The organism is Rothia sp. P7181, assembly GCF_048513015.1.
In the GTDB taxonomy this organism is placed as follows: Bacteria; Actinomycetota; Actinomycetes; order Actinomycetales; family Micrococcaceae; genus Rothia.
In genome coordinates this window covers 1-114,922 of record NZ_JBLXXZ010000007.1, presented here as the reverse complement: position 1 = coordinate 114,922, position 114,922 = coordinate 1, and the positions used below count along the sequence as shown (strand labels likewise).

The window sequence follows — 114,922 nt, the reverse complement described above, 5'->3', positions numbered from 1 at the left end:
AGCGTTTTATGTTTCATGCTGAGCTTGGTATGGTCTAGTCCTCCACGAAAATGGAAAATTTTAGCGTTCTCCGTTAACGTTTCGCCATAGTTCTTTATCACCATATTGTCTAACTTTTGGCGGCTACTACCTTCAAGCCCGTTAAAAGATACGGTAAAAAATACGCGTGGGAGTGGTCGCAATAGTTCAGCGTATTTTTGTGTTGTTTTTGCTCCTGTCAAAAATGTTCCATAGTCGCTAGCTCCGATAAGAACAATATCTGCTGATTGAATATTTTCTGCGCAGAGCTGTTCTGTAGCGCAAATTGTTACGTTGATAGTGTTGTCATGGTTAGTTAACGCTTCGGATATCCAGTGTGCATATTCTGTGGTGTATCCGTACTGGCTACCTGCTGAGATGAGAACACATGCTCCCATGAGGATACGCGCCTTAGCTTTCTACATTGGGGGAGAGATACCCTGCGACTGTTTCGACGAGGGGGAAGATGTCTTCACGGTTGGTGTAGTCTCCACCACCGTTGTCGAAAGATTCAATCATCTGTTTGTCGTATTCGTTCGCGTGAGGCTTGAGACGATATGCGGTGCGAACTCCTGCTAGAACAGTTTTGTGAGTTTTCGTCATTTGGGAGAGGTCTAGTCCTCCACGGAAGTGGTAGGTGGGGCAGTTTCCTGCGACGTCTTCTTTATAAGATTTCATGACGCGTTTGTCGAGGTATTCACGCGGGTATACGGCTAGACCGTTGAAACATACGGTGAAGAAGACACGGTGCGGAACTTTGAGCATTGCTTCACGGCGTTTGCGTAATGTTGGAGCACCGGTGAGGAACCCTCCAAGGTAACTTGCCCCGACGATGAGTACGTCAGCAGATTCGATGAGCTCGTCGGTGGCTTCTGCAATGGGGCTGAGGCTAATGTTGGGGGACTGGTCGAGAGCTTGGAGTTCTTCTGCAATCCAGCGGCAGTACCGTTCTGTAAATCCGTAGTTTGAGCCGAAGAGGATAACGACGTTTTGGGTGCTCATGAGTCTCACGTTTCTTTCATGCCGGTAAGGCGTGGTTTGCGGTGCTTTTATATCTCAAGAATAAAACAAGTTGAACGGCGATGGAACATTTAACGAATAAGATGTGTGTTTTTGTGGGAAATAGGCTGGTTTTATGAGTTATTTTTCTCATTTTTGGGACAAAAAGAAGGTTTATGCCCGTATAATGAGGTATGCACCCGGAGAGATGCTAAGAATATCTGTGAATGTGTGGGAATGTTATTTTTTGTGGCTCATTGAACGCACTATCGCAAGATGTTCTATCATCCCCCTTGTTGTCGCACCCCCAAACTTACTAAGGTTGTATACATGAGACGCGCAAAAATTGTTTGTACTATTGGTCCGGCAATCTCCTCTGAGGAGAAAATTAAGGCAGCTATTGAAGCTGGCATGAACGTCGCCCGCCTTAACATGAGCCACGGCGACCACGATGTTCACACAAATTCCTACAAGAACATTCGTAAACAGAGCAAAGCGCTCGGTAAAAACGTTGCCATTTTGGCAGACCTACAAGGCCCAAAGATTCGCCTTGAAACCTTCAAAAACGGTTCTGAAGTTCTAGAACCTGGTGATACTTTCAAAATTACGACCGAAGACGTTGAAGGTACCAAAGACATCTGTGGTACCACCTTCAAAGGGCTCCCTGGAGACGTCGCTCCCGGAGACACCCTGCTCATCGATGACGGAAAAATTCGTCTTGAAGCCATTGAAGTAACTGACACGACAGTAACAACACGCGTTGTTGTTGGTGGGCCTATCTCCAACAATAAAGGTATTAACCTTCCCGGCGTTGCGGTATCTATCCCCGCATTGACCGAAAAAGATGAACGCGACCTTCGCTTCGCTTTGAAACTTGGTGTCGACATTATCGCTCTTTCTTTCGTGCGATCTGGCGACGACATCGCTCGTGTTCACGAAATCATGGACGAAGAAGGATTCCGCATCCCCGTTATTGCGAAGGTTGAGAAGCCTCAGGCTGTTGACAATCTTCAAGACATCGTTGATAAGTTCGACGGTATCATGGTCGCTCGCGGTGACCTAGGCGTTGAATATCCTCTTGAAGAGGTCCCTCTCGTCCAGAAGCGAGCCATCGAACTTGCTCGCCGTTGGGCTAAGCCTGTTATCGTGGCAACGCAGGTTCTTGAATCAATGATTCATAACCCCACTCCAACTCGTGCAGAAGCATCTGACTGCGCTAACGCTATCCTTGATGGTGCAGACGCCGTCATGCTTTCTGGTGAAACATCTGTGGGCGAGTACCCGATTATCACCATTCAGACGATGGCTCGTATCGTCAAATCCACTGAGGAACGTGGCTTGTATCGCGTGCCTGAACTAGGCACTTCTCCTAAGACTCGTGGTGGTGCGATTACTCGTGCGGCAGTGAACGTTGCTGATCAGCTCAATGTTGATTACATTACCGCGTTCACTCAGTCCGGCGATACGGCTCGCCGTCTTGCACGTTTGCGCCCGTCGAAGCCTGTGATTGCATTTACTCCTGATCCTAAGGTTCGCGCATTCCTTGCAATGCTTTGGGGTGTAGACGCGGTAGAAGCTGCGAGCGTTGCAAACACTGATGAGATGACAGGTCTGGTCGACCAGTACCTTTTGGCTCAAAAAATTGCTGAACCTAATCAACTCATCGTTATGGCGGCTGGTTCGCCTCCAAGCGTTGCCGGCTCAACCAATATGTTGAAAGTTCACCGTATTGGTGACTTGGATGACGCTGGTGCTCTTCTTCCTGAAGAGAAAGAGAAACTTGGCCCTTGGGGTGAAGATTCCTAGCATCGTCACTCTCTAAGGTTTTATCCTGATACGAGAAGAAGCCCTGTCCTATGTTCTGTTTATGAGCGAGGATGGGGCTTCTTTCTGTTGTGCTGTGAGGCATTAGATAAAGTATTTTATGATTTCGGCTCTTTCGATTTCACTTTTGCGTAGTGATGGTGTATCGTAGAGGAGTGCTCTTAGCGCAGATGCGCCCAAGTGGCGGAATTGGCAGACGCGCCGCACTCAAAATGCGGTTCTTAGGAGTGTGGGTTCGAGTCCCACCTTGGGCACAACAATAAACCCTCTTCTTTCTTGTAGAAGAGGGTTTTTTATTGGTATTAACCCCACCCGGTAAGGTGTTATTTTGTGTTAGGGGAGAACGCTCTATTCTCGGAAAACCTGTAAAGGGTAATTTTGAAGCTTCACTTTCTCTCTATGAGATTCTCAATAGAAATATCTTTTGAATCTACGAGAGATATTTCACCGAAGGTGTGATTCCTCTACGTTTAAACTCTGCTTGAACTTCTGGGCGAGCGTCAATTGCTTCTAATGCTTCAACGGCGCAGTGGTATCCGGCCCATGTGCTGCCGTAGACGATAGGTTGGTGTTCTCTCCAGTTAACGTATAGTTCGGGGTCTATGGAGATAGCGTATTGATATACGAGCTCAGCGACCCATAGGGCTGTTTCGCTGTCTCCTCCGCCTCCAGTGTCGCAGTCGTGTTTTAGATGTTTGGGGAGCTTTTTTCTAACGTGTTGATTGAAGTCGTATGCGACATTTTCGAGTTTATAAAGGTCCATACTAGTTATCATTCCTCAGACTCTTTGAAATTATCTAAGAGCTAGGCGCTAAACATGTTATCAACTTGGTTTATTAAGTGCGTAACAGATATCTTAGGACTTTTCTCCTATATTTAGTCCCATTTTCCTTCCAATACATCTTTTAAAAACCTCTTGGGCAACCAAAATGAATGCTTTGTGATTTTTAATCCGCTGGGCAAGGTATCCGTATCAGATATCTTCCCCTTGCCGAGAAACTCTGATGACCTTATCTCATAGTAGGTGTTCTGCGCATGTATTTTTGTAAAAATTACTTTATTTACTCTACTCTGTGGGAAATTTGTTGATACTTTATTTCCTCTTACAGTGAGTTCTACTCCTTCGCGGATGATATTTTGAGTTTGTCTCCAAACCCGTTGAACTTCTTCTAGCAGTTGTTCGGGAAACCCCCAGAACTTAATATCGTCTAGAACAAAAGTATTCTTATCTTTTTCCTTGAAAATAACAAATAGAAATTTCTTACTAAATATTTCTAGATACGGGTGAGACTCTTCCCAGTTGTCTATATCTGCTAACTCTTGGAAAGAATAATTCTTAAACGGAGAATCTTCCTTTGGAAGCCCCGTGCTGTCAATACGAATTACTCGTAAATTCATATTAGATTTTTGAAATTCTTTTGTTTTATCAACATCTCCAGTGAGCCCTAAAATTTTTCGTATAAGAGTGTTGTTCTTACCTTTTGCTTTGGGATTTACACTAAAATATTGATATAATTCATCTGCTGAACGCCCCCTATGCTTTAAAATTTTCTCTGATATAATTTCTGTAAATATTTTGTCACTGTTCTTGACACCGTTTAATATGCTCTCTTGGTCAGGTTCGTCGAAAATTTTATGATTAATCAAGTAAGTCATGTAGCTTGACTTAAGTTCCCAAGCTCTTTGCTTAGCTAACTTATCAGAATAGGGTTGTGTTCTAAGGTCTTTCCCTTTTCCCGCACCTTTAGTACAAGTTGATAGATAATTTCCATCCGATTCAGATAATTCGTGTGCTTTTCCTGCTTTAATTTTTTGACTGATTTTTCGGTAATCTTCAAGAATTACCTTCATGTCTTCTTCGAACCATTTATAAAGAAAAACTTTTTTGATAGCGTAATCTTCTATTTTTTGATTTTCTAAGGTCCTTTCATAAAATAAAAGTAACATTTTTGCACACTTTTCCCATAGGTGGGTATCGTAAAAATTATCTAGATTTTCTTTATTGTAGTTAATAATTGTTAAAACGAGACGTTCTTTCGCGCTTATTGTTTTATTTTTATTAACTTTAAAGGGGGTAACTTTTAGCTCTAGTCCAGCTTTATCAAAGTCTGGTAAGGAGCTATTATTAGTTTGTAACCCATAGAAGTATCTTTCAATATAGTTACCGTATTGCCCTTTTGACTTTATGCTGATTTCTTTGTTGGTAACTTTTGATATCTTTTTTTCCTGGAAGTCTTTATAAGTCTTATACGGTGATAAATTATAAGATTCAATAATCCGAGACAGCGGTTTGTTTAGTAAATTATTTTTGGAATAGTCCACAATGCTTTCAATATTGCTGTCATCATAATCAAATAACATAAAAATCCTTACAAGCGTTAGAGTGCCTCTATTGTAACACCGCAGCACACTGGAGACTTGATCAATTTGCAACGGAATAGTATAATATGAATACATTCCGGTTTCTATAGGAGAAAAATGAAAGTCCTTGAGTTGTTTGCAGGTGTAGGCGGGTTCCGTGTTGGACTTGAAAACGCAGATAAAGACTTTTTTCAAACAAAATGGTCTAACCAGTGGGAGCCTTCTCGCAAGTCTCAAGATGCTTTTGAAGTGTATAACTACCAATTCCCTGACAGTAAAAATATCAATATCAGTATTTCTGATATTACAGATAATGATTTTGCTGAAATGGATGCAGACATAATCGTTGGAGGTTTTCCATGCCAAGATTATTCTGTGGCTCGTACCAAGAAAAACGAAATGGGTATCGAGGGTAAAAAAGGTGTCTTATTTTGGGAAATTATTAGAGCCACCAAAATCATTAAACCGAAATATTTAATTCTAGAGAACGTAGACCGACTCTTAAAATCTCCTTCAAAACAACGTGGGCGAGATTTTTCTATTATGTTAGCTTCTTTTAATAAGCTAGGTTACTCTGTTGAGTGGCGTGTTATTAATGCTGCTGAATATGGTAGAGGTCAGCGACGTAGACGTGTGTTCTTTTTCGTGTATAGAAATGATACCGAATTTGCTCAGAAAATTGACCGTGTTTTTGAGGGAGATGCTGTTCTCTCTGAAGAAAATAGATATGATGACTATATCTTCTGCCAAGGTTTATTTGCAACTCAATTCCCAATCAAAAAAAGTGTCATTAAAAATCGTAGGTCTTATTATCAGTTAAATGATGATATTGTTGAGTTATCTGATAATTTTACAGGTCAAGCATGGAATACTGGAATTATGCGTCATGGGATATGCTATAGCGTTGAAACTGAGCAAGCGTATCATGGAAATTCTTTAACTCTTGGTGACATTCTTCAAGATGAAGCATTAGTTGACGAAAAATATTATCTTGATGATGACGAGAAGATTGAAAAGTTTAAGTACCTAAGAGGTCCAAAACGAATTGAGCGAACTTCTGTAGATGGTTTTTCTTACATTTTTTCAGAAGGTGGAATGTCTCCTTATGACTATGAAAATTTGCCAAGTCGTACAATGTTAACGTCTGAAGGGAGCCTTAACCGCTCGACACATCTCATCTTTAGAAATGATCGTTATCGTCTTTTGACACCGATTGAAGCTGAACGCTTGCAAGATTTTCCAGATAATTGGACTGCCTACAAGAAAACTGCTGGCGGAGATGTTGTGCCGGTGAGTGACCGAATGAGGATGTTCTTTATGGGAAATGCTTTAGTTACTGAGATTGTTAAAGAGATTGGTAATTTTATTTTAAAAATAGAAAATAAAGAAGGTGGTCCTCTGAAGTCTTAATATTTAGAGGAATCTAAAATCTATAATCATTGTTGTCTTTATATATTAAGGCGTGCCTGTTGTTTAGGTGTTGATGTGTTCAGCTTTCTGAACTTTCCTTTACAACTGAAGTGAAGATAGAACCTTAGATACTTTATGAGAGCGTTTGAGAAGTCAGTTTTGAGGTTGTTTTACGGTTGATGAGGTTACAGTGGTGAATATTACGGACTTTTTTCTTCACGTGCTGAACAGATAGCTAAGCAACGTGTCAAAATTATAAAGTAAAAGGGTCGGCAGAGAGCTAGGAGTTTGTATGTCAGAGAAGACATCTTCCACAGAGGAAACAACACATACCGTTATCGTCGCAGAAGATGAAGCGCTCATCCGTATGGACATCGTTGAGATTCTTCGAGGACAAGGATACGACGTCATCGCAGAAGCTGATAACGGAAAGACTGCTGTTGAACTCGCTGAGCGATACCGCCCTGACGTTGTCCTCATGGACGTAAAAATGCCCATTATGGATGGTATTACTGCTGCTGAAGAGATTACACAACGACAGATTGCTCCTGTTGTATTGTTAACTGCCTTTAGCCAAAAAGAGCTGGTAGACCGTGCCACGGAAGCTGGTGCAATGGCATACGTGGTTAAACCCTTTAGCCCAAATGAGCTCATCCCATCTATCGAAGTTGCGATGAGTCGTTATGAACAGATTAAGGCTCTTCAAGCTGAAGTTGAAAATATTAAAGAACAGTTTGAGACGCGGAAAGCTGTGGACCGTGCAAAGTCTTTGCTCATGACAAAGATGGGGGTAACAGAGCCAGAAGCGTTCCGCTGGATTCAAAAAACGTCAATGGATCGACGTATCTCTATGCGTGAAGTTGCTGAGACTATCGTTGAACAAATGTCTAAATCATAGGTTTTACTAGACATAAAAACGTGGTGGGGTTAGCACTCCTTTAGGAGTGCTAACCCCACCATGATGTGTTGTGAGCAAAGATTATTTTTGTGAAGGCTTTGTTCCAATACCCCATAGTGTGACAGCACTACAGATTGCTAGACCAAGCCACCAATAGCTTCCACGTTGCATTGCCGTAACAGCAACAAGAATAGTGAGGATGAGAAAGACCATCCCAATTTTTTCTCGCATGCGTGTTATCCCTTCTGAGCAGAATGAACGATATTAGGAACAACCATATTGGTCATTCTTCCGCTACTAATTAGCTTTCCCTTCTCATCGGTAATATCAATGTGGTGGACCAGCTGTGTTCTACCAAGTTTAACTGCGGTGCAGGTTCCTGTCACAAGACCACTGACGGCAGAGCGTAGGTGAGTAATATTCAGTTCAGTACCGACTGCCATGGTTTTCTCATCGACAGCCATATTTGATGCAAAAGATCCAAGAGTCTCTAAGAATGCTGCGGATGCACCACCGTGTAGCAGTCCTGCTGGTTGGGTGTTTCCTGATACTGGCATGGTTGCAACAGTTTTTTCTGCAGAGAGTTCAAGGAAGCGGATACCAAGTTTAGGGATAAGCTCTCCTAAACCTAGCGGACCGAAACGGTGTACTGAATCTTCCGGTATTCCATGCTCAATCAATGATGCGCGTACGTCGTGAGGTAATTCGTTCATAGTCTTCATTATGCTCTTTGTTTTTCTGAGGTGCTAGTGAACATAGGGGGAGTGAACGTGGTGTGAGAAAGAATAAGCGTCTAGGATAGAACTTGTGACTACACAAGAATCTGCTAAAAAAACTCAAAAACTTCTACTGATTGACGGTCATTCTTTAGCTTTTCGGTCTTTTTATGGGACTCCAGCTGATGTTTTCGTTAATGCTCAAGGACAGCACACAAATGCGGTTCATGGTTTCCTTTCAACGTTGTTGAGCCTTATTAAAAGTGAAGAACCATCGCATATTGTTGCTGCGTTTGATTTATCGGGTGGCACATTTAGAACACGTGAATATAGTGAGTATAAGGGTGGGCGTTCGGAGACTCCTCCCGAATTTTTTGGGCAGGTTGAGCTAATTCAGCGTCTTCTTGATTTGTTAAATATCCCTTGGCTAACCGTTCCTGAATATGAAGCAGACGACATTATTGCAACGTTGACAAAGACTGGTCGTGAGAGCGGATATCAAGTATCTATTGTCTCTGGTGATAGGGATTCTTTTCAGCTGATTTCTGATAACGTCACGGTACTTTATCCTGTGACGACGGGGCCGCAGAAAGGTATCCGTCCTATGGATGCGGCTGCTGTGCAAGAGAAATATCTTGTACCTCCTCATTTGTACCCAGATCTTGCCGCGTTGACAGGTGAGAAAGCAGATAACCTGCCAGGTGTACCTGGTGTGGGGCCTGGTTTTGCCGCAAAATGGATTAATGAATACGGTGATTTAGAGAGTATTTTTGCCCATGCTGATGAGATTAAAGGCAAAAAGGGTGAGGCGCTTAGGGAACATATTGAGGATGTGCGTCGTAACCGTCGTTTGAATCGTCTGGTTGATGACCTCGAACTGCCGCTTGCGTTATCGGATATGAGTGAGTATGGTCCGGAAGACCATCAACGTCTTGACGATTTTTTTGATGAGTTAGCGTTTAATTCTATTCGCCGTCGTGTGGGTGAGGTTTTCCCCGCCGCAGCGGAGCAGGGTACGACTGTATCTGCGCTGTCTTTTGATACGACAGTTGAGACGTGCTCTTCTGATGACGGAGATAAAGTTTTACGTCAATTCTTGGACACGGCGACTGATGTTATTGCTCAGGTGGAGCGTTCAGAATCTGTGCCGGAACGTTTGAGCTGTGCTGTGACGTTATATCCTGTTGTCGCTGAGTCTGCTCAGCAGACGGGCCTAGCTCATGAGCGTGATCTTTTAGGTGCTGTTTTAGTTGCTGGAGCTTCTAGCGTATGGCTTGACTTTACTGCGATGAGCCCAGAAGTAGAGAGTGTTTTTGCTCGTTGGCTAGCAGATGAGTCTCAACCTAAAATTCTGTTCGACCTCAAACAGCACTATAAGACGTTGAACGCGCGAGGCTTTGACCTTGCTGGGGTCGTTGAAGACCCGATGCTGAGTTCTTATGTGTGCGGGTATATTCCTTCAGCTCGTAAACGTGATTTTGCGACGATGATGGATGCCTTGTGCCAAGAATATTTGGGGGTTTCTCTTCCTCAGGAGCCAGTATCGGAGGAGCCTCAAGCAGAGCTCTTTGTGTTAGAACCTTCTGTCCCCTTTGAGCATTGCGCTCTTGTTGCTCGCCATATTCAAGAGTTGGCGTACCGTTTGCATTATCGGATGGTTGATGATGAGCAGCTAACCCTTTATCAGGATATTGAGCTTCCTATGGCAGAGGTTTTAGCTCGTATGGAACAATCTGGTATCGCCGTTGACTCTGCAAAGATTTCTGAGCTTAAGGACTACTATGATTCTTTCGTGCGTCAGGCAACTGACGAAGCGTATCGTTTGATTGGCCACGAAGTGAATCTGAGCTCTCCTAAACAGCTTCAAGGAGTTCTTTTTGAAGAATTAGGACTGCCCAAGACTCGCAAACTTAAGTCGGGGTATTCTACTGATGCTGAGTCTATTGCAGATTTGATGACTAAAGTGAATCCTGATACTGCCGGAGCGCAATTTTTGGCTGCGTTGCAGACCTATCGTGACTTTACCAAGCTCAAACAAACGGTTGAAGGTCTAGAAAAAGCGACGGCTGCTGATGGTCGGATTCATACGACTTTTCAACAAAATGTTACAGCGACTGGGCGATTGTCTTCTACGGAACCAAACCTTCAGAACATTCCTATCCGGTCTGAGCAAGGACGTAAAATCCGTGGGGTCTTTATTGTTGATCCGCATTCTGTTGATGGAACATCATATGAGACTCTTCTGACTGCAGATTATTCGCAGATTGAAATGCGCATTATGGTGCATCTAGCTAAGGACGAGAAGCTAATTGAGGCTTATCAAAGTGGTGAGGATTTGCATCGCTTTGTTGGTTCAGAAGTATTTGATGTGGCTCCTGAAGAGGTGACATCACAGATGCGTGCCAAAGTTAAGGCAATGTCTTATGGGCTGGCGTATGGGTTGTCTCGTTTTGGTCTTTCAAAACAACTCGGTATTCCTGTTGATGAGGCTGGCGAGTTAACGGTGAACTATTTTAAACGTTTTGGCAATGTGGGGCGTTTCTTGCGTTCAACGGTTAAGCAGGCTCACCGTGATGGTTATACCGAGACGATGTTTGGACGCCGTCGTATTCTTCCCGACTTGGGCAGTTCAAATAAGCAACGTCGTGAGGCTGCTGAACGTGCAGCGTTGAATGCTCCTATTCAGGGTACTGCTGCGGATATTGTCAAAATTGCGATGCTTAATGTTTATCGTCGTCTTAATGATGAGAATCTTAAGAGTCGTATGCTTTTGCAGGTTCATGACGAATTGATTTTAGAAGTTGCCTCTGGTGAGCTTGAACAAGCTCGCCGTATTTTGAGTGAAGAGATGAGCAAGGCTGTGGAACTTTTGGTACCTCTTGATGTTCAGGTTGGTTCTGGTGCGTCTTGGCAAGAGGCTGGACATTAGGGGAAGCGTTCTTTGGTCATGACTTCTATAACAAATTCGATGCCTTCGCGTTCTCCTCGGGATGTTGAGGTCATTTATTTACAGATGTTTTCAGATCCAGGAGAGTTTTCGGGCTTTCCTGAAGGCGTGTATGCTCAGCGGGTGATGCATCCTCAGCCGGAGTTTATTCGTTGGCTTTATAGTGTTGTTGGTGGGCCTTATTACTGGTACGAGCGTTTAAGCTGGTCTCGAGAGCAGTGGGATGACGAACTGAGCGAAGTTGGCAGTGAACTATGGGTTCTTTATGTTGAGGGAACTCCTTGTGGCTATGCGCAGTTAGATACTCAGGTTATTCCTCGTTCTGATGATGAATTTGGCTCTGATGTGGAGCTGCTCTATTTTGGTTTGATGCAGTGGGTGCATGGTAGGGGGCTGGGTAAAGCCTTTTTGGAGTATGTTCTTACTGCTGCATGGAAGATGTCCTCTTATCACGCTATACCTGAAGTGCAACGTGTGTGGGTGCATACATGTACTTTAGACGGGCCATACGCTCTGAAGAACTATTGTCGTAGGGGGTTTGAAGAGTATCGTCGTGAGGTCTACCATGAGCTAGTTTTTGATACCCCGATGTCGTCGTGGGAGTCGATGTTTAGCCGTTGATAATGCAATGGGGAAGTAACATACCATATTTGTTGTGAAATAAACACCTGAAATAGTGTGGCTATGATTGACCATCTTGGGTGTAACCCCCTAGAATCAACGGTGTGGGCGTACTATGCGCTCACATAATTGTCCGAATAAACGCTTGGTACAGAGTGAACCACTCGTGGTGAATGCTACGTCGGAACCCGATGAGTGAGAGATATTTTTATCAAATACTCAGAAGATATGTTTTGTACGTAGTGGGCGCCTGGCTGTATCAACCTACCAAATCTATCCTATTGGAGCCCTTTACTATATGAGCACCAACACTCCTCAGGTTGCTATCAACGACATTGGAACTGAAGAAGACTTCCTCAAGGCCGTTGATGAGACCATTAAGTACTTCAACGATGGCGATCTAGTCTCCGGCGAAGTTGTTAAAGTTGACCGCGACGAGGTTCTTCTCGATATCGGTTACAAGACCGAAGGCGTTATTCCCTCACGCGAACTTTCCATCAAGCATGACGTCGATCCCGGCGAAGTTGTTTCCGTTGGTGACGAAGTTGAGGCTCTCGTCCTAACTAAGGAAGACAAAGAAGGCCGTCTCATCCTTTCTAAGAAGCGTGCACAGTACGAGCGCGCATGGGGCGACATCGAGCAGGTTAAGGAAAACGACGGTGTCGTTACCGGTACTGTTATCGAGGTTGTCAAGGGTGGTCTTATCCTCGACATCGGTCTTCGTGGCTTCCTCCCTGCATCTTTGGTTGAGATGCGTCGCGTTCGTGACCTTGCACCTTATATCGGTCAGGAAATCGAAGCAAAAATTATTGAACTTGATAAGAACCGTAACAACGTTGTTCTTTCTCGCCGTGCATGGCTTGAGCAGACTCAGTCTGAGGTTCGCTCCACCTTCCTTAACCAGCTCGAAAAGGGCCAGGTTCGTAACGGTGTTGTATCCTCTATCGTCAACTTCGGTGCATTCGTTGACCTTGGTGGCGTAGACGGTCTTGTTCACGTTTCTGAGCTTTCTTGGAAGCACATCGATCATCCTTCCGAGGTCGTTGAGGTTGGCACTGAGGTTACCGTTGAGGTTCTCGAAGTTGATCTTGACCGCGAGCGTGTTTCACTCTCCCTCAAAGCAACTCAAGAAGATCCTTGGCAGGCATTTGCTCGTACCCACGCTTTGGGTCAGGTTGTTCCTGGTAAGGTCACCAAACTTGTACCATTCGGTGCATTCGTTCGTGTTGAAGATGGCATCGAAGGTCTCGTTCACATCTCCGAACTTGCTGTTCGCCACGTTGATTTGGCTGAGCAGGTTGTTTCTGTTGGTGACGAACTCTTCGTTAAGGTTATCGACATCGATCTTGACCGCCGTCGTATCTCCCTCTCCCTCAAGCAGGCTAACGAGGGCGTAGATCCTGAAGGTACTGAGTTTGACCCTGCACTTTACGGCATGGCAGCTGAGTACGACGAAGAGGGCAACTACAAGTACCCTGAGGGCTTCGACCCTGAGACCAACGAATGGCTTGAAGGCTTTGAAGCTCAGCGTGCAGCTTGGGAACAGCAGTATGCTGATGCTCAGGCTCGCTGGGAAGCTCACAAGGTACAGGTTGCAAAGGCTCTTGAAGCTGACGCAGAAGCTATTGCTAACGCACCTGCTGAGCCTGCTGCTGAGGTTGAAGCTGCTCCTTCTTCCTACTCCTCTGATAGCAAGTCAGAGTCCGGTACTCTTGCTTCTGATGAGGCTCTTGCAGAACTTCGCAAGAAGCTCACCGGCAACTAATTAAGTCTTTATGAGGGGTTTACCTCTCATAAGTCTTTGATCAAAGGTTGTTCTTCCTACCTTACTGGTAGGAAGAACAACCTTTTATTTTTTCTTGAAAAAGCTGGGAGTTCAGGAGTATAGTACACCTTGTTAGTGATGGGCGACATAAGTCGCCTCTTGCCAGCTAAATATACATAGCGAATAAATCTTTCATATCAAAGGATGATAAGTGATGGCAAAGAAACTCGAAAACAAGGTTGCTTTAATTACTGGAGCTGCTCAAGGAATGGGAGCTGCTCATGCGCGTTTATTCCACGAAGAAGGGGCTCGTGTAGTAATCACTGATATTAACGCCGAAGAAGGTGAAAAATTAGCGGAGGAATTAGGTCAAAACGCTTTGTTCTTGTCCCATAACGTTACTTCTTCAGACGATTGGGAACGTGTCATTGCTGAGACCGAAAAACACTTTGGCACTTTAGATATTCTGGTCAATAACGCCGGTATTACGATGGCGAAGTCACTATTTGATGTGAGCGTTGATGAGTATACAAAGATTTTTAATATCAATCAGCTCAGCGTATTTCTTGGAGTAAAGTACGGTGCTTCATCGATGAAGAAAAATGGTGGCGGAAGCATTATCAATATTTCTTCTATCAACGGCTTAGTGGGTGGTGCAGTCGGATACACCGATACTAAATTTGCTGTGCGTGGTTTGACTAAAGCTGCTTCGTTGGAACTTGCCCATCACGGTATTCGTGTGAACTCTGTTCACCCCGGTGTTATTGCGACACCGATGATTATGCAAGAAGATACGATGGCTGCGGTTAAAGAGTTTGAGAAGACTATTCCTCTGGGGCGTATCGCTCAGCCAGAGGAAGTTTCTAAGACTGTTCTCTTTCTTGCAAGTGATGATTCTTCATACTCAACTGGCTCAGAATTTATCCTTGACGGTGGCTTAACTGCCCGATAAATCATATAGAGATAACGGATAAGGGTGCTCTTTGATGATAGCTCTCAAAGAGCACCCTTATCTCTACGCTGTCATGTTTTACGGGGTGTCTACCCATATTGAGCCGTCCCAGCTGAGGGACTCTTCGCCAGCGCTGATATGGGCAATACATTCTTTGAGATATTCTACTTTCTCTGCCGTCACACCAACGCTCATGTAGGCTTTTTCTGCGTCGTATTCGGTATCAATGATATGAAATCCTAGGTGTCGTATTTCATGATCGCGTTGTCCGACGAATGCATGTGAAACAGGAAGTTTTGCACACAGCAGTTTTTGACGCAGAAGAAATTCTGAGCTGTCAAGAACATGAGTGACAGCTTCAGAATAAGCTCGCGTAAGCCCACCGGCACCTAGTTTAATCCCGCCAAAATATCGTACGACAACAACACAAATATCTGAGATAGGGGCTTTTTGTGCCGTGTCTCGTGCAAGTATTGCTTGGAGCATCGGTATTCCTGCTGTACCTGCTGGCTCTCCATCATCAGAGGACCGTTGGATATCGCGATCTGCTCCAATCACAAACGCTGAGCAGACGTGTCGTGCATCGTGGTAGCGTTTTCTTAGAGAAGTAATGAACTCTCGTGCTTGGGTTTCGTTTTCAACGCGAAGAGCGAAACCCAAGAAATTGCTTCTTTTAATTTCAAGATCAGCACGGTATTCATGTGCGTGTTTTGCTAGAACAGTGTATCGGTGAGCACGAGTATGGTCTGTTGTCTGCATCTAAAACATTTTACTGCACAGGATGAGAGCACTCGTTTTCTGTGTAATGTTTGGCTGTAGTGTTCTCAGATGTGTTTTTGGTGTGCGGATGAGGTAGAACATGAACATCACGTACTCATAGTCGTTACGATAGGTTAGAGAGAGTCGCTGTATGGGGTGTGTTGATTGATAGGAGAAAAATGTTAAGGATTGCTTTAACGGGTGGAATTGGTGCTGGAAAATCTACTATTGCGCAGATTTTTTCCTCCTATGGCGCTCATATTGTTGACGCTGATGCTTTAGGTCGTGAGCTTATGCAGGCGGGGGAGAAGACTTTTGACGAGGTTATTCGCCTTTTTGGCTCAGATATTCTGTGCGAAGATGGGTCGTTGAATCGTGGGCGTTTGGCTCAGAAAATTTTTTCTGATGAGCAGTTACGTGAAACTCTTGAGCGTATTATGCACCCTGCTATTCGTGAACGTGCTGTAGAGAAAATTGCGAATATTCGTCGTATTTATGGTGATGAGGCTATCGTCATTGAGGATATTCCGCTTTTAGTAGAGACTGGGCAATATCATCATTTTGATAAAGTCATTGTGGTTTATGCTGATCTTCCTGTACGCCTTGAGCGTCTGAAAAAGTATCGTGGGATGTCTCGTGAGGATGCCTTGAGCAGAATGTCAGCTCAAGCTAGTGACGTTCAACGGGCAGAGGTCGCTCATTGGGTTATCGACAATTCGGGTGATATTGATGATACTAAACAGCGTGTTTTGGAGGTTTGGGAGAGTCTTTTGGCATCTTCTACCACCAAAAAATAATCAGTAGTGTTATATTTTATAGAATTGTTATAATTCCTAGTCAGATACTTTCTATTGACTCTAAATAGTCGGAATAAAAAGTCATATTTAACATTTCTTTGTAAAATATGCGTACTATTAAATACGTTGTCCTCTCTGGATGAATTTGCGGTGAGGTGGAATCAACGAGCGCCGCAAAGTACGCACATATCCACCGGGTTTTTGCTGTGTTGAGCAAAATACACAACAGACTAGGGCTTAGAACAAGCCCTCCTATTTTCTTTATGTCAGCAGCATTTATTATGCTTTTTACTCTGGCAATGGTTGTTTTCCCAAAGCCTATGGCTGAGATATTTGGTGTTGTCGCATCTTTTATTATTAAATATCTTGGTTGGTTTTATGTTTTAGGGAATGCTCTTTTCTTTATCTTCCTCATCTATATTGCGTGTAGTCGTTTTGGCCGTGTCAAACTTGGCCCCGATGATGCAGAACCAGAATATTCCGGTATTGCATGGTTCGGCATGCTATTTGCTGCCGGTGTTGGTGCTGTACTTCTCTTCTGGGGTGCAGCAGAACCTATCAGCCACTACGCTAACCCTCCATACCCTGGGATTGAACCGCAATCTGACGCTGCCGCTATTGATGCGCTATCAATAGCGAACTTCCACATCGGCTTGTTCATGTGGGTTATTCTGACTGTCCCTGGGCTTGCTTTTGGGTATTTTACGTATAAACGTAAACTTCCTCCGCGCGTATCTTCTATCTTCCAACCACTGCTCGGCGAAGGTATTCACGGCCCTATCGGAAAAGTCATCGACGCAATCTCGATTATCGCTACTGTCTTTGGTATTGCTGTTTCCGTAGGGCTTGGCGCCTTACAGATTAACTCCGGTATGAACATCATGTATGGTCTTCCGGTAGGTGGTTGGATACAGGCTGCCATTATTGCCATCATCACTGCTGCAGGTATCTGCTCCGTGATGATGGGCATGGACAAAGGCGTGAAACGCTTGTCCTACATTAACATCATGATGGCTATTGCCTTGTTGCTCTTTATCCTCATGACGGGAGCAACACGACTAGCAATTACCGGAACGATTGAATCTGCCGGACAATTTGTTCAGAAGCTTCCCGTTATGATGTTCTTCAACGACACCTTCGCCGATACTGGTTGGCTTGGTTCTTGGACTGTTTTCTATTGGGCATGGACCGTAGCTTGGGCACCTTTTGTTGGACTCTTTATTGCAAAGATTTCTCAAGGTCGTACTATCCGCCAGTTTGTGATTGGTGTTTTGGGTGCGCCGAGTGCCTTCACCTTGATTTGGATTGGTGTTTTCGGCATGAACGCCTTTAACATCGAACGTAACCATAACGGAACGCTCGTTCAGAAAGTGGTAGATGAAGGTAATATCCCCGCTGCGCTCTTCGAATTTTTGGGTCATTTCCCCTTCTTCCCCGTAATTGCAGCGCTAACACTTCTGGTGATTACTATCTTCTTTATCACCTCTATCGACTCTGCGGCTTTGGTGATGGATGCTATCTCAAACGGCCATGAAGATCCCGCCCCGAAACGTCAAGGTGTGTTCTGGGCATTATGTATTGGTCTTGTGTGCGCATCTATCCTTGTATCGAGTGGAGATGACGGGCTGAACCTCTTACAACAGGTCATTATTGTGATCGGTCTACCTGTATGGGTTTTGGGCTATTTAGAGATTTGGATGATTGTTCGTGCTCTACGTGAGGACGCAGGGGAGTTACCTCCGATGCGGACTCGTCAGTGGAAGCAGGTGCTTCCGATTGAGGAATATCATCGTCGAGCTCAAGAAGACTTCTCTTCTATTGAAGATGTTGTGATGCGTCCTGAGTTTGAGGTAGGAACAGAACCAGAATATGAGTCTCTTGTTCCTAATACGGGTCAGATTCCGGTCATTACTCCAGAGACAAAAGCTGAAGATTCTCAAGAATCAGCGAAAAGCTCATCAAAGAAAAAATAGTTGAGTTATAGAACAATCTAGCTTGAATATGTTCTGAACATATTGAACCAGTAAGTATTAGAGCGTTCAATAATAGGGCACATAGTTAATATATAAAATATTAACTATGTGCCCTATTGTTATCATTATTTAACGTTTTACGAGATTAAAGAATTAACTTATTGTTTAAGTAACTTATTGAGGATATTAACATATCTGAAGCGATTCAATGAAATAGTTTTAGTCCAATTCCATCTTAAATATGTCATTGATAGTGCAGATTTCTTATACAACTCATCAGCTACAAAAACATTACATATGCTGAACCACTACGAATATGACGATAATATGAGCGCTGAATGCCCACCAGCCACTGAGGTGCAGTAAAATTAACAACCATGAGCCTAGCGCAAAACATCCAACGAATTGTCGCACCCTTTAACGTCATCTCTGAATACCAGCCAGCGGGAGACCAACCCAAAGCTATCGCAGAGCTAACCGAACGCGTCAACAACGGAGAAAAAGATATCGTGCTACTGGGTGCCACCGGCACCGGAAAATCTGCAACAGCAGCATGGCTCATAGAATCAGTGCAGCGCCCAACGCTCATCATGGTACATAATAAAACTCTCGCCGCTCAACTTGCGCAAGAGCTTCGAGAACTCCTTCCACATAACGCTGTCGAATACTTTGTCTCTTACTACGACTACTACCAGCCAGAAGCGTATGTGCCTCAAACAGATACTTTTATTGAAAAAGACTCATCTATTAATGAAGAAGTAGAACGACTGCGCCACTCTGCAACCAACTCTTTGCTGACTCGACGTGATGTTGTTGTTGTCTCCACCGTATCGTGTATTTACGGACTCGGAACACCCGAAGAATACATCGAACAAATGGTCACTCTCAAACGAGGAGAAGAACTCGACCGAGATGAACTGCTACGACAATTTGTAGCCATGCAATACACCCGCAACGACATTGACTTTCACCGTGGAACCTTCCGCGTTCGTGGCGACACCGTAGAAATTATTCCCATGTACGAAGAGAACGCAATTCGTATTGAATTCTTTGGGGACGAGATAGAAACTATCTACACTCTGCATCCGCTCACCGGAGAAATTATCCGTGAGGAAGAAGAAATGTACGTTTTCCCTGCCTCACACTACGTAGCAGGTGAAGAACGCATGAAAATTGCTATGCGCAGTATCGAAGATGAACTGCAAAGCAGACTTGCAGAACTTGAAAGTCAACAAAAACTTCTTGAAGCCCAACGCCTACGCATGCGTACCCAATATGACCTCGAAATGATGGAACAAATGGGTTTCTGCACCGGAATTGAAAATTATTCTCGACACATTGACCAACGTGAAGCAGGTTCCGCACCACATTGTCTACTCGATTATTTTCCCGATGACTTCCTCCTCATTATCGACGAATCTCACGTGACGGTCCCACAAATTGGTGCCATGTACGAAGGTGACATGAGCCGAAAACGTACTCTTGTAGACTTTGGTTTCCGGCTACCGTCAGCTATGGATAACCGTCCCCTCAAATGGAACGAATTCCTTGAAAGAATCGGACAAACAGTATATCTATCGGCTACACCCGGAAAATACGAACTATCCCAAGCCGACGGATATGTTGAACAAATCATTCGCCCAACAGGACTTGTCGACCCGAAAATTATTGTTAAACCGACCCGCGGACAAATCGACGACCTCCTAGAAAATATCCGAGAACGCGTCGAACGTGACGAGCGTATCCTCGTTACCACACTCACTAAGAGAATGGCTGAAGACCTCAGCGAATACCTCGCCCAAAACGGGGTGCGCGTAGAGTACCTTCACTCCGATGTGGACACTCTCCAACGCGTAAACCTACTACGACAACTACGCCAAGGCAGTTTTGACGTTTTGGTCGGCATTAACCTTCTTCGTGAAGGGTTAGACTTGCCAGAAGTCTCTCTTGTCGCCATCCTTGACGCAGATAAAGAAGGCTTCCTCCGTTCAACAACGTCACTAATTCAAACGATTGGTCGCGCCGCACGAAACGTCAGTGGAGAAGTTCACATGTACGCCGACAAAATTACGCCGTCCATGCAAGTAGCTATTGACGAAACCAACCGACGACGTGAAATTCAACAACGCTATAACCAAGAACACGGTATCGATCCGCAACCGCTACGTAAGAAAATCGCTGACATCACCGACCAACTTGCTCGTGAAGAAGAGGACACACAACAACTCCTGAACCAGCACACCACCAAAACACCTCGAACGGCAACAACCCCGAACATACGCCAAAATCGTTTGGCGAGCGCACCGGCTGAAGACCTGACGCAGCTCATACAGGAGCTAACTGAGCAAATGATGACAGCGTCTGAAAACCTTCAATTTGAGATAGCTGCACAAATTCGTGATGAGCTGCAAGAACTTAAAAAAGAATTGCGTCAGATGCAACAAGCAGGTCACGCCTAAAGAGTACAAGTGAGCACCTAAAATGCGGTAGAGTATTCTCAGAGCAAGGGAGTATCCCATAAATCATTTTTCGTCAGCACGAGAGCCAAAGAAGTCGCTCCGGAAAATGTGCCCTCTGAGGCGGGAGAGACTTGTGGTATTTAACGTATCCAACCACAAGAAAGGCTCCCCGTGGATATTAGTGGGCTGCAATGGTCTATCACCCTTATTTTCATTGGCTTACTTCTTGCTTATGATTTTATTTTTCATGTGCGTAAAGCTCATGAGCCAACTATTCGTGAAGCTGCCATTTGGTCGGCTATCTATATTGGTGTAGCGCTACTCTTCGGTGTTTTCATTCTGATATTTGATGGTAGTACCTACGCTGCAGAGTACTACGCAGGGTATATTACAGAGAAAGCGCTAAGCGTTGATAATCTCTTTGTCTTCCTGATTATTATGGCGAGCTTTAAAGTGCCCAGAGAAGACCAGCAAAAGGTGCTACTGTTTGGCATTATTTTTGCGATGCTGGCACGGGCCGTCTTTATCTTTGCTGGTGCAGCGCTCATCAATACATGGAGCTGGCTCTTCTACATTTTTGGTATCGTTCTCATCTACACCGCCGGTAACCTCATCAAGGATGAGATTTCTGCTGAGAATGAAGAAGACGAAGCGAATAATATTGTTATCCGTTTAGCGAAGAAGTACCTTAAAACTTCTGAGCATTATGATGGCGATAAGCTTTTTACTATCGAAAATGGTAAAAAAGTGATGACTCCGATGCTGCTGGTGATGGTCGCTATCGGTGGAACAGACTTACTCTTTGCCTTGGACTCTATTCCCGCGATTTTTGGTCTGACACAGTCGGCATACATTGTCTTTACTGCAACGGCATTCTCCTTGATGGGTCTTCGACAGTTATACTTCCTCATTGATGGTTTGCTGGACCGTCTGATTTATCTCTCGTGGGGCCTATCGCTGATTCTTGCGTTTATTGGCGTGAAATTGGTATTGCACGCCTTACATGAAAACACCTTGCCCTTTATCAATAACGGTGAACCTGTTCACGTAGTTGAGGTATCTATTGGTGTTTCTTTGGCAGTGATTGTTGGGGTGCTCATCGTAACGGTCTTAGCGTCGTTGTACTCGCCTAAGGGCAAAGCCTTAGCTACGATTCATAAGGTCACTGCACTCAGCGAGAGCTATCTTGCTTTACCTGAGGATGCTTCTATGGAAGAACGTGCAAAGATTAAAGATGAGCTAGAGCGTTATGCTAAGAAGTCGCGTGCTATTAAACAAAAATATCGTGATGAACTCATCGATTCTGAACAAGATTATCAAGACCTTGTTCACCGTGCTCGAGGTAAACACGCGGACTACATTCAAAACTAACGCAGTATCGTTAAAGGTGTGGGTTGCAACCTGTATAGGTTGCAACCCACACCTTTACTCTATCTCTGAGGAAAGATAACGCAAAAGATAATTGTTTATCGGGTTGTTGGGTCAATCAACGTTTTTTGTGCTGTCTCAAGCGCTCCCGTTTGTGACGCTCTTGTGGTGTTTGCAAAAGCAGAACCAATAATGGTTACCTGAGTATTTCCCTCGTGCGCCCAAAACCCAACGGATTGTCCAGGGTCATTTCTCGTACGGTTAAAAGACTGACAGCCAATAAGTTGTGTGCCTGTTGCATTGCGTTCAACATGGAATCCATGAGCCTCAGAAGTTTGCGCTTCACCTGATATGTTCTCTGCATAACCATTCGAGTCAGCGATACAGTTCATCAGCGAATTATTCCCTAATGAAAGAACGAAGCCATGTCCACCGTTATCTTGGGCATCGCACTGGTTGAAGGAGTTTCGAGTGCCTTTAATATAGTATCCGGCACCGGCTTTAGCCGATTCTTCAAAGCTCATGGAACGTTTAGAATACCAACTTTTAACCTGCGAGAACGAACAGTTAGAGGTGTACACTTCAATCGCTGCGGCGTCAAGACGCTGCAAGTTCGCTGACGAGAAATCAAGCATATAGAACATATTATCTGCAGCTGTTGGTGAGTTTGTGTCACCAACGGTGAGTGCTGTTCGCAAAAATCGACGTCCTCGTATCTGAGACACCGTGCAACCTTGGTCGTCTGGGCCCTTGAGCTTAATGCCCATATCTAAATCCCAAAGAGTAATTCCCGAAATTCGGTGAGCAGCATCAGGATCTGGGGGATTATCCCCATTAAACGTGTTGTAAAGAATCCCGACCGTATTGGGGATAGCTTGACGATGCTTATACGAGTCTTCTCCTGGTTTGATACTGAACTGATGAAGGCCTGTACGATAAACAGGTTCTTTAGAGGGGATGGTATCTTCGCCAATTCGAAAAACACCGGCGAGTTCTTCCCATTCACCAACTGGCATAAATTGTGTGGAATCGCCAACACCCATAATAGAGACTTGGTGTTTGAGCACAATGCCAGAAGAGTCTACGGGGTATCTTCCTGGAGGGAAGAGGATACTACCTCCACCAGATTGAGCTAACTGATCGATGAGCTCATTAATACGGTGGTTAACTGGTTCTAAAGAATCAGGGGTAATGCCTTGTTCATCGGCACGATAAAAGCGTGATGGTGCTTGAGCATACGCCGAAGACGACGAATGAAAAGCAGTTGCAAGGACACCAACGGCAGAAGCGCCAAGAAATTGAGCGCGAGAGACCACAAACCCTCCAAAAGGGAAAAATAGCGAGTGAATTACTGGAGTGTGGGTGCCATCTCGTGCTGGGGGTATTCTTAGCGCATGTCTGCGAGAAGATTTTTGAGATGTCCCAAAATTAGTGTACCGTCTGTACCCAAACCATCGTGATGATGCGTATGTGATGTCCACACTTTTGTATTTTTAACCCACTGAGCAGTACTCATAGAATGTGCATAATCCACATAAATATCGGGAGTATATGCGGCAGCCGCTAAAGGCACCTCATTAGAGGCTAACTGTTCATGAGAATATAGCGGGCCCCAATCATCTTTTTGCGCCAAGGCATCAGCCAACTCTGCTAACGGCTTCAACGCGGTATCTTGTTCAAAAAGCCACGGGAAAATATGCTCACCGGTAAAAAGAATCCTTGAAGCATCAGGGCTAAATTCTGGACGTTTCTTTGCCATACGAGCAGCAGACCAATTTGTTGGGGCAGGAGATGGCGAACCACCCTGAGCTGGACCATCAGCATAAATTGACTCATGTAAAAGAGCGTACAAAGGGCTAGACCTAAAACTCAGAACGTGTTCTGCTTCGCTCAAGAACTGTGCTGAGAGGTGGCTTGTTCCTTCAGCAAAAGCAGATTCAAGTAAATAATGTAATCCATGCACTCGGCTATTACCACCAAGATACTGCCCGAGCATTTGGAAACGAGGAACAGTCAGACGCTCTCCAGAAGGCAGATACACCTCGTTGTCTTCCACGAAGGAGGCGATACGACGAGCTAACTCTTCATCTTCGGGATACCACTGATAAAACTGTTCATTACGTTCATAAACACGGTCTAAAGTGCTCTGATACACCTGATCAATGGAAGCTCTCAACGGTGCCAGACCGGCGGTCATACGAGAATCTTTGAGAGACTCAGGAGCAAAGCTTAAATAGCTGAGGGTCAAGAATCCACCATAGCTTTGCCCCATCGTCGACCAACGCTGGTCTTTCCGACCAGCGCAGAGAAAACGACGTACCACTTCAGCATCAGCAACAATAGAATCTGCTCGAAAAAGTTCACAATAAGCAACTTGCTGTTCGATAGAGCGTCCTTGCTGAATCGTCTGAGCGGTGAGCGCAGTAGAAAGACCTGTTCCACGCTGGTCTAAAAGGACGAGCCGATGAGTTTTGCTAAGCTCCTGCACCCACCCTTGATCGCTAAGCGGACGAGGACTCTTACCACCTGGGCCGCCTTGGAGATAAACCATCAGAGGACGTTCGTCGACTGAAATTGTCAACTCAGGAGAAATATTAATGACTTCGCGAGCAAAAATAGTCAGAGTTTGCTGAGCAAAAGGATGCTCTAACGCCGCATCCATTCCTAACGATAAGGCAAGACCGTGAGTGGCGGGAACTTCAAACCAATGATCGATGAGGTGAAAAGAACCTACCGTATGAGTTGTTCCCTGCCGATGTGAAGACGATGGTAATGAGAGAATCATAAGAACCAACCTTTAGAAAAATATAACGATAAAACATAAAATACGGTGATGAAGAGGTCATCCTCACGAATGATTAAAACCTACGTGAAGGATACGGATTACGGGTTCACCCAGCTCATTTGAGGCTGCTAAATCTACAAGAGCACTCATACTAAAATCATGATGTTCTTCAGGATCAGAGAAAATTTGGCGAACAGTCCACGTTCCCTCTGTGCGTTCTGCACTTTTATCAACCGTGAATAAATGGGGAGAACGAGCTTGAGAATCGGTGTAAAGATCCTCATATTCTTCAAAATAATCGTCCATGGCTTCTGCCCAGCGGTCTTCATCCCATCCGTGAACACCATCAAGTTCACCGAGGGTGCGTTCTTGCTCTTGAGCAAAAAGTTCAACCCTGCGAAAAAGAGCGTTACGGACCATCACAGTAAAGGCACGTGGATTATCTGTGAGCTGAGGGGGAGTCTCATCAATAACGTGGTTGTGAGGCTGCACAAAATCTTCTGTCGATGAAGACGCTAAACGTTCCCACTCATCAACAAGAGAAGAATCTGTTTGTCGGATGAGCTCTCCGAGCCATTCGATGATATCTGTGAGTTCTTCGGTGAGAGCTTCTTGGGGCACTGTTTGCCGTAAAGCTTTATACGCATCAGATAGATATCTGAGAAGCACACCTTCAGAGCGTTCTAGCGAATAGAACTGAACATAGGAAGAAAAGTCCATGGCCCGCTCATACATATCACGAACAATAGACTTGGGGCTAATATCGTATTCTGTCACCCACGGCGCACCAGAACGGTACGTCTCAAAAGCCTGTACAAGAATATCTTCTAAAGGTTTTGGATAGCTGATGTGATCGAGTTCGTTCATCCGCTCCTGATAATCCAACCCATCAGCTTTCATCTGAGCGAGAGCCACAGACTTCTCTTTCTTCTCTTGCATATGAAGAACCTGATGAGGGTTCTCTAACGTTGCTTCAAAAATAGACAGAACATCTAAGGCATAGCTCGTCGACGAACGATCCAATAATGATAATGACGCTAAAGCAAAAGGAGACAGTGGCTGATTCAACGCAAAATTATCGTGAAGGCTCATCACCAGACGAACAGTCCTACCGTATTCGTCTGGGGCATCCAATTTTTCGACGATACCTCCTGCAAGGAGTTCTCGATAGATGCCGAGAGCTTTTTTAATGAGCTGTCGTTGTCGGGTCGGAGACTCATGATTATGGCGTAGGAAATGTCGCGCCACCATAAAAGGATTCTCATTCCGTTGAAGAATGTTAAGCACCATCGAATAGGTCATATCGAAGGAACTTGTTAACGGTTCAGGTGCAGAAGCAACAAGCTGATCGAAAGTTTTTTCTGACCAGTTAATGAAACCTTGCGGTGCTTTTTTCTTTTTACCGCGTAGGGACTGCGCCATTCGTTTAGTGTCGCCGTTAAACTTCTCCGCTGCTTTAGCTTCAAGCCGTCGGTTTTCAATCTCGTGTTCAGGGCCTTGCACCACCACCGTTCCAGCCGTGTCATAACCGGCGCGTCCAGCGCGTCCTGCAATCTGATGGAACTCACGCGATTTAAGTTTCCGAGAGCGTCTACCATCAAATTTTGATAGCGCCGTCAAAAGTACGGTACGAATAGGGACGTTAATACCAACACCAAGAGTGTCCGTGCCACAGATGACTTTGAGAAGACCTTCTTGCGCTAATTGCTCAACAAGGCGACGGTATTTCGGCAACATTCCAGCATGGTGGATACCGACACCATTCTTGACTAAGCGTTGAAGTACCTTTCCAAACCCCGGAGAGAACCTAAAAGAATGGAGCCGCTCATTAATACGTTTTTTCTCATCGGCAGTAGCCACAGCAACGTTGAGTAGCCCCTGAGCTGTCTCTGCTGCTTGAATCTGCGAGAAATGCACAATATATACGGGAGCTTGATGCGTATTAATAAGCTCTTGTACCGTCTCTTGCAAAGGCTCCATCGAATAATAAAAATGCAGTGGAATTGGTCGCTCATCGCTAGTTACTAACGCAACATCACGGCCAGTACGCTCTTTAAGCTCTTTTTCAAAACGTGTAGTATCACCTAACGTTGCACTCATCAAAAGGAACTGAGCTTGTGGAGCATCAAGTAACGGAACTTGCCAAGCCCAGCCTCGTTGAGGATCCGAATAAAAATGGAACTCGTCCATAATGACTTGCGAGAATTGTGCTTGTGAACCTTCACGTAAAACAATATTGGCAAGAATCTCAGCGGTACAACAGATAATTGGAGCTTCAGCATTAATAGAAGAATCTCCGGTAACCATACCGACGTTTTCTGCCCCAAAAATATCGATGAGATCAAAGAACTTTTCAGATACAAGAGCTTTCAACGGCGCTGTGTAATATGACCGATACCCTGTTGCTAATGCCGTGAAATGCGCAGCAACAGCGACCGTTGATTTGCCGGAGCCTGTGGGGGTTGCCAAAATAACATGAGAACCTTGAGCGAACTCTAAAATGGCTTCATCTTGCGCGGGGTAAAGTTCCATACCGCGGGAACTAATCCACTGACAGAACGCATCATATATTTCATCAGGCGATAGAGGATTTGAACGAAAATCCGCACTTGCATAATTTTCTGGATATTGTGCTAGCTGAGGGCTGAGATACTCAAGAATTTTTTTCATGGTTTTCCTAGTCTATACCGCAACAACACCAAAAAATATATCGATCATAGTCGAGAGCTTAACAGCAGAAAGATAAGACTCCTCACCCTCGCGTAGGAGGGAAATACTTCATCATGTTACAAAAGGAAAAGAACAATAACTTTCTCCTTTTGGCATAGAGCACCTTATGATAGTTCTACTTCATATATACGTGAATCATCGGTCCTTCTTTTTGAGAAAGTTGATAACCACTAGTGGCATCTTCTGAGCAGCAACAGAACCGTCCGTCGACGCAGGTGTCGTTTCGTCTTCGTCCTCCGGGGGTTCGCTACAACTCATTTCGCTGGTATTTACCTTTCGTCAGTGAAACACTTGCTGGGATAGCAACAATTTTTCTTCCAGCCTTTATCGGGAATATCATCAGCGCCCACGCTCAAGGGGACAGCTCATGGGCTTGGAAACTCACCACCGGTTTGAGCATCCTCATCGTACTCTTGATCGCCAACGAATATATGGGTTGGGGCACGGCCTTTAGAAATATTGCGGCCTTAGACCGAGATTGGAAACGGTACGCTTGCTCCTATATTCCTCAGCTTAAAAACACTTCAGACCCAGGGAATATTATTACGGTCGTCAACAAAGACACCAAAACGGTTGCCTACCTTTATCAGCCTCTTATGACGACGATGAGCGGACTAAGCATCATCGTATTAGGTGCCGTTCAATTGTGGCTCATTAACCCTCTTATCGCGGTGGTCTCTTGCGCTGGTGTGCTGCTAACACTCGTCACTATTACCGTTATCTCTCGTTTTCTTGAAAAACGTGCTGCCTATGCTCGTGAAAAAGTTGGTGTGAACACCTCCTACGCTTCTGATATTTCAAGTGCGCTAAGAACTATTGTCGGACTTGGGGTACAGCAAACAATGATGAGCCGATACCGTCAAACCGCTGTAGAAGTCCGCCATTCGCAGCTTTCCTATCAACGTTTGCAAAGTTGGAGTGCTTTTAGCCGAGTCTTCCTGATTGGCATGACGACCATGGCGGCTGTTGCTCTGGCACTTCGTGGAGAAATCATCCATGCACACTGGGTAACCACTATTCCTGCTGAACAGTTAGTGACCGTCACCGGAATCATCTCGATGATGGTTTCACCTGTATGGTCAATGGAATTTTTCTTGTACATGTGGCGTCAAGCTCGCGTCTCACTTTCCCGCATCGAAGAACTTAAAGAACGCACCCAAAAAACATTTCACCATAATGGGGATAAGTCTGCGACCCAAAACTACGAGAGTAACCTATCTTCAGGAAGAGTGCATTACCTCAACCCGAAAAAATATCAGCTCAGTGCCGAACACCTTGCTGACGTTCTCACTCAAGAACTGCAACAACGCTACGGGGCACATAACGTTCTTCTCTCTCGCTCTCAACCGATGATTTTTGCAGGAACGCTAGAAGAACATCTGCAATTGGGGCAAACAGAAGAAATGACTCAAGAACGTATGAGCCAGCTCCTCGAACTCAGCGACGCTCAAGAAATTGTTCATCGGCTAGACCCACAACGAACCGGAGATTATGCTCAATGTCTGATTAACTCTGAAGGCACTAATCTTTCAGGAGGACAACGTCAACGACTAGGGTTAGCTCGCGCTTTGGCACAGAATAAAACACACCTAGTTCTTTGCGAACCTATTAACTCCGTGGACGAACCGAGCCAACGTTTCATCCTCGACCGATTAGAAGAAGAATGTTGTGAAGATGGCCTTCTAGAACATCTTCACGGCGTTTATATTGTCAGTACTACTGTTGAAACAGAAAAACGTAGAATCCTTCAAGAAAGCATGATCGATGGCTAAACTTCTTCCCATTGCTCCGGCACAAACAACATGGAAAATTGTTGCTCGATCAATTTTTGCGACACCTCAACGCGTATTCTGGATTTTTATACTGTTTACTCTTTCCTCGCTAGCTACTCTCATAACACCTTGGTATATCGGAAAACTGGTTGATGCCGTACTTAATCAGGAACTGCGCACCTACCCCTGGCAATCTTTAGCATATATCGCTATCTCTGTTGTGATATCAGCATGGTTGACGCGTCAATGGCTCTATCAGAGTCAAATTATTGGTACACGAGTTCACCAAGATTTAGGTGTTCAACTGGTTGAATCGTCGATGAACCTCGACGCTCAAACTATTGAAGACGCCGGAAGCGGAGACCTCGTATCCCGTATCACCAACGATTTAGAAGCTATTCGAGATATCATTACCAGCGGTATTCCAGAACTCACCGCCACCATTATTCGTATCTTTATTTTTTGTGGCTCTATTTTTGTGTTATCTGTGCCGTTAGGTATGGTGACCATCCCGATGCTATGCTTTCTCGCAATAAGTCTGAGGTTCTTTCTGCCCAAAATTGCTCAGGGAATGCTGAACATTGCCGGACGATCTTCAGAACTGACTACCGTCATGACAGAAAACGTTCGAGGTGCACAAACTATCCGCTCTTTAGGTGTGAGCCAACATCGTCAAACAATACTTGACCAGCGTATTGACGCTTTTTATGACGACACCTACCGTCTTGTGCAAGTGCGTGCCACGTTCTGGGCGGTAAACGCCTTCAACAACTATCTTCCGCTATTGCTCACCATGCTGTGGGGATACTATTGTGTGCAGCAGGGTTGGGCTACTTGGGGTGAAGTATCTACCGCCGCAATTTTGATGTTCTCTTTACGAATCAACGTCGAAATCATGACTTTTTGGATTACCAGAATGCGTGAAATGACCGTAAGTATGGGGCGTATTTGCGGGGTGATTGACCTATGCTCACAACAGCAACATCGTCGCCAACAGAATCATCAAAAATACTCTGAAACAGTACCTCACACAGCTACGGTACATATTGAACAGATGAGCTATGGTTACACTCCTGATAACCATGTGATTCACCATATTGACCTAGATATTCCTGAAAGACAGTCTTTAGCTCTCATTGGACGTTCTGGTTCTGGTAAAACAACTCTCGCACGGCTAATCGCTGGGTCGTTGACAGCATCTTCCGGGCAGATTGCTGTTCTGGGCGAACGAGTAGGCGACGGGCGATACCCCACCACACCGGCCGCAGACGGTCGCCCCCGACTACTAATTTGCACCCAAGAAGCTCACCTGTTCCTTGGAACTATTGCAGAAAACCTTAATATGGTCTGTACTCAGGCGTCAGAGGCTGAAATGTATCACGCCCTTGAAGCTGTTGGTGCTTCATGGATTCACCACTTCAATGACGGATTACACACCCGAGTTGGGGGAGAGCACTCTGCCGACAACGCGGTAACCCTCAGCGAACAGCAGATACAGCATATTGCTTTAGCACGTATCGTTTTAGCTAATCCACATGCTGTGATTTTGGACGAATCAACAACTGCCTTAGAACTAGAACAAGCACGTCAGAGCCTGAACGCTATCTTTAAAGACCGAACGGTTATCATTATTAGCCACGATGCACGTATTACGAGCCTTGCCCAACGAGCAGTGCTTTTAGAAAACGGCAGTATCGCCGACATGGGTGAGACCGAAGAGATTTTGCGTCAAGCTTGAACAGTACAACGCCAAAAAGTTCTTCACGAACCATAGTGTTTTAGGTCATGTTCAACATAAGATAGGAGACGAGAAAAACTCTCAACAGAGAAGGAACACCTCATGGCACAACCATTTCCTAGCGACCTAGAAATCGCACAGAAAGCAACTCTCAAACCAATTAACGAGATTGCTCAACAAGCAGGCATCAACGAAGACCGCCTCGAAAATTATGGAAAGTACGTAGCAAAAGTTCTTCTAGACGAAACAACTAATGCGCACACCGCACAAGCCCGCAATTCCAAATATATTGTTGTTACTGCCGTAACACCGACCCCACTTGGTGAAGGGAAAACCGCAACCTCTGTCTCACTAGCTCAAGGAATGGGGCAGATTGGTAAGAGCGCAATGCTCACCCTGCGACAGCCCTCCATGGGGCCTACGTTCGGTATCAAAGGAGGCGCAGCCGGTGGCGGATACTCTCAGATTGTCCCCATGGAAAAGCTAAACCTTCACCTCACCGGAGATTTCCATGCGGTAACAGCCGCACATAACATGCTCGCAGCCATGATTGATAACCACCTGCATCACGGCAATGAGCTAGGCATCGACTCCCGAAGTATCTCATGGCGTCGAGTTCTCGATATCAACGACCGCTCCTTACGCAACGTCGTAATCGGGCTTGGCGAGAGAATGGACGGAGTCCCTCGAGAAACCGGCTTCGATATTACCTCCGCCAGCGAAATCATGGTAATTCTTTCTCTCGCAAAATCTCAGCAGGACCTCCAAGAACGCCTTGGCCGTATCGTCATCGGATACACTCATGAAGGTGAGCCCGTTACCGCCAAAGACCTCAAAGCAGACGGCGCGCTCGCCGTTATTCTTTCTGACGCGATACACCCCAACCTCATGCAAACCCTTGAACATACTCCCGCACTGATTCACGCAGGCCCCTTTGGTAATATCGCCACAGGAAACTCCTCAATCCTTGCCGACTATGTTGGGCTTGAACACGCGGATTACGTGATTACAGAAGCTGGTTTCGGTGCAGACATGGGAGCAGAACGCTTCTTCAACGTCAAATGCCGTGTATCAGGTCTTAAACCTGATGCAGCAGTTCTTGTTGTGACGGTACGTTCACTCAAATCTCATTCTGGACGATACACCATCACACCGGGCAAACCTCTTCCACCAGAGCTTCTGGAAGAGAACCCACACGATGTAGAAGCTGGCGCAGCAAACCTCAAAAAACATTTAGATATCGTTCGCAGCTTCGGAGTACAACCTGTCGTTGCCATCAACGCTTTCCCTAGTGATTACCCTTCAGAGCATGAGGTGATTGCGCGTATCGCTGAAGAATCAGGTGCCCGTGTTGCTATCCACCGTGGCGTTGCTGAAGGTGGACGAGGGACTGTAGAACTTGCAGAAGCAGTCGTTCAAGCATGTGAAGAATCGCATGAGCTCACCTTCACCTACAATGACGACGACTCCCTCGCTGAAAAGCTTCAAAAAGTTGCTGTCAACGTATACGGCGCAGACGATATTGAGCTGAGTGCATCTGCTCGAAAACAATTACGTCGTTTTGAAGAGCTTGGTTACGGGAAACTTCCGGTTGTTATCGCAAAAACACACCTTTCAATATCTTCTGACCCCAAACTCAAAGGCGCACCTACAGGTTGGACTATGCCCGTACGCGAAGTGCGTCTGGCAGCGGGAGCCGGATACGTTTACGCCATTTGTGGCACCATGCGCACCATGCCTGGGCTAGCTAAATCTCCAGCAGCTGAGCGCATCGGTTTTGACGCAGAAGGAAAAATTACTGGACTGTTCTAAACCAACAGTCTGTACTCCTATCACGACATATAGCTGGTGGTGGAGAACCTTGTAAGAGGTTCTCCACCACCAGCTATGTGTACAACATAGTGTGTTTGACTACCAGCCGCGCTCTTTCCACTGCTCTAGAGACGGACGCTCCTGACCTAACGTCGTGCCCTTCCCATGACCTGGAAGAACCACCGTGTCATCCGAAAAAACATCAAATAATTTTGTGGTGACATCATGAAAGAGAGAACAAAAATCTTCTGGAGAATCTGTTTTACCGACTCCACCAGGGAAGAGAGAATCGCCAGAGAAAATAACTGTCGGAAGACCCTCAGCTGTGAGAACATATGCAATAGAACCAGGGGTATGACCTACTAAAGAAATGGTTTCTAAACGATACGAAGAATACTCAAAACGCTCTTGACCATGAAGCTCGTGATGTACCCGATAATTTTCTTGGGACTCAATAGCCTGAATATCTGCTGCCCCAGCATACGTTCTTGCACCAGAGGCCTCAGCAACAGCTTCTAAAGCGCGGATATGATCCCAATGCCCGTGGGTTGTAAAAATAGTCGTAATCCTTGCCGAACCGCCACCATCTAAAACATCATGGCATGCAACGTCACGGGCAAAAGAACATAGACGTTCAGCATCCGCTGCAGCATCAATCATGATCTGCTCACCACTGCGAATATTGGTGAGTAGATAAACATTATTTTCCATCTGCGAGACGGACAATGAACGAAGCGTTATATCATCAGTCGAAAAAAGAAGAGTACCGAGAGAATCTGTCATGGTATGTAGTCTACTTGGAAAACTTGCTCTACCAGAAGCTCTATGACAGACCAAGACACTACCCGCTCCAACCTAAAACCCAGTATTCTAGACGAAAAAGAATCCCCATGAGTGAAGTTATGTGCGTCAAACTTTTGCGCCCCTTGCAACGTAGAGTAGTCAAAGCACCAGAAAACACTTAGAATATATCTTCGAACACATAGATAGTTTTAAGGCTGAGGAACACCATGGCAGAGACAACTGCACATCAACGAAACCAAGAACATATCCACGTTCAAGGTGCACGAGAAAACAACCTCAAAAATGTAGACCTCGTTATACCAAGAAACTCCATGGTCGTTTTCACCGGACTCTCCGGCTCCGGAAAATCTTCACTAGCGTTCGATACCATCTTCGCTGAAGGGCAACGCCGCTACGTAGAATCCCTCTCAGCCTATGCACGAATGTTCCTCGGACAAGTAGATAAACCTGACGTAGATTTTATTGAGGGCCTCTCACCCGCAGTTTCCATCGATCAGAAATCTACCTCAAAAAACCCTCGCTCTACCGTCGGAACTATCACCGAAATCTACGACTATATGCGCCTTCTCTGGGCACGTATCGGACACCCGCATTGCCCCGAATGTGGAGAAGAAATCTCACAACAGAGCCCTCAACAAATCGTTGACCAGCTCATGGCACTACCCGAGAAAACCCGTTTTCAAGTGTTATCTCCCGTCGTCTCAGCACGTAAAGGAGAATTCGTCGACCTCTTCCTAGAACTCTCTGCACAAGGTTTTTCTCGCGCTCGCGTCGACGGAGAAAACATTCAACTTTCTGACCCACCAAAACTCGCTAAACAATATAAACACACTATTGAGGTTGTCGTAGATCGTCTTGTCATTAAAGACAGCATCCAACAACGTCTCACAGACTCCATCGAAACCGCTCTTAAACTGAGCGAAGGAAACGTACTCATTGACTTTGTCGATGAAGATGAAAACTCACCGAAACGCACACGACGTTTTAGCGAACATTTAGCATGCCCTCAAAATCATCCTGTGCAAATGGAAGAAATTGAACCGCGTGTGTTCTCCTTCAACTCCCCATTTGGTGCGTGTTCTGCTTGTGACGGTATTGGGTTTACTCTCGAAGTTGATGAAGACCTGATTATTCCTAATCCTCAAGCAACGATTCGTGAAGGCGCAATTGCTCCGTGGTCACAAGGTAAAGCAACCTCCGAATACTGGATACGTTTGCTAGAAGGCCTTGCACAGGAACTTGACTTTAGCCTTGATACTGCATGGAATAAACTTCCCGCAAAGATTCGTCAGAGCATTCTAAAAGGTAAAGATTATAAGGTTACTGTCTCGTATCGAAATCGGTTTGGACGTGAACGACGCTATACCTCTGGTTTTGAAGGCGTCTACGCATACATTAAACGTAAACACGAAGAAACCGAATCTGAATGGTCTAAAGACCGTTACGAACAATATATGCGTAACGTTGCGTGCTCTACCTGCGGGGGAGCACGTCTCAACCGCACGATACTGGCGGTTACTGTAGGCGGAGCTTCCATCGCCGATATTACGGAGATGCCGCTACGCGAAGCTCTTGAGTTCATGCGTTCACTTTCTTTGAGCGAACGTGAAGCGCACATCGCCGACCTCGTACTCAAAGAGATTGACGCACGTCTGCAGTTCTTACTTGATGTGGGACTAGACTATCTGACATTAGGGCGTGCTGCATCTACGCTCTCAGGCGGTGAAGCGCAACGTATTCGTCTGGCCACTCAAATAGGCTCTGGTCTTGTTGGTGTTCTTTATGTTTTAGATGAGCCTTCTATTGGGCTTCACCAAAGAGATAATCGACGTTTGATTGAGACGTTAACAAAATTGCGGGACATGGGAAACACTCTCATCGTGGTAGAACATGATGAAGACACCATGAAAGAAGCGGACTGGATTGTGGATGTTGGTCCTGGTGCTGGTGAACATGGTGGGAGAGTCGTTCATTCTGGAACCTATGAGGAGCTGCTCAACAATACAAAATCGATAACTGGCGACTATATGGCAAAGCGTCGTGTCATTGATATTCCCAAGAATCGTCGTGCCATTGATAAAAAACGTATGCTCAAGGTATGCGGAGCACGCGAAAACAACCTCAAAAATATTGATGTTTCGTTCCCTCTCGGTGTTTTAACCGCGGTGACGGGTGTTTCTGGTTCAGGTAAATCCACCTTAGTCAATGACATTCTTTACACGGCATTAGCTCAGAAACTTAACGGAGCTAAGCAAGTGCCTGGACGTCATACCAAAATTGTTGGTTCTGAACATCTCGATAAGATTATTCACGTGGATCAGTCTCCCATTGGTCGTACACCTCGTTCTAACCCCGCAACATATACTGGAGTTTTTGACCATATTCGTAAACTTTTTGCTGAGACTCAAGAAGCAAAGATGCGTGGTTATCTTCCTGGCCGTTTTTCGTTTAACGTCAAGGGTGGACGATGCGAGGACTGTTCTGGCGATGGAACTCTTAAAATTGAGATGAACTTCTTGCCAGATGTGTATGTTCCGTGCGAAACCTGCCACGGCAAACGATATAACCGCGAGACCTTAGCGGTGTTGTACAAAGGTAAGAGTATCGCTGACGTTCTTGAAATGCCGGTTGAAGAGGCTGCTGAATTCTTTGCCGCTTTTTCTCCCATTGCCCGCCATCTGAATACTTTGGTTGATGTGGGCTTAGGCTATATTCGGTTAGGGCAACCTGCTACAACGTTATCGGGTGGAGAAGCTCAACGCGTCAAACTCGCATCTGAATTGCAGAAACGTTCTAATGGGCGTTCTATCTATGTTCTTGATGAACCAACAACGGGTCTGCACTTTGAAGATATCCGAAAGCTACTACATGTACTTCAGGGGCTTGTTGATAAAGGAAACTCTGTCATTACTATTGAGCATAATCTTGACGTTATTAAATCTGCTGACTGGGTGATTGATATGGGCCCTGAAGGTGGTAGCGGTGGCGGAACTGTGATTGCAGAAGGTACTCCCGAAAAAATTAGTACGGTTGAGGGGTCTCATACCGGCGCTTTCTTGGCAGAATTGTTGAACTGACCTTCTTGGGTGTGTTGCCAAAATAGCTGAGATTGATTTTCAATGGTCATGCTACGTTATGTGCGCATAAGGTGAGCTTACGGTTGCTATGATTCTTCTAACTGACTATGGAAAATATGATGTCTTGGGATGTTGATAACAAATCTCTAAACATCGTGGAGGGAAGCTGATGCGCCTATATCAGAACACTCAAAAGACCATTACTTTTCTTTTAAGAACTGTATTTCGCGCACGGGTGACAGGATTAGAGAATTTTCCTGAGCGTGGGCCTGTGATCGTGGCTTCTAACCATTTAGCTTTTTTGGACTCCGTGATTATTTCAGCTCTCATGCCTCGAAGAGTGGCGTTTCTTGCAAAATCAGAATATGTTAACACTCCAGGGATACGCGGAAAAATCATGAAGAAGCTGTTTGACGTCATTGATATTATTCCGGTGAATCGTTCTGATCGTTCAGAATCAATGAAAGCCTTAGAACGCGCCTTAGCGGTATTAGAAGAAGATCGCGTATTTGGTATTTATCCGGAAGGTACACGTTCTTTAGACGGACGTTTATATCGTGGAAAAATTGGTGTGGCATGGTTAGCGCATATGACGGGTGCTCCAGTTATCCCTATTGGTCTAATTGGTACTGATCGCCTTCAGAAACAGGGTTCGATGATGGTTTATCCTCGACGTTTTACTGTGCGTGTTGGAAAACCGTTATATTTTCCTCGCACTGGTGAAAAAATGAGCGGGAAGATGCGTCGAGAAACAACCGATAAAATCATGGATGAAATTGCTCAGCTTTCGGGACAAGCTCGAGAAAATGTTTATAACGTTTCGCCTTCAGCGTCTCGCGATGGAGGAAAAGTTTAAGGCTATCGTAGAGAAAGGTTACGTGTGGCAGATCCAGCAAGTTATCGTCCTGCATCGGGGCAGATACCTACCTCGCCGGGGGTTTATCGTTTTCGTGATGAACACGGCAGAGTAATCTATGTTGGAAAGGCTAAAAACCTTCGCAATCGCCTGAACTCGTATTTTCAGCAGGTCTCAGCGTTAAGCCCTAAAACTTATGCGATGGTGCATGCTGCTTCTTCGGTGGAGTGGACTGTTGTTAAGAATGAGATTGATTCACTTCAATTAGAGTACACCTGGATTAAAGAATATAAGCCACGATATAACATCGTTTTTCGTGACGATAAAACATACCCGTATCTTGCGATTACGATGAAAGATGCTTTCCCTCGTGTGCAGATTATGCGCGGAGAGAAGAAGAAAGGTGTCCGATATTTTGGTCCGTATACACAGGTTTGGGCTATCCGCGAGACCTTGGAGACTCTACTAAAAGTATTTCCATTGCGTACCTGTTCTGCTGGGGTGTTTCGTCGTGCTCAAAAAACAGGACGTTCGTGTCTTCTGGGATATATCAACAAATGCTCAGCGCCGTGTATTGGTCGTATCTCTGAAGAGGAGCACTATGATTTAGCGCAGCAGCTATGCCGTTTTATGAGTGGTGGTTCTGAGAAGTTTATAGCTGAGCTAAAACAGCAGATGAAGGCGGCTGCCGCTGAACTAGATTTTGAGAAAGCTGCTGGTTTGCGTGATGACCTTCTAGCATTAGAGAAGGTTTTTGAACGGAATACGGTTGTTCTTGCTGATAGTACTCACGCCGATTTTTTTGCTTATGCAGGTGATGAGTTAGAGATTGCGATTCAAGTATTTTTTGTTCGTGCGGGCAAGATTCGTGCTCAGCGCGGGTGGATTGTTGAACGCTCTGGTGAAGAAGAGGACGCTGCCTTAATAGAGAAGCTCTTGATGCAAGTCTATGGAGAATATGTGTTGGGGGAATCAGGAGAGCATGATGACCAAGAACGAAATGAGTTTGAGATTCCTCCTCATATTGTTGTTCCGGTTCTTCCCGAGAATCAGAGCCGTTTAGAGCAATGGCTTTCTCAATGTCGTGGTTCGTCGGTGCGGATTACGAGCTCTCCGCGTGCAGAGCGCCGTGAGCTGTTAGAGACCGTTGAAGAAAACGCACAACAGTCTTTAGCTGTTCATAAGTTACGTCGTGCTGGAGATTTGACGACTCGTTCAGCATCTTTGGTGGAGCTTCAAGAAGCTTTGGAATTAGACGTTCCTTTATTGCGCATCGAATGCTATGACATTTCTCATATTCAAGGTTCGCATGCGGTAGGGTCAATGGTTGTTTTTGAAGATGGGCTACCTCAAAAAAATCAGTACCGTAAATTCACAATTTCTGAAAAGAATGCTGGCGATGATGTCGGCAGTATGTATGAAGTCATTACACGACGTTTTAAAAGATATCTTCACGAAAAATCTGAAGGGACGAAGATTTCTTCTGCCTCTGAATCGGGTATAGAGCGCTCTGCACCAAAGTTTGCGTATCCTCCTAACTTGCTGTTAGTGGATGGTGCGAGCGCTCAGGTGGCTGCGGCTGAACGTGCCCTAGCAGATTTGAATATTGAGGGTGTGTATGTTGCGGGTATTGCTAAAAGACTAGAAGAAATATGGGTTGTAGATGATGAGTTTCCGATTATTTTGCCTCGTTCGTCGCAGGCTCTTTTCTTGATTCAGCGTATTCGTGATGAGGCTCATCGTTTTGCGATTACTTTTCATCGTTCTCGCCGTGCCAAGGCGATGGTTGCTTCTGCATTGTCAGGTATTGATGGTCTGGGGGAGAAGAAGCGTCAGGCATTATTGGATTATTTTGGGTCTTTAGCAGAAGTCAAAAAAGCTTCGTTGCAAGAGCTTCAACAGGTGCCAGGTGTGGGGCCTTCTCTGGCTCAAAAAATTGTTGATTATTTTGCGGCTGAACAGCAGAGTGTTAGTGCCGGAACTGCCGGTGTTGATATGTCTACGGGAGAACTTTTAGATAGCTAAGTTTTAGTTTCATCATGTACGGTAGTAGCTAGGAGTAGCATCGGTGTAAACTAATACATATTTTAGTTTTGGAGATGTTCTCAGAGCTGACGAAAGAGACAAAGCTATGGTTGATACTCATAACCTCGAAGTAGTGAGGGAAAAACGTCCTGAGATTCTCGTCGTAACGGGTATTTCTGGGGCTGGACGAAGCACCGCTGCCAATGTCCTCGAAGATGAGGGTTGGTATGTTGTTGATAATATCCCACCGCAGATGTTGCAGGCTCTAGCTGATTTGGTGATGCGTGCCCCTGATGCGATGCCACGTCTTGCTATTGGCATTGATGTGCGGGCACGTGCGTTGTTTAATGATTTGCCGAGTGCTATTGATACCTTGCGTAAGTCTAATGTGAACTTCCGGATGTTGTTCCTTGACGCTAAAGATGAGGATATTATCGCTCGATATGAGTCTCAGCGTCGTCCTCATCCGTTACAGGGTGAAGGGCGTGTTGTTGATGGTATTGCTCGTGAGCGTAAGATTTTTGAGGCTTTGAAAGAAGCCGCTGATTCTGTGATTGATACTTCTGGAAAGAATGTGCATGAGCTCGCTCATGTGATTCGTTCGATGTATTCTTCGAGCAAACCTGGTGTTTTGAATCTGACAGTTATGAGCTTTGGATTCAAGTATGGTGCCCCAACTGATGCGAACTATATGGCAGATATGCGTTTTATTCCGAATCCTCATTGGGTTCCGGAATTGCGCCCTTACACTGGTGAGGATGCTCCAGTTCGTGACTATGTGATGGAGAACCCTGGAACGATAGAGTTTCTTGAGAACTATATGAAGACTCTGAAACCTGTTCTGAAGGGGTATCGTCAAGAGGGTAAGCATTACGCCACGATTGCTATTGGTTGTACCGGCGGTAAGCATCGTTCTGTTGCTGTTTCTACAGAGATTGCTCGTCGTCTCCGTGAATTGCCTGATGTGAATGTGAATCTGCAACATCGAGATATGGGGCGAGAATAACAGTGAGCATGTATCAGTTACCTACCGCTCCTATTAAGTTACCTGAGAATCTGAGAACTTTTAAAGATCGTTCTCGTCGTCATCGTCCGGTGAAAGTTGCTGCTCTTGGTGGCGGGCATGGTTTATATGGCTCGTTATCTGCTTTGCGTCACGTGACTTCTGATTTGACGGCTATTGTGACGGTTGCTGATGACGGTGGTTCTTCTGGTCGGTTACGTCAAGATTTTGGGGTGTTACCTCCAGGAGATTTGCGTATGGCGTTGAGCGCTTTATGTGATGATACTGATTGGGGTCGGACGTGGCGTGATGTGATGCAGCGTCGTTTTCATTCGACGGTTCAGAATCCTTCTAGTGGTTTAGAAGATCATGCTTTAGGCAATCTGTTGATTGTGACCTTGTGGCAATTACTTGAAGACACTGTCGCTGGTTTGGACTGGGCTGGGGCTTTGCTGAATGCTCGTGGTCGGGTTCTGCCGATGTCTTGTGAACCGTTGGTCATTGAAGGCGATGACGTCCGTTATGATGATGCTGGAGTGCCAGTGGTCGAGCATGTTGTCGGTCAGGTTAATGTTGCTAAGGTGGCTCGGGCTGAGAATGTGAAGCTCACTCCTGAAGGTGCTGAGGCTTGTGAAGAGTCTGTTCAATCGATTCTTGAAGCTGACTGGGTGATTCTTGGTCCTGGTTCTTGGTTTACGTCGGTTCTTCCTCATTTGTTATTGCCGGGGATTCGCGATGCGTTATTGCAGACTGAAGCGAAGATTTGTGTGGTGATGAATCTTGAGCTGGAGGATCGGGAAACTCTGGGAATGAGTGCTTCTGAGCATCTTCGTATTTTGCGTAAATACGTTCCAGAATTTAGGCTTAACGCGGTGATAGCGGATTGTGACGGTATGGGCTCACCTGATGAGCTTAATAAGGTTGCAGCTGAGTTGGGCGGTAAGGTTTTTTGGAGATCTGTGCGTAATAGTGTGGAAAGAAACGTGCACGACCCGCTTAAGCTTGGAGCGGCCTATCAAGAAGTGTTTAGAACTTATTTGTCGTAGCGGTATTTCACTGTTGTTTATGAAGGTGACATCGCATCTATATGTTTTTGGAGGAATTGCCGTATGGCACTAACGGCTTCGGTTAAAGAAGAACTTGCCCGCTATGAATCGACGAAGTCTTCGGTTCGTAAGGCTGAGGTCTCAACTATTTTGCGTTTTACCAGTGGTTTGCATTTGGTGTCGGGCAAGATTGTGATTGAGTCTGAGGTGGATCTTGAATCTACTGCTTTGCGTTTGCAATATAACATTGCTGAGATGTATGGGCGTGAGTCTGAGATTACGTCGGTCTCTGGTGGTGGTTTACGACGAGGTGGTCGTTATATCGTTCGTGTCACTAGTGGCGGTGAAGCATTGGCTCGTCAGACTGGTCTTTTAGATAGTCGTGGTCGTCCTGTGCGTGGTTTGCCTCCTGCCGTGGTGAACGGTTCGTTAGCTGATGCTGAGGCTGTGATGCGTGGTGCGTTTTTGGCTCATGGGTCTTTGACGGAGCCTGGTCGTTCTTCAGCGTTAGAGTTTACGTGTCCCGGTCCGGAGGCGGCTCTTGCTTTGGTTGGTGCTGCTCGGCGTCTTGACGTGATTGCTAAGGCACGTGAGGTGCGTGGCGTGGATCGTGTTGTCGTGCGTGATGGTGAGACTATCGGCATGTTGTTGGAACGTATGGGTGCTAATGAGACGTTGAATAGTTGGCGTGAACGTCGTGCCCGTAAAGAAGTTCGAGCTACGGCTAATCGTTTGGCTAATTTTGATGATGCTAATTTGCGTCGTTCTGCTCAGGCTGCTGTTGCAGCTGGTGCTCGTGTGGAGCGTGCTTTGGAGATTCTTGGTGATAGGGTTCCGGAGCATTTGCGATATGCAGGGGAGTTGCGTGTTGCTCATAAGCAGGCGTCTTTGGATGAGTTAGGGCGTTTGGCTGATCCTCCTATGACCAAGGATGCTATTGCTGGTCGTATTCGTCGTTTGTTAGCTATGGCGGATAAGCGTGCTTCTGAGTTGGGAATTCCTGGTACGGATGCTGGTCATGGTGATTTGTAGCCTGTAGATATAAGCAGGGCTCATGGGTCTGAGGTTTTGCCTCAGGCCCATTGTTTTTGTGGGATGGGTACACGCATCAATGTGGGGATGTGTGTGTATTGTGTATGCTGCTATTCCTCTTTGAGGGATAAAAACTGTAAAAAGCACGAAAAACAACAGTTGTTTTGGGGATAAAACGGAGTTTTCCAAAAATTCACCAAATAAAACTACAGAAACACACCCAAACTCACATATTTTGTCGTAAGATATTAACAGAACCGGACGGAAGCCCAAGGAACTTTAGGGCTAAACCACACAAGGTAAGGTTCTAAGGTCGAGAAAGTGAGACTTTCGCTTTCCGTCCTCTAATAATTCACTGAATAATGAGGAGTTTGATTCCCAGTGACTGTACGTGTAGCAATTAACGGCTTTGGCCGCATCGGTCGTACCTTCTTCCGCGCAGCAGCAAAAGATGGCGCAGGATTCGAAATTGTCGCAGTTAACGACCTAACTGACGCAAAAACTTTGGCACACCTGCTCAAGTACGATTCCATCATGGGCACCTTCGAAAGTGATGTTCAGGTCAAAGACGGCAACCTTGTTGTTGACGGCAAAGAAATCAAGATTCTTGCAGAGCGCGAGCCTGCAAACCTTCCTTGGGCAGACCTTGGCGTAGACGTTGTTCTCGAATCCACCGGTCTTTTCACCGAGGGTACCAAAGCTAAAGCTCACATCGAAGCTGGCGCAAAGAAGGTTATCCTTTCTGCACCTGGTAAGAACATCGACGGCACCTTCGTTATGGGTGTTAACGACAGCGATTACGACTCTGAGACCATGCACATCGTCTCTAACGCATCTTGCACCACCAACTGCCTTGCACCTATGGCAAAGGTTCTTAACGACAAGTTCGGTATCGAACGCGGCTTGATGACCACCATCCACGCATACACCGCTGACCAGCGTCTACTCGACGCTCCTCACCGCGACCTTCGTCGTGCACGTGCAGCAGCGTTGAACATGGTACCTACCTCCACCGGTGCAGCAGCAGCAGTTGGACTTGTTCTTCCTGAACTCAAGGGTAAACTCGACGGCTTGGCAGTTCGCGTTCCTACCCCCACCGGCTCTGTTGTTGACTTGACCTTCGAAGCTTCTAAAGAAGTTACCGTTGAAGAAGTTAACGCAGCAGTACGCGAAGCAGCTGAAAACGAATTCGCAGGCATCATCAAGTACAACGAAGACCCCATCGTCTCCAAGGACATCGAAGGTGAGCCTATCTCTACCGTATTCGACGCACCTTTGACCAAGGTTATTGGCAACCAGGTTAAGGTCTTCGCATGGTACGACAACGAATACGGTTACGTATCACGCCTTGTAATGTTCACCAACAAAGTCGTAGCAGCTCTCTAATCTAGACTGCCTTTTAGGTACTCTGTCTCAACCAACTGTATTGGAGAAGAACATCATGGCACACGCTCTCGATGAACTCATCGCTGAAGGTGTATCGGGCCGTCACGTTCTCGTTCGCTCAGACTTGAACGTGCCACTCAAAGGCACCACTGTTACTGACGACGGCCGTGTCAAAGCATCACTGCCAGTTTTGAAAAAACTAGCAGACGCTGGCGCACGCGTCATCGTTACCGCTCACCTCGGTCGCCCCAAAGGCAAAGTGGATCCACAATATTCCATCGCGCCAGCAGCCGCACGCCTTGCAGAACTAGCAGACTTCAACGTCGTTGTTGCAACTGACGTTGTCGGTGAAGATGCACAAGCTAAAGCTGCTGCTCTGAAAGATGGTGAAGTGCTCGTTGTAGAGAACGTTCGTTACGACGCACGTGAAACCTCTAAAGACGACGCAGAACGCGGTGCCTTCGCTGACGAACTCGTAGCACTTACTGGTGAAAACGGAGCATACGTTGACGACGCCTTCGGTGCTGTACACCGTAAACATGCTTCTGTCTACGACGTTGCTAAACGTCTTCCATCCTACCTTGGCGACCTCGTCAAAAAAGAAGTTGATGTTCTAGCAAAGACCCTCAACAACCCAGAGCGTCCTTTTGTTGTCGTCATGGGTGGCTCCAAAGTCTCCGATAAACTTGCAGTTATCGACAACCTCATCGGTAAAGCAGACACCCTGCTAATCGGTGGCGGTATGGGATACACTTTCGCAGCTGCACAAGGCTACAAAGTCGGCAAGTCAATTCTTGAAGAAGACCAAATCGAGAATGTTCAGCGATACTTGAAAGAAGCTCCTGAAAAGGGAACTGAAATCATTATCGCAAGCGACATCGTCTGGTCTGATGACTTCTCCAACGACGCAAACACCGAAATTCGCCCCATCGAAGACCTCGAAGGCGGAAAACTCGGCGCTGAAGCAGAAGGCCTAGACATCGGTCCTAAAACACGCGAAATCTTTGCTGAAAAGATTAAGGCAGCTAAGACCGTGTTCTGGAACGGCCCAGTTGGTGTCTTCGAAATTCCAGCATTCTCTGAAGGAACCAAGAGCGTTGCGCAAGCACTCGTCTCTTCAGAAGCATTCTCTATTATCGGCGGCGGCGACTCAGCTTCAGCTGTTCGCAACCTCGGTTTTGACGATGCACAGTTTGGACATATTTCCACCGGTGGTGGAGCTTCCCTCGAATACATTGAAGGTAAGACTCTTCCCGGATTAGACGCACTAGGTGCCTAAAAATATCTAGACATGGCGGGTTACCTCTGGTGACCCGCCATTGTCGTATAACAGCACTACTAGATATGCTTAGATAAGTAAGTTCTAAAACCGTAGACCAACTCGGTGCACATATCTAGGCTTACAATAAAAATCGCCGCATCAGCGGAGAAAAGGACTCAACAAATATGACCCGCAAACCTTTTATTGCCGGTAACTGGAAAATGAATATGGATCACACCCAAGGTGTGACTTTGATGCAGAAGCTCGCGTGGACTCTTGACGACGCAAACTTCAACTACGACAACACCGAAGTTGTTGTGTTCCCACCCTTTACCGATATTCGCTCCGTGCAGACCCTCGTAGATGGGGACAAACTTCAGGTACGCTACGGTGCACAAGACCTATCCGATAAAGACTCTGGCGCATACACCGGAGATATCTCCGGAGCATTCCTCTCAAAACTTGGTGCACGCTATGTTCTCGTCGGACACTCAGAACGTCGTACCATCCACGCCGAAAGCGATGCTATCTGCGCAGCAAAAGTACAAGCTGCATACCGTCACGAACTCACCCCCGTCTTGTGTGTTGGTGAAGGGCTAGAAACTCGTGAAGCTGGAAACCACGTTGAATTTACTCTGGAACAGCTTCGTGGCTCCATTGAAGGACTCACCGCAGAACAAGCTGAAACACTTGTGATTGCATACGAACCAGTATGGGCAATCGGCACCGGAAAAGTAGCAACTTCTGCTGACGCACAAGAGATGTCTGCAGCAATCCGAGCTGAAATGGAGAAACTCTACAACGCTGACGTTGCTGAAAAAGTTCGTGTACTCTACGGCGGATCTGTTAAAGCGACTTCTGCACCAGAAATTTTGGCAGAAAACGACGTTGACGGTGTTCTTGTTGGTGGCGCTTCTCTCGATGCTGCTGAGTTCGCTCAGATCGCACATTTCGACGCACGCTAAAATAATCTCAAAGGGCTTAAACTTCTGGTGGTATATACAGAGCATCAATATCACCAGAAGTTTAAGTACCTATAGATGGCGAAGAAGTTCAGAATATAGAAGAACTCATTAGCCATCGGAGCAAAAATTAGCGTATAGTTTTCTTGTGCCCTTATCGGGCTTAATACACAATTGCGGACGAAAGGCTCTCGTGGAGACTCTCAAAATCACGTTGATGGTGATTATCGCTATTGCGAGCGTACTAACAATCTTGTTGGTGCTCCTGAACCGTAGCAAGGGCGGCGGCCTTTCAGATATGTTCGGAGGTGGCATGACTACCTCCCTAAACTCATCAGGGTCTGCCTCAAAGAACCTCGTGCGACTAACCATTACGGTTATCCTGATCTGGGTATTTGCTATTGTCAGCTACGGTTTGGTGCTTCGTTTCGAAAGCGCAATGGTCTAAAGAAAAGTTTTTATATAACAACATTAAAAAGTTGGGGTTCTCACTAATAGCAGTGAGAACCCCAACTCTTTTTTACTTCTTTAAAATTCTATAGGACATCTTCTCAATACCGTACCACTATTTCTGGTGAGCAGAATCTGTGATGAGAATAGTCGTTCGTTCTAATGCCCTCGCCCCACGAGCAGGTGTCTGGCGAAGCATTTGAGCCGTAATTTTCTCATACGGTAAATCTCGCGTCTCTACGAGTCGAGAAGCCGCCTGAATCTTATCTTCACCAGAGATTAAGAACCATATCCGACGAGCATAACAAATAACAGGTAGCGTTAACGAAACTCGAGTACTTGGAGGTTTAGGAGACTGATGGATAGCAACAGCAATATTCTCGGTATCGAACACTTCATCCCGCTCAGGGAACAACGAAGCAATATGCCCATCTGGACCCATTCCCAAAAGTAGAACATCAAAAAGAGGAGTCTTCTGATCTGTTGAGGAATGTTCTGCTAACTCACGAACATATGCCTTTGCGGCTTCTTCTGGGCTATCAAAAACATCACTAGCACCCATACGATGAATATTGTCAGAAGGAACAGAAACCTGCGAAAAGAAGGCATCATATGCCTGCTTTTCGTTACGGTCGTCATGCCCCGTCGGAACGAAACGTTCATCAGACCACCAAAAATGCACGTTCTCCCACGAAAAGTCCTCTAAAAACTGAATATAGTGGGGGAGAGTCTCTAACAATTTAGTGCCCATACTGCCACCGGTGAGACATACATCAGCACGGTTGCGTACACGTAAAGACTCTTGTATTACCTCAAAAAAATGCTGAGCCGTATTTTGTGCAAGTTCTTCTGGCGTTGTATAAGAAATAATTTCCGGCTTTTTAAGCATCGAAAGGCTCCGTCCATTCTACGCCTTCAGGTTTATCTTCATCGCTGCTTAGCTCAACCAAAATATTACCTTGGTGGAGAGCCTCTTGTAAGACTTCACCATAGACTTCATCGGGGTCAAGACGTCGAAGTTCCTCCGCTAAACACTCAGCAAGGGTTCGCACTGGAAGAGCAATCTGCTGATGAGGAGTACCGGGAGAGGACACTGTAGCAATATTTGTTTCAGGACGATCTATCACAATCGAACCGTCTTCACGTTCTAAAACAACTCGATACAAGCCACGTTCTAATTTAGTAGTTGCCAAATTGACCTGTGCATCGAGCCGATGACCAAGCCACGCACCAAGCAAAACAACAGAAGGCGATTGAGCAGAACCATAAACCACAACTCGTGTAACCTTTTGAGGTGGCACCTGATCTAGAATAGCCGCTAATTGTATTCTCCATAAGGTGAGTCTGCTCCATGCAAGATCAGTATCACCAGCAGAATAACTTTCAGAAAGTTTTTCCAACGTAATCATTGGATCTGCCTCACGGGCAGAGTCGGTGATACGGCGCTGAGCTATCCGACCGATAGAATGGCGTGCTGGATGATCAGGAACAGAATGTGGCCACCACACAACAATAGGAGAATCTGGTAGGAGCAACCCCGAGATGAGAGATTCTGTTGCGTGAGCAGCTTGCCCCCAACCTCTCAACACAATGAGGTCAGAAGCTCCAGCTTCTCCACCAACCTCAATCTTTGCATCTAACCGGTTCTTAGCATCTGCGTCTTCGCTAATATGCATGATGATACGACAAGGATGCTCATGAGATGCTCGCTGAGCAGCTTCTAACGCGGCAGAAGAATGCCCAGGATCAGCCAAAATGACGAGGGTAAGAACTCGACCTGATGTGGTATTACCAGTCTCTTCGCGAAGACGCGAGATTTCTTTTTCAATACGAGCGGTATCTGTCTGTTCAAGATGAGAAATCATGGGCGTCTCCAAACACGATGATCGCGAGCTAATAGTAAGTGAGCAGATTCAGGCCCCCAAGAACCGGGAGCATAAGGCTCCGGCTTAACCTGGTGTTCTTGCCAATACTGTTCAAAAGGATCAAGAATTTTCCATGACAGCTCAACTTCTTCATGGCGGGGGAACAAAGGCGGTTCACCCAACAGAACGTCGAGGATAAGACGCTCATAGGCTTCAGGAGATTCTTCTGTGAAAGAATGGCTATACCCAAAGTCCATGTTCACGTCTCGAATCTCCATCTGAGTTCCAGGAACTTTAGAAGAGAACCTAATAGTGATACCTTCATCGGGTTGGACTCGAATCACGATAGCGTTCTGCCCAGCATCGTCACTATTGTTAAATAGTAGATTAGGTGACTTTTTAAGTATTAACGCAATCTCCGTTACACGTCGCCCAAGACGCTTGCCTGTCCGTAGATAGAACGGCACACCCGCCCAACGTCGAGTATTAATATTGAGCTTGATTGCGGCAAAAGTTTCTGTTCGAGAATCCGCAGGAATATCTTTTTCGTCAAAGAAACCATTTGCTTCTTCTCCACCTTGATAACCACCGGCATATTGCCCAATAGCAAAAGCCTCTGCAAGGTTCTCTGGAAGAGTCACCGCATCAAGAACTTTCTCTTTTTCTGCGCGTAGATGATGAGCGTTAAAACTAATGGGCTCTTCCATGGCTGTCAAAGCTAATAGCTGTAAAAGATGATTTTGGATGACGTCTCGAGCTGCGCCGACACCATCATAATAGCCTGCACGCGAACCAATACCGATAGGCTCTGCCATCGTAATCTGTACATGGTCGATATAGTTAGCGTTCCAAAGTGGCTCAAACATCTGATTAGCAAAACGCATTGCCAAGATATTCTGTACTGTTTCTTTGCCAAGATAATGGTCGATACGGAATACCGAATCCTGAGGGAACACCGACTCAACAATAGAGTTAAGCTCTCGTGCAGACTCTAAATCGTGCCCAAAAGGCTTCTCAACAACAACACGACGCCACTCACGTGAACCTTCTTGTTGCTGTGCTAACCCGTGCTTTGCAAGCATCTGAAGGACCTGCTCAAAAGCTTTAGGAGGTATTGACAGGTAGAATGCGTGGTTCCCTTGAGTTCCACGACTCTCCTTCAGCTCGTCGAGAGTCTGTTTGAGCTGCTCAAACGCGTTGTCATCGTCAAAAGCACCTTGAACAAAACGGATACCAGAAGAGAACTGGTTCCATACATCATCCCTAAAAGGAGTTCTAGAATGTGCTTCGACTGATTCGCGCACTTGATGACGGAAATCATCATCTGACCACTCGCGACGTCCAAAACCGACAAGACCAAAATTAGGAGGAAGTAAACCACGATTGACTAAGTCATAAACCGCGGGCAGTAGCTTTTTACGAGCAAGATCGCCGGTAACTCCAAAAAAGACCAGAGAACTCGGGCCGGCAACGCGGCTCAGTCTTTTATCGCGAGAGTCCCTCAACGGGTTAGTTTCGTGACCGTTAGGCACAGTACATATTCCTTAGAAAGATTGTTGTGTATTGGCGGCAACCTCTCCATCGTAGGGGAGGCTGCCGCCAAGAGCGAGTTCGCGCCAGTAGGGTGATGACGTCTAACGCTAGAAGATTATGCTGAAGCTAGTGCTTGACGAATAGTTTCGAGAAGCTCTTCCCACGAAATATCGAACTTCTTAAGTCCTTCGTCTTCCAAAAGCGTAACGACCTCTTGATACGAAATACCTAGAGACTCGATGGCGTTAAGGATTTTATCGGACTCATCGTAGGTAGAGGTAATGGTATCTCCCGTAACAACACCGTGATCATAAGTCGCTTCAAGAGTTTTCTCAGGAACGGTGTTAACACATTGTGGCGCAACAAGACCCGTAACGTACAAGGTGTCAGGAAGCGCTGGATCTTTAGTTCCGGTGGAAGCCCATAGCGGACGCTGAATATTCGCACCAGCTGCGGCGAGACGTTCCCAACGCTGTGAAGAGAATGCTTCTTCAAAAACCTGATAGGCCAAACGAGCGTTTGCCAAACCAGCTTTACCTTTGAGAGCTTTAGCCTCGTCTGTGCCGATAGCCTCAAGGCGAGCATCAATCTCAGAATCTACACGAGAGATAAAGAACGAAGCTACAGAATGAATCTTTGACAAATCTTTACCATTTTCTAATGCTTGCTCTAAACCAAGCATATATGCATTGATTACTGCGCGATAACGGGATAACGAGAAAATAAGCGTCACGTTAACAGAAATGCCCTCAGCTAGAGTCTGAGCGATTGGCTCAAGACCTTCTTCTGTAGCTGGAATCTTAATCATCACGTTTTCGCGATCAACACGAGAAGCTAGAGCTTTTGCCATAGCTGCAGTTTCAGCTGACTGACGAGCTAGACGTGGATCTACCTCGATAGAGACGCGACCGTCGCGTCCTTGAGATGATTCATAGACAGGAGCAAAAATGTCGCAGGCTGCACGAACATCGTCGGTGGTAATGGTGAAGACAGCTTCTTCGACGTCTACGCCTTCTTCTGCAAGTTCTTTAACCTGCTCAGCATAAGACTCTCCTTGAGAAAGTGCGCCAGCGAAGATGGTGGGGTTGGTAGTTACACCTGCAACATTGCGAGAAGAGATAAGTTCTTCAAGGTTCCCAGAGGTGATGCGCTCACGGGAGAGATCGTCAAGCCAAATAGATACACCAGCATCGGTGAGTTTTTGAGTAGGGGTAGTCATAAATTACATCCTCATGATTGTAGGGAGTGTGAAAGTGTTATCGGGTGGTAGCAGAAATAGACTCTTGAGCTGCTTGTACAACAGCTTCTGGAGTGATTCCAAATTCGCGGTAGAGAACGTCTGCACCAGCTGACGCTCCAAAATGTTCTAGAGAGACAGCGCGGCCGGCATCTCCAAGAATGTCGTACCAGCTCATTGCAGATCCTGCTTCAACCGTAACTCGAGCTTTAACTTCTGGAGGGATAACGCTGTGACGGTATTCCTCAGACTGTTCAGCAAACCATTCACGAGAAGGCATTGAAATCACTCGTGCAGCTACGCCCTGCTCTTTCAAAAGAGAACGTGCGTTGAGGGCAATTTCTACTTCTGAACCAGTCGCAATCAAAAGAACGTCAGGGGTTCCTTCTGTATCAACAAGAACATAACCACCACGTGCAGTACCTTCTGCTGACGCAAATTTTTCACCCTCAGCTTCAGGATGAATGTCTTCTCGTGCGATATTAACAAGGTTCTGGCGTGAAAGAACCAACCCCACCGGGCGATCTTTCGTCTCGAGAACTTTCCGCCACGCAACCGATGTTTCATTACCATCTGCAGGGCGCACAACATCCAATTGAGGAATTGCTCGCAATGCTGAAAGGTGTTCTACCGGTTGATGCGTTGGACCATCTTCTCCTAAACCAATAGAGTCGTGGGTCCACACAAAAATATTAGGAACACCCATCAACGCCGCAAGACGAACTGCTGGACGTTGATAATCAGAGAACACAAAGAACGTGCCGTTGAACGGACGAGTCGGCGAAGAGAGTGCGATACCGTTGCAGATAGCCGCTGCAGCATGTTCACGGATACCAAAGTGCAAGACTCGACCATATGGGCTGGCATTCCAACTATCAGTGCTACGAGAAACAGGATTGAAAGATGACGCGCCGTCAATAGTGGTGTTATTAGAACCAGCAAGGTCCGATGAACCGCCCCAAAGCTCAGGGAACGTATCAGCAATAGCGTTGATAACTTTTCCAGAAGCGGCACGTGTTGCAATGCTTGAGCCAGCTTCAAAAGTGGGGAAAGCCTGCTCATAGTTTTCTGGAAGCTCACCGGCACTTAGACGCTCATAGAGTTTAGCTTCTTCAGGGTGCTCTTGCTTCCACTTTTCAAAGAGAGTGTCCCACTGCTGTCGAGACTGTTCTGCACGTTGCCGAACACTACGAGTATGCTCAAGAATCTCATCATCAATATAGAATGATTTTTCAGGGTCAAACCCAAGGACTTCTTTGGTTGCAGCAACCTCATCAGCACCGAGCTTAGAACCGTGAATACCGCCGGTATTCTGCTTATTGGGAGCAGGCCAACCAATAATAGTGCGTAACTCAATAATGCTGGGCTTATCTGTAACTTCTTTAGCCCGTGCAATTGCCTCATAGAGCTCTTCAACATCTTCAACGTAGTCACCACTACGCGTCCAGTCTACACGTGCAGTATCCCAACCGTATGACTCGTACCGTTTGAGGATATCTTCTGTGAATGCGACGTCAGTGTCGTTTTCAATGGAAATATGATTGCGGTCAAAAATGACGACGAGGTTTCCAAGCTCCTGATGCCCAGCAAGCGCACAAGCTTCAGCTGTCACACCCTCTTGGACGTCTCCTTCAGAAGCAATGGTGTAAATAGTATGGTCAAAAGGTGACTGACCAGCAGGGGCTTCAGGATCGAAAAGTCCTCGCATGCGTCGTTGCGCATACGCAAAACCAACAGCAGAAGCTAGTCCTTGCCCCAACGGACCTGTCGTAATCTCAATACCGCGAGTATGACCGTATTCAGGGTGACCAGGAGTGAGTGCACCCCATGTGCGAAGAGCCTTGAGGTCGTCCATCTCAAGGCCATAACCACTCAGATACAGTTGAATATAAGCGGTAAGTGAGCTGTGACCGGGGGAGAGAATGAAACGGTCACGTCCTGCCCAACGATCATCACGGGGATCATGCTGCATGACCTTCTGATAGAGCAAATATGCAACGGGGGCTAAGCTCATTGCCGTGCCTGGGTGTCCCGAACCTACTTTTTCAACAGCATCTGCCGCTAAGATTCGGGCTGTATCAACAGCTCGTTGGTCCTTCTCTGTCCAATTGAGTTTCTGATCAAGATGTGGCACGTTGTCTCCCTTTCATAGAGATAGTGATGCAATACAGCGGTTACAGGAACGACATTAGTACAAATAGTTCAGGATGTTTAGCTGTACAACTGCACATTAAGTTAGTTCTAAGGATAATTGAAAATACGGCAGGAAGGAGGACTTTCCTCAACTTCTCGTGATGTCGGTTCTGTTCCTTAGCCTATTGCGTGCTTTATTATGATTATTCTTCTAAAAGGTATAGCATTGGTTTGACAGTCTGCTCCTTTAACATGCTCAAAATCGGTTGTAGGTATCCCCAAAGTAGAGGCAACACCACCGAAAAGAGCTGAAGAGTGAGGACTTAATCTCACCCGAGAAGATTTCACCATATGAAATACCCAACGGGAATACTAACTACACACATACAACGATTCTGGTAGGGAGCCCAACGTTAGTGAAGGGTCTAAGCACACATCGCGGCACTGAAGCTCAAACAACAGCATCAGACACGCCCAAAGGATCGCGCAAAGTGAGCCTTATGCGTAAGCTCATCGCCTATATTCACCTGACAAAACCTCAGGTGATTGAGCTTCTCCTCGTCACAACCGCCCCAACCATGATGTTTGCAGCGGGCGGAATGCCCCCCTTCTGGCTTATTATCAACACCATGGTTGGCGGAGCTATGGCAGCCGGCGCATCCGGTGCTTTCAACTGTTATATCGACAGAGAAGCAGACCGCCTCATGAAAAGAACAGAACGTCGCCCACTCGTCACCGGAGAAGTCAGCGACAAAGAAGCACTCATCTTTGCGTGGGCCCTAGCCATTATCTCGATTGTTTATCTATGGGTTCTCGTTAATCCTTTTGCAAGCGTACTCGGACTCATCGCTATCCTTCTTTACGTTGTGTTCTATTCGCTCTACCTCAAACGTCGCACCACACAAAATATTGTGTGGGGAGGCCTTGCCGGATGTATGCCCGTATTCATTGCGTGGGCCGCCGTCGAAAATACCATCAGTTGGGCAGCAGTAGTCCTTTTCACCGTCATCTTCCTCTGGACACCTCCACACTACTGGCCGTTATCGATGAAATACGCCGAAGACTACCAGCGAGCGGGAATCCCCATGCTTGGGGCTATCGCACCTGCTAAGAGCGTCTCTGTGCAAGTCGTCCTATACTCTTGGGCCATGGTAATTTGTTCTCTGCTCCTTGTCCCACTGGGCGGGGCAGGATGGGTCTATACCCTGACCGCTATTGCCAGCGGTGCTTGGTTCCTCTACCACTGCCACCGTCTGCACGCTTTAGCTATTGCTGGAGAAGCTACTAGCAGAACAGCAATGACTGTCTTCCACGGTTCCATTACCTACCTCACCGTACTCTTTATTGCTGTGGCGATTGACCCATTCGTCGGACACGCACTGATTACCTTATAAAACACCACATAACAAAGCAGGGGTGCCCCAGAGTTTTTCTGGGGCACCCCTGCTTTCATATCAAAATCATATAACAGTACGCTCTTGAGCCAACTGTCGTGACGACTGAGAAGCTATAACCAATTGACGCTCTGCAGCAGAAATAGCCGCCCACGTAAATAATGCAGAGCCTAGTAAATGCATCTCGACCAACCATACCGGAAGACCATTAAAGAACTGTATGTACCCAACAATCCCCTGATAGACGACAACAGCTAGAACCCAATACCAGCTACGGCGTAGAGCCTGAGACCACTGATGTTTTCGTGCCAAATAGAGGGAACTAAGAATAACCATAAGATAGGCCCATACTGAGAAAGAATGCATCCGAGTCACTACCCACGGGTTAAAAGCATGCCTGTGTGCGCTCGGATCACCTGCGTGAGGCCCTGTACCAGTTGTTACTGTTCCCATAAAAATAAGGAAACACACCAACATCACACTGACCCAACCCAAATATTTAAGAAGAGCCGCGCCCTGAGGGACATCCTCATCCGTCATTCCCTCACACTCAAGAACGCCTGATTCAAAGTATCTACGTACACGGTTCAGATAACACGCACCTAAGGCAATCATGATGGCAGAAAGCATGTAATGCGCTGTAACCATCCACGGGTTGAGTTTAAGCAGAACAGATAAACCTCCCACAACAGCTTGAACAGGGATTCCCCAAAGCAACAAGAGAGAAAGATTAAAAAGGTCCGAATACTGGTGTTGTGAGTGAGATAAACCTGTAAAAAGTTTCTTCCACCATTGAGACAACGAGGTTGCTTCAGGCAGAGCAATTCGAAGAATTGAGAGAAACGTCAAACCCGTAACAATAATTAAGACAAAGGTCAGCATCCGGTTACCAAACTCTACAAGACCATGAATACCCATCTCTGGGGTTGTTGTCCAAGAACCAGAAGACGTGCATTTAGGCCAGGTGTCACACCCCAGCCCCGAACCGGTAAGGCGTACAATACCGCCAGAAACAATCAAGACGATATTAGCGATGACCACAGCATAGGCCATTTTCAGAACATAAAGATTTGGTGTATACGGAAGGCACACAGAAATAAAATGTGCTTTTACCTCACGGATACGTGCTATAAGCGAAGACAAATAAACCACCTTCAGAGGGGATTGCAGGGTGTGATGTATTTATGCGGACCAACGGAAAAACTTTGTAGCTAAACCGACACAAAGCACCGTCCACATCAGAAGTACAAGATGAGGGATAAGAGCAAACTCATGAGATAAAAACTCAGCTCTCAGAGCATTACCTAGAGCGCCAGAAGGGAGAAAGTCCACAAGCCTTCCCGCAACACTCGGTAAATGGTGCGTAGGCAATAACGTACCGCCAACTGCCGCAAGAATAGCCCATGCCATATTGACGATAGCTAAAGTTGCCTCAGCACGTACCGTTCCTGCAATGAGCAACCCCAAAGCTGTAAAAGACGCCGCACCTAATAATAATGTGGGAAGAGAAGATATGACCGCACCCCACTGAGGAGACCAACCAAGCGTCAACGCCACCAATACAACAAGAACGTACTGAAGGCATAAAACACCTAAAACGGCACACACCTTTCCAACAATAAGACCAGTCTTTCCAAGAGGAGTCGTCGATAGAAAACGCAAAACTCCATAACGACGGTCAAAACCCGTGGCGATACCTTGCCCCGATAAGGCAGTAGAAATAACACACAACGCGAGAACACCGGGAACCGCAATGTTGATACGAGTGCTGTGTAATTCTTGAGCAAAAGAATCTAAGAAACTTGTCCAACTCATCACATAGAGTGCCATGATGGGGAATGCAATATTGAGCATCAGCTGTTCACCATTTTTCAGCATGGCAACAAGCTCATACCGCCCCTGTGCACGTAAGCGTGTGCTCAAAGAAGCTGAACGCGGTGTCGAAATCATGATGAGGACGTTTCCTTTCCTGCGATATCAAGAAAGACATCTTCGAGGGTTCGTGAAGAAAGCTCCATACGTTGTGGGAGAAGTTGACGGGCCGCTAAACTTGCCGTTAGCTCAGCCAAAATACGGGGAGTAATCTCACCGGTCAGAGTATAAGAACCAGGATATGCGGTACTCAACGATAGACCTTTAGACGAAGTCGGTAAGAGCTGAGTAATACTCAAAGAATCGTCAGAGAGTGAAAAATGAAGTGTCTTAACATCTGTTGTTGACTGCTCAACAAGTTCAGGAACAGTTCCTTCTAATACGTTCCGTCCGGCACCAATAATATAAACATAATCAGCAAGCCGTTGAGCATCATCCAGCAGATGAGTTGTCAAAACAATAGCAGTACCCCGATTTTTCTGCTCGGTAATTAAATCAAAAACTACCTGACGAGAATGTGGATCAAGACCTGCCGAAGGCTCATCGAGAAAGAGAATCTCAGGTTTCCCAATAAGAGCTGCCGCAAAAGCAACCCGCTGGCGCTCGCCACCTGAAAGCCTCCTAATATTGGTGCCGTTAAAAGTGTCAATACCTAGCCGTTGAATCAGCTCGTCAAGAGGATACGTCTGCTGATACATCGCTGCGATGTGTTCAAGCAACGGAATAGGGCGCAAAGATTGAGGTAATCCGCCATCTTGTAACATGATGCCAACTCGCGCCCGAAGCTCTGCAGAAGCACCCCACGGATTATGTCCTAGAAGATGAATTTCTCCACTTTCGGGTTTTTGAATCCCCTGTGCACATTCTAAGGTAGTAGTTTTTCCTGCACCATTAGCACCAAGTAAAACGGTTACTTCTCCGGCAAGAGCTTCAAGGCAGATTCCATCTACTGCTCGAACTGTCCCTCGATGCGTTAAGTGATGAGGGTGTTTTTTGCGGTAGCTCTTTGAAGGCTTATATTCCTTGACTAACCGAGAAATTCTCAGTGAGGAGGGTTTCTCATCACTGGCTCGTGAACTCTTGTCTCTATCTTGTGGCACCGTATTATTCTACGTGCTCACACTAGAGTTTTTAGGTAATCGATAACCGAAAACTCCTTAATGATGCCTATAAAAACCTTGAAGAAACCTGTCTATTTCCCTTTTATAAGTTTGCGACACTGCTCTAAAAAATATTTTTCTTGTTGTGCACGGTAGTAAAAATTATTCTCAAAAAAGATTTTTAAAACAGCGTTTAATTTATAAATTAGCTAGTCAAAGCATCTTTTATTGTCTTTATTGGCTCTTGTAAAAAGGCAGTAGTCTCGTTACTTGAGGGTGTTAATCAGTGCTAAAAGTTTCCGTCTGTGCCTAAGTGTGATACTCCTCTAATCTGAAGATAGGTAAACCTTACTAGAGAACTACTCATAATTAGGACATACTTTAGTTGTGTATTCAGCGAATCAAACTTCCAAAAAGAAGGTACCTGGTACGCGCAATGCAGAGACAGAAGAAAAAACTCGAGACAGAGTTTTGCGTGGCGTACTTAATCACGGTCCAGTTTCTGCTGCTAGTCTCGGCGAGGAACTCAATCTCACTCCTGCAGCGGTGCGTCGTCACCTCGACGCACTCGAAGCAGAAGAACTCATTGTCGTAGCGCCTCTCAAACAATACGGAGCCGGCGCAGGACGCCCTGCCAGACGATACGTCATTGCACCCCAAGGGCACACCCAGCTTGGCAACGACTATCTCGACATCGCTCGAGAAGCACTCAAAATGTTGCAACAACAAGTTGGAGAAGACGCACTACGCGCATTCGCCTCAGCAAGAGCTTCAGAGATGGAACAAAAATACCGTCCCATCGTTGAAGCGGCAGGGGAGAACATAGCCAACCGTGCACAAGCCCTTGCCGAAGCAATGACCCGCGACGGCTTCGTCGCAACCGCACAGGTGATGGAACCCCCGCGCGGCAGGGCACTGCCTCGCCACCTACTGGCAAGTATCCAGCTCTGCCAAGGACACTGCCCTGTGCGAGACCTCGCAGAAGACTTCCAAATCTTCTGCGACCAAGAAACCAAAATTATTGCTGACTTACTGGGAGTAGATGTCCGCCGTCTATCCACCATGGCAGCAGGAGCACACGTGTGTACCACACACGTGCCTCTAGCACGTGACATGAGTGAAAACAGCGAAACACAGGCAAAGAAATAAATATTCTTTCGACCATCACACAACTGATAGATTTCCTACAAGAAAGGCCATGATGACTGAACAAGTTGAACGTAACGTCAACAACACCGTCATTTCAGAGATTCTCGAGGCCAACCCTGAACTCGAAGGTATCGGTACCTACGAGTACGGTTGGAAAGATTCCGACGTAGCTGGTGCAACTGCTAAACGTGGCCTCGACGAAGATGTTGTACGCGACATCTCTGCAAAGAAGAACGAACCCGAATGGATGCTCAAAATGCGTCTTAAGGCACTCAAATTCTTCGAACGTAAACCCATGCCCACATGGGGTGCAGACCTATCAGAAATTGACTTCGACAACATCAAATACTTCGTGCGTTCTACCGAACGTCAAGCAGAAAGCTGGGAAGACCTCCCCGAAGATATTCGCAACACCTACGAAAAGCTCGGTATCCCCGAAGCAGAACGTGAACGCCTCGTTGCCGGTGTCGCAGCCCAGTACGAATCTGAGGTGGTCTACCACCAAATTCGTGAAGACCTCGAAAAACAAGGCGTCATCTTCGTCGACACCGACACTGCACTACGCGAACACGAAGACATCTTCCGCGAATACTTTGGCACCGTTATCCCCACCGGCGACAACAAATTTGCTGCGCTGAATACTGCTGTATGGTCTGGTGGATCTTTCGTCTACGTTCCTCCAGGAGTTCACGTCGAAATCCCTCTCCAGGCATACTTCAGAATTAACACTGAAAACATGGGACAGTTCGAACGTACCCTCATTATTGCTGATGAAGGCTCTTACGTTCACTACATTGAAGGCTGCACCGCACCCATCTACAAGTCTGACTCATTGCACTCAGCTGTCGTAGAAATCGTGGTTAAAAAGAATGCCCGTGTACGCTACACCACCATTCAAAACTGGTCTAATAACGTATACAACCTCGTCACCAAACGCACCATCTGCCATGAAGGCGCCACCATGGAATGGGTCGACGGTAACATCGGCTCTAAAGTCACTCAAAAATACCCCGCCGTATATATGGTTGGTGAACACGCTAAAGGCGAGACACTGTCCATCGCTTTTGCTGGTGAAGGACAACACCAAGACACTGGCTCCAAGATGGTGCATATTGCTCCAAATACCTCCTCTTCTATCATCTCTAAGTCCATCGCACGTAATGGCGGACGCTCTGCATACCGTGGCTTAGTGCAGGTTCGTGAAGGCGCAGCACACTCCAAATCAAACGTAGTCTGCGACGCGCTACTGGTTGACACCATCTCTCGTTCGGACACCTACCCCTATGTGGACGTACGAGAAGACGACGTCACCATGGGACACGAAGCAACCGTCTCACGCGTTTCCGAAGAACAATTGTTCTACCTCATGCAGCGAGGACTCAGCGAAGAAGAAGCAATGGCCATGATTGTTCGCGGATTCGTAGAACCTATCGCTCGTGAGCTCCCCATGGAATACGCTCTTGAACTCAATCGCCTTATCGAACTTCAAATGGAAGGATCTGTGGGCTAACGATGACAGCTAAAGAAACCATCACCCATAACTCTCCTGCAATCCCCGGAATGGACGATGAAGGAGAAAAGCTAGCGACTGAACACGCTCATGACGACACCCTACGTGTCGAAACAGCAAGCGTGGACTCTTCACGTGCAGGACGTAAAACCTCCTATCGTGTAGAAGATTTTCCCGCACTTACCGGACGTGAAGAAGACTGGCGCTTTACCCCTCTCAAACGTCTCAAAGGTTTGCACACCGACGCGCTCACTGGAACGCCAATTGCAGCCTCTATCGATGCACCAGAAGCAGTACTGGTTGAGACTGTTTCACGAGAAGACTCACGTATCGGTTCTGCCGGTATCCCCGAAGACCGTGTTGCAGCGAACGCATGGTCACACTTCTCAGAAGCAACCATCATCACCATCCCTCAGGAGACTGAGCTAGACCAGCGCATCAACGTAGAAATTCACGGCGAACACAGTGAACCTACCGCACAACACCTACTCATCGAGACGAAACCTTTCTCTCGTGCTGTGGTCGTACTACGTCATACTGGTTCTGCCGTATTGAGCCAGAACGTTGAGTTCGTCGTCGGTGATTCCTCCACCTTGACCGTTATCTCTCTTCAAGAATGGGACGATGATGCAGTTCACGCATCAGCACAATACGCCTCACTTGGACGTGACAGCAGATTCAAACACGTGAGCATTTCACTCGGCGGAGACCTCGTTCGTGTTACCCCTTCAACGAAATTCAGCGCACCCGGTGCCGAAACTGAAATGTACGGATTGTACTTTGTTGATGCCGGCCAGCACCTCGAATCACGACTCTTTGTCGATCACAGTGTTCCTCGTTGTAAGTCCCGTGTGACCTATAAGGGTGCACTTCAGGGACGTAACGCCCACTCCGTATGGGTTGGCGACGTCTTAATCGGTAAAGAAGCTGAAGGAACCGACACCTACGAGCTCAACCGTAACCTTCTTCTTGAAGACGGACCTCGTGCAGACTCTGTGCCAAACCTAGAAATTGAGACTGGTCTTATCGAAGGCGCCGGACACGCATCAACTACAGGTCAGCTCGATGAGCAGCACCTCTGGTACCTACAAGCTCGCGGTATCCCCGCAGACGAAGCTCGTCGCCTTGTCGTGCGTGGATTCTTGAACGAAATCATTCAGCAAGTACGTATCCCTGAGTTGGAAGAACAACTCATGCAAGCTCTTGAAGCAGAACTTGCAATCAGCAATAACTAACGGTTACGACGGTACAAAAGTTTTTAGGAGAACAATGTCTACTCTCGAAATTAAGGAACTCTACGTTTCTGTCATCCTTGACGATGAAAACTCTAAGCAGATTCTCAAAGGCGTTAACCTCACCATTAACTCCGGTGAAATCCACGCTATTATGGGCCCTAACGGTTCTGGCAAATCTACTTTGGCAGCAACTATCGCCGGTCACCCCAAATACCGTGTAGATTCCGGTGAGATTCTCCTCGACGGTGAAGACGTCACTGAAATGTCTGTTGATGAGCGTGCTCGTGCAGGTCTTTTCCTTGCTATGCAGTACCCTGTCGAAATCCCTGGTGTGACAATGTCTAACTTCTTGCGTTCGGCAAAGACTGCTATTGACGGTCAAGCACCAGCTCTACGCACTTGGACAAAAGATGTCAAAGACGCTATGGGCAAGCTCAAAATTGATGCAGACTTTATCTCTCGTAACGTCAATGAAGGCTTCTCTGGTGGCGAGAAAAAACGTCACGAGATTCTTCAGCTTGAACTGCTCAAACCAAAGTTTGCTGTTCTTGACGAAACTGACTCAGGTCTTGACGTTGACGCATTGAAGATTGTTTCTGAAGGCGTTAACCGTGCTCACCAAGATAACGATATGGGTGTTATGCTCATTACTCACTACACTCGTATCCTTCGTTACATCAAACCTGAATTTGTTCACGTTTTTGTTGACGGACACATGGTAGATCAAGGCGGTCCTGAACTTGCAGACCGTCTAGAAGAAGAAGGCTACGTTTCCTACCTCGGTAAGTAACGAACGAAAGGGACCTACCCCATGGATGAGACAACCGCAGCTGGTCGTCCCTCACAAGAGGAGCTTGAAGAAGTCCTCAAAAATGTGATTGACCCAGAACTTGGCGTGAACATCGTTGACCTTGGCTTACTCTACGGTATGCGTTGGAATGACGAGGGCGTCCTTGTTCTTGACATGACACTCACAACAGCAGCATGCCCGCTACAAGACGTTATTGAAGAGCAGGTTAAACAAAACCTTGAACTCATCCTTGACGCTTGGCATGTGAACTGGGTGTGGATGCCACCGTGGGGTCCTGAACGTATTACCGAAGACGGACGCGATATGATGCGTGCTTTAGGGTTTAATATCTAATGACTTCATACATAGATTAGAAACCTATATGTGATTGCCTTGGTACAAGAATGAAAAGTTATTCTTGCACCAAGGCAATCTGCTCTTAATAGCGTGTTCTATAGCTCTATTATCAAAGAACGTGTAGAAGACGAGGTGTTCTTGATAAGTCGTACTAGACTAAATAAATACGTTTACTTTAGGTGAAAGGTTTTTCCTTGATTACTGTTTCTGACCTCGAACTAAGAGCCGGAGCTCGCCTGCTCATGGAAGAGGTAAACTTCCGTATTGATAAAGGCGATAAAATTGGTCTAGTAGGACGTAACGGGGCCGGAAAAACCACCATGACTAAAGTCCTTGCAGGGATAACACTACCTGCCGGTGGCGATATAATACGTCAAGGAAAAATCGGTTACCTTCCTCAAGACCCAGCCATCGATGATATGTCTCAACTGGCAAAAGACCGTATTTTCTCTGCTCGTGGATTAGACGGAATATCACGTAAAATGCGCCAAGCACAAGAAGAAATGGCCAGCGAAGACCCCGATATTTGTGCTCGTGGAATGCGCCGGTATGACCGACTTGAAGCAGAATTCATCGCCGGTGGGGGATACGCCGCAGAATCAGAAGCTGCCTCAATTACTAACAATCTTGACTTACCTGAGCGTATTCTCAACCAGCCGTTGTCCACACTTTCTGGTGGGCAACGTCGACGTGTTGAACTAGCACGCATCCTATTTTCTGACGCAGATACGATGCTCCTTGACGAGCCAACCAACCACCTTGATGCTGATTCTGTGATGTGGCTTCGAGAATTTCTTAAAAACTTCCAAGGCGGATTATTGGTAATCAGCCACGATGTAGAGTTAATGGAACTGGTCGTCAACAAAGTGCTATACCTTGACGCAAACCGTTGCCTTGTTGATGTCTACAACATGAGCTGGAAGAACTATCTGAACCAACGTGAACAGGACGAAGCTCGTCGCAAACGTGAACGTGCCAACGCACAGAAAAAAGCTTCAACCTTGATGGAACAAGCACAAAAAATGCGCGCCAAGGCAACGAAAGCGGTTGCTGCTCAGCAAATGATGAAACGTGCCGAACGCTTAATGCGCAGCGTAGAAGAAGAACGGATCGTTGATAGAGTGGCAGCTATCCGATTCCCTTCACCAGCACGATGCGGTAAAACCCCCATTACGGCAGAAAGCCTCTCAAAATCCTACGGTTCTTTGGAAATCTTCACCGACGTAGATTTAGCAATTGACCGTGGCTCTCGTGTCGTGATTCTCGGATTCAACGGTGCCGGAAAAACTACGTTACTTCGTATGCTTGCGGGGGTTACCACCGCCGATACTGGTGAAGTGAACTACGGTCACGGCGCAAAAATTGGGTATTTTGCTCAGGAACATGAAGTCCTTGACCCAGAACGGTCCGTAGTGGAGAATATGCGTTCGGCTGCACCAGATCTTGACGACACCGAAGTCCGTACCATTCTTGGATCTTTCTTATTCTCTGGAGACGACGTCGATAAACCAGCGGGAGTACTCTCCGGCGGCGAAAAAACACGACTATCTCTTGCAACGTTAGTTGCTTCATCAGCAAATGTTTTACTACTCGATGAACCAACCAACAACCTTGACCCCGCATCACGTTCAGAGATTCTTAAAGCTCTAAAAACATATGAGGGAGCAATTGTCATGGTTTCACACGACGAAGGTGCTGTTCGAGCCCTCAACCCAGAGCGTGTATTACTATTACCAGACGGTGTCGAAGACCACTGGAACAAGTCATACGAAGATCTCATTGCTCTGGCATAAGAGACAATTACCACTCGAAAAAACCACTTAACGATATAAACACCCACACGATATATAGCATCAGTGCCACGGCGAGAAATTGCTCTCGTCGTGACCCTGACGCCCCAAGAATAGGTAACGCCATATTGCCAGATTTTTTCCAGAAAATGGATGAAATAGGAGCTTTGATAGTTAACGGCCATAATAGGTTAACTCCACGTCGAGTCAGCGCATCTCCCAGAATATGAACGCTTGAACCCACACCAATCACTAGAGGGAAAAACTCTATAGGTTGTGAAGAATAATAGGTAAAAGAAGCAACAGCGACAGCACCTAACCAGCCGCCTGGTGCACCAAAAGTTCGTAATGCTAAACCGCCAGCATACGCAACCAGAATAATAGATAACCAAGGAACTCCCCACCATAAATAGTGAGGGGAGCTCAAAGCCAGTGCCCAAAATATTCCTACTCCGATGAACGAATGAGTGCCTTGACGATGGCCTCCACTCAACCGCTGTACTACGGCACATATCCAACCGGATAAAGGAGGTATTGAACGGGCAATAGTTCCATTTCGATGGTCAATATCGGGGAGCATGCCTGCTCCTGCACACGCCAACGTTGTCACAAATATCGTAGGATGATCTGTAATCGGTACGACGCCATGATGAACTAACGCTAACCATGTTGCTGCAGCACTTAGAGAATGCGTATACCCCATCATCTTTATCTCACTCTCATCAAAGGCAAAGATAAAAGATAACATATTCTCTAATCAGAGCGCTATTTGGGGGAGCTATTGGTTGTCATACGCTTCTAATAAAGCATCCTCTTCTTCCTCATCACTGGGGCGAGCCCGTTTTTTCTGAATCCGAGGGCGAACAATAGACTTCATATGAGCCGGCATATCATCTGCCATCTCCATCTTACGAAGAACAACTTCTTCATCTTCTTCGCCAATATAATTTCCCTGATCATCATAAAACTGGCGATAATACTGCTCTAACTCTGCAGCCACCTGACGGTCAATCTCATCATTACGCACTTTCTGACGAGCTAACCAAATAAAGGCAATATAACTCATCGCCGCAAAAACGTACCACTGCACAGAATACGAAAGATTAGGCCCCACATCTAGTTCGGGCTCTTTAAGCTTCTCAGGAGCAATAGCTGGGGCGGGGGACTCTGTTGCCAGAATCCCATAAGCTCCTTGAGCAATATCTAACCCCGTATGCTTTGCAGCCTCCTGCAAATTGATAGAAGGAATCTGACCAGCCGGAGAATCTTTACCCGTCGATAACTCGCCACGATGAACCCTGACCACAAGAGAAACCTCCCCCTGAGGAGCCACCGGAATATCGATATTTTCGGCTGCGGCGTCAAAAAGATCTGCTGGAATCCACCCACGATCAACCAACACGACCGTTGAACTATCAGATACTCTAAAAGGCACTAACACCTCAAAACCGTTTAACCCCTCAAAAGGACGGTTACGCACAAGAAGCGTCTGCTCTGAAAGATACTCTCCACGAAGACTCACCGGATGCCACTGCTCAGATACCTGAAAATCATCAAAGATATGAGGCACCTCAGCCAAAGAGTAAGCAGGAGCATGATAATTATTTGTAATCAGAGAATTCTTATAATCTAAAGCTTCCTTACGACCCATCTGCCATTGAGCAAGATAAAGGCACAACACCGAAAATAAGACACAAAAAATGAAACCAGCAATCCACTTACCAGAGAACAAAAACCTGTACACCATCACCACATGCTTTCAAAACCTATAACAGGGGGATTACGCTCGCTTCATCCTACGTGAGAGAACCTCATACTAGTCTACCGTGAAGCAAAACCCTCAACGAACGCTACAGCTCATCCTCTACCGAAAAAGGTAAAGTCTCCTTTAGAAAAGATCGAGAGCCAAGAAAATCCTCTAAAAATTGACGATGTGCAGAACACGCTAACCATACTTTGCGACGCTCAGGAGCATGAACTCTAGGGTTATTCCAGAGAAGTTTCCACTGCGCCAACTCCTGACAACCACGACGTGAACAACAAGGCATAGGAGCCTCGAACGGACTATCAGGAAGCTGACCCGACTCCGATAAAGCACCAAGAATATCCACTACGCGTCACGTCCTAAAGAATCTGACGAGGAAATAACCTCACCATCAATCACCCACACATCATCTGAACCATTCTCAAAAGTATCGTGTTCAGACGAATGCGTCACTGTATCTGCACCAAGAGCTAACCGCTGTTGTTCAGAAGGATCATACGGCGAAAAATCACTACCAGCACCACGATGATGACCGTTAGCAACAACTACAGCAAACCACGGCAAGAGAGCAGCGCCCATAAAGAACACCACTGACACCCACCCATGCGTAAGTACCGCACCAATAATACAGACAACACGCAACGCCATCTTTATTGAATATAAACGCCAGCGTTGATCAACACTTTCCGAATGAGGACTAGGCGCTTGAGTAATGGAATACACTTCAGGCTCAGAAGAACCCACATACCCTAACTGCTCAACATCTTCTGCTGTCCAATATTTTTTTGACATCTCGCCTCCCTTCCTCAATTTCACAGAGCACTACGCACACACCAGTCTAGAACTTTATCCAGAGAACACAACAACTTTTATGACACTTAAACCAGCAAGTGCAACTAAGAATAGAATTCTCCACAAAAACCCACAATATCCTCGAAAAAGCTTTTACCAGCAAAAACAACTCCAGTAACCACAGCCCAAAAAGCGTAGTATTACCCACAAGACACTACGACCAACCACCAGAAAAGAACAACATGACAGAACAAACACCTAAAACCATCCTCGTCACAGGCGGAAACCGCGGTATAGGATACGCCATCGCACAAGCCTTCAAAAACCAAGGACACAACGTCTGCATCACCTACCGCAGCGGAGAAGCCCCGCAAGAATTCTTCAGCGTCAAAGCCGACGTAAAAGACACCGAATCCATCAACGCCGCCTACGAACTCATCGAAAAAACCTACGGGCCAGTAGAAATCCTCATCGCGAACGCAGGTATCACCCGTGACACTCTCCTCATGCGCATGACCGAAGAAGATTTTACCGACGTCATCGACACCAATCTCACCGGAGCTTTCCGCGTCGTACAACGAGCCACCAAAGGAATGCTCAAACTGAAACGAGGACGTATTATCTTCATTTCCTCCGTCGTAGGACTCTACGGAAGTGCCGGACAAACAAACTACGCAGCCTCAAAATCTGCCCTTATCGGAATGGCACGCTCCATCACCCGAGAACTCGGCGCTCGCAACATCACCGCTAACGTTATCGCCCCAGGTTTTGTTAACACTGAGATGACTGCTGCTCTACCCGAAAAAGTTCAGCAACAATATCGAGACGCTATCCCCGCCAAAAAATTTGCTGAACCAGAAGATATCGCACACGTGGCAACATGGCTTGCCAGCGAACAAGCCCATTACATCAGCGGTGCAGTAATCCCCGTAGACGGCGGATTAGGCATGGGACACTAACAACGCTTTATCGAAAGGTACTAAGACGATGACAGAACTACAGCAAAAACACATTATTATTACGGGCTCTTCACGAGGAGTCGGCGCAGACACCGCAGAAATACTTGCCGGTCAAGGAGCACGGGTTGTTGTTAACTATCGCTCTAAAGCTCCAAGAGCGCAAAAAGTTGTACACGCAATTCATGAAGCAGGTGGCGAAGCCATCGCTATTGGGGCAGACATCACAATAGAAGCAGAAGCACAGAAACTCATCCATGATGCAGTTACAGAATACGGGCCCATTGACTACCTCATTCTTAACGCCTCAGGCGGTATGGAAAGTGGAATGCCAGAGGACTACGCTATGGTTCTCAACCGTGACTCACAACTACGTCTAGCCCGCTTAGCAGCTGAACATATGAACCCTGGATCACGTATCGTCTTTGTGACCAGCCACCAAGCGCATTTTATTCGTGAAGTTTCTACCATGGCAGAATACCAGCCTGTGGCAGAATCAAAACGCGCAGGAGAGGACGCACTTCTCGCAGAGGTTCCAACACTCAACGAGCAAGGAATCTCTTTGGTTGTTGTTTCAGCCGATATGATTGAGGGAACTGTGACTGCAACCTTATTGAACCGGTTGCATCCAGGAGCGCTAGAGCAGCGTCGTGAAGAAGCCGGAAAACTATACACTGTTCATGAGTTTGCTCAAGAAATTGCACGTATGGTCACAGAAAAAGTAGATAGCGGCCATATTGAACTAGTCGGCGGCGCACAAGGCTTTATCCAAGACTAAAAATTCCTAATATTGTGAGTCTCTTTCGGTAAGAACAACTCTTACCGAAAGAGACTTTTTAAAGACCCATAAAATGTAGTACGGCATCTAAACGCAAGAAATTGAGCTGAACATCAGATGCTAACTGAAGTGAAGGCTTAGCGCAGAAAGCTACACCTAAAGCAGCCTCTTCCAACATGAAAATATCGTTGGCTCCATCTCCGATTGCAACAACATGAGATAGCGGAACGTTCTCTTCTGCAGCCCACTTTTGAAGATACAAACGTTTAGCCTCTGGTGTAACAACTTCACCTATGACTTTTCCGGTGAGTACCTGCTGAACAATATCTAACGTATTAGCGTGTGCGTAGTCGAGACCAATACGATGAGCCAAAGGGTGAAGAATATGGGTGAAACCACCAGAGACAGCCGCAATCTTATGACCTTTTGAGTGGAGAGCCTCGATAAGACGTAAAACTCCGGGCGAGAGCGTTAATTGATGTATGACATGTTCAATAGCTTGCTTGGGAACGCCTTCGAGCGCCTTCACTCTCTCCCTGAGCGACTCCTCAAACACAAGGTGCCCGTTCATTGCGCGCTCAGTGATTTCCTGAACGTGCTCTGCTTTACCAGCGTGTCGTGCCAGCTCATCAATAACTTCTTCTCGAATAAGCGTTGAATCGACATCTAAAACTATGAGCTTTTTTGCGGAGGTATAGAGTTCTTCTTGGACGGCGTGAATGCTTAACCTTGCAGTATTCGTCACCTGTTGGTTGAGTTCTTTTCGGAGTTCTTGTATCGAGCCGTCATATTGTGCACGGACCTGTACCATCTGGTAACCGGGGCCAGAGGCTTCTTGCAAATGGTGAATGGGGGAGAATACCTCTGATACTTGGTGGGAATCTACCGATAAAGAGGGTATAGCTGAAACGGTCTGAGAGAGGTGGGTATGTTGTTGCGAGAAGAACTCTGGTTCGGTGCATAAGGAAGTTATACGTACGGCAATGCTCATAAGAGTTAGTGTACTCAGCTTGATGAGTGAGAGAGCGTAACTATGGCCATATAACAGAAGTATTGTTCGTTGAATGTCCAAAGAGAGTGTTGAGAACCGTTAGAGTTAAAGATATGAGCGCAGTTCTTGATTTTGTACAGGTAGATGTTGTCCGTCAGCAAAAGAATCTTTTGCACCATGTTAATTGGACGGTTAACGAGGGAGAGAAATGGATTGTCCTTGGTCCAAACGGCGCAGGAAAATCTACTCTTCTTGCTATTGCTGGTGCACGTTTGCACCCAACAAGTGGGATGGTAGATATTCTCGATGAGATTCTTGGTGCCGTAGATGTCTTTGACTTACGTCCGCGTATTGGTATTTCTTCCTCCTTACTTGCTGCGACTATTCCAGATGAGGAGAAAGTACTCGACGTCGTATTAACGGCAGCATATGCAGTCTCAGGCCGTTGGAACGAAGAATACGATGCGTTAGATGACACACGTGCAGAAGAATTGCTACGTGACTGGGGTATCGCAGATTTGGCGCAACGTCGTTTCGGGACCCTATCTGAAGGCGAAAAGAAACGTACGTTGATTGCTCGAGCATTGATGACAGACCCAGAACTTCTTCTCTTAGATGAGCCTGGTGCTGGTATGGATATTGCTGGACGTGAAGATTTAGTGCAACGCCTACATCATCTAACACAAGACCCATATGCTCCAGCGACTGTTTTGGTCACTCATCATCTTGAGGAGATTCCCGCTGGTTTTACCCATGCTCTCTTGCTTCGTGAAGGTGAAGTTATCGCCTCTGGCGATATTGCTACAACCATTACGGCTGAGAACTTGAAAAAAACGTATGGTATGGATTTTGAATTGACCATTAACGCTCAAGGGCGTTATTCTGCTTTCGCAAAAAACTCTTAATGCACAGTTTAAGCTGTCATGCATAGTGTTCTAAATCAAAGAAAGAACCTTCTTCATCATGGGTAGAAAAAAGCAGCTTTCTGAGCAAGATATTTATGAGCGAAAACAGCGAGTATTCTCTTGCGCAAATGTTCTTCAGATTGCTGAGATGAGCGTTGAACACCGAGAATACTTTCACGCATTGACTGATGTTCATTTGCGGAAGCTGGCAGAACCTCAATGGGGTATCTATATTGCAGAATCATCAAAGGTTATTCGCCGATCAGTTGCTGCAGGGCACCATATCGTAGCTATGGTCATGAGCGAAAAATGGGCGGATGATCTTCTCGACGTGATTATTTCTCACCCCGAGGCTGTTTGCTACGTCGGCAGCGAAGACGAACTAGAGGCAATCGTCGGCTTCCATCTACATCGTGGTGCTCTTGCCGCGGTACGCCGCCCTGAGCCGTTGAGCATTGATTCTTTAGTTTCGAGTGCTCATCGTGTGGCAATTTTAGAAGATATTGTGGACCATACGAATGTTGGTGCTATTTTTCGTTCGGCTGCAGCCTTATCAGTAGATGCGGTTCTAGTGACTCCTCGATGTGCTGATCCACTGTACCGTCGTTCTATTCGTGTTTCGATGGGAACGGTATTTCAAGTTCCGTGGGGTCGTCTTCAATCATGGCCTGAAGATCTTGATGTGCTTCATTCATTAGGTTTTCGTAGTGCAGCGTTTGCTTTGTCTCAAGATTCTTTATCTCTTTCGGAATTGTCTGCACGTGATGATAAAAAGCTTGCACTGATTTTTGGTTCTGAAGGTCATGGGCTGGCGTCTAGAACTTTGGCTGCGGCCCAAGATACCGTGATGATTCCAATGGCAGGTCAGGTTGATTCTCTCAATGTTGCAGCCGCTAGTGCCGTAGCATTTTGGGAGACACGCTATCAAAAGTGACGTATTTCTTGGCGTTGGTACGCCATCTGTGTCTCAGAAGTGCTATTGTTGTTAGCTGGTTGTAAAACTACTGAAACATTCGTTTCAGTGACTGATCATAGTTTCTGGCAAAATCCAGAAGCACTAAAGAAAGTATAATTATGAAGGCTGAAATTCACCCAGACTACAATCCCGTTATTTTCCGCGACCTTGCATCTGGCAAGAGCTTCCTTACCAAGTCAACCATGACTTCTGCTAAAACTGAGAAATGGGAAGACGGCAACGAATATCCTGTTGTTGAGGTTGAAATTTCCTCTGAATCCCACCCGTTCTACACTGGTAAACAGCGTATTATGGACTCCGCTGGTCGTGTTGAGCGCTTCAACGCACGCTTCAAGAACTTCGGTAAATCCGCATAAGTTTAGATTGAGAAATCAGAATCACACCTCACACAGGTTTTTGTCACCTGTTGTGGGGTGTTTTTCTATATTCGGTAGCTACAATGAGAGTGAACGACTCTGTTTTCTATCGTCGTATCACACCGAAGAACACTCACACCTAGGAGAACACTCATATGGCAGAACCCTCACCGGAGACAGCCCCACAGAAAAAAAGCAAAAAAGGAAAAATCACATTGGGTGTTTTACTCACCCTCTTGCTGATTCTCGGTATTGCCGGCTGCTCCTATGTCGCTTCCATCAGCTCCGCATGGAATAACGGCACTCAGAAGTTTAGCGAAGAACAGGTATTCCCCGGCGACGACGGTGCTGTCAATGAAGAAACTCTCAAAGAGTTCAAGAAAAATTACGAAGCTGCGCAGACTAAGGTAACTGAGTCTGAAGAAGGCAAACACGAGGAATCTTCTGATCAAGAGAAGACAGAAGATACGAAGGACAAAGACGAGGAACAATCTAAAGATTCTCACAAATCGGAAGATGCTCAAAAGAAGCACGATTCAGATACCTCAAATACTCGTGCATCACGCGATAAAGGGAAAATCGTTAATTCACAAGGTATTAATAACGTCACAGAACATGATTCTGATGGCGACGGTATCCCAAACTCCGTTGAGGGTGGCGCTGTCACTCCTCGTCCCGCAGCAACGGGAGCAAAAAATATTTTGCTCCTAGGTAGCGACTCTCGTGCCGGAACAGCAGAATCAATCCATGTGAGTGGACAGCGAGCTGACACCATTATGATTCTTCACGTTCCCGGTGGTGGAGCTGACCCTTACCTGATCTCCATTATGCGTGATACATGGGTTAACATTCCCGGATACGGTGCAGCAAAAATTAACGCTGCCCTGAACTACGGCGGTGTCGGACTACAAATTGCAACACTCGAACAGCTCCTTGGCGTGCGTATCGACCACGTTGCTGAGATTGACTTTTCTGGTTTCAAAAGCCTGACTGACGCGCTCGGAGGTGTAACTGTACAGGTTCCTTTCAGCTTTACTGCTGATTCTTATAGCTTCACTGCAGGACCTAACCATATGAATGGTAACCAAGCTCTTGCCTTCGTCCGTCAACGTTACGCCTTTAGCGACGGTGACTACCAACGTGTACGTAACCAACGTGCATTTATGCGCGGTTTGCTCCAAACAATTACTTCTAAGGGAGCTTTCACCAGCGCAACAGAGCTTCGCTCCGTGATTGATTCTATTGCTCCTTATGTAACGGTAGATAGCGGGTTGAGCGCATCTGCGCTCTTCTCCATGGGAGCACCCTATATCTCCTCTGGCGGTACTCGGATGCATATGCTCACCCTTCCTAACGCGGGAACGGGCTGGTCTGTTGACGGGCAATCTATCGTAGTGCTTGATAGCAACGCTACAGCTGCACTCTCACAAGCACTACGTTCTCACACGATGGGCTCATATACAGCGGTATACGGTGAAGACTAAAACTGCATAAGAACTCGATGAAAAAATGAGTCAGTAAGGCGGATACGAGACTTCTCATATCCGCCTTACCTATTTACTCGACAAAAATAGAGGGGGTCTTCTTCCACACGCACAGTGGAAGAAGACCCCCTCGAAAGTCTATTGAGGAGCAATAATTACTTTTCGTGTTCTTCTACATCATCTTCATCGTAATGTTCATAGCTTTCATCATCTTCGGGTGTTCTTCCCATAAAAAGACCAAGAAGCGCCAAAGAGAAACCTAAGACAATGCTAATCAGTCCAAGCATCGGATAAGAGAAGACAAGAACTACCCCAAAGAGTAACACTGCTGCACCAACGATTCCCATCAAAATGGATACTCGTCGGTTGGGGTTTAGCTCAGCCAACGTATCGTGTTCTTCTACCGATTCTTCATCTGAATGATGGCGAGAAGAACTGAACGGGCTCACAAAGCCAGAACGTTTTTTCCGTTGAGGAGTCTGAGCGTCAATTTCACCCTGAGTCGGCACATAAACCGTTGTGACTTCGTAGTCATCAGCTGGGTCTAAGAGCTCTGGAACGTTGTTGGGCAACTCTTCGTACCATTCTGATGGTAAATCTTCTGCACGAACAGCCTGTACGGTTAGTGATAGTTCAAAAGAATTTCCACGAATCGTTCCCCACGCACTGGTGAGCTTATTTTTTTCAAATGCATAGCGAATGACCGGTGCTAATTGTTCAGACATCTGAGTGCTCAGACGCCCTACTTTTTTACGGTCATGGAATACTTCTACGGAGTCAATAAAGTTACCGTCACCTTGGCGTAGACGGTTTGCTTCAAGCGTGAGAATGACACGTCCTTCACCGCTCGGTGGAAGAATTGAATGAAGATATTCTGCATGGTTTTTCTCGTCAAGAACCTTCATTGAAGGGCCTTGAGGTAGAAGAGTAGCTTGCGTGGGCGCATTATTGAGCGGGAACAAAGATCCTGGTGCACTCAGCGAAAGAATGCCTGAGCTTTCAATCATGTTGTGCCCAGATTTTCTCCGTGCAACCGCGGAAAGTTGTAGATGTGCTACTGCATCATACCCAGAGGCGATAACGCGAGTAATGGGATTCCAATAGGATTTAGAATCTTGAGGATGTAAACGGCCGATTTTGAGTTCATCAACGTAAACAGCGATACTTCCCGGTTCATAGGGGTTATCTGGCTCTGGTACTAGACGGGCTTGCCCGTTCCATACTCGTTCACGGTCCATCTGGAGCTCTTCAAAGACCTGAAGAATCTCGGCATCGTAGAAGTCATGAGTAATGACTTCAACTGTTCCACGATCACCCAGTGCATAATCGGTCAAAGTGTTGCTCCTTTATCCTACAGTTTTACTCACCTAATAGCTTCTCATGAATTGCCGGTTTAGCACTAACAATTTAGTGCTAAACCGGCAACAAGTTTTTCAGATGAGAGTATTTACACAGACTCTGCGTTGAATTGCTGTGCTTTGAGTGCACGTTGGCTTTGGTCGAGATGCTCTAGAACCAAACGACGTAACGCACCCGGCGCTTCGTGATTATCATCAAGCCACTGTTGTGCCCCTAAAATAACAGGGTTTTGCTCAATCTTTTGGTCAGTGTGGAAATCGACCGGAGGGAACAACCCCGAGACAACGCGTGTCGCCATGCCAATGGAACGGGTTGTCCATACTTCGTTGAGGGAACTAAAGTACCGCTGAACCAATGACGGACATAAGCGATATCCTCCATGCTGGAATCCACGTGCTGTTGCTGTGAGAATGTCGTTCGATACATCTGTTTGGGTCAGAACACGTTCAAAAGCTGCCAATTTAGCATCTTGATCAGGTAAGGAAGCTTGAGCCTGCGCATAGCTACGTTCGGAGATGGAACCGGGCAACTGCTGTTGTTGCTGTTGAAGTTCTTCTACGCTGGTGAGCCCATGAACGCTTAAAGCGATGAGAGCATTCCACCCTAACGTGGAGTTAAGTTTTAGCCCTTGAATCTCGGTGGAGAGGGTGGGTTCTTCAGAGCTAGCATAACGAGCAATATGGCGTACGAGGGATTCTCCGTTGAGACTGTGGGTGCTTGCTTCTAAGAAAGCGCGAGTAATGATTAGCTGCTCATCACTTCCCTCCGGCGCCTGATGCAAGGCTGTTTTAAGAGAATCTGTGAACTGATTCCATAGCTGTTTTCGGAGAGCCGGTTGCGCATAACTTGAAATAGCAAGGTTTGTTTGAGCTAAGAGGTTTGAAAGAATCACTGAAACTGGTTCTGAGCCGAGTGACTTTTCGACTGCTGTTAAAAACTTTTCAACTTCAAGGAATCCGTCTCTGACTTGATTCCACAGGCTGCTCCAGATAATGCCTCGTGTGAGAGGATCTGAAATAGTGTGTACATGTGATAGTGCAAGTTCTCGACCGTTTTCCTCGCTAATGACAGTTTTAGCGTAGGTCAAATCGCCACTATTGAGTACCAAAAAATCTGCTTGCGCGACGTGTGCTCTTTCTTCCTCATTGAGTGGTAATTCCATGTCTTCAACGGGGCCAGCAGGAATGGAACACTCAATAATGTGTGTTGAAGTCAGTCGGTTCTCTTGAAGCTGGAATGTTTCTAGGAGCAGGTGGTGGGGCCTGCCGAGCTCTGAAGGAACATCCTCTGGTAGAACCTGCGAGAGCGTAAGCGATTTAAACTCTTGTTGCTGAGTATAGTGACGTTCCACGATGAGGGTGCTTAACCCACTCGTCTGTAACCATGCTTGCGCCCACGTGTAAACGTCTTCGGTAGAGCATTCATCGAGTACTTTAAGAAAATCGTTGAGGGTTGTGTTTGAACCTGCGTGACGTTGGAAATAAAGACGTGATGCGGCGATAAAGGTGTCAAATCCTACATAGGAAACGAGTTGTTTGAGTGCTGAGGAACCCTTTGCATAGGTAATTCCATCAAAGTTTTGTTTTGCAGCTTCAAGGTTTTGGATATCTGCCACAATGGGGTGGGTCGTTGGAAGCTGGTCTTGAGTATATGCCCATGCTTTACGTTGGTTAGCGAAGGAGACCCAAGCGTTATTAAAGCCTGCCGCCTCATGTGCTCCAAGAGTGCCCATATATTCTGCAAATGATTCTTTGAGCCATAGGTCGTTCCACCATTTCATGGTGACGAGGTCTCCGAACCACATATGAGACATTTCGTGGCAGATAACGTTTGCCCGTGCCTCATATTGGGCTTCTGTCGCTCCAGATTCAAAAATATAGGATTCGGTGAAGGTCACAAGCCCAGGGTTTTCCATGGCACCAAGGTTGTACTCGGGTACGAATGCTTGCTGGTATTGGGGGTAGGGGTATGGGGTGTCAAAGAGCGTCTGGAAGAAATCTAGTCCTGCTTTAGTGATGGTAAAGATATTGTCGTAATCAAAATATTCTTTCAGAGAGTGACGGCAATAAGCCACTAGCTCGAATGAGGAATCTGAGACTTCTGTGTGCGGGGTGTAGTGGTCATATGCAGCAAAATACTCGCCTGCAAGGATTGCCGTAATGTAGGTTGAGATTCTTTCGGTGGGTGCAAAAACTCGTTTGGTGATGTTTTCGTCTGTGGGGTCTGGTATTTCTTCTATGAGTGGGGCGTTCGATGAAACAACCCAATCTTTAGGGGCTGTAATACGGAAGTTGAAGATTGCTTTGAGGTCGGGCTGCTCAAAGTTGGGGAAGACTCTACGGCAATCTGCTGGTTCGTATTGGGTATAGAGGTAGATTTTTCCGTCTTTGGGGTCGAGATAACGATGTAGTCCTTCGCCCGAGCGTGAGAAGAATGAGCGCCCATGAATGGTGAGGATATTTTCTGCGCGTAATCCGGTGAGTACAATGCGTGAACCTATAACACAGTCATTAATGTTGAGTGTTTTTCCGTTGAGTTTAACGCTTTCAACGCTGTGGTGGATGTAGTCGATAAAGGTTTCGGCATTTTCTGTTGCTGTGAAACGGACTGTTGTTACTACGGGGTAGGAGTCGAATGTTGTGTCTTTGGCGTAGGTAAGGTCGATGAGCACATCGTAGCTGTCGACGGTGAGTAGTTCTGCTCTGGCGCTGGCTTCTTCTTGGGTTAGGTTTTCATTCATCACAGTTTTAATGTATCGGATAGATGGGGCTGATGAGGAGTTTTTAGGTGAAGTAAAAAATTTATTCTCTTAAATATGCTCTTGACTAGGTGTTTTTCTGTAAATATGGTTACCGCTAGCATGTATGTGACGAGCATCGCTGTAAAAAATGCTGTTTCAGGTTGCAACCCGGTTTCGGGTCGTGTAGATTATTACCTGTTGTCGAGAGATGTTACGAAAAGTCAACATCACTATGTCACCTGCGCGGGTGGCGGAATAGGCAGACGCGCTAGCTTGAGGTGCTAGTCCTCGTATTAGAGGGTGGGGGTTCAAGTCCCCCTCCGCGCACAACAAATTTGAATCCCCTTACGGTTATCGTAGGGGGATTCAATGCATTTAAAAGCACTATAAACATCAGGGGAGGGGTAACCTATATCTAATAGCTACCCGCTCAAGATATATTCACGTGACTACCGTCTAGGGTTTTTGCATTGTGACCTCTTCTTGGTCACCATCAGGTGTTGTGACAGTGTAATGCAAGGTTCCATCTTGAGAGTATCGGAAAGTTTTTGTCAGTTCACGTGAGGTTTGAGAAGACTCTGTATCTTTCTCTACTGCTGTCTGCGATACCCATGTGTAGTCACCTGCTGTCTGAGGGGCCTCAAAGCTACCTTTCCAATACAAAGTGTGTGCTCCATCTTCTTCATGAACCCAATGGATGCTAATAGTGTTGTCATGAACAAGAGCTTCTAACCATACGCCATCAGTTTTGGGGTTTCTCTGGCTCCACGTGCCCGTCAAATTTGGGGTTTGAGTATTTGTGTTCTGCCTTGTTGGTGCATTAGAGCTGTTCACTGTTGTGTTGGTTGACTGTTTGTGATTCTCTGATTCTTGAGAAGAACTGCTGCATGCGCACACGCTGCAGGTCAGAAGAATTACAGCAAGAGATACTGACAGATGTTTCATATTTCCTCACATATTATTTAGGGGCACCTAAGTTAATAAGGATAATTGCTTAGAAGAAGAAAAACAGTTAATTACTGTAGATTAAAGAAAACCCTGTTGGTGCCTCATCAAGGTGAGATACCAACAGGGTTTTTCTGGATATGAAGGAATTTTAGAGTACCAGCGATAGAGCGAAGACCCAGAGGCACGTCCATGCTAAGAGCACGACACTGTATTTAAATGCTGCAGAAGTAATCTTTGACTCTTCACCAGATAGTCCTACAGAGGCGGCTGCAATAGCAATGGATTGCGGGGAAACAATTTTAGCCATCACGCCACCTGTAGTATTTGACGCAACGAGAAGGGTGGGGCTTGTTCCAATCTGTTGTGCAGTGGTTGCCTGTAATGCGGCAAAGAGGGTGTTGTTATTAACGACAGATCCCGTTACGAATACACCAATCCAGCCAATAATAGGGGAGAGCAACGGGAAGATAGATCCTGCTGCAGCAACTGCTAGAGCGATAGAGGAGCTAAGGCCTCCAAAATTCATGACATTTGCTACCGCCATAACGAGGCAAATCATCACAATAGGCTTCCATAGCTGTTTAACCGTTCCTTGGAGCTCTTGGAGAGCGGCGCCGATGGTGATATTTGAGGTAACAATGGTTAGTAACGCTGCAATAAAAATAGCGGTTCCTGAAGCGGAAAGGATGCCCCAACTAAAGATTGCCGACATCGGTTTGGGTTCTGCAACAATAGGGGCTACTTGGAGAATACCCTGGTGCAGATAGGGCATAGAGAACTTAATGGTTGTGAAGTCTAATGGCCCGCCGACAGCCCAAAGAGCTTTCATAAAAGGTGTAGACCAGAGCAGAATCATTCCAGAGAGAATGCAGAAAGGGCTCCATGCTTTTGCTACTTCTACAGCTGTAAATGTTGGGGCATTTTCTGACGTAATTTCTGGTGCCCCAGATTCTCGGTAGATATGCGCAGGTTGCCAACGGCGCATCACAAGGGCGAGGATTACGAGTCCAATAAGGGGCGGAATGATATCTGCTAGCTCTGGCCCTAGCGTCCAAAGCATAAGTGCCTGTAACCCTGAGACTACAAAACCGATAATGAGTGCAATGAGCCCAGTTTCTTTGACTGCTCGGATTCCGTCTTGAACAAAGACGAGAATGAGCGGAATAAGTGCGGTCGTGAGCTGAATCGTGAGAATCATTTCGATACTTAACGCAGATAGCTCGACGGATCCCTGTTTTGCTCCGACGATAACAGGAATACCGATGGCTCCATATGCTCCGTAAGCAGCATTTGAAATAAGAGCATAGACAGAAGCTTTAATAGCATCGAATCCTAATGTTACGAGAAGTGCAGCGCAGATTGCGATGGGGATGCCAAAGCCTGCGGCACCTTCAAGAAACCCTCCAAAACAGAATGCGATGAGGAGGACTTGGATACGTTGGTCAGCTGATACGGCGGAGATAGAATCTTGAATAATTTTGAAGTTTCCAGCTCTGACTGCAATGCGGTAGAGCCAGACCGCCATGAGAACAATCCATCCAATAGGCCATAGTCCACCGAGTGCACCATATGTTAGTGCAGATAAGGATGCTGTCCACGGCATGTGGAAGACAACGACAGCGATGATTAAGGCGCTGGCGAGAGAAATACTTGCTGCTTTGATACCAGTGAGTTTGAAGACCGTTAGTCCCAGAAGAAAGATGATAATTGGTAGTGCTGCGATAACGGCTGAGAGCGCACTTGAGCTGAGTGGGTCATAAATCTGTTGCCACATGCGGCGTTCCTTTCGGGTGAAGCAAGGGGCATCTTTATGTGTTGTGAAAGGGAATATATGGTGTGTGGTTAGATGCCATATTTGAAGTTATCACTGTTGTTTTATCTTTCACTAGTGAAATGTTTGGATGTTTTCGGCGGTTGAGTCCACCATAAAATTGTTGTTTTGATTGGTTTTAGTTGATTTTCTGCACCAGTTTTGACTATTAGTGTCTTAGACTCTAAGAAGAATATTGTGACGAATGGTACAAATAGTGCCGAGTAATAATCGTTCACAATGCTGGATGTGGCGATTCTGTCATATTTACTAAAGGTTTTGTAATATTTTTTTCATGATAGAAAATGTGACCAATGCCAAAAAGTAACCTTTAAGCGTTGTTTTTTAGCGGGTTTTTGAAGCGATTATCAACCATTTGCCCGCTAATCATCAAACAAAAACCCAAAAATCCAACATAAACCCTCATCTTTTCGTGCCATACTTGTTATGCCATGTCCCAGCTCATCAAAATTGAAAGGAAAGCCATCATGGCTTCACACTCACACAAGAGAACCAAGCTTGGCGTTATTGGTGCAGGCGGAGTAGGCTCCGCCGTCGCTTATGCGGCAACATTACGCGGTACCGCAGACGAAATCGCCATCTACGACATTGCCGGAGAGCGAGCAACCGCCGAAGGGCTCGATATCGCTCACGGAAGCATGTTCGCCTCCGAAGCAATCGTCTATGGCGGTGACGATATTGAAGTGCTACGAGACTGCGACCTCATCATCGTGACAGCTGGAGCGAGACAAAAACCAGGGCAACCACGCCTAGAACTAGCTGAAGCTAACGTAAAAATCTTTGAAGCAATGCTTCCCAAAGTCATGGAAGTAGCACCCGAAACAATGCTCATGATCGTCACCAACCCCTGCGACGTTCTAGCTGTTGTTGCACAAAAAATTACCGGACTACCCACTAGCCGTTGCTTTGCTTCCGGAACTACCCTAGATTCTTCTCGCCTACGTTGGCTCATCGCAAATAAAGCTGGTGTGGCTATCAAATCTGTTCACGTGAACATTATCGGCGAACACGGTGACTCAGAATTTCCAGTATGGTCAAGCGCTAACATCGGATTTGTCCCCCTTGACGAATGGACCACCAACGGCGAGCGCGTCTTCACCGATGAGGTCAAAACTGCTCTTGGTGAGGAAGCGATGAAAGCCGCATACCGTGTTATTGAAGGTAAAGGCTCCACTAACTACGCCATCGGCATTTCTGCCGCTCGTATTGCAGAAGCCATTTTGCAAGGAGAACAAGCTGTCCTGCCTGTAGCTACTCAGCTGAAGGGATACTATGGCATTAATAGTGAAGCCGCTGTCTCCTTACCATCGGTACTTTCCTATAACGGGGTAGAACGAGTGCTTGAAATGCCACTTAACGATGAAGAACTGCAAAAACTTAAGAACTCTGCTGACGCTATTAGCGCTTCTCTCGCTTCTTTGGGGTACTAAGCCTCAGCATTACCAAGTAAACGGTGGTAGAGCAAAAATTGTTCTACCACCGTTTATTTTCTTTAAACAGCGGGTAAATCAGTTTTTAAATGGGAAGGCAAGCTTGTGTATTTGAGTACGTTATCTCACGTTCTTAGAACTTTTCTTCCCAAATAGTACCGTGCAGCTACATTTCACGATAACGTTCTATATATGAGTAACGACCCTCGCGCTGCACTGTCAGTTTTTACCAGTGCTCTTGAAGAGCATCTTACCGCCATCGTTAACCGACGCGGTGAACATGACCCTGCAATCGATAACGCCTATGTGGCTATTGCTAATGCCTTTGAGCGTTATGAAGAAGTCCTCTTTGACACCTACGAGGAAGTAACACCTCTTGAGGTATACATCGAAGATGATGATGACGACTACGAAGACTTTGACGAAGAAGAGATCGATTACGAAGACGAAAGCTAACTATTCTTTCAATCCGTAAAATATTGTTAAACTCGACACAGCGACCCATCATAGGGTCGCTGTGTCGAATTTAAACCGCTAGAGTCTGTTAAGTGGAATGGATTCAAGCAATAATCCTTGGTTTAGTTCAAGGTCTTACAGAGTTTCTACCGGTTTCTTCATCCGGTCATATTAGATTTGTTAGCCAGCTTTTACCAGATACTTCTGACCCTGGTGCAGCATTTACCGCTATCACCCAGTTAGGCACAGAATCTGCGGTACTAGTATTCTTCTGGCGTGACATCGTACGCATTATCAGTAAATGGTTTGGTTCTCTACGAGGAACTGTCGATAAAAAAGATCCAGATGCACGCATGGGCTGGTTTATCATTATCGGTTCACTCCCTATCGGTCTTTTAGGTTTAGGGCTCGAAAAATACATCGACACCACCTTTAGGTCCTTATGGATTACCGCTACCATGCTTATCGTTTTTGGCGTATTCATCGCTATTGCTGACCGTATCGGCAAAGAACAACGAACGCTCGATAAACTTAACGTCAAACACGGTATCATCTATGGTTTCGCTCAAGCGCTCGCGCTGATTCCGGGAGTGTCACGTTCTGGCGGAACCATCACCGCAGGTCTGTTAATGGGATACACTCGTGAAGCAGCTGCTCGATACTCATTCCTTCTTGCTATCCCCGCAGTATTCGCTTCAGGCTTATACAAACTCTATGGCAGTCTCTCTGAAGGATTTAACGGATACTACGGTTTTGGTTCGACGATGGTCGCAACATTGGTTGCATTTGTGGTCGGATACCTCATTATTGGTTGGTTCCTCAAATACGTATCACATAACAGTTACACCATCTTTGTCTGGTACCGTATTGCCATTGGTGTAACACTATATGTCCTTTTAGGCTTCGGCGTACTATCAGCGCATGCCTAAACACTTTGAGAAACTACTTTCCCAACCATAATATTGCGTGAAATATCACGAAAGACTGTACCCGCTTACCTCATCTAGAGGTAAGCGGGTATTCTTTGAACTACAACACACAACGAAAGGACATCTGATGAGAGCGTGGGAATATGCATCGGTTCCGACACTGCCCGGACAAGCTCCACAACCTACTATCTTTGACAGTTCAACAGGTCAAAAAACAGTCACTAAAACTCCTCAGAACTCTGCAAGCTTGTATGTCTGCGGTATTACACCCTACGATGCAACCCATATGGGGCACGCTTCTACCTATGTTGCTTTTGACGTGCTACACCGTGCATGGCTCGATGCAAAAATTCCAGTAACATACGTCCAAAACGTCACCGACGTTGACGACCCGTTACTAGAAAGAGCTGAAGCTACCGGAGTGAACTGGGAAGACCTCGCACAAGAACAAATTGAACTGTTCAGAAGTGATATGCAAGCACTTAACATCATTGCACCTAACCACTATATTGGCGCCGTAGAATCTATTCCTTGGGTCGTTGAAGCTGTTACAGAACTACTCTCAAAAAATATTGCCTATACGGTGCCAGGGTACACCGACGAAAACGGCACAACTCACCCTGACGGTGATATTTACTTCGATATCAAAGCAGCAGAACACTACGCACCAGCAGAGCCCGCACACTGGAAACTCGGAGATATTAGCAGACTCACCAGAGAACAGATGCTCAATATCTTTGGAGAACGCGGGGGAGACCCTCAACGCCCAGGTAAACGAGACGAATTAGATCCTCTACTGTGGCGTGTTCACCGCGAGGGCGAACCTGCTTGGGACGGCGATACCCTAGGGAAAGGGCGCCCCGGATGGCATATTGAATGTACCACCATCGCACAAAAATTCCTTCCCGCGCCCTTTACTGTTCAAGGTGGCGGATCTGACCTCCAATTCCCACACCACGATATGGGAGCAGGGCATGCTTATACCCTCAACAATAAGCCCATGGCTCACCACTATGTGCACACCGGAATGGTTGGACTAGACGGTGAAAAAATGAGTAAATCCCTTGGAAATCTCGTACTCGTCTCTACTCTCAGAAAAGAAGGCACTAACCCTAACGTTATCCGCCTTGCTATCATGAGTAACCATTATCGTAGCGATTGGTTCTGGACTGAAGACCTCCTCGAAAATGCGCAGCAACGCTATGAGCTCTATCAACAAGCTCTCAAATGTGCGCTACCTGAGGAGACTGACGAAGAAGCCCAAACACTCGTACAAGATGTTAGAGCACTGTTAGCAGATGACCTGAACACTCCAGAAGCCCTTGAACGTATTGATCAATGGGCACATAACATCTGTAATAACGGTGGAAGCGGAGGAAACCTTGTCCGAGACCTTCTTAACGCACGTTTAGGCATCCGTTACTAAAAACCTACTCTTCACGGCGGCGAAGATATTGCTCTAATTCAGCAGCAATATCTTCGCCACTGAACTGTACAAGATTCTCCGACTGCGACTCTAACTCACGCACATAAGCAGCGAGCTCTGGGTCTTCCTCCAATAACGCCTCTGCACCGTCTTCCCACGCCTGCACCTCCTGAAGAATACGACCGTGCGGAACCTGAATATCCAAAATAGATTCCACCGTCTGTAAAAGCGCAAAAGTCGCCTTAGGATGAGGAGGCAAACCCGCATAATGAGGGATAGACACCCAACAACTCACATCCGTCATAGGATAAGACTCAGCCATCAACGCAAGAACACCAACAATCCCCGTCGGACCAGAATAAGACTGCACCTGCACACCTTCAAAGGCTCGCAACTTAGAAGTATAACTACTCACTGAAACAGGAAAAGGGCGAGTATGGGGAATCTCTTCCAAAAGACTGCCCAAGAACAACAAATGATCAACAGAAAGTTGTTGCGCATACTGCAATAACGCTGTTGCAAAACTACGCCACTGAACATTCGGTTCAGGCCCAGAAACAACTAACAACTGAAGATTTTCACGAACCTGCAACGCCACACAACGAAGCTCTGGCCAAATAATTTTTCCAGTACCATCAGCAGAAGACTCCAAACGAGGACGAGACTCCGTAAAACTATAAAAAGATTCTGTATTAAATCCAGCAATAGGCTCTGCCGGAAAAACTCGCATCAAATAGTCAATAACCTCTGTCGCCGCAGAACCAGCATCGTTCCAGCCGTCAAAAGCACATAACATCACCGTGCATGGTTGCTGATCAGCTTCCGAAAGAGAATAAATATTGTGAGGAAAATTTTTGGCAGTAGACACAAACAATATTCTACGCCCATTATCTTCCACGACTCACACCAACGCCACGTGAGATATCACCGCATACACTAGAGTGAGAAAAGGCCTAGCACACCACCATGAGGACGAGGACAAACACCTTGAGAAGACCTTCAGAGCTCAACATCGCAACACTCTTCGGTATCCCCATCTACCTTCGAATATCATGGTTCATCTTCATGGCAATAACCATCTTTGGATACGCCACTTACCTCACCCAAAAAACAACCTACATCACAAACTGGACTGCAGCACTAACCACTTCTACAATACTGGCGTTACTTATCGCCCTCGGGGTGCTTATCCACGAATTAGCACATGCTCTTACCGCGCACCTTTTCAAGCTCAAAGTTCACTACATCTCCATGACCCTATGGGGTGGAATCACAAGAAGCGACCAAGGCCGCCCTCTTAGTTCTATCCTCATATCCCTTGCCGGACCAACTATCAATATCCTGTACGCCCTACTCCTTGGACTACTAGAACCCCTCACAACAGAGCACAATATCAGACTAGGAATACTACTAGCGAGCCATATTAACCTCCTCATCGCTCTTTTCAACCTCATTCCTGTATACCCACTCGACGGAGCACACGCTCTAGAAGCGTTCATCACTCTTACCAGCAAAAAACGATCCACCGGAATTTTTTACACCGCCCTCATCGGATTACTTCTTTTACCGTTAGTCATACTCTTTTTGGTGACCTCAGAAAATATCACCTCACCCATATATCTGCTGGTGACAGCATTCTTAAGTATCACCCTTTGGAAAAATTCATACCCAGCACTACAACGTATCGTGACTCAAAAAAATAGAAACTACCCCATCAGCGCAGCAAAACTGTCACGAAAAACCATCCGCATTTCACCAGAAACACCTATTCAAGAGTTCCTGAGCACCTGGAACCACCATGATGTACCCATCTACCAAGAATACGACACCATCTACTGGGTAGACCCTGCAGTCCTTACCTCCATCGAACACACCGGCCCCAACGACGACCAACTACTTCAAAACCTTCTCAACAAGCCTCTCAAAACTATCTCGCATCCAAGCGCTCCCGAATACATACCCTATACAGCCTTACACCTAGACTTACGCGAACACTTTTACGAATACCATCGAAAACAACAGGTACCAGAATCCATACATGCCAGCGAACAACCTATTGCGTGGATGACAACAACACCACAAAAACAACAAAGAATCTTGTTCTATCAAGACTTCATCTAAAAACACCGCTAAATGTTAGGTCAGCCTCATTGAACAACAACATGCAACACCTCAGCCTAGTATCTGAGAGAATAAATAAAGAACACTAACCTAACAGCAGCTCATGAGCCTTATATACCTCAAGGAGAACAACTCCCTATGACCAATCATGCCCCCACTGGAAGCAACAACCGTCGTGGACCTTTCCGACCCGGAGAACGCGTACAGCTCACTGACGAACGCGGAAAGATTACTACCATCACCCTAGAAACTAACGGGGCATACCACTCTCATCACGGTTTCTTCGCTCACGAAGAACTCATCGGAAAAACCGAAGGAACCGTTATCGAAAACTCCTCGGGGCTAAAAATTCAAGCATTCCGACCACTCTACCGAGATTTTGTCCTCTCCATGCCCCGCGGGGCAGCCGTAGTGTACCCCAAAGATGCTGGACAAATCGTTACTATGGCTGACATCTTCCCCGGCGCTCGCGTTATCGAAGCAGGTGTAGGTTCTGGTGCGCTTTCTATCGCCCTTCTACGAGCTATCGGCGATTACGGACACCTCCGCTCTTTTGAACGTCGAGAAGAATTTGCAGAAATCGCACGAGGAAACGTCGAAACCATGTTTGGTGGACCGCATCCGGCGTGGGACATTACTCTCGGTGACCTTGCTGAAACTCTCGGCGACGTTGAAGAACCTGGAAGCGTAGATCGCGCTGTTCTTGATATGTTAGCTCCTTGGGAATGCCTTGACGCAGTAGCACAAGCACTAACACCAGGCGGTGTTATCATCTGCTACGTAGCAACCGTAACGCAGCTTTCTCGAGTTGCTGAAGCTCTCCGTGCAGATGGCCGATTTACTGAGCCTGAATCGCATGAGACTATGGTTCGTGGATGGCACGTTGAAGGTCTGGCTGTTCGCCCTGATCACCGTATGGTGGCACATACTGGGTTCCTCATCACTGCTCGTCGCCTTGCTGATGGCGCAGAACGCCTTGCTCCGAAACGTCGCGCTTCAAAAACAGATTTCTCAGAAGAAGACCTTAACGCATGGACTCCTGCAGCTCTAGGCGAGCGCAACGTTTCTGACCGAAAATTACGCAGGGCAGCACGAGATGCACAAAATCTTGCTGAAAAATCTGCACAATCAACAACCCATACACCATAAACCTGATTCGATAGGGGGCGCACCCTCATCTATCGTTAGAGACCTATCCGCAGAATCTGGTACGAATCATGACTGACTCAACGAACAAAACTGTTTCATCCCAAGACTACGAGAGAGTGCTACGTCAGCTCAGTGTGTCAACAGACAGCCGGCGTAACCTTGACCGACAGCTTCGAGAAGCCGGAGAACGAAACCAAAAACTTGTTTTCGCGCTTGGTAAAACTAAAGCTGAAATCGAACGGTTACGTTTGAGCCTCTCCCAAGAAGTCTCCCCACCGCTGAACTCTGCTATCGTGTTAGCCGTCAGCTTAGGACGGATGACCTATGACGACCTTGCACAGGGCGTTACACCGGCAGAAGCAGAAGAATACGTTGATGTCATGCTTTCTGGGCGGCGAGTGCGCATCACCTGCTCACCATTATTAGACATTACAACGCTTGCCCCAGGTATGACAGTCCTGCTCAATGATCAGACTCAAGCGGTTATCAGTCTCGGTTACGAAAACTATGGTGAAGTTGTTACTTTACGTGAGGTTCTTGATAATGAGCGTGTGCTCATTGACTTTGGACAACAAACAAAGACTGTTGCCCGAGTCAGTGGTGCATTAGAAATACAAGAACTTTCAGCGGGGGATAACCTCACCTACGACGCACGTATCGGGATGGTGCTAGGGAAAGTTCCCCGCCTAGAAGCACAACAACTCGTCCTTGAAGAAGTCCCCGACATCACCTATGAGCATATTGGTGGACTCAACACCCAAATTGAACAAATCAAAGATGCTGTTGAGCTTCCCTTCCTGTACCCCGATATTTTCCGCCAATACCAGCTATCACCACCACACGGTATTTTGCTGTATGGTCCTCCCGGTAACGGAAAAACTCTTATCGCTAAAGCCGTTGCAAACTCCCTTGCAAAAAGGGCGGCAACCCTACACCCTCACGAATCAAAGACCGGATACTTCCTTAACATCAAAGGCCCAGAACTTCTCGACAAATACGTTGGAGAAACGGAACGGCAAATCCGTGATATTTTCACCGCTGCCCGTGAAAAAGCAGAAGAAGGAAACCCCGTTGTCGTCTTCTTCGACGAGATGGAATCACTTTTTAGAACACGTGGCACCGGTCGTTCCTCCGACGTTGAGACAACCATCGTTCCTCAGCTACTCACCGAAATTGACGGTGTTGAACGGCTCGATAACGTGATCGTCATCGGAGCAACCAATCGTGAGGACATGATTGACCCAGCAGTGCTACGACCTGGACGCCTTGACATCAAAATAAGAATTGACCGTCCTGACATACACGGAGCACGAGAAATTTTTAGCCTCTATATTACAGAGGACCTTCCTCTTGGAGCGACTGACCAACAAGGCGCACAAAACACTAGCGAAACGGTACAACACCTCATCAACGTTGCACTAGAGCAGCTTTTTGAAGATTCCACACATAACAGATACTTACACATCACCTTAGACAACGGCCATACCCTATGGCTCAAACGAGGAGATTTCCTCTCCGGCGCAGTTATCCGCAATATTGTTGATACCGCAAAAAACTATGCTATTAAAGATGAACTACGAGATGGTACCCGCGGCATCACACAAGAACATATCATCCGAGCTATCACCACAGAATTTGGTGGGCATCGGGAGATGCCCCCGTTGTCAGAGATTGAACAAGTATTAGCTCAACAACATATCCGAGAAAAAATCATCTCTATCGAACCTGCACACTAAACCACCGCAACTCTCCACCGAACATCATGGAGCGTTAGCATCAGCATTGTCTCAAAGGAGCCTATTGTGAGCGTACAACGCATTATCGGAGCAGAAACCGAATACGGGATTATTGCCCCTACACACCCTCACGCCAACCCGACAATGCTTTCTGCCGAAGTAGTTGATACCTATAACAAACTATTCCGCCGAGAACTTTCTGCACAAAATAGCTCAACAATATGGGAATACGACTCTGAAACACCCCTACAAGATGCTTACGGAAACACTCAAGAAGAACAACACGCCCACCCTAGCCAACTCACTCACCAAAGCGCTGTACTCACCAGCGAAGATATCGCTGCAGAAGCACTCTTAGAATCCGGCATATATGCAGAACGACTCGACCCCGACGCAGTCACCATGAACGCTATTTTGCCTAATGGCGCTCGCCTCTATGTCGATCATGCACACCCCGAGTATTCATCACCGGAAACATCATCACCACGAGATGCCGTACTATGGGACGCTGCTGGAGACTACCTCGCTGCACGAACCATTCAAAACCTCGAAGAAACAGCAGAAGAGACAAAACTTCCCAAGCTGCAACTTTACAAAAACAACACTGACTCTAAAGGGCAATCCTACGGTTCGCACGAAAACTATTTGGTTCGACGAGATATAGACTTTGACGAACTATCCGAGGCTCTTCTACCATTCTTTGCAACACGACAGATTATGACTGGTGCTGGGCGTGTTGGCATCGGCACAACTTCTGAAAAACCTGGCTATCAAATCTCCCAGCGAGCTGACTTCTTTGAACGGACTATCGGTTTAGAAACAACGATTCGTCGCCCGATGATTAACACTCGCGACGAACCACACGCAGATTCGGATAAATATCGACGTTTACACGTCATCATCGGAGACGCCAACCTCTCTCATTATTCGAACCTTCTCAAATTTGGTACTACTTCTTTAGTGTTGAACTTGATTGAGAATCATCAAGCCCCTCAAATAGCATTAGCTGACCCCGTCAAAGCCATGCACACCTTCAGCCACGATCTAACCTTGAAACAGCAATTACCGTTAACGAACGGCACATCCCTAACAGCTATAGAGATTCAACGACTGTATCTTGAAGCTGCACAAAAATATGAACAAAACCCAGATTCGCACACACAAGAAATCTTAGAACTGTGGGACAAAACCCTCACTCTCTTAGAAACTGACCTATTCGCTTTAGCTGACACTCTCGATTGGGTCGCAAAATACCAGCTCATACATCAATATGTTCAAAAAGGTGTTAACTGGGATAACCCCAAATTACAAGCTATCGATCTTCAATACGCAGATATCCGCCCGCATAAAGGCCTGTACCATAAGCTTGTTCAGCTAGGCAGAATGAAAACGCTATTTACACAAGAACAGATTGCTTTTGCCAGCCACTACCCACCAGAAGACACCCGCGCCTACCTACGAGGCACGATGATTCGTCGATGGCCAGAAGAAATACTCAGCGCCAACTGGGACACCATAGTAGCAAGAAGCCCCTGGGATACTGTTGTTCACCGGTTGAGATTAGATGAACCTAAGGCATACACTAAAAAGAGCGTCGAACATCTACTCAACGTCGATAATGCGAGCACCCTAATTGACCAACTTAACCACGAAGGAGAATAACAATGGAACGCCAACGCATACAAGCGCAGCAACAACAAAACCTTGTAGAAGAAACCCCCATCAACATCGCGTCTCAGAGTGCTGCGATTAACCAAGACCTCATTGTAGAAACAGATGACCTCCTAGCAGAAATTGATGGTCTTCTCGAAGAAAACGCTGAAGACTTCGTCAAAGGATTCGTCCAAAAAGGTGGAGAATAAACACCCCACAACCCCCTAAAATCTTGGTGATTTCAACGAACTGAGAACACCATCATCGACAGAATAGAACTATGCAAAAACGAATCTTCGGAATAGAAACCGAGTACGGAATCACCTACGTACCTGACGAATTAGGCCCCATCGGCCCAGAAGAAGCCTCAAGAATACTTTTCAAACCTGTTGTAGATACTTGGCGCTCCACTAATGTTTTTCTTCCGAATGGTTCAAGGCTCTATCTTGATGTAGGATCTCACCCCGAATACGCTACCGCCGAATGCGCAACAATCACAGATTTGATTGCCCAAGATAAAGCAGGCGAGGTCCTCTTCGCTGACCTCGTCAATCAAGCACAAGACACCCTAGAAGCAGAAGACCATCACGGCAGAATTTACTTATTCAAAAATAACGTTGATTCTGCGGGAAACTCTTTTGGCTCACACGAGAACTACTTACTTGAACGAAAAGTAGAGTTCGCAAAACTTACAACAAGTCTTATCCCTTTTCTGATTACTCGACAAATCATTGCCGGCGCCGGAAAAGTACACCCGCAAGGAGTACCAGAATGGGGCCCATGCTCTCTAGGGAAAGCCGGAGAACCTAGCTATTCTTTCTCGCAACGAGCAGACTACATTTGGGAAGGCGCCTCTACTGCAACGACTCGCGCTCGCCCGCTGATTAACACTCGCGATGAGCCGCATGCTGATGCAACGTTGTATCGCCGTATGCACGTGATTAATGGTGACTCAAATATGTCGGAGACAACGTCACTTCTTAAGATTGGCTCTACCGATATTGTTCTTCGCATGTTAGAAGACCATTATCCTCTTCGTGATTTTGAAATTTCTGATACAGCAACTGCTCTACGTGTTGTGTCACATGACTTGACTGGTCGAGCGCAATTCCCGTTACGTGATGGTTCTTTCTGCTGTGCGTTAGATATGCAACGTCACTATCTTGATTCTGCACGAAATTATATTGAACACCATGGTGCTCACCACGAGCATGTTCCGTATGTCCTGGACTTATGGGAGCGTACTCTTCAAGCCATTGAAACGGGGGAGTACAGCAGTATTGATACAGAGATTGATTGGGCTATCAAGAAAAAACTTCTTGATTCTTATATCCTTCGAGGTGCTAGCGGGTATAGCGACCCACGTATTGTGCAGCTTGACTTCGCGTACCACGATATTGACCCCGATCGTGGGGTATTCAATGTTTTGACGCGTGCAGGACGAGCGAAACGATTCCTTGATACAGAGAGTATTCAACGGGCTACCATGATTCCTCCAGAAACTCGCGCTAAAATTCGTGGTGAGTTTATTCGTGCTTCTCGTGCAGCAGGGGAGCCGTTTACCGTGGATTGGGTACACTTACGCCTGAATAATAAGCCTCAATTTAATATTGTGTGCCAGGATCCGTTTGAGACCTCTAACCCTGAGGTACAGGCTCTTTTAGAAACTTTGCGTCATAATAGTGCTCAACAATGGACTCCGCCTTTTGTCTAGAGACTGTTACAGTTTTAGTGAAGGTGTCGTTACCTCAACGAGCGATAGATTGTATAACCAACAGAAAGTCATATCTCGTGCCTAAGAAAATTGCATTAACTACCACTGGAATCATCCTATCTTTAGCATTGTCTGCTTGTTCAGGTGGTAGCGCTAACAACCTAGATAAGGTGTCTTACGATCTCAAAGATGCAACAGCCGCTCCGTCAGTTTCTTTTGCGACTCCTTTTAGCGTAGGAAAAACTGAAACTCACCTTATTTCCGAAGGCGATGGAGATTCTGTAAAAGACGGTGACACACTGCTTATACAAGCAACAATTTTTGATGGTAAAGAAGCTAAAGAACTCGGCACAACGTATGAGTCAAAACCATTGATGATTTTGGTAGGCGAGAAACTCAAAGAGAATGCCCCAGAACTATATTCTATGCTGACAGAGCACAAAGTCGGTTCTTCCTTCTCGTACTCAACGAACATGGTGAGTCCTGAAGCAGGAGAGTCCCCCTCAGCTGCTCCGGCTGATTCGCCAACTAATGTCGAAGTTTATACCGTAGTGCAGAAGCTTCTTCCAGAAGCAACTGGAACTGCTCTGGACCACAAAGACTGGAATAAAGCTTTAGAATCCTTTGAGATTGCAGATAGTGGTGCTGGTGTCATCAAACTTAAAGATGATCGTGGAGATGCACCGAAAGAGCTCGTGACTCAGAACCTGATTGAAGGATCAGGACGCACCGTTGAGAGCACCGATCAAGTATACGTAAAGTATGAGGGAGTCCGTTGGGAAGACGGAAAATCTTTTGACGGTAACTATAACGGTGACCCTTTGGACATCTCTTTAGGCGGCGTTATTAAAGGATGGAAAGAAGGACTATCCGGTCATAAAGTTGGTTCTCGCGTACTTTTAGTAATCCCTTCTGAACTGGCCTATGGAGAGAACCCAGCAAATGGTGCTCCTAGCGGTGCCCTTGTTTTTGTGGTTGATATTCTTGGTGCTATGCCCACACCAGAAGCTGTTATTGCTCAGCAGAAGGCCGCTGAAGAAGCTCAGAAAAAGGCTGAAGAGTCAAAGAATAAAGAAGAATCTAAGGGCGACGAAAAACCGGATACTGAGACTCCACGCGAGGAACCGAAACCTGAAGAGCCAAAAGCCGATGAAGGGGCTCCAGCAGAGAATCAACCTGCTCAGGAAGCTCCCGCACCTGAAGAGTCACCGGCTCAATAAAAGTTTTGATTAATACTTAAGGAGAAGAATTATTATGTCTTTCGGCAAACGAGAACTTGACCGCACAAAACCTGAAATCGATGTCCCCACCAACGGTGCACCAGAAGAGCTTGTCATCATCGACCAGATTGTGGGCACAGGGCCAGAAGTTGAAGCAGGAAACGCTATTTCTTGTCACTATGTGGGCGTTGCCTTCTCTACAGGTGAAGAATTTGACGCTTCATGGAACCGTGGTGCTCCACTAGAATTCCGTGTTGGTATCGGACAAGTCATTCAGGGCTGGGATCAAGGGCTGCTTGGCATGCGTGTTGGTGGCCGACGTCGTCTAGAAATTCCTTCTGACCTTGCATATGGTGAACGCGGTGCTGGTGCTGCTATCGCGCCAGGAGAGTCCCTCATCTTTGTTGTAGATCTTTTGGACGTTCGTAAGTAATTTTAAAAGGCTTCATCTGGAGTGACTGCACTCAAGATGAAGCCTTTTAAAAAACCTTGAGGAAACTCCACGGTGTTTTAGGCAGTGTTTTTACACTTTTAGCTGTAAATGGTTTATATACTATGAAATATGCCTTGGTGGTTTTGGATAGTTTTATGGAGTGTCTTAGTTCTGGTATCAGTTCTTTGGCTGGCATTTCACGCCTATCGGATGATTCTCAAAGGAGCCTCGGCTTTTGAAGAGTTCTTACGGTTGAGCGATAACTGCGCTAAAACCTGGGAGGAATCTGCTGCTACTGCTACTCGTTTAGTGAAACGTACATCTCCTCCGGCTATTTTTACGCCGGTATCTGAGAGCTACGCTTCTTATGAACAAGGTAAGAAACAGCGTCAACAAGAACGAATCTCGCGTAGAATACAGAAACGAGATATACTCGGTCAGCCACAACGCGTTGGCGACCTCCGTCGAAACACACGAAAGGGTGCTGATTCCCATGGGTAGACTATTTGACAGCCCTGTACACCTCATTATCTTACTGATTGTTATTCTTTTAGTTTTCGGTGCTCCTAAGCTCCCTGGAATGGCGCGTAGCCTTGGCCAGTCGATGCGCATCTTCAAGTCAGAAGTTGAGAGCATGAAGAAAGACTCTAAGAAGGAGACAACTCCTACTGCTTCTTCTGAAGATGAGGTCGTAAGAGGCGAAGTGATTGATAACAAGCCTTCAAACACCGAATCTGAGACAAAATAAAGAAATCCGTTTTAACTGAGTGGACCCGTACCCCTTTACTCTGTATTGAGGGTACGGGTTTACATGGTTATGATGACATAAGTTTTTAGGGTAAAAATGGCACGGGAACATAGTCGTAAGAATAATCCTCAAGCAAATATGGAATTGAAGGAGCATATCCGCGAATTCAAAAACCGAGTCATCAAATCTGCGGTTGCTACCTTATTGACGACTATCGCTGGATTCTTCCTGTACATGCCCTTTATTGAAGCAATCTCTGTTCCTATACAGGAGCTACAAAAAGAAGGCCGTTTAGCTTCTTTGAACTATGACACCATCCAATCGGGCTTTGGTCTGTTGGTGTCAGTGTCTTTGTACATTGGTATTGCTCTTGCCTCACCTGTGTGGCTGTACCAGCTTTGGGCTTTTATTACCCCAGCTCTTTATAAAAAAGAACGTCGCTACGCTTTAGGTTTTATCTTTACTGCTGTCCCAATGTTTATTTTGGGTCTTATCGTTGCTTGGTACAGTTTCCCTGGTGTGGTCACTGCTTTTACCTCCTTCACTCCGAGTAACGGCACAAACGTCATGACAGCAGAAATATACATATCCTTCCTCGTAAAGTTTATGCTTTCTTTTGCATTAGCTTTTGTGACTCCTGTCATTCTCGTGGGTCTTAACTTCATTGGTCTTCTATCAGGCAAGACCGTCCTCAAATCTTGGCGCTGGGTCGTCATCTTCATCGCAACGATTTCTGCAGCTACAGCACCAGGCAACGACGTTGCTACCATGTTCTACCTTGCTGCTCCCTTGATAGTTTTCTTCTTTATCGCAATTCTTATCTGCCTATGGTCAGATAAACGTCGAGCTAAGAAACAAGCAAAGCTGGCACAAGGGCTCAACGACGAAGAACTCAACAGAGCAACAAGTGCCGAAGAACTTGAACGTTTAGGGCGTGAAGAACCTACCAAACAAGAATAAAAGCATAATCTTTAAATAAAAGAGGGGTGAGCGATAATCGTTCACCCCTCTTTGTTTCAGATGCGATAGTGTATAGAAAATACCACTGATTGCACCCAGACAGGCTGTTACGTTGTAGAAAAATTTTGCGCCATCCTACGACGTCACCAGAAAAATGATGGAGAAGATGATGGATCATCGCAGTTTTGACCTTCTAGAAGACTTTGCACATACCTTAAACTTTCCGCTAGATGGTTTTCAACGTGAAGCATGTATCGCAATTGAGCAGAATAAAAATGTTTTAGTGGCAGCTCCTACTGGTGCCGGTAAAACTCTCGTTGGTGAATTCGCTATACATCGGGCACTGAGCGAGGGGAAAAAAGCTTTTTATACGGCTCCTATTAAAGCCCTCAGCAATCAGAAATATCATGATTTGGTAAAAATCTATGGTGAGGAGGCTATCGGCTTACTTACCGGAGATACCTCTATTAATTCTGAAGCCCAAGTTGTTGTCATGACAACTGAGGTCCTTCGAAATATGTTGTACGACGATTCTTCCACCTTAGAAGAACTTGGCTACGTGGTGATGGACGAAGTGCATTACTTGGCTGACCGTTCTCGTGGTGCTGTGTGGGAAGAAGTGATTATTAATCTTCCTGAAGATATTCTTTTGGTGTCTTTATCAGCAACGATTTCAAATGCCGAAGAATTCGGAGACTGGTTAGATACTGTCCGCGGTGAGACACAAATTATTGTCTCTGAACATCGTCCGGTTCCTCTTCTGCAACATATGATGGTCGGCGGAGAACTTTTTGATCTTTTTGCTGACGAGAAAGACCCTCGTCTTGCAAAATATCGTTCTGCACAAGAAATTTCCAAAGGGTACGTTATTAACCCGAGACTGCGCCAACTTAAAACTTCTTCTCGAAATAGTGGTTATGGGCATGGACGTCACGGCTATAAATCTGGGTATTCTCGCCGTTCTTCACATGTGGCGTTGGGGCGGGTTCCTCGCTATCAAATACTCCAGAACCTAGATAAGAATGCTCTTCTTCCGGCTATTTATTTTATCTTTTCTCGTAATGGTTGTGATGACGCGGTCAAGCACTGTATTGCACGAGATGTACGTCTTACAACAGACCGAGAACAACATAAAATTCTAGAGTACGTGACTGAAGCTACACGTCATCTTGATGTTCTCGATCTTCAAGCTTTAGATTTTTATAGCTGGAAGGATGGTCTTCTGCGAGGAATCGCTGCCCATCATGCCGGACTGTTGCCACTGTATAAAGATGTTGTGGAAAAACTTTTTTCACAAGGTCTGCTTAAAGTTGTTTTTGCGACAGAGACTCTTGCCCTCGGCATCAATATGCCGGCACGTTCTGTGATTCTCGAAAAGTTAACGAAATTCAATGGGGAGAACCACGTAGATATTACTCCCGGACAATACACACAGCTGACGGGGCGTGCTGGACGTCGAGGAATTGATATTGAAGGGCATGCTGTTGTGGTATGGAAACGTGGTTTAGATCCTGATCACGTTGCATCGCTTGCTTCAAAGAGAACGTATCCTTTAGATTCTTCCTTTAGCCCTACCTACAATATGAGTGCTAATCTAGTAGCACGATTTGGTACATATGAGACAAAGAAGACTCTTGAATCCTCCTTCGCTCAATTTCAGGCCGATAAGTCTGTGGTGGGGGTAGCTCAGCGTGTACGTAAAAATGAGCGTGCTTTAGCGGGCTATCAGAAATCATTATCCTGTGAACGCGGTGATTACTTTGAATATGCACAATTAGTGCGTGCTGTGAGCGCGGAGAAGAAAAATCTTGAGAAGAGACGTCGTAGCTATATAAAATCTGTTGCTCTTGAGTCTTTAAAATCTTTGCGTTCTGGAGATGTTATTGAGTTGCCCGGTGGTCGTTATCGTGGTTATGCAACGGTTCTTCAATGTCAAGATGGCAGAGATGGCGTTCCTGAAATTGATGTTATTAATGAGAAAGCTCAGCATAGAGTTCTACCGGGTTCTAAGATTGAGAGTCCCCTTGAGCCTATTTCTTATGTGAAGATTCCGCGTAAGGTACGGGGTCGAAGTGTCAAAGAACGCCAAGATATTGCATCTCGTATGAGAACTGCTTTGTATGAGGGGCGTCCTCCTCGTCGGGACGTTACTTTGTCAGGAGATGGTTTTCCTTCTTCTGACAAGCTAGAAGAATTACGTCAACGAGTGCGGGAACATCCTTGTCATGAGTGCCCTGAACGGGAAGAGCACGCTCGCTGGGAAGAACGTTGGCGTAAACTTGATGCTACGACTCAAACTCTTCGTCACCAGATTGATACCCGGACTAATACTATTGCTAAGGTTTTTGAACGCATCACGAAACTGCTTGAAGAGTATGGATATATGTATCATGACGGGCATGATTATTATTTGACAGAAGCCGGAGAGAATTTGCGCCGTTTACATGGTGAACGGGAGTTTTTGCTGTCTCTCTGTTTAGAAGATGGTTTCTTGGACGGGTTAGACTCGGCGGCGACTGCTTCTGTCATATCGGCGGTGGTTTATCATTCGAAGAGTGGAGAATACTCGCCGTTAGAGAAATATCCGAGACGCTCTATCGAGTTATCTTTGCAGAAAGTCTATTCTCATTGGGAACGTCTGAGCTCCTCCGAACGCCGTTCTCGGCTGCCGGTAACGTCAGCACCTGATTTTGGATTTATATGGTCTACTTATCAGTGGGCTAGAGGTAAATCTTTATCTCAAGTTCTTGAGCACGCTGATATGTCGGCAGGAGATTTTGTGCGTTGGATGCGTCAGGTCATTGATGTCCTGAACCAGATTTCTTATGTTAGCGTTTCAGATGCTCAGCTTCGTACTCAGTGTGAGGCTGCTATTCGTTTGATTCGTCGTGGTGTTGTTATGACTGAAGTGGAAGGACTGTAACTAAGGTGTCTTCTTCTCTACTTTTATTTCGTTCTGGTTTAGTTCATACCCCTGTTGATCCTGAAGCAACGGCTGTTCTGATTAATGGTTCGAGTGTCGAATGGTTGGGGTCGGAGGCTGGTGCCTGTTCTCTTTATGATGATCGGATGCAATGCATAGATATGGGCGGACGTCTTCTGTGTGCTGCCTTTAGTTTAGGGATGGTACGAGTTTCGAGTATTGTTGAAGCTCAATTGTTAACGGATCGTTTATTGGAACATGGGTATGGGGGAGTCACCTATGTTGTTCCTGCCGATATTTTTAGTGAAGTGACTTCCCTGTTATCTGGTGTTGGGGTACGTAGCTATCTTTACTGTGAAGTTAATTCTTTAGCTGAGATTGATTCTCTGCCTAGGGGAGTTGACCGCATTTCTCTTTCTGTCACCTGCTCAGAGTTTTGGGAGGTTCTCGAGCGTGCATCTTCGAGAAACTATCACCTTTCAGTACAAGTTGAAGGGGAATATGATTTTCAGCGTTTCTTGAGCTATTTAGAAACGCAAGAATATCTAGGTTTTCGTTCAGTGCGCTGTGACGGTGTTAGCTCCCTGAGCCAAGAGTCTATGATGCAATGTGTACAACACAAAGTTGCTTTAGGATTTACCAGTGATATTGATAAAGAAGTCCATCAGTCGTTATCTGCGGCAATCTCTTTAGGCGTTGTTACTTTCTGCGGTTCTGATCCACAGTCTTCTACGCCTAAAAACTTGGGGTGGAATCTAATTCATCAAATCATCGAGCGCAACACGCCTGAGACCTCTGTAACATCACGTGGTGTATTTCATGCTCTAACGCGTACGGTGTACCGTAGCTTGGGGGAGTCCTCAAGCCTTTATGGACAACTTGTGCCTTCATCTCCAGCAGACTGCGCTATGTGGAATATTGCCTCTCTTGAATCAACCCAGACCCAAGGAATAGCGCAAAGCTGGAGTACGGATCCTCGTTCCCGAGTACCTTCTTTGCCTCATCTTGAAGCAGAGGATTTACCGGTTTTGTCGTCACTGTATATTGATGGTCAGCTTATACTAAGTAAATCGTCTGCAAAATCATGGTCTAGGCTCACCTAAAACTACCAGAAGACAGGTAAGAGAACTTATATACTGGTATCTGAATTTTTCAAAGCGCTCTTTCAAAGCGCACAAGGAGTAATGGCTAATGCGTGTATTGACGGTGATTCCTACATACAACGAAAAAGATAACCTTCCTGTTGTTGTGAGGGAACTTCGTGCAGCAGTTCCAACCTGCCATATTTTAGTGGTGGATGATAATAGTCCTGATGGTACTGGTGAACTGGCTGACGAGATTGCTGCCGAAGACTCTCATGTCCATGTACTACACCGCGCCGTTAAAGATGGTTTAGGTGGAGCATATATTGCGGGTTTTAAATGGGGTTTGAATGAAGGATATGACGTCCTCGTTGAAATGGATGCAGATGGTTCTCACCGCCCAGAACAGTTGCCTTTGCTCCTAGAGGCTATTGAAAATGGTGCGGACTTAGCTATTGGATCTCGTTATGTTCCTGGTGGAAAAACAAAAAATTGGCCGATGCATCGTCAGATTTTGTCCCGTGGCGCAAATCTTTATACCAAGATTATTTTAGGTACAAAGATCAACGATATTACTGCTGGTTACCGCGCATTCCGTCGCGATGCGATCGAACATCTGTTGCTTACTGATACGGATTCTAAAGGCTATGTTTTTCAGGTGGATCTTGCGTGGCGGGCAGAAAGCGCCGGACTTAAAATTGTTGAAGTTCCTATCACCTTCGTTGAACGTGCTATTGGCACCTCAAAAATGGACAGTTCCATCATCCTTGACTCAATGACTAAAGTGACAGGCTGGGGACTAACTTCTCGCTACAAGAAAGCTAGAGAGCTAGTTAGCTCTTTGAGAGGTAAATAAGATTTTATTCTAGATACCAATAGGGTGTGGTTGCCATATTTATGGCAACCACACCCTATTGATGTTAAAAATGTTGGGGTGTTTCTTCACAGATTTGTGAAGAAACACCCCAACATTTTGGGTATGTGCGCTTTCTAAGAAAGCGAGTGGCGCTGTCTGTAATAGTCGATACGTTGTTGGAGAGTATCTTCTAGCTCTTCAATGCTGCGACGTTCTAGAAGCATATCCCAGTGTGTACGTACTGGTTTTTCTTGGGATTCTTCTTGGTCGCCTTCGCCGTTGACGAGGTATGCTTCGTCACCAGATTTTGCAGTCCAAGTTTGGGGGATATCGGCTTCTTGGGCAAAGGTCACAAAAACTCGTTCACCTTTTTCTGTTCGATATTCAACTCGCTGTCGAGGAGCTGGCTCAACGCCGGCCTCAGTTTCCATCGACTGCGAACCAAGACGCATACCACGTAGGCTGCGATCGCTCATTTAATATCCTCCAAGTGTGTTGGCTAAACCTCTATGAGAAAAACAGATAGGGGCGTAGATAAGGCTGACTCACAATAAGCGGGTCAAAGAAACATTATAGACCTTTTGCCCTTGATGATTCTACCTATGAGGGTGAGCCGGGCTTATTTTCCGTAGGAACTTCAATTCCGGTATTGAGCTTATCTAGATTTGGGTTGAGGTCTTCGGGCGTTACCTTGATAATTCCTGTTTCAACGATAGGATCCTCCGAGATTTTTGGAGAATTTTCTTCGGATGTTTCTGTTGCATTTTGAGAATTATCTGAGGTGAAACTCTTTGGATCGAAAGCGTTTCCTAATCCACGGAGGGCTTCACCTAATTCAGTAGGGATAAACCAGAGCTTGTTTGCATCGCCTTCAGCAAGTTTTGGAAGTGTCTGTAGGTACTGGTAGGTGAGAAGTTTTTGTGATGGGTTTGCTCGATGGATAGCGTTGAAGACTTTTTGAACAGCTTGAGCTTCGCCATCTGCCCGAAGAATAGCAGCTTTTGCGTCGCCTTCGGCGGTGAGAATCTGAGACTGCTTCTGACCCTCAGCTCGAAGAATAGCAGCACGAGAGTCACCCTCGGCGGTGAGAATCTGAGACTGCTTCTGACCCTCAGCTGTGAGAATCGCAGCTCGACGGTCTCGTTCTGCGCGCATCTGTTTTTCCATGGAGTCTTGAATGGACGCTGGTGGCTGAATTTCTTTGATATCGACACGTGAGACACGGATACCCCAACGCCCTGTCGTGCTGTCGAGTACTCCTCGTAGTTCACTATTGATTTGGTCGCGTGAGGTAAGGGTTTGTTCGAGGTTGAGTCCACCTACGACGTTACGTAGTGTTGCTGAGGTGAGTTCATCTACTGCGTGGATATAGTTGGTAATTTCATACGTGGCAGCTTGCGGGTCTGTGACTTGGAAATATACGACAGTGTCGATTCCTACAACGAGGTTATCTTCGGTGATTACTGATTGTGCTGGAAAGGATACAACCTGTTCGCGTAAATCGATAAGAGGTAAGACTCTGTCGATGAAAGGTACCGTGACATGGAAGCCGGGGTTAAGGGTGGTGTGATATTTGCCGAGGCGTTCGACGATTCCTGCGCGAGCTTGAGGAATGATGCGTACTGCGCGTAAAAGAATTACTGCTACGAGAACAGCTAGGGACGTGAGGACAATTGTAAGCGGCATAATATATGCACGACCTTTCTATGGTGCGTTTATTGGCTATAGTTTTAGGCTTTGTGGTCGCCGATATACGCGGTTGCTCCTTTAATGTTCAAAACATAAGCATTTTGAGTGGGGGAGAAACTTCTATTTTTATCTGCTGAGCGTGCTGTCCAAGTGTCTCCAGCTAGCTCGATAAGACCTGAATCTGATGTTACTTTTTCAAGAATTTTAACTTCTTGACCAATAAGTCCTGCGGTATTTGTGGAAATATTTGGGGTGTTCTTATTGAGTCGATGAATAAGTTTTGGGCGGGCAGCAAGTAGAAGCACAATGCTTAGTACAGCAAAGATAAAGACCTGAATGTTGAATGATTCGGTAAAAAGTGTTGAGGCTGATGTTCCTAAAGCTGCTAATGCAAGCATGAGGAAAAAGAAATCGAGGGAAAGAATCTCAATGATAGCCAGAAGGATGGCTGCGAAAATCCAGAAGGCCCAGAGGTGATAAACGAACCAGTCGAACATATAAAGCTCCTTATGTTGTACATATTCATTATATTCTCAGTGATCAAGAAAGACCTAGTGATTTTGAGATATCCACAGCTTTCTGATTCGCCGATAATCTACATTATGTAAAGTAAATATATTTTACACTCCTCTACTAGGGTTTTGAGGCCTTCAGAAATCGAAATCCTAGTGTGACTGTTTTCTGCATGAACTCGTACTGCTATACACACGTTGTCTCAGCCTTTTGTGAAATTTGAGGACACGGCCAAGCAGATGTCTAGAAACGGCGCTGTGTGAGAGAGATAATGCAGGTATATATTTCCCGTGGAAGGATTTTCCCTATGGCTACTCGTTCTCGCTCTCGAGGTTCTTTACCTCTGCACCTTAGCACCGGTATTGATATCTTCCTTATTGTGCTCTTTGCTGGAATCGGCAGATTCAACCATCATGAGCCGCTATCTGGAACTTTTATGACGGCTATTCCCTTTCTTCTGGGGTTCTTAGCTGTTCGATTCGTTCCAGTTGTAAACTCTAGACCTTTTTCTCTGTTTTCCGGTGTTGCTGTGTGGGCTTCCACTGTTGTGATTGGGCATTTATTACGGCTAGTTTTCGGTGGTGGAACAGCTTGGAGCTTCTTCATGGTTAGCGCGATTGTTCTAGCCTTCTTTTTGGTGGGATGGAGAATCTTGCTATTACTACTGTCGAAAACAGTTTTTAAGCACAAACGTTGGAGACTTTCCTAAGAATTGTTCGATCTAGCGTAAGCTTAAGGGTGGGCACACATGTTGTGTGCCCACCCTTAAGCTTTTTTATTTAACCTTTGGTTTAAGGTTTAGCTCTTGAAGTTAATCCAAGATTCAAGTTTAGCCTGAGCCTTACCTGATGAGAGCGTTTCTCTCACAGTGTTTAATGCATTATCGAATCGTTCCTCAAAACTCGTTAATTCTTCGGGTGTTTGATAAGCCATTAATCCAGCTGTTGCGTTAAGAACAACCGCATCATAAATAGCGCCTTCGCAGATTTCTTGAGACATCACATCTGAAAAAATCTGCGCATTGTATGAAGCGTCTGCGCCTCGCAACTCACTTAACGAATGATACACAAAGCCAAATTCACGAGGGTCGAATATCTGGTGTCTTATCTCCCCTTGGTGAATCTCCCAAATATCAGATGGTCCGCTGACCGTTAACTCATCTAAACCATCATGGCCTCTAAAGACTAATGCGTGATGATTTTTACGTTGAGCAAAAACTCCCGCAATTTTTTCTGCAAAATCTTCTCGGGCTACTCCAATTGCTGACGATAGAACCTGAGCAGGATTCGTAAGCGGCCCGAGAAAATTGAAAACAGAAGGTACGCCCATCTGTCGTCGCACCGGAGCTACAAAGCGCATCGAAGGATGAAACACTTGCGCGAAAAGAAAAGCAATACCAATCTCTGCACTGCACTGTTCAACCTCTTCAATACTTAAATCCAACGGAACGCCTAAGGCCTCAAGAACGTCAGCAGATCCACTCGCTGAGGAAGAAGCCCTATTGCCGTGTTTGACAACAGGAACTCCGCTAGCGGCAATGACAACAGCGGCCATGGTTGAAATGTTTACTGTATTTTGTTGGTCTCCCCCAGTTCCAACAATGTCTACTGCTTGTTGTCTAATGCTAGGGCGAACAGCTTTAGCTAACATTCCTTGAGAAAGATACTCAAGCTCTTGGCTACTCTCCCCTTTAGTGTGTAATCCCATGAGAAAAGCACCCAGAATACTATCAGGAGTCTGGCCAGTCATCATCTGATCCATAGCCCATAACGCTTGTTCTTTTTCAAGCTCTTGAGACTTTTGCAAAGAATTGAGAACTAATTTCCATGAGATTGGTGTTTGTTTCATACCCCCGATTCTAGAACAAAGAACGTGCTAAACCTTTTTCTTGGTACAAAATGACTCGTATGGTGAGAGGGTTACGCCAAGTTTACAGACATCGTGTCGCTATCTTCTTAAGAAAGATTTACTGTAAAACCGCGGAAAATAAGGGTTTTTTGCAACACACCTACTACTTTAAGGCCTAGGTTCTTGGTCTGAACGGTGTTTTACAGACATAATGTCTATGTGACAACTGCAACCCAAACCCCAAGTAAGTCGGCTCATCCGACTCTCAACCGTCCAAATAACGTTGCCGTAGGTACCGTTGTGTGGCTCGGTTCTGAGCTGATGTTCTTTGCCGGACTATTCGCAATGTACTTCACGCTACGTGCTTCACGCCCCGATATCTGGGCAGAAAACGTAGTGTTTTTGGAAGTCCCACTAGCTACTTTTAACACCATTGTTTTGGTGCTGAGCTCTGTGACCTGCCAATTTGGTGTCTTCAAAGCTGAGCAGCTTAAGCCTCGTCGTACCGGTTCCCTGATGAATATCAAGGAATGGGGCATGGTCGAGTGGTTCCTTCTAACCTTCATCATGGGCGCATTCTTCGTCTCGATGCAGGTTTATGAATACGCAACTCTCGTATCCGAAGGCGTAACCATCGCTTCTAGCGCATATGGATCAGCGTTCTACATCACCACCGGCTTCCACGCGCTCCACGTGACCGCTGGACTCGTAGCGTTTCTCTTCATCATCGGTCGCGCCTACGTGGCAAAACGTTTCGGTCACTACGAAGCAACGAGTGCCGTTGTTGTTTCCTACTACTGGCACTTTGTTGATGTCGTCTGGCTTGCGCTTTTCGGTGTGGTCTACTTCCTTCGATAAGTAGAAAATACGAACGAGAACTATAGCTCAACAGATTATTCAGCACACACACAACTAAGGAACTATTCGACGTGAAGGCAATTTCTCAGAAGCGGCGTCATCCGCTTGCAGCCCTCGTGTTACTTCTTTTCGCTCTCGTCCTCACCGGTGGCCTCTATGCAGTTGCCACGGCTACAAACGAAGCAAGAGCAGAAACTAAGAACACCTACACTGCAGAACAGGTTGAAGCAGGACAAAAACTCTTTGTTTCTAACTGTGCAACATGCCATGGCGCAAATGCAGAAGGAACTGTAGACGGACCCTCCCTCATTGGCGTAGGTGCCGCTGCTGTTGATTTCCAGGTAGGAACCGGACGTATGCCTCTGCAGATGCAAGGTCCGCAGGCCCAAGCGAAACCAGTACAGTTCAACGAAGAAGAAACTGCTCAGCTAGCCGCTTATGTTGCCTCCCTCGGTGCTGGCCCCGCAATTCCTGAAGATGAATACCTCGACGTATCCAAAGGTGACGCTGCTAACGGCGCTAAAGTCTTCTTAGCAAACTGCGCTATGTGCCACAATGCGGCAGGTGCAGGTGGTGCGCTAACTCGTGGTAAATGGGCTCCTTCGCTCATGGGTGTTAAAGAAAGCCACATCTACGAGGCTATGGCAACTGGACCTCAGAACATGCCAGTGTTTAACGATGCAAACATCACCCCAGAAGAAAAGCGTGACGTTATCACCTACCTAAAGTCTCAGGAATACAACGTATCCCCCGGCGGATTCAAAATTGGTTCTCTTGGCCCGGTGGCTGAAGGCCTGCTCATCTGGACCGTTGGCCTAGGTATCGTTCTCGTATTCACTATCTGGCTAACATCACGTTCTGCTTAAGACAACACACACATAAGATTTCGTACCAAGGAAGATTTGAGGCAACACATGGGTAACCATAGTGACGGTGTACAGGAACATTCCTCAGCCGTAGTTACCTCTCACGAGGAAAGTAAGGAGAAGTTCAGAGATCCTGGACTTCCTCCGCACGCTCCGCGCCTGACCGACGTGGACCCCAAAAAGGCTAAAGCCGCAGAACGCCAAGTAATTGCTCTGTTCATCATCTCGATGCTCGGATCAGTGCTTTTCTGGTTTGCGTACTTTGGTGTTCGCATCGGCGGAGATTACTACGACGTATTGAACCCCGCCGCAACAGATCAGCTACGTCTGCAAAACCTATTGCTTGGCTTGGGTATCGCTTTTGCAATGTTCGGTATCGGTATCGGTATCGTCCACTGGGCACGCACCTTGATGCCTGACCACGAAATGATGGAAGAGCGGCACGCTGTTCGCACCGAAGAAGACCGCGCAAAAGCTCAAGAAATCATCGAAACTGTTATTGAAGAATCTGGTATCAAACGCCGTCCGTTGCTTCGTAACACCCTCATCGGCTCTATGATTCTTGCGCCGCTGACCTTCGTCACCTTCCTCCGCGACCTTGGTCCAGCAGACCCCGCCGTTCTCAAATACACCCTCTGGGATAAAGGTGTTCGCCTCGTGCGTGACCCTTCCGGAACGCCTATCAAAGCAGCTGACGTTACTATCGGTTCCGCATACCACGTACTTCCAGAGACCTTGGTTTCTGTATCTCACGAAAACGGATACCTTGAAGAAAAAGCAAAAGCAGTTGTTCTGCTCATGCGTCTTGACCCAGCTGAACTAAAGGTCTCTAAGGGACGTGAAGACTGGAATGTCGATGGCATTATCGCTTACTCCAAGGTTTGCACCCACGTAGGCTGCCCCATCGCTCTGTACGAGCAACGCACACACCACCTCTTGTGCCCTTGCCACCAGTCGACCTTCGATGCTGCTGATGAATGCAAGGTTGTGTTCGGGCCAGCTGGTCACGCACTACCCCAGCTTCCTATCACCGTAGATGACGAAGGCTACTTGGTAGCTCGTAGCGACTTTAAAGAGCCTGTTGGTCCCGCTTATTGGGAACGTGCACAACACGTCAAAGAGATGGCAGGTGAACAATAAAAATGTCACATACTACTCAGACTGAATACACTCCAAAGACTTCAACCGGACGTATCGCAAACTTTGTGGACTCCCGTGTTGGACTTTCTGGAATCGTTAAAGAGTTTGGTCGCAAAATCTTCCCCGACCACTGGTCCTTCATGTTCGGTGAGGTTGCTCTTTACAGCCTCGTGATTCTCATTATCTCCGGAACATTCCTAACCTTCTGGTTCAACCCTTCAACAGCTTCAGTAGCCTACGACGGCTCCTACCTTCCGATGAAGGGTACCGAAATGTCCGTGGCGTTTGAATCCGCTTTGCATATCTCTTTTGATATTCGTGGCGGTCTTCTGATTCGTCAGATTCACCACTGGGCAGCATTGATGTTCATGCTCGCCATCTGCATTCACATGCTTCGCGTATTCTTTACCGGCGCTTTCCGTCGACCACGCGAGCTGAACTGGGTTGTTGGTTGTGTCCTCTTCATCCTCGGCATTTTTGCTGGCTTTACCGGATACTCCCTACCCGACGACGTGCTTTCCGGTAACGGTCTACGCATTGTCGATGGCATTATGATGGCAATTCCAGTTGTGGGAACTTATCTTTCTCTCTTCTTCTTCGGAGGAGAATTCCCCGGACACTACATCATCGGGCGTTTATACTCCTTGCACATTATGATTATCCCCGCGTTGATTCTTCTCTGTGTAGCCATCCACTTGTTCATGGTTGTTGTTCACAAACATACCCAGTACCCTGGACCTGGACGTCGTGAAGATAACGTTGTGGGCTTCCCTGTTGGCCCGGTATATGCTGCAAAAGCTGGCGGTTTCTTCTTCATCGTCTTCGGAATCATCGCATTTTTGGCGGCAACTTTCACCATTAACGCTATTTGGAACTACGGACCTTACGATCCATCCCCTGTTCAGGCAGGTACTCAGCCTGACTGGTACGTTGGTTTTGGCGATGGTGCTTTGCGTCTTTGGCCTGGCGTATGGCCTTTCCCTTGGGAATTTGAATTCCTCGGTGGTACTTGGGTTCTGAACGTTCTTCTCCCCTTTGCCATGGCTGGCGTCATTATCATGTTCATGTTTGGATGGCCGTGGATTGAACGTTGGGTTACTAAAGACGATAAAGAACATCATATTCTTGACCGTCCACGCAATGCTCCTTTCCGTACTGGAGCTGGTGTTGCTGGCGTTATCGCATATAGTGTTTTGATGATTGCAGCGTCCTCTGACCTCATTGCAACTCACTTCCACGTATCCTTGAACGATGTTGCTTACTGGCTACGAGTTCTATTCTTCATCGGCCCAGTTATTGGCTATATGATTACCTATCGCCTATGCCTATCATTGCAGCGTAAAGACCGCGAACTTGTCTTACACGGTATTGAAACTGGTCGTGTTGTGCAGCTTCCTCACGGCGAATTTATCGAGGTGCATAAGCCACTGGACGAGTTCCGTCGTTACAAACTCGTTGCCTTTGAAAACCATGAAGTTATTCCTGCCCAACCTAACAAAAAGGGTAAGATTTCTTTGATGGAAAAGACTCGTGGCAAACTATCTCAGCTATGGTTTGAAGACCGAGTTGCTCCGGTAACTCCTGCTGAGCTTGAAGCAGCGCATCATGATCACGGTCATGATGAGTTGGATTCTCATTCATCAGGTGAAGCTCTCGAGAAGTAAAATATAGTTCTCCACATAAAAAGGAGTGGTACTGGCTAGTTTTAGCCGGTACCACTCAACTATTTTAAGAACCTTTTCAGCACCTATAGGAGTTGCTACAGACCATTTGGATTCCGCAGTGATGCTACGCACAACGTAATTGTAGAAGAAACAGCACCAAAGCCTCGGGACCGAACCCGCTTCACCGTCGCAACTTGCTCCCACTCAGTAGCCCTGTCTGCTGCCACTTCCCCACCAACGCCTCCAACTCAGCTACCGGCTCCGGCGAATAACGCCTAGTACAGTCTGCTGTTACCCCTTGTCTGAGGTTGCCGGAATTGTCGGGAGTGTTGAGAAAAGTTCATACGTGAGAAGTACACCCCGAAAACAGGCTCACAGAGTTGGGAGCCTATGATGTCTGAGCAGCTCAGTGAGAGTTCGTGGCTGAGATTGGGCGTAAGGGCGGGAGCCGAAGAATAGAAGCCCAACGCGTGAGCCTTAGCGAAAGGCTCACGCGTTGGGAAGGCTGTGGAAGAATGCTCATTCTATCGGCCGTAGAGCGCAGATTCAGGCTTTGAAAGAGGCCGGGTATAAACAATGCGAAGTTGCCGAAAAATGGGTTTAGGTATTGCCGCAATCAAGCGTGCCTGGAACTGAGCCGAAAGGTATCATTCCTGAAGCTTAATCAGGCTATGACCGCTTCCCCAGCTTGCCCCTCACTCCTTCAACGCTCCTACCGCCTGGGTAATAGAGGTTCCTGGATGCTCCTCACGCATACCTCCTAATTTCCTTAGTAGACGGGTATGGTTGATTCTTTTCCTTCCTCGGAGGAATCTTCTCAAAACTGCCGTCTGAGGTAATGACAAAGACAGCTAGAGACACAAGCATTAAAGCTGCTAGATGCTGCTGAAGTACAAGGGCCACTCCTGCTCCAAGAAGTACTATCGAGAGTAGAAGCTTGCTCTTCTTCACTCAAGTGATTGGCGACAGTTAAATCCCATCACGCATACTGTAAGCAAGTCAACTTACTACATCACAAACTAATAAAGGAGACAACAAACTCCCTAGTCAGCAAGCTCTCAAAAACTTACGTAACGCTCTTGCTGTCGGGGTGCTAAGTGGACAACACCACTGGGCCTTGACGGAGCAGTGCTCAGCCCAACCAGCACCTATACATCCCTAAAAATGCCGAACCGACACCCAAAACCTCAGCGCCCCACCAAAAAGAAAACCCAATTTACTTACACACGTCTGGCACTGAGGTGCAACTCCGTAAAGAACCTTTACCCCCTGACTTACAGCAGACCTCAAAATCGTCAATATAAGGCATGGGCGAAAACACAAATTGCTGTCCCGTGTGCTCTAAAAACCTCAGCAGAACCCAATACTCTATACCTCTATTGCTCAGGCTTATGCAAAACCAATACCTCGATAAGCGTGATACTCAAGCGATCGCTCTGTAGGCATCAATTTAGGTTCTTAAAACCTCTTAGTGTAAACAATGTGTTTTAGTCGAAGATGTTTTATGCTCAACTCCATGTTCTTTTCATAATGGAGGGCATAAAAAATGGTGTTCTAGGTTCATTGTGAACCTAGAACACCATTGACACAATGATGTCTGTAGTTAGCTCATTAGTGAGCGTGATCTCCACGGTTATATTCGTAGACCCAGCCGACACAAGCTAGAACCGATAGCGGAAGCGCAATACCTACAATCCACCAGCCCAAAGCTAAGCCAATCACTAATAGTGCGCAGACCGCAGCAATAACGATAGGCCACCAAGACCATGGAGAATAGAAGCCGTAGTCACCTGCAGCATCAATAATTTCTCCGTCTTCATTATCGCTCGGTTGATCCGGATGCAACTTATCGGTATAGAACAAGAACCCTGATAGGAATAAGCACATGATGGCGGTTACCATAATCGCGGGGAATCCTGCTAAATCACTGAACTTCGACATAAAACCGTAGATGAGTCCTACGGGGATGAGGAAGACTCCAATGAGCCCAAAAAGCCAAGCAATACTTTTCATCGTAGGCTACTTCCTTTCTCCGCTTGCTACAGCCTGACGAGCAGCCATCGCAACATCAACGTTGGTTGAGAGTTCTGGGTGGTGTAAGTCAAGAGCTGGACGTTCAGAACGGATACGTGGCAACGCGGTGAAGTTGTGGCGAGGAGGTGGGCAAGATGTTGCCCATTCCAAGGATGCGCCGAAGCCCCATGGGTCATCAACTTCAACTTTGGTTCCGTAACGTGCTGTGATGTAAACATTCCAGAAGAATGGAATCATCGATACTGCAAGAATCATGGAACCAACGGTGGAGAGCTGGTTCATCCATGTGAATCCATCTTCAGGCATATAATCTGCGTAACGACGAGGCATACCTACAACACCTAGCCAGTGCTGGATGAGGAAGGTCATATGGAATCCTGTGAATAGGAGCCAGAAGTGAATTTTGCCGAGACGTTCGTTAAGCATTTTGCCAGTCCACTTTGGCCACCAGAAATAGAAGCCTGCGAACATGGAGAATACCACGGTACCGAAGATAACGTAGTGGAAGTGAGCTACCACGAAGTAGGTATCTGATACGTGGAAATCCAGTGGAGGTGTTGCCAAGATAATACCGGTGAGACCGCCGAAGAGGAACGTGACCAAGAACCCGAGAACCCAAATAATAGGTGTCTCAAAGGTGATTGATCCTCGCCACATGGTACCAATCCAGTTGAAGAATTTCATACCGGTAGGAACACCAATCATCATGGTCATGAAGGAGAAGAATGGCAACATTACTGCGCCTGTAACGTACATATGGTGTGCCCACACAGTCACGGAAAGAGCAGCAATTGAAATCGTCGCAAAGACTAGACCTTTGTAACCAAAGATAGGCTTGCGAGAGAAAACTGGAATAATCTCGGAGACAATACCAAAGAATGGTAGCGCGAGGACGTATACCTCAGGGTGTCCAAAGAACCAGAAGAGGTGTTGCCATAGAATAGCGCCACCGTTTTCAGGATCAAAGATATGTCCACCAAGACGACGATCCATACCCAACGCAAATAGCGCAGAAGCTAGAGGAGGGAAGATCATGATAATCAAAATCGAGGTAATAAGAGTTGTCCATGTGAAAACAGACATACGCCACATCGTCATACCTGGGGCACGCATGCACAAGATGGTGGTAATAAAGTTAACGCCACCCATAATGGTTCCAAAGCCCTGAAGAGCAAGACCAAAGACCCACAGGTCTCCACCAATGCTTGGTGAGTAGGTGGTGCTGTTCAATGGCGCGTAGGCGAACCATCCGAAGGATGCAGCACCCTGAGGGGTGATAAACCCAGCGATGGCAACTAGAGAGCCAAAGAGGAAGAACCAGAACGCGAGTGAGTTCAGTCGTGGGAACGCAACGTCCGGAGCGCCAATTTGTAAGGGAATAAGGATGTTTGCAAAGCCAGTAAATGCAGGGGTACCAAACATGAGAAGCATGAGGGTTCCGTGCATGGTGAACAGCTGGTTGAACTGTTCTTTGGTTTGCAAGAACTGCATGCCAGGTTCAAAAAGCTCAATACGCATGAGCAGAGCCATGATACCTGCGATGCAGAAAAAGATGAATGATGCTATGAGGTACATGTACCCAATAGTTTTGTGGTCAGTGGAAGTTATCCAATTGACGAAGATTCGCCCTTTAGATTTAGGTACCACGCGGGGGGCAACCTGACCCCCATCCGCTGAGTATTCCAAGCTAGTCACGGGTCACCTCTTAGTTTCGGATGTTTTGGTTAGGATTACGGTTGTATTCATCGCCGAGAATACCCTGAGTTTCAGGGTCTGAAGCTAATTTCTTCATATATGCTTCGTATTCTTCAGGAGAGACAACCTTGACGTTGAAGAGCATTTCCGAATGGTATTCGCCGCAAAGCTCTGCACACTTACCAGCGTATGTAGCTTCTTCAGCACCAGTGGTGAAGTACATGTGGTTGGTCATGCCAGGAACGGTGTCTCGCTTTTCCAAGAAAGCAGGAACCCAGAATGAGTGAATAACATCGCGGGTTTTAAGAACGAGATCAACGGTTGAATTCGTTGGTAGGTAGAGAGTGGGAAGAGTCTCTTCAACTCCTTCAGAACCGTCGAGGCTCAAATGTGCTTGAACACCTGAAGTGTGCACATTGGAATCTAGGTAGTTGAAGTCCCAAGCCCACTGCTTGCCATACACTTCAATGGTGACGTCAGGGTTATCAGATTTTGGTGCAGTAATTTGACGTTCAGCAGTATCGGAGAACGTAAACAAGCTGACAATCATGATAACCGGAATAATGGTGTAGAAGATCTCCAGAGGAGCATGGTAGCTCAGCTGGCGTGGATAACCTGTTTCATTTTTGCGTCGACGGTAAGCGATAATGCACCAAAGCATTAGTCCCCAAGTAATCAACCCAACAATGATGGCAGCAGCCCAAGATCCAATCCATAGATCCATGATGGTGTCTGCGTTGTCGGTAACTCCACGCTTTGTGGGCAACCAGCCCACCTCTGCCTGATCTGAACAACCTGTCATCAGCAATACAGAAGCTGAGGCAATGGCGCTAGTGGCCAATGCCTTGAGCTTGATACTGCCGGTTCGATGCTGCGAACTCACAGACGGCCCTTCCTTTTAGCGGTGTGCGTGCTATCTAAGACGAAAACTGTGTGTGGACAGAAAACGCCTCTAAAAATTCTTTCAGTATGAGCTTACCTTGATTCTGCTCATTCTGCTGACACTGTGTCACTGAACTTGCCGCTATTTCTTAACTATTTCGGTATTTTTACTCTTTTGAGAGGGATATTAGCTTGTGTCGTATGGGTAACAAGCCAATATCCCTCTCAAAAGTTTTGTCTAGGACTCTTAGTGGAATGAGTCTCCACAAGCGCAAGATCCTTGCGCGTTGGGGTTATCGATAGAGAAGCCTTGTTTTTCGATAGTGTCTTCAAAATCAATAGTTGAGCCATCGAGGTAAGGAACACTCATGCGGTCAACGATGACTTCTACCCCATCAAAAGAACGGATAGCGTCTCCATCGAGAACTCTTTCATCGAAGTACAA

At 46.3% G+C, this 114,922-nt stretch carries 97 protein-coding genes and 2 tRNA genes; 62 read left to right on the top strand and 37 right to left on the bottom strand.

Features of this window, described 5'->3' with window-relative positions; all coding sequences use genetic code 11:
* Both ACN08Z_RS05135 and ACN08Z_RS05130 read right to left on the bottom strand, forming a co-directional pair.
* Positions 1-416, bottom strand: a 416-nt coding sequence (locus ACN08Z_RS05135; RefSeq protein WP_419103511.1) for a flavodoxin domain-containing protein, incomplete at its 3' end; no start/stop codon positions are given.
* Between the two features lie 13 nt (positions 417-429).
* The gene (locus tag ACN08Z_RS05130; protein WP_419103510.1) at positions 430-1,020 is read right to left on the bottom strand and encodes a flavodoxin domain-containing protein; all 591 of its coding nucleotides are present in this window, start codon (positions 1,018-1,020) and stop codon (positions 430-432) included.
* Between the two features lie 327 nt (positions 1,021-1,347).
* On the opposite strand from ACN08Z_RS05130, the gene pyk reads away from it, so the two are divergent.
* Both pyk and ACN08Z_RS05120 read left to right on the top strand, forming a co-directional pair.
* Positions 1,348-2,823 (top strand): pyruvate kinase, encoded by a 1,476-nt coding sequence (gene pyk, locus ACN08Z_RS05125; RefSeq protein ID WP_419101798.1) that lies wholly within the window; start codon positions 1,348-1,350, stop codon positions 2,821-2,823.
* A 192-nt stretch (positions 2,824-3,015) separates the two neighbouring features.
* Positions 3,016-3,095: transfer RNA gene (locus ACN08Z_RS05120), tRNA-Leu, on the top strand.
* Positions 3,096-3,271: 176 nt separating this feature from the next.
* Here ACN08Z_RS05120 and ACN08Z_RS05115 read toward each other — a convergent pair.
* Both ACN08Z_RS05115 and ACN08Z_RS05110 read right to left on the bottom strand, forming a co-directional pair.
* Complete coding sequence (locus ACN08Z_RS05115; protein ID WP_419103509.1) at positions 3,272-3,604, bottom strand: hypothetical protein; 333 nt, start codon at positions 3,602-3,604, stop codon at positions 3,272-3,274.
* 113 nt (positions 3,605-3,717) lie between these two features.
* Positions 3,718-5,202, bottom strand: coding sequence for a Sau3AI family type II restriction endonuclease (locus tag ACN08Z_RS05110; protein ID WP_419103508.1), 1,485 nt, complete (start codon positions 5,200-5,202; stop codon positions 3,718-3,720).
* Positions 5,203-5,319: 117 nt separating this feature from the next.
* On the opposite strand from ACN08Z_RS05110, the gene ACN08Z_RS05105 reads away from it, so the two are divergent.
* Entirely contained in the window at positions 5,320-6,612 is a 1,293-nt protein-coding gene (locus ACN08Z_RS05105) for a DNA cytosine methyltransferase (protein ID WP_419103507.1), read from the top strand.
* A 292-nt stretch (positions 6,613-6,904) separates the two neighbouring features.
* Entirely contained in the window at positions 6,905-7,510 is a 606-nt protein-coding gene (locus ACN08Z_RS05100) for an ANTAR domain-containing response regulator (RefSeq protein ID WP_419103506.1), read from the top strand.
* Between the two features lie 81 nt (positions 7,511-7,591).
* Here the strand turns inward: ACN08Z_RS05100 and ACN08Z_RS05095 are convergent, their stop codons facing one another.
* Positions 7,592-7,741, bottom strand: coding sequence for a hypothetical protein (locus ACN08Z_RS05095; protein WP_419103505.1), 150 nt, complete (start codon positions 7,739-7,741; stop codon positions 7,592-7,594).
* A gap of 5 nt (positions 7,742-7,746) precedes the next feature.
* On the bottom strand, positions 7,747-8,232 hold the full coding sequence (locus tag ACN08Z_RS05090; RefSeq protein WP_419103504.1) for a PaaI family thioesterase: 486 nt from the start codon (positions 8,230-8,232) through the stop codon (positions 7,747-7,749).
* 85 nt (positions 8,233-8,317) lie between these two features.
* On the opposite strand from ACN08Z_RS05090, the gene polA reads away from it, so the two are divergent.
* From polA to ACN08Z_RS05070, 4 genes are all read left to right on the top strand, one after another.
* Positions 8,318-11,155 (top strand): DNA polymerase I, encoded by a 2,838-nt coding sequence (gene polA, locus ACN08Z_RS05085; protein ID WP_419103503.1) that lies wholly within the window; start codon positions 8,318-8,320, stop codon positions 11,153-11,155.
* Between the two features lie 18 nt (positions 11,156-11,173).
* Positions 11,174-11,794 carry a GNAT family N-acetyltransferase gene (locus tag ACN08Z_RS05080; RefSeq protein WP_419103502.1) on the top strand — a complete coding sequence of 207 codons (621 nt, stop codon included), beginning with the start codon at positions 11,174-11,176 and terminating at the stop codon, positions 11,792-11,794.
* Between the two features lie 298 nt (positions 11,795-12,092).
* Positions 12,093-13,559: a 30S ribosomal protein S1 gene (rpsA, locus tag ACN08Z_RS05075; protein ID WP_419101790.1), complete on the top strand. Its 1,467-nt coding sequence runs from the start codon at positions 12,093-12,095 to the stop codon at positions 13,557-13,559.
* 214 nt (positions 13,560-13,773) lie between these two features.
* Positions 13,774-14,511 (top strand): SDR family NAD(P)-dependent oxidoreductase, encoded by a 738-nt coding sequence (locus ACN08Z_RS05070; protein ID WP_419103501.1) that lies wholly within the window; start codon positions 13,774-13,776, stop codon positions 14,509-14,511.
* Positions 14,512-14,589: 78 nt separating this feature from the next.
* Here ACN08Z_RS05070 and ACN08Z_RS05065 read toward each other — a convergent pair whose 3' ends face one another.
* On the bottom strand, positions 14,590-15,270 hold the full coding sequence (locus ACN08Z_RS05065; RefSeq protein WP_419101788.1) for an IMPACT family protein: 681 nt from the start codon (positions 15,268-15,270) through the stop codon (positions 14,590-14,592).
* A 179-nt stretch (positions 15,271-15,449) separates the two neighbouring features.
* Between ACN08Z_RS05065 and coaE the strand changes: the two genes are divergently transcribed.
* From coaE to ACN08Z_RS05045, 4 genes are all read left to right on the top strand, one after another.
* On the top strand, positions 15,450-16,067 hold the full coding sequence (coaE, locus tag ACN08Z_RS05060; RefSeq protein ID WP_419103500.1) for a dephospho-CoA kinase: 618 nt from the start codon (positions 15,450-15,452) through the stop codon (positions 16,065-16,067).
* A 263-nt stretch (positions 16,068-16,330) separates the two neighbouring features.
* Positions 16,331-18,040 carry a BCCT family transporter gene (locus tag ACN08Z_RS05055; protein ID WP_419103499.1) on the top strand — a complete coding sequence of 570 codons (1,710 nt, stop codon included), beginning with the start codon at positions 16,331-16,333 and terminating at the stop codon, positions 18,038-18,040.
* Between the two features lie 377 nt (positions 18,041-18,417).
* Complete coding sequence (uvrB, locus tag ACN08Z_RS05050) at positions 18,418-20,499, top strand: excinuclease ABC subunit UvrB (protein WP_419103498.1); 2,082 nt, start codon at positions 18,418-18,420, stop codon at positions 20,497-20,499.
* Between the two features lie 171 nt (positions 20,500-20,670).
* Positions 20,671-21,870 (top strand): TerC family protein, encoded by a 1,200-nt coding sequence (locus tag ACN08Z_RS05045; RefSeq protein ID WP_419103497.1) that lies wholly within the window; start codon positions 20,671-20,673, stop codon positions 21,868-21,870.
* Positions 21,871-21,965: 95 nt separating this feature from the next.
* On the opposite strand, the gene ACN08Z_RS05040 is transcribed toward ACN08Z_RS05045, so the two are convergent.
* The 3 genes from ACN08Z_RS05040 to ACN08Z_RS05030 form a co-directional block, all read right to left on the bottom strand.
* The gene (locus ACN08Z_RS05040; RefSeq protein WP_419103496.1) at positions 21,966-23,183 is read right to left on the bottom strand and encodes a hypothetical protein; all 1,218 of its coding nucleotides are present in this window, start codon (positions 23,181-23,183) and stop codon (positions 21,966-21,968) included.
* Positions 23,184-23,254: 71 nt separating this feature from the next.
* The gene (locus tag ACN08Z_RS05035; RefSeq protein ID WP_419103495.1) at positions 23,255-24,652 is read right to left on the bottom strand and encodes an alpha/beta fold hydrolase; all 1,398 of its coding nucleotides are present in this window, start codon (positions 24,650-24,652) and stop codon (positions 23,255-23,257) included.
* 63 nt (positions 24,653-24,715) lie between these two features.
* On the bottom strand, positions 24,716-27,322 hold the full coding sequence (locus ACN08Z_RS05030; RefSeq protein WP_419103494.1) for a DEAD/DEAH box helicase: 2,607 nt from the start codon (positions 27,320-27,322) through the stop codon (positions 24,716-24,718).
* A 233-nt stretch (positions 27,323-27,555) separates the two neighbouring features.
* On the opposite strand from ACN08Z_RS05030, the gene ACN08Z_RS05025 reads away from it, so the two are divergent.
* The 3 genes from ACN08Z_RS05025 (at position 27,556) to ACN08Z_RS05015 (ending at position 32,704) form a co-directional block, all read left to right on the top strand.
* Positions 27,556-29,154 carry an ABC transporter transmembrane domain-containing protein gene (locus ACN08Z_RS05025; RefSeq protein WP_419103493.1) on the top strand — a complete coding sequence of 533 codons (1,599 nt, stop codon included), beginning with the start codon at positions 27,556-27,558 and terminating at the stop codon, positions 29,152-29,154.
* Positions 29,147-30,892, top strand: coding sequence for an ABC transporter ATP-binding protein (locus tag ACN08Z_RS05020; protein WP_419103492.1), 1,746 nt, complete (start codon positions 29,147-29,149; stop codon positions 30,890-30,892). The genes ACN08Z_RS05025 and ACN08Z_RS05020 overlap by 8 nt, the downstream gene beginning before the upstream one ends.
* Before the next feature lie 102 nt (positions 30,893-30,994).
* A complete protein-coding gene (locus tag ACN08Z_RS05015) occupies positions 30,995-32,704 on the top strand; it encodes a formate--tetrahydrofolate ligase (RefSeq protein WP_419103491.1) in 1,710 nt (569 codons plus the stop codon).
* Positions 32,705-32,803: 99 nt separating this feature from the next.
* Here ACN08Z_RS05015 and ACN08Z_RS05010 read toward each other — a convergent pair whose 3' ends face one another.
* Entirely contained in the window at positions 32,804-33,487 is a 684-nt protein-coding gene (locus tag ACN08Z_RS05010) for an MBL fold metallo-hydrolase (RefSeq protein WP_419103490.1), read from the bottom strand.
* A 227-nt stretch (positions 33,488-33,714) separates the two neighbouring features.
* On the opposite strand from ACN08Z_RS05010, the gene uvrA reads away from it, so the two are divergent.
* The 10 genes from uvrA to secG all read left to right on the top strand — a co-directional run bounded on the left by uvrA (position 33,715) and on the right by secG (position 46,604).
* Positions 33,715-36,585: an excinuclease ABC subunit UvrA gene (gene uvrA / locus ACN08Z_RS05005; protein WP_419103489.1), complete on the top strand. Its 2,871-nt coding sequence runs from the start codon at positions 33,715-33,717 to the stop codon at positions 36,583-36,585.
* A gap of 169 nt (positions 36,586-36,754) precedes the next feature.
* On the top strand, positions 36,755-37,441 hold the full coding sequence (locus tag ACN08Z_RS05000; RefSeq protein WP_419103488.1) for a lysophospholipid acyltransferase family protein: 687 nt from the start codon (positions 36,755-36,757) through the stop codon (positions 37,439-37,441).
* A 24-nt stretch (positions 37,442-37,465) separates the two neighbouring features.
* Positions 37,466-39,466, top strand: coding sequence for an excinuclease ABC subunit UvrC (gene uvrC / locus ACN08Z_RS04995; RefSeq protein ID WP_419103487.1), 2,001 nt, complete (start codon positions 37,466-37,468; stop codon positions 39,464-39,466).
* Between the two features lie 106 nt (positions 39,467-39,572).
* A complete protein-coding gene (gene rapZ, locus ACN08Z_RS04990; protein WP_419101773.1) occupies positions 39,573-40,472 on the top strand; it encodes an RNase adapter RapZ in 900 nt (299 codons plus the stop codon).
* An 8-nt stretch (positions 40,473-40,480) separates the two neighbouring features.
* Positions 40,481-41,515, top strand: coding sequence for a gluconeogenesis factor YvcK family protein (locus tag ACN08Z_RS04985; protein WP_419103486.1), 1,035 nt, complete (start codon positions 40,481-40,483; stop codon positions 41,513-41,515).
* 63 nt (positions 41,516-41,578) lie between these two features.
* Complete coding sequence (whiA, locus tag ACN08Z_RS04980; RefSeq protein WP_419101771.1) at positions 41,579-42,547, top strand: DNA-binding protein WhiA; 969 nt, start codon at positions 41,579-41,581, stop codon at positions 42,545-42,547.
* A 381-nt stretch (positions 42,548-42,928) separates the two neighbouring features.
* A complete protein-coding gene (gene gap, locus ACN08Z_RS04975) occupies positions 42,929-43,933 on the top strand; it encodes a type I glyceraldehyde-3-phosphate dehydrogenase (RefSeq protein ID WP_419103485.1) in 1,005 nt (334 codons plus the stop codon).
* Between the two features lie 55 nt (positions 43,934-43,988).
* Complete coding sequence (locus ACN08Z_RS04970; RefSeq protein ID WP_419103484.1) at positions 43,989-45,212, top strand: phosphoglycerate kinase; 1,224 nt, start codon at positions 43,989-43,991, stop codon at positions 45,210-45,212.
* A 167-nt stretch (positions 45,213-45,379) separates the two neighbouring features.
* Entirely contained in the window at positions 45,380-46,159 is a 780-nt protein-coding gene (gene tpiA, locus ACN08Z_RS04965) for a triose-phosphate isomerase (protein WP_419103483.1), read from the top strand.
* 190 nt (positions 46,160-46,349) lie between these two features.
* On the top strand, positions 46,350-46,604 hold the full coding sequence (gene secG / locus ACN08Z_RS04960; protein WP_419101767.1) for a preprotein translocase subunit SecG: 255 nt from the start codon (positions 46,350-46,352) through the stop codon (positions 46,602-46,604).
* A 117-nt stretch (positions 46,605-46,721) separates the two neighbouring features.
* Here secG and pgl read toward each other — a convergent pair whose 3' ends face one another.
* From pgl to tkt, 5 genes are all read right to left on the bottom strand, one after another.
* Positions 46,722-47,495: a 6-phosphogluconolactonase gene (gene pgl, locus ACN08Z_RS04955; protein ID WP_419103482.1), complete on the bottom strand. Its 774-nt coding sequence runs from the start codon at positions 47,493-47,495 to the stop codon at positions 46,722-46,724.
* Positions 47,488-48,471, bottom strand: coding sequence for a glucose-6-phosphate dehydrogenase assembly protein OpcA (locus ACN08Z_RS04950; RefSeq protein ID WP_419103481.1), 984 nt, complete (start codon positions 48,469-48,471; stop codon positions 47,488-47,490). Before ACN08Z_RS04950 ends, pgl begins: the two co-directional genes overlap by 8 nt.
* Positions 48,468-50,003, bottom strand: a complete 1,536-nt coding sequence (zwf, locus tag ACN08Z_RS04945) for a glucose-6-phosphate dehydrogenase (RefSeq protein WP_419103480.1) — start codon at positions 50,001-50,003, stop codon at positions 48,468-48,470. Before zwf ends, ACN08Z_RS04950 begins: the two co-directional genes overlap by 4 nt.
* Before the next feature lie 116 nt (positions 50,004-50,119).
* Positions 50,120-51,223, bottom strand: coding sequence for a transaldolase (tal, locus tag ACN08Z_RS04940; RefSeq protein ID WP_419103479.1), 1,104 nt, complete (start codon positions 51,221-51,223; stop codon positions 50,120-50,122).
* 37 nt (positions 51,224-51,260) lie between these two features.
* Positions 51,261-53,375 (bottom strand): transketolase, encoded by a 2,115-nt coding sequence (gene tkt / locus ACN08Z_RS04935; RefSeq protein ID WP_419103478.1) that lies wholly within the window; start codon positions 53,373-53,375, stop codon positions 51,261-51,263.
* Between the two features lie 415 nt (positions 53,376-53,790).
* On the opposite strand from tkt, the gene ACN08Z_RS04930 reads away from it, so the two are divergent.
* Positions 53,791-54,768 (top strand): heme o synthase, encoded by a 978-nt coding sequence (locus tag ACN08Z_RS04930; protein ID WP_419103477.1) that lies wholly within the window; start codon positions 53,791-53,793, stop codon positions 54,766-54,768.
* A gap of 66 nt (positions 54,769-54,834) precedes the next feature.
* Here ACN08Z_RS04930 and ACN08Z_RS04925 read toward each other — a convergent pair whose 3' ends face one another.
* From ACN08Z_RS04925 to ACN08Z_RS04915, 3 genes are read right to left on the bottom strand one after another with little or no spacing between them, the layout of a single operon-like run.
* Positions 54,835-55,911: a COX15/CtaA family protein gene (locus ACN08Z_RS04925; protein ID WP_419103476.1), complete on the bottom strand. Its 1,077-nt coding sequence runs from the start codon at positions 55,909-55,911 to the stop codon at positions 54,835-54,837.
* A 39-nt stretch (positions 55,912-55,950) separates the two neighbouring features.
* Positions 55,951-56,718, bottom strand: coding sequence for an ABC transporter permease (locus tag ACN08Z_RS04920; protein WP_419103475.1), 768 nt, complete (start codon positions 56,716-56,718; stop codon positions 55,951-55,953).
* Positions 56,715-57,740, bottom strand: coding sequence for an ABC transporter ATP-binding protein (locus ACN08Z_RS04915; protein WP_419103474.1), 1,026 nt, complete (start codon positions 57,738-57,740; stop codon positions 56,715-56,717). Before ACN08Z_RS04915 ends, ACN08Z_RS04920 begins: the two co-directional genes overlap by 4 nt.
* Before the next feature lie 387 nt (positions 57,741-58,127).
* Between ACN08Z_RS04915 and ACN08Z_RS04910 the strand changes: the two genes are divergently transcribed.
* From ACN08Z_RS04910 to ACN08Z_RS04885, 6 genes are all read left to right on the top strand, one after another.
* Positions 58,128-58,889: a helix-turn-helix transcriptional regulator gene (locus ACN08Z_RS04910; RefSeq protein WP_419103473.1), complete on the top strand. Its 762-nt coding sequence runs from the start codon at positions 58,128-58,130 to the stop codon at positions 58,887-58,889.
* Between the two features lie 52 nt (positions 58,890-58,941).
* A complete protein-coding gene (gene sufB, locus ACN08Z_RS04905) occupies positions 58,942-60,399 on the top strand; it encodes a Fe-S cluster assembly protein SufB (protein WP_419103472.1) in 1,458 nt (485 codons plus the stop codon).
* Positions 60,400-60,401: 2 nt separating this feature from the next.
* Positions 60,402-61,634, top strand: a complete 1,233-nt coding sequence (sufD, locus tag ACN08Z_RS04900) for a Fe-S cluster assembly protein SufD (protein ID WP_419103471.1) — start codon at positions 60,402-60,404, stop codon at positions 61,632-61,634.
* Between the two features lie 34 nt (positions 61,635-61,668).
* Entirely contained in the window at positions 61,669-62,424 is a 756-nt protein-coding gene (sufC, locus tag ACN08Z_RS04895) for a Fe-S cluster assembly ATPase SufC (RefSeq protein ID WP_419103470.1), read from the top strand.
* Positions 62,425-62,445: 21 nt separating this feature from the next.
* Entirely contained in the window at positions 62,446-62,778 is a 333-nt protein-coding gene (locus tag ACN08Z_RS04890) for a metal-sulfur cluster assembly factor (protein ID WP_419103469.1), read from the top strand.
* Between the two features lie 197 nt (positions 62,779-62,975).
* Positions 62,976-64,574, top strand: coding sequence for an ABC-F family ATP-binding cassette domain-containing protein (locus tag ACN08Z_RS04885; RefSeq protein ID WP_419103468.1), 1,599 nt, complete (start codon positions 62,976-62,978; stop codon positions 64,572-64,574).
* A 7-nt stretch (positions 64,575-64,581) separates the two neighbouring features.
* On the opposite strand, the gene ACN08Z_RS04880 is transcribed toward ACN08Z_RS04885, so the two are convergent.
* The 4 genes from ACN08Z_RS04880 to ACN08Z_RS04865 all read right to left on the bottom strand — a co-directional run bounded on the left by ACN08Z_RS04880 (position 64,582) and on the right by ACN08Z_RS04865 (position 67,128).
* The gene (locus ACN08Z_RS04880; protein ID WP_419103467.1) at positions 64,582-65,319 is read right to left on the bottom strand and encodes a metal-dependent hydrolase; all 738 of its coding nucleotides are present in this window, start codon (positions 65,317-65,319) and stop codon (positions 64,582-64,584) included.
* A gap of 30 nt (positions 65,320-65,349) precedes the next feature.
* Positions 65,350-66,318 carry an SURF1 family protein gene (locus ACN08Z_RS04875; protein WP_419103466.1) on the bottom strand — a complete coding sequence of 323 codons (969 nt, stop codon included), beginning with the start codon at positions 66,316-66,318 and terminating at the stop codon, positions 65,350-65,352.
* Between the two features lie 103 nt (positions 66,319-66,421).
* Entirely contained in the window at positions 66,422-66,682 is a 261-nt protein-coding gene (locus tag ACN08Z_RS04870) for a hypothetical protein (RefSeq protein ID WP_419103465.1), read from the bottom strand.
* Complete coding sequence (locus tag ACN08Z_RS04865) at positions 66,682-67,128, bottom strand: DUF3099 domain-containing protein (protein ID WP_419103464.1); 447 nt, start codon at positions 67,126-67,128, stop codon at positions 66,682-66,684. The genes ACN08Z_RS04870 and ACN08Z_RS04865 overlap by 1 nt, the downstream gene beginning before the upstream one ends.
* Positions 67,129-67,370: 242 nt before the next feature.
* On the opposite strand from ACN08Z_RS04865, the gene ACN08Z_RS04860 reads away from it, so the two are divergent.
* Positions 67,371-68,087 (top strand): beta-ketoacyl-ACP reductase, encoded by a 717-nt coding sequence (locus ACN08Z_RS04860; protein ID WP_419103463.1) that lies wholly within the window; start codon positions 67,371-67,373, stop codon positions 68,085-68,087.
* A 28-nt stretch (positions 68,088-68,115) separates the two neighbouring features.
* The gene (locus tag ACN08Z_RS04855; RefSeq protein ID WP_419103462.1) at positions 68,116-68,862 is read left to right on the top strand and encodes an SDR family oxidoreductase; all 747 of its coding nucleotides are present in this window, start codon (positions 68,116-68,118) and stop codon (positions 68,860-68,862) included.
* A 58-nt stretch (positions 68,863-68,920) separates the two neighbouring features.
* On the opposite strand, the gene serB is transcribed toward ACN08Z_RS04855, so the two are convergent.
* Positions 68,921-69,853 (bottom strand): phosphoserine phosphatase SerB, encoded by a 933-nt coding sequence (gene serB, locus ACN08Z_RS04850; protein ID WP_419103461.1) that lies wholly within the window; start codon positions 69,851-69,853, stop codon positions 68,921-68,923.
* 113 nt (positions 69,854-69,966) lie between these two features.
* Here serB and ACN08Z_RS04845 point away from each other — a divergent pair, with 113 nt between their 5' ends.
* From ACN08Z_RS04845 to ACN08Z_RS04830, 4 genes are all read left to right on the top strand, one after another.
* Entirely contained in the window at positions 69,967-70,758 is a 792-nt protein-coding gene (locus tag ACN08Z_RS04845) for an ABC transporter ATP-binding protein (RefSeq protein WP_419103460.1), read from the top strand.
* Positions 70,759-70,816: 58 nt separating this feature from the next.
* Positions 70,817-71,692, top strand: a complete 876-nt coding sequence (locus ACN08Z_RS04840) for a TrmH family RNA methyltransferase (protein WP_419103459.1) — start codon at positions 70,817-70,819, stop codon at positions 71,690-71,692.
* 140 nt (positions 71,693-71,832) lie between these two features.
* Complete coding sequence (locus tag ACN08Z_RS04835; RefSeq protein ID WP_419101742.1) at positions 71,833-72,090, top strand: type B 50S ribosomal protein L31; 258 nt, start codon at positions 71,833-71,835, stop codon at positions 72,088-72,090.
* Between the two features lie 155 nt (positions 72,091-72,245).
* Positions 72,246-73,574, top strand: coding sequence for an LCP family protein (locus tag ACN08Z_RS04830; protein WP_419103458.1), 1,329 nt, complete (start codon positions 72,246-72,248; stop codon positions 73,572-73,574).
* Between the two features lie 155 nt (positions 73,575-73,729).
* On the opposite strand, the gene ACN08Z_RS04825 is transcribed toward ACN08Z_RS04830, so the two are convergent.
* Positions 73,730-74,908, bottom strand: coding sequence for a hypothetical protein (locus tag ACN08Z_RS04825; protein WP_419103457.1), 1,179 nt, complete (start codon positions 74,906-74,908; stop codon positions 73,730-73,732).
* 113 nt (positions 74,909-75,021) lie between these two features.
* A complete protein-coding gene (gene pepN, locus ACN08Z_RS04820) occupies positions 75,022-77,673 on the bottom strand; it encodes an aminopeptidase N (protein WP_419103512.1) in 2,652 nt (883 codons plus the stop codon).
* Between the two features lie 241 nt (positions 77,674-77,914).
* Here pepN and ACN08Z_RS04815 point away from each other — a divergent pair.
* A tRNA-Leu gene (locus ACN08Z_RS04815) sits at positions 77,915-78,000 on the top strand.
* 129 nt (positions 78,001-78,129) lie between these two features.
* Here ACN08Z_RS04815 and ACN08Z_RS04810 read toward each other — a convergent pair.
* Both ACN08Z_RS04810 and ACN08Z_RS04805 read right to left on the bottom strand, forming a co-directional pair.
* A complete protein-coding gene (locus ACN08Z_RS04810; RefSeq protein WP_419103456.1) occupies positions 78,130-78,618 on the bottom strand; it encodes a hypothetical protein in 489 nt (162 codons plus the stop codon).
* A gap of 151 nt (positions 78,619-78,769) precedes the next feature.
* On the bottom strand, positions 78,770-80,395 hold the full coding sequence (locus tag ACN08Z_RS04805; protein ID WP_419103455.1) for an L-lactate permease: 1,626 nt from the start codon (positions 80,393-80,395) through the stop codon (positions 78,770-78,772).
* A gap of 524 nt (positions 80,396-80,919) precedes the next feature.
* On the opposite strand from ACN08Z_RS04805, the gene ACN08Z_RS04800 reads away from it, so the two are divergent.
* The 4 genes from ACN08Z_RS04800 (at position 80,920) to mshC (ending at position 84,693) form a co-directional block, all read left to right on the top strand.
* Positions 80,920-81,882 (top strand): L-lactate dehydrogenase, encoded by a 963-nt coding sequence (locus ACN08Z_RS04800; RefSeq protein ID WP_419103454.1) that lies wholly within the window; start codon positions 80,920-80,922, stop codon positions 81,880-81,882.
* Between the two features lie 192 nt (positions 81,883-82,074).
* The gene (locus ACN08Z_RS04795) at positions 82,075-82,338 is read left to right on the top strand and encodes a hypothetical protein (protein ID WP_419103453.1); all 264 of its coding nucleotides are present in this window, start codon (positions 82,075-82,077) and stop codon (positions 82,336-82,338) included.
* A 92-nt stretch (positions 82,339-82,430) separates the two neighbouring features.
* Positions 82,431-83,267: an undecaprenyl-diphosphate phosphatase gene (locus tag ACN08Z_RS04790; protein WP_419103452.1), complete on the top strand. Its 837-nt coding sequence runs from the start codon at positions 82,431-82,433 to the stop codon at positions 83,265-83,267.
* A 127-nt stretch (positions 83,268-83,394) separates the two neighbouring features.
* Positions 83,395-84,693: a cysteine--1-D-myo-inosityl 2-amino-2-deoxy-alpha-D-glucopyranoside ligase gene (gene mshC, locus ACN08Z_RS04785; protein ID WP_419103451.1), complete on the top strand. Its 1,299-nt coding sequence runs from the start codon at positions 83,395-83,397 to the stop codon at positions 84,691-84,693.
* Positions 84,694-84,697: 4 nt separating this feature from the next.
* On the opposite strand, the gene ACN08Z_RS04780 is transcribed toward mshC, so the two are convergent.
* The gene (locus ACN08Z_RS04780) at positions 84,698-85,561 is read right to left on the bottom strand and encodes a proteasome assembly chaperone family protein (protein ID WP_419103450.1); all 864 of its coding nucleotides are present in this window, start codon (positions 85,559-85,561) and stop codon (positions 84,698-84,700) included.
* A gap of 119 nt (positions 85,562-85,680) precedes the next feature.
* Between ACN08Z_RS04780 and ACN08Z_RS04775 the strand changes: the two genes are divergently transcribed.
* From ACN08Z_RS04775 to ACN08Z_RS04710, 14 genes are all read left to right on the top strand, one after another.
* The gene (locus tag ACN08Z_RS04775) at positions 85,681-86,814 is read left to right on the top strand and encodes a site-2 protease family protein (protein ID WP_419103449.1); all 1,134 of its coding nucleotides are present in this window, start codon (positions 85,681-85,683) and stop codon (positions 86,812-86,814) included.
* Positions 86,815-86,952: 138 nt separating this feature from the next.
* Positions 86,953-87,963, top strand: coding sequence for a tRNA (adenine-N1)-methyltransferase (locus tag ACN08Z_RS04770; protein ID WP_419103448.1), 1,011 nt, complete (start codon positions 86,953-86,955; stop codon positions 87,961-87,963).
* A gap of 68 nt (positions 87,964-88,031) precedes the next feature.
* Positions 88,032-89,699 (top strand): proteasome ATPase, encoded by a 1,668-nt coding sequence (gene arc, locus ACN08Z_RS04765; protein WP_419103447.1) that lies wholly within the window; start codon positions 88,032-88,034, stop codon positions 89,697-89,699.
* Positions 89,700-89,765: 66 nt separating this feature from the next.
* Positions 89,766-91,361, top strand: coding sequence for a depupylase/deamidase Dop (gene dop, locus ACN08Z_RS04760; RefSeq protein ID WP_419103446.1), 1,596 nt, complete (start codon positions 89,766-89,768; stop codon positions 91,359-91,361).
* Between the two features lie 2 nt (positions 91,362-91,363).
* A complete protein-coding gene (locus tag ACN08Z_RS04755; protein ID WP_419103445.1) occupies positions 91,364-91,561 on the top strand; it encodes a ubiquitin-like protein Pup in 198 nt (65 codons plus the stop codon).
* Positions 91,562-91,632: 71 nt separating this feature from the next.
* Positions 91,633-93,066, top strand: coding sequence for a Pup--protein ligase (gene pafA, locus ACN08Z_RS04750; RefSeq protein ID WP_419103444.1), 1,434 nt, complete (start codon positions 91,633-91,635; stop codon positions 93,064-93,066).
* A 77-nt stretch (positions 93,067-93,143) separates the two neighbouring features.
* Positions 93,144-94,286 carry an FKBP-type peptidyl-prolyl cis-trans isomerase gene (locus ACN08Z_RS04745; protein WP_419103443.1) on the top strand — a complete coding sequence of 381 codons (1,143 nt, stop codon included), beginning with the start codon at positions 93,144-93,146 and terminating at the stop codon, positions 94,284-94,286.
* 34 nt (positions 94,287-94,320) lie between these two features.
* Positions 94,321-94,719, top strand: a complete 399-nt coding sequence (locus ACN08Z_RS04740; protein WP_419103442.1) for an FKBP-type peptidyl-prolyl cis-trans isomerase — start codon at positions 94,321-94,323, stop codon at positions 94,717-94,719.
* Positions 94,720-94,848: 129 nt separating this feature from the next.
* On the top strand, positions 94,849-95,220 hold the full coding sequence (locus ACN08Z_RS04735) for a hypothetical protein (protein WP_419103441.1): 372 nt from the start codon (positions 94,849-94,851) through the stop codon (positions 95,218-95,220).
* A complete protein-coding gene (gene tatA, locus ACN08Z_RS04730) occupies positions 95,213-95,467 on the top strand; it encodes a Sec-independent protein translocase subunit TatA (protein WP_419103440.1) in 255 nt (84 codons plus the stop codon). The genes ACN08Z_RS04735 and tatA overlap by 8 nt, the downstream gene beginning before the upstream one ends.
* Before the next feature lie 96 nt (positions 95,468-95,563).
* Entirely contained in the window at positions 95,564-96,427 is an 864-nt protein-coding gene (gene tatC / locus ACN08Z_RS04725) for a twin-arginine translocase subunit TatC (RefSeq protein ID WP_419103439.1), read from the top strand.
* Between the two features lie 166 nt (positions 96,428-96,593).
* A complete protein-coding gene (locus ACN08Z_RS04720; protein WP_419103438.1) occupies positions 96,594-99,350 on the top strand; it encodes a DEAD/DEAH box helicase in 2,757 nt (918 codons plus the stop codon).
* A 5-nt stretch (positions 99,351-99,355) separates the two neighbouring features.
* Entirely contained in the window at positions 99,356-100,453 is a 1,098-nt protein-coding gene (locus tag ACN08Z_RS04715) for a hypothetical protein (RefSeq protein WP_419103437.1), read from the top strand.
* A gap of 88 nt (positions 100,454-100,541) precedes the next feature.
* Complete coding sequence (locus ACN08Z_RS04710; RefSeq protein ID WP_419103436.1) at positions 100,542-101,288, top strand: polyprenol monophosphomannose synthase; 747 nt, start codon at positions 100,542-100,544, stop codon at positions 101,286-101,288.
* 134 nt (positions 101,289-101,422) lie between these two features.
* Here the strand turns inward: ACN08Z_RS04710 and ACN08Z_RS04705 are convergent, their stop codons facing one another.
* The 3 genes from ACN08Z_RS04705 to ACN08Z_RS04695 form a co-directional block, all read right to left on the bottom strand.
* The gene (locus ACN08Z_RS04705; RefSeq protein ID WP_419101718.1) at positions 101,423-101,764 is read right to left on the bottom strand and encodes an RNA polymerase-binding protein RbpA; all 342 of its coding nucleotides are present in this window, start codon (positions 101,762-101,764) and stop codon (positions 101,423-101,425) included.
* Between the two features lie 124 nt (positions 101,765-101,888).
* Positions 101,889-102,974, bottom strand: coding sequence for an SPFH domain-containing protein (locus tag ACN08Z_RS04700; RefSeq protein ID WP_419103435.1), 1,086 nt, complete (start codon positions 102,972-102,974; stop codon positions 101,889-101,891).
* A 44-nt stretch (positions 102,975-103,018) separates the two neighbouring features.
* Entirely contained in the window at positions 103,019-103,474 is a 456-nt protein-coding gene (locus tag ACN08Z_RS04695) for an NfeD family protein (RefSeq protein ID WP_419103434.1), read from the bottom strand.
* Positions 103,475-103,797: 323 nt separating this feature from the next.
* Between ACN08Z_RS04695 and ACN08Z_RS04690 the strand changes: the two genes are divergently transcribed.
* Positions 103,798-104,199 carry a DUF3054 domain-containing protein gene (locus ACN08Z_RS04690; RefSeq protein WP_419103433.1) on the top strand — a complete coding sequence of 134 codons (402 nt, stop codon included), beginning with the start codon at positions 103,798-103,800 and terminating at the stop codon, positions 104,197-104,199.
* 89 nt (positions 104,200-104,288) lie between these two features.
* Here the strand turns inward: ACN08Z_RS04690 and trpD are convergent, their stop codons facing one another.
* Entirely contained in the window at positions 104,289-105,338 is a 1,050-nt protein-coding gene (gene trpD, locus ACN08Z_RS04685) for an anthranilate phosphoribosyltransferase (protein WP_419103432.1), read from the bottom strand.
* A 219-nt stretch (positions 105,339-105,557) separates the two neighbouring features.
* On the opposite strand from trpD, the gene ACN08Z_RS04680 reads away from it, so the two are divergent.
* The 4 genes from ACN08Z_RS04680 (at position 105,558) to ACN08Z_RS04665 (ending at position 109,866) form a co-directional block, all read left to right on the top strand.
* Positions 105,558-106,196, top strand: a complete 639-nt coding sequence (locus ACN08Z_RS04680; protein WP_419103431.1) for a cytochrome c oxidase subunit 3 — start codon at positions 105,558-105,560, stop codon at positions 106,194-106,196.
* Positions 106,197-106,267: 71 nt separating this feature from the next.
* A complete protein-coding gene (locus tag ACN08Z_RS04675; RefSeq protein WP_419103430.1) occupies positions 106,268-107,062 on the top strand; it encodes a c-type cytochrome in 795 nt (264 codons plus the stop codon).
* Positions 107,063-107,110: 48 nt separating this feature from the next.
* Positions 107,111-108,202, top strand: coding sequence for a Rieske 2Fe-2S domain-containing protein (locus tag ACN08Z_RS04670; protein WP_419103429.1), 1,092 nt, complete (start codon positions 107,111-107,113; stop codon positions 108,200-108,202).
* A gap of 2 nt (positions 108,203-108,204) precedes the next feature.
* A complete protein-coding gene (locus ACN08Z_RS04665; RefSeq protein ID WP_419103428.1) occupies positions 108,205-109,866 on the top strand; it encodes a cytochrome b in 1,662 nt (553 codons plus the stop codon).
* Between the two features lie 1,611 nt (positions 109,867-111,477).
* Here the strand turns inward: ACN08Z_RS04665 and ACN08Z_RS04660 are convergent.
* The 4 genes from ACN08Z_RS04660 to ACN08Z_RS04645 form a co-directional block, all read right to left on the bottom strand.
* A complete protein-coding gene (locus ACN08Z_RS04660) occupies positions 111,478-111,879 on the bottom strand; it encodes a cytochrome c oxidase subunit 4 (protein WP_419103427.1) in 402 nt (133 codons plus the stop codon).
* 6 nt (positions 111,880-111,885) lie between these two features.
* Positions 111,886-113,595: a cytochrome c oxidase subunit I gene (gene ctaD, locus ACN08Z_RS04655; protein WP_419103426.1), complete on the bottom strand. Its 1,710-nt coding sequence runs from the start codon at positions 113,593-113,595 to the stop codon at positions 111,886-111,888.
* Between the two features lie 10 nt (positions 113,596-113,605).
* Positions 113,606-114,478, bottom strand: coding sequence for a cytochrome c oxidase subunit II (coxB, locus tag ACN08Z_RS04650; protein WP_419103425.1), 873 nt, complete (start codon positions 114,476-114,478; stop codon positions 113,606-113,608).
* Between the two features lie 246 nt (positions 114,479-114,724).
* Positions 114,725-114,922 (bottom strand): HesB/IscA family protein (locus tag ACN08Z_RS04645; RefSeq protein ID WP_419103424.1); only part of this gene is annotated, 198 nt, incomplete at its 5' end.

Bases quoted from the DNA above. Each gene is read 5' to 3' on its own strand.
- ACN08Z_RS04690 (WP_419103433.1), top strand. From the start codon at position 103,798: ATGGCTACTCGTTCTCGCTCTCGAGGTTCTTTACCTCTGCACCTTAGC.
- tal (WP_419103479.1), bottom strand. From the start codon at position 51,223: ATGACTACCCCTACTCAAAAACTCACCGATGCTGGTGTATCTATTTGG.
- ACN08Z_RS04835 (WP_419101742.1), top strand. From the start codon at position 71,833: ATGAAGGCTGAAATTCACCCAGACTACAATCCCGTTATTTTCCGCGAC.
- ACN08Z_RS05115 (WP_419103509.1), bottom strand. From the start codon at position 3,604: ATGGACCTTTATAAACTCGAAAATGTCGCATACGACTTCAATCAACAC.
- tatA (WP_419103440.1), top strand. From the start codon at position 95,213: ATGGGTAGACTATTTGACAGCCCTGTACACCTCATTATCTTACTGATT.
- ACN08Z_RS04810 (WP_419103456.1), bottom strand. From the start codon at position 78,618: ATGAAACATCTGTCAGTATCTCTTGCTGTAATTCTTCTGACCTGCAGC.
- arc (WP_419103447.1), top strand. From the start codon at position 88,032: ATGACTGACTCAACGAACAAAACTGTTTCATCCCAAGACTACGAGAGA.
- ACN08Z_RS05090 (WP_419103504.1), bottom strand. From the start codon at position 8,232: ATGAAGACTATGAACGAATTACCTCACGACGTACGCGCATCATTGATT.
- sufC (WP_419103470.1), top strand. From the start codon at position 61,669: ATGTCTACTCTCGAAATTAAGGAACTCTACGTTTCTGTCATCCTTGAC.
- whiA (WP_419101771.1), top strand. From the start codon at position 41,579: ATGGCACTAACGGCTTCGGTTAAAGAAGAACTTGCCCGCTATGAATCG.
- ACN08Z_RS04860 (WP_419103463.1), top strand. From the start codon at position 67,371: ATGACAGAACAAACACCTAAAACCATCCTCGTCACAGGCGGAAACCGC.
- tatC (WP_419103439.1), top strand. From the start codon at position 95,564: ATGGCACGGGAACATAGTCGTAAGAATAATCCTCAAGCAAATATGGAA.
- ACN08Z_RS04890 (WP_419103469.1), top strand. From the start codon at position 62,446: ATGGATGAGACAACCGCAGCTGGTCGTCCCTCACAAGAGGAGCTTGAA.
- ACN08Z_RS05020 (WP_419103492.1), top strand. From the start codon at position 29,147: ATGGCTAAACTTCTTCCCATTGCTCCGGCACAAACAACATGGAAAATT.
- uvrA (WP_419103489.1), top strand. From the start codon at position 33,715: ATGGCAGAGACAACTGCACATCAACGAAACCAAGAACATATCCACGTT.
- ACN08Z_RS04830 (WP_419103458.1), top strand. From the start codon at position 72,246: ATGGCAGAACCCTCACCGGAGACAGCCCCACAGAAAAAAAGCAAAAAA.
- pyk (WP_419101798.1), top strand. From the start codon at position 1,348: ATGAGACGCGCAAAAATTGTTTGTACTATTGGTCCGGCAATCTCCTCT.
- serB (WP_419103461.1), bottom strand. From the start codon at position 69,853: ATGAGCATTGCCGTACGTATAACTTCCTTATGCACCGAACCAGAGTTC.
- ACN08Z_RS05100 (WP_419103506.1), top strand. From the start codon at position 6,905: ATGTCAGAGAAGACATCTTCCACAGAGGAAACAACACATACCGTTATC.
- ACN08Z_RS04660 (WP_419103427.1), bottom strand. From the start codon at position 111,879: ATGAAAAGTATTGCTTGGCTTTTTGGGCTCATTGGAGTCTTCCTCATC.
- ACN08Z_RS05105 (WP_419103507.1), top strand. From the start codon at position 5,320: ATGAAAGTCCTTGAGTTGTTTGCAGGTGTAGGCGGGTTCCGTGTTGGA.
- pgl (WP_419103482.1), bottom strand. From the start codon at position 47,495: ATGCTTAAAAAGCCGGAAATTATTTCTTATACAACGCCAGAAGAACTT.
- ACN08Z_RS04700 (WP_419103435.1), bottom strand. From the start codon at position 102,974: ATGCCGCTTACAATTGTCCTCACGTCCCTAGCTGTTCTCGTAGCAGTA.
- ACN08Z_RS05110 (WP_419103508.1), bottom strand. From the start codon at position 5,202: ATGTTATTTGATTATGATGACAGCAATATTGAAAGCATTGTGGACTAT.
- ACN08Z_RS04920 (WP_419103475.1), bottom strand. From the start codon at position 56,718: ATGATTTCGACACCGCGTTCAGCTTCTTTGAGCACACGCTTACGTGCA.
- ACN08Z_RS04855 (WP_419103462.1), top strand. From the start codon at position 68,116: ATGACAGAACTACAGCAAAAACACATTATTATTACGGGCTCTTCACGA.
- ACN08Z_RS04880 (WP_419103467.1), bottom strand. From the start codon at position 65,319: ATGTTATCTTTTATCTTTGCCTTTGATGAGAGTGAGATAAAGATGATG.
- ACN08Z_RS04845 (WP_419103460.1), top strand. From the start codon at position 69,967: ATGAGCGCAGTTCTTGATTTTGTACAGGTAGATGTTGTCCGTCAGCAA.
- ACN08Z_RS05015 (WP_419103491.1), top strand. From the start codon at position 30,995: ATGGCACAACCATTTCCTAGCGACCTAGAAATCGCACAGAAAGCAACT.
- ACN08Z_RS05080 (WP_419103502.1), top strand. From the start codon at position 11,174: ATGACTTCTATAACAAATTCGATGCCTTCGCGTTCTCCTCGGGATGTT.
- ACN08Z_RS04710 (WP_419103436.1), top strand. From the start codon at position 100,542: ATGCGTGTATTGACGGTGATTCCTACATACAACGAAAAAGATAACCTT.
- ACN08Z_RS05065 (WP_419101788.1), bottom strand. From the start codon at position 15,270: ATGCAGACAACAGACCATACTCGTGCTCACCGATACACTGTTCTAGCA.
- ACN08Z_RS04740 (WP_419103442.1), top strand. From the start codon at position 94,321: ATGTCTTTCGGCAAACGAGAACTTGACCGCACAAAACCTGAAATCGAT.
- ACN08Z_RS04795 (WP_419103453.1), top strand. From the start codon at position 82,075: ATGAGTAACGACCCTCGCGCTGCACTGTCAGTTTTTACCAGTGCTCTT.
- trpD (WP_419103432.1), bottom strand. From the start codon at position 105,338: ATGAAACAAACACCAATCTCATGGAAATTAGTTCTCAATTCTTTGCAA.
- ACN08Z_RS05000 (WP_419103488.1), top strand. From the start codon at position 36,755: ATGCGCCTATATCAGAACACTCAAAAGACCATTACTTTTCTTTTAAGA.
- ACN08Z_RS05130 (WP_419103510.1), bottom strand. From the start codon at position 1,020: ATGAGCACCCAAAACGTCGTTATCCTCTTCGGCTCAAACTACGGATTT.
- ACN08Z_RS04705 (WP_419101718.1), bottom strand. From the start codon at position 101,764: ATGAGCGATCGCAGCCTACGTGGTATGCGTCTTGGTTCGCAGTCGATG.
- ACN08Z_RS04970 (WP_419103484.1), top strand. From the start codon at position 43,989: ATGGCACACGCTCTCGATGAACTCATCGCTGAAGGTGTATCGGGCCGT.
- ACN08Z_RS05010 (WP_419103490.1), bottom strand. From the start codon at position 33,487: ATGACAGATTCTCTCGGTACTCTTCTTTTTTCGACTGATGATATAACG.
- ACN08Z_RS04665 (WP_419103428.1), top strand. From the start codon at position 108,205: ATGTCACATACTACTCAGACTGAATACACTCCAAAGACTTCAACCGGA.
- ACN08Z_RS05095 (WP_419103505.1), bottom strand. From the start codon at position 7,741: ATGCGAGAAAAAATTGGGATGGTCTTTCTCATCCTCACTATTCTTGTT.
- ACN08Z_RS04840 (WP_419103459.1), top strand. From the start codon at position 70,817: ATGGGTAGAAAAAAGCAGCTTTCTGAGCAAGATATTTATGAGCGAAAA.
- ACN08Z_RS04670 (WP_419103429.1), top strand. From the start codon at position 107,111: ATGGGTAACCATAGTGACGGTGTACAGGAACATTCCTCAGCCGTAGTT.
- ACN08Z_RS04805 (WP_419103455.1), bottom strand. From the start codon at position 80,395: ATGTGGCAACAGATTTATGACCCACTCAGCTCAAGTGCGCTCTCAGCC.
- ACN08Z_RS05030 (WP_419103494.1), bottom strand. From the start codon at position 27,322: ATGAAAAAAATTCTTGAGTATCTCAGCCCTCAGCTAGCACAATATCCA.
- rapZ (WP_419101773.1), top strand. From the start codon at position 39,573: ATGGTTGATACTCATAACCTCGAAGTAGTGAGGGAAAAACGTCCTGAG.
- ACN08Z_RS04985 (WP_419103486.1), top strand. From the start codon at position 40,481: ATGTATCAGTTACCTACCGCTCCTATTAAGTTACCTGAGAATCTGAGA.
- pepN (WP_419103512.1), bottom strand. From the start codon at position 77,673: ATGAATGAAAACCTAACCCAAGAAGAAGCCAGCGCCAGAGCAGAACTA.
- ACN08Z_RS04720 (WP_419103438.1), top strand. From the start codon at position 96,594: ATGATGGATCATCGCAGTTTTGACCTTCTAGAAGACTTTGCACATACC.
- ACN08Z_RS04755 (WP_419103445.1), top strand. From the start codon at position 91,364: ATGGAACGCCAACGCATACAAGCGCAGCAACAACAAAACCTTGTAGAA.
- ACN08Z_RS04695 (WP_419103434.1), bottom strand. From the start codon at position 103,474: ATGTTCGACTGGTTCGTTTATCACCTCTGGGCCTTCTGGATTTTCGCA.
- sufD (WP_419103471.1), top strand. From the start codon at position 60,402: ATGACAGCTAAAGAAACCATCACCCATAACTCTCCTGCAATCCCCGGA.
- coaE (WP_419103500.1), top strand. From the start codon at position 15,450: ATGTTAAGGATTGCTTTAACGGGTGGAATTGGTGCTGGAAAATCTACT.
- tpiA (WP_419103483.1), top strand. From the start codon at position 45,380: ATGACCCGCAAACCTTTTATTGCCGGTAACTGGAAAATGAATATGGAT.
- ACN08Z_RS04770 (WP_419103448.1), top strand. From the start codon at position 86,953: ATGACCAATCATGCCCCCACTGGAAGCAACAACCGTCGTGGACCTTTC.
- pafA (WP_419103444.1), top strand. From the start codon at position 91,633: ATGCAAAAACGAATCTTCGGAATAGAAACCGAGTACGGAATCACCTAC.
- sufB (WP_419103472.1), top strand. From the start codon at position 58,942: ATGACTGAACAAGTTGAACGTAACGTCAACAACACCGTCATTTCAGAG.
- ACN08Z_RS05035 (WP_419103495.1), bottom strand. From the start codon at position 24,652: ATGATTCTCTCATTACCATCGTCTTCACATCGGCAGGGAACAACTCAT.
- ACN08Z_RS04735 (WP_419103441.1), top strand. From the start codon at position 94,849: ATGCCTTGGTGGTTTTGGATAGTTTTATGGAGTGTCTTAGTTCTGGTA.
- ACN08Z_RS04950 (WP_419103481.1), bottom strand. From the start codon at position 48,471: ATGATTTCTCATCTTGAACAGACAGATACCGCTCGTATTGAAAAAGAA.
- rpsA (WP_419101790.1), top strand. From the start codon at position 12,093: ATGAGCACCAACACTCCTCAGGTTGCTATCAACGACATTGGAACTGAA.
- ACN08Z_RS05070 (WP_419103501.1), top strand. From the start codon at position 13,774: ATGGCAAAGAAACTCGAAAACAAGGTTGCTTTAATTACTGGAGCTGCT.
- ACN08Z_RS04865 (WP_419103464.1), bottom strand. From the start codon at position 67,128: ATGTCAAAAAAATATTGGACAGCAGAAGATGTTGAGCAGTTAGGGTAT.
- uvrB (WP_419103498.1), top strand. From the start codon at position 18,418: ATGAGCCTAGCGCAAAACATCCAACGAATTGTCGCACCCTTTAACGTC.
- mshC (WP_419103451.1), top strand. From the start codon at position 83,395: ATGAGAGCGTGGGAATATGCATCGGTTCCGACACTGCCCGGACAAGCT.
- ACN08Z_RS05055 (WP_419103499.1), top strand. From the start codon at position 16,331: ATGTCAGCAGCATTTATTATGCTTTTTACTCTGGCAATGGTTGTTTTC.
- ACN08Z_RS04875 (WP_419103466.1), bottom strand. From the start codon at position 66,318: ATGGTGTACAGGTTTTTGTTCTCTGGTAAGTGGATTGCTGGTTTCATT.
- ACN08Z_RS04800 (WP_419103454.1), top strand. From the start codon at position 80,920: ATGGCTTCACACTCACACAAGAGAACCAAGCTTGGCGTTATTGGTGCA.